At 70.7% G+C, this 89188-nt stretch carries 84 protein-coding genes; 45 read left to right on the top strand and 39 right to left on the bottom strand.

Features of this window, described 5'->3' with window-relative positions; translation table 11 throughout:
* The first annotated feature begins 195 nt into the window (after positions 1–195).
* On the top strand, positions 196–2223 hold the full coding sequence (locus AB0I15_RS11840) for a transglycosylase domain-containing protein (protein WP_358093423.1): 2028 nt from the start codon (positions 196–198) through the stop codon (positions 2221–2223).
* 46 nt (positions 2224–2269) lie between these two features.
* Here AB0I15_RS11840 and AB0I15_RS11845 read toward each other — a convergent pair whose 3' ends face one another.
* Positions 2270–4270, bottom strand: a complete 2001-nt coding sequence (locus tag AB0I15_RS11845) for a thioredoxin domain-containing protein (RefSeq protein WP_358093426.1) — start codon at positions 4268–4270, stop codon at positions 2270–2272.
* A gap of 127 nt (positions 4271–4397) precedes the next feature.
* Between AB0I15_RS11845 and AB0I15_RS11850 the strand changes: the two genes are divergently transcribed.
* A complete protein-coding gene (locus AB0I15_RS11850) occupies positions 4398–5546 on the top strand; it encodes a hypothetical protein (RefSeq protein ID WP_358093662.1) in 1149 nt (382 codons plus the stop codon).
* Positions 5547–5568: 22 nt separating this feature from the next.
* Here the strand turns inward: AB0I15_RS11850 and AB0I15_RS11855 are convergent, their stop codons facing one another.
* Genes AB0I15_RS11855 through mca form a run of 3 tightly spaced genes read right to left on the bottom strand, consistent with a single transcriptional unit; the run spans position 5569 to position 6937 of the window.
* A complete protein-coding gene (locus AB0I15_RS11855) occupies positions 5569–5853 on the bottom strand; it encodes a GNAT family N-acetyltransferase (protein ID WP_358093428.1) in 285 nt (94 codons plus the stop codon).
* Positions 5854–6018 carry a hypothetical protein gene (locus tag AB0I15_RS11860; protein WP_358093430.1) on the bottom strand — a complete coding sequence of 55 codons (165 nt, stop codon included), beginning with the start codon at positions 6016–6018 and terminating at the stop codon, positions 5854–5856. It lies immediately after the preceding gene.
* A 34-nt stretch (positions 6019–6052) separates the two neighbouring features.
* The gene (mca, locus tag AB0I15_RS11865) at positions 6053–6937 is read right to left on the bottom strand and encodes a mycothiol conjugate amidase Mca (RefSeq protein WP_358093433.1); all 885 of its coding nucleotides are present in this window, start codon (positions 6935–6937) and stop codon (positions 6053–6055) included.
* Positions 6938–7071: 134 nt separating this feature from the next.
* On the opposite strand from mca, the gene AB0I15_RS11870 reads away from it, so the two are divergent.
* The 12 genes from AB0I15_RS11870 (at position 7072) to AB0I15_RS11925 (ending at position 18431) form a co-directional block, all read left to right on the top strand.
* Positions 7072–7491, top strand: coding sequence for a DUF4307 domain-containing protein (locus tag AB0I15_RS11870; protein ID WP_358093436.1), 420 nt, complete (start codon positions 7072–7074; stop codon positions 7489–7491).
* A gap of 108 nt (positions 7492–7599) precedes the next feature.
* Positions 7600–8100, top strand: a complete 501-nt coding sequence (greA, locus tag AB0I15_RS11875) for a transcription elongation factor GreA (RefSeq protein ID WP_358093438.1) — start codon at positions 7600–7602, stop codon at positions 8098–8100.
* Positions 8101–8222: 122 nt separating this feature from the next.
* Positions 8223–9389: a C40 family peptidase gene (locus tag AB0I15_RS11880; RefSeq protein WP_358093441.1), complete on the top strand. Its 1167-nt coding sequence runs from the start codon at positions 8223–8225 to the stop codon at positions 9387–9389.
* Between the two features lie 72 nt (positions 9390–9461).
* Positions 9462–9983, top strand: a complete 522-nt coding sequence (locus AB0I15_RS11885; protein ID WP_358093443.1) for a hypothetical protein — start codon at positions 9462–9464, stop codon at positions 9981–9983.
* Positions 9984–10231: 248 nt separating this feature from the next.
* Positions 10232–12025 (top strand): phosphoenolpyruvate carboxykinase (GTP), encoded by a 1794-nt coding sequence (locus AB0I15_RS11890; protein WP_358093445.1) that lies wholly within the window; start codon positions 10232–10234, stop codon positions 12023–12025.
* Between the two features lie 73 nt (positions 12026–12098).
* Positions 12099–13097, top strand: a complete 999-nt coding sequence (locus AB0I15_RS11895; protein ID WP_358093448.1) for a TIGR04222 domain-containing membrane protein — start codon at positions 12099–12101, stop codon at positions 13095–13097.
* Between the two features lie 252 nt (positions 13098–13349).
* Complete coding sequence (locus AB0I15_RS11900; protein ID WP_358093450.1) at positions 13350–14159, top strand: DUF692 domain-containing protein; 810 nt, start codon at positions 13350–13352, stop codon at positions 14157–14159.
* Positions 14156–14602: a hypothetical protein gene (locus tag AB0I15_RS11905; RefSeq protein WP_358093453.1), complete on the top strand. Its 447-nt coding sequence runs from the start codon at positions 14156–14158 to the stop codon at positions 14600–14602. Before AB0I15_RS11900 ends, AB0I15_RS11905 begins: the two co-directional genes overlap by 4 nt.
* Positions 14603–14627: 25 nt before the next feature.
* On the top strand, positions 14628–15497 hold the full coding sequence (locus AB0I15_RS11910) for a hypothetical protein (RefSeq protein WP_358093456.1): 870 nt from the start codon (positions 14628–14630) through the stop codon (positions 15495–15497).
* A gap of 86 nt (positions 15498–15583) precedes the next feature.
* Complete coding sequence (locus AB0I15_RS11915; protein ID WP_358093459.1) at positions 15584–16084, top strand: hypothetical protein; 501 nt, start codon at positions 15584–15586, stop codon at positions 16082–16084.
* A gap of 55 nt (positions 16085–16139) precedes the next feature.
* Entirely contained in the window at positions 16140–16901 is a 762-nt protein-coding gene (locus AB0I15_RS11920; RefSeq protein ID WP_358093461.1) for an isoprenyl transferase, read from the top strand.
* Between the two features lie 261 nt (positions 16902–17162).
* Positions 17163–18431: a PhoH family protein gene (locus AB0I15_RS11925; RefSeq protein WP_358093665.1), complete on the top strand. Its 1269-nt coding sequence runs from the start codon at positions 17163–17165 to the stop codon at positions 18429–18431.
* On the opposite strand, the gene AB0I15_RS11930 is transcribed toward AB0I15_RS11925, so the two are convergent.
* The 3 genes from AB0I15_RS11930 to AB0I15_RS11940 are packed head-to-tail and all read right to left on the bottom strand — an operon-like array spanning position 18432 to position 21006.
* Entirely contained in the window at positions 18432–18929 is a 498-nt protein-coding gene (locus AB0I15_RS11930; RefSeq protein WP_358093463.1) for a hypothetical protein, read from the bottom strand.
* Entirely contained in the window at positions 18926–20335 is a 1410-nt protein-coding gene (locus AB0I15_RS11935) for a HAMP domain-containing sensor histidine kinase (RefSeq protein WP_358093465.1), read from the bottom strand. Before AB0I15_RS11935 ends, AB0I15_RS11930 begins: the two co-directional genes overlap by 4 nt.
* The gene (locus AB0I15_RS11940) at positions 20332–21006 is read right to left on the bottom strand and encodes a response regulator transcription factor (protein ID WP_225269441.1); all 675 of its coding nucleotides are present in this window, start codon (positions 21004–21006) and stop codon (positions 20332–20334) included. Before AB0I15_RS11940 ends, AB0I15_RS11935 begins: the two co-directional genes overlap by 4 nt.
* Positions 21007–21326: 320 nt before the next feature.
* Here AB0I15_RS11940 and AB0I15_RS11945 point away from each other — a divergent pair, with 320 nt between their 5' ends.
* Positions 21327–21989 carry a lytic transglycosylase domain-containing protein gene (locus tag AB0I15_RS11945; protein ID WP_358093467.1) on the top strand — a complete coding sequence of 221 codons (663 nt, stop codon included), beginning with the start codon at positions 21327–21329 and terminating at the stop codon, positions 21987–21989.
* A gap of 70 nt (positions 21990–22059) precedes the next feature.
* Positions 22060–24057, top strand: coding sequence for a glycosyltransferase family 2 protein (locus AB0I15_RS11950; RefSeq protein ID WP_358093470.1), 1998 nt, complete (start codon positions 22060–22062; stop codon positions 24055–24057).
* Here the strand turns inward: AB0I15_RS11950 and AB0I15_RS11955 are convergent.
* The 5 genes from AB0I15_RS11955 to AB0I15_RS11975 are packed head-to-tail and all read right to left on the bottom strand — an operon-like array spanning position 24047 to position 30105.
* Positions 24047–25192 (bottom strand): tannase/feruloyl esterase family alpha/beta hydrolase, encoded by a 1146-nt coding sequence (locus tag AB0I15_RS11955; protein WP_358093473.1) that lies wholly within the window; start codon positions 25190–25192, stop codon positions 24047–24049. The two genes, AB0I15_RS11950 and AB0I15_RS11955, sit on opposite strands and share 11 nt — an antisense overlap.
* Positions 25193–26191 (bottom strand): alpha/beta hydrolase, encoded by a 999-nt coding sequence (locus AB0I15_RS11960; RefSeq protein WP_358093476.1) that lies wholly within the window; start codon positions 26189–26191, stop codon positions 25193–25195. It lies immediately after the preceding gene.
* On the bottom strand, positions 26188–27462 hold the full coding sequence (locus AB0I15_RS11965) for an MFS transporter (protein WP_358093479.1): 1275 nt from the start codon (positions 27460–27462) through the stop codon (positions 26188–26190). The genes AB0I15_RS11960 and AB0I15_RS11965 overlap by 4 nt, the downstream gene beginning before the upstream one ends.
* Before the next feature lie 31 nt (positions 27463–27493).
* Positions 27494–29353: a helix-turn-helix domain-containing protein gene (locus AB0I15_RS11970; RefSeq protein ID WP_358093482.1), complete on the bottom strand. Its 1860-nt coding sequence runs from the start codon at positions 29351–29353 to the stop codon at positions 27494–27496.
* Positions 29353–30105, bottom strand: coding sequence for a 3-hydroxybutyrate dehydrogenase (locus AB0I15_RS11975; protein ID WP_358093485.1), 753 nt, complete (start codon positions 30103–30105; stop codon positions 29353–29355). The genes AB0I15_RS11970 and AB0I15_RS11975 overlap by 1 nt, the downstream gene beginning before the upstream one ends.
* A gap of 238 nt (positions 30106–30343) precedes the next feature.
* On the opposite strand from AB0I15_RS11975, the gene trpD reads away from it, so the two are divergent.
* On the top strand, positions 30344–31414 hold the full coding sequence (gene trpD, locus AB0I15_RS11980) for an anthranilate phosphoribosyltransferase (RefSeq protein WP_358093488.1): 1071 nt from the start codon (positions 30344–30346) through the stop codon (positions 31412–31414).
* Between the two features lie 61 nt (positions 31415–31475).
* Here trpD and AB0I15_RS11985 read toward each other — a convergent pair whose 3' ends face one another.
* From AB0I15_RS11985 to AB0I15_RS12000, 4 genes are all read right to left on the bottom strand, one after another.
* Positions 31476–32861 (bottom strand): class II fumarate hydratase, encoded by a 1386-nt coding sequence (locus AB0I15_RS11985; RefSeq protein ID WP_358093491.1) that lies wholly within the window; start codon positions 32859–32861, stop codon positions 31476–31478.
* A 65-nt stretch (positions 32862–32926) separates the two neighbouring features.
* Positions 32927–35041 carry a serine/threonine-protein kinase gene (locus tag AB0I15_RS11990; protein WP_358093494.1) on the bottom strand — a complete coding sequence of 705 codons (2115 nt, stop codon included), beginning with the start codon at positions 35039–35041 and terminating at the stop codon, positions 32927–32929.
* A 35-nt stretch (positions 35042–35076) separates the two neighbouring features.
* Complete coding sequence (locus AB0I15_RS11995; protein WP_358093497.1) at positions 35077–36186, bottom strand: serine/threonine-protein kinase; 1110 nt, start codon at positions 36184–36186, stop codon at positions 35077–35079.
* Between the two features lie 70 nt (positions 36187–36256).
* A complete protein-coding gene (locus AB0I15_RS12000; protein WP_358093500.1) occupies positions 36257–36865 on the bottom strand; it encodes a superoxide dismutase in 609 nt (202 codons plus the stop codon).
* A gap of 583 nt (positions 36866–37448) precedes the next feature.
* Between AB0I15_RS12000 and AB0I15_RS12005 the strand changes: the two genes are divergently transcribed.
* Positions 37449–37637, top strand: a complete 189-nt coding sequence (locus AB0I15_RS12005; RefSeq protein ID WP_358093503.1) for a DUF5999 family protein — start codon at positions 37449–37451, stop codon at positions 37635–37637.
* 88 nt (positions 37638–37725) lie between these two features.
* Here AB0I15_RS12005 and AB0I15_RS12010 read toward each other — a convergent pair whose 3' ends face one another.
* Together AB0I15_RS12010 and AB0I15_RS12015 are read right to left on the bottom strand one after the other, a co-directional pair.
* Entirely contained in the window at positions 37726–39378 is a 1653-nt protein-coding gene (locus tag AB0I15_RS12010) for a fumarate hydratase (RefSeq protein WP_358093506.1), read from the bottom strand.
* Positions 39379–39436: 58 nt separating this feature from the next.
* Positions 39437–40312 carry a DMT family transporter gene (locus AB0I15_RS12015; RefSeq protein WP_358093509.1) on the bottom strand — a complete coding sequence of 292 codons (876 nt, stop codon included), beginning with the start codon at positions 40310–40312 and terminating at the stop codon, positions 39437–39439.
* A 68-nt stretch (positions 40313–40380) separates the two neighbouring features.
* Between AB0I15_RS12015 and AB0I15_RS12020 the strand changes: the two genes are divergently transcribed.
* The 3 genes from AB0I15_RS12020 (at position 40381) to AB0I15_RS12030 (ending at position 43721) form a co-directional block, all read left to right on the top strand.
* The gene (locus AB0I15_RS12020) at positions 40381–41796 is read left to right on the top strand and encodes a PLP-dependent aminotransferase family protein (RefSeq protein ID WP_358093512.1); all 1416 of its coding nucleotides are present in this window, start codon (positions 40381–40383) and stop codon (positions 41794–41796) included.
* Between the two features lie 50 nt (positions 41797–41846).
* On the top strand, positions 41847–42785 hold the full coding sequence (locus tag AB0I15_RS12025; protein WP_358093515.1) for a Gfo/Idh/MocA family oxidoreductase: 939 nt from the start codon (positions 41847–41849) through the stop codon (positions 42783–42785).
* 72 nt (positions 42786–42857) lie between these two features.
* A complete protein-coding gene (locus AB0I15_RS12030; RefSeq protein WP_358093518.1) occupies positions 42858–43721 on the top strand; it encodes a deoxyribose-phosphate aldolase in 864 nt (287 codons plus the stop codon).
* 97 nt (positions 43722–43818) lie between these two features.
* Here AB0I15_RS12030 and AB0I15_RS12035 read toward each other — a convergent pair whose 3' ends face one another.
* On the bottom strand, positions 43819–44979 hold the full coding sequence (locus AB0I15_RS12035; protein WP_358093521.1) for an MFS transporter: 1161 nt from the start codon (positions 44977–44979) through the stop codon (positions 43819–43821).
* Positions 44980–45073: 94 nt separating this feature from the next.
* Here AB0I15_RS12035 and AB0I15_RS12040 point away from each other — a divergent pair, with 94 nt between their 5' ends.
* On the top strand, positions 45074–45676 hold the full coding sequence (locus tag AB0I15_RS12040; protein ID WP_358093524.1) for a TetR/AcrR family transcriptional regulator: 603 nt from the start codon (positions 45074–45076) through the stop codon (positions 45674–45676).
* On the opposite strand, the gene AB0I15_RS12045 is transcribed toward AB0I15_RS12040, so the two are convergent.
* The gene (locus AB0I15_RS12045) at positions 45642–46310 is read right to left on the bottom strand and encodes a DUF998 domain-containing protein (protein ID WP_358093527.1); all 669 of its coding nucleotides are present in this window, start codon (positions 46308–46310) and stop codon (positions 45642–45644) included. The two genes, AB0I15_RS12040 and AB0I15_RS12045, sit on opposite strands and share 35 nt — an antisense overlap.
* A gap of 228 nt (positions 46311–46538) precedes the next feature.
* Between AB0I15_RS12045 and AB0I15_RS12050 the strand changes: the two genes are divergently transcribed.
* Positions 46539–47189 carry a DUF1707 domain-containing protein gene (locus AB0I15_RS12050; protein ID WP_358093530.1) on the top strand — a complete coding sequence of 217 codons (651 nt, stop codon included), beginning with the start codon at positions 46539–46541 and terminating at the stop codon, positions 47187–47189.
* A gap of 45 nt (positions 47190–47234) precedes the next feature.
* Here AB0I15_RS12050 and glpX read toward each other — a convergent pair whose 3' ends face one another.
* Positions 47235–48269, bottom strand: coding sequence for a class II fructose-bisphosphatase (gene glpX, locus AB0I15_RS12055; protein ID WP_358093533.1), 1035 nt, complete (start codon positions 48267–48269; stop codon positions 47235–47237).
* A gap of 171 nt (positions 48270–48440) precedes the next feature.
* On the opposite strand from glpX, the gene AB0I15_RS12060 reads away from it, so the two are divergent.
* The 3 genes from AB0I15_RS12060 to AB0I15_RS12070 are packed head-to-tail and all read left to right on the top strand — an operon-like array spanning position 48441 to position 49856.
* Positions 48441–49049, top strand: a complete 609-nt coding sequence (locus AB0I15_RS12060; protein WP_358093536.1) for a TetR/AcrR family transcriptional regulator — start codon at positions 48441–48443, stop codon at positions 49047–49049.
* Positions 49050–49060: 11 nt separating this feature from the next.
* The gene (locus tag AB0I15_RS12065; RefSeq protein ID WP_358093539.1) at positions 49061–49591 is read left to right on the top strand and encodes a DUF4245 domain-containing protein; all 531 of its coding nucleotides are present in this window, start codon (positions 49061–49063) and stop codon (positions 49589–49591) included.
* 31 nt (positions 49592–49622) lie between these two features.
* Positions 49623–49856, top strand: coding sequence for an exodeoxyribonuclease VII small subunit (locus tag AB0I15_RS12070; protein ID WP_358093542.1), 234 nt, complete (start codon positions 49623–49625; stop codon positions 49854–49856).
* Positions 49857–49871: 15 nt separating this feature from the next.
* Here AB0I15_RS12070 and AB0I15_RS12075 read toward each other — a convergent pair whose 3' ends face one another.
* Positions 49872–50285 carry a nitroreductase family deazaflavin-dependent oxidoreductase gene (locus AB0I15_RS12075; protein ID WP_358093545.1) on the bottom strand — a complete coding sequence of 138 codons (414 nt, stop codon included), beginning with the start codon at positions 50283–50285 and terminating at the stop codon, positions 49872–49874.
* Between the two features lie 82 nt (positions 50286–50367).
* Between AB0I15_RS12075 and AB0I15_RS12080 the strand changes: the two genes are divergently transcribed.
* On the top strand, positions 50368–50961 hold the full coding sequence (locus AB0I15_RS12080; protein ID WP_358093548.1) for a helix-turn-helix domain-containing protein: 594 nt from the start codon (positions 50368–50370) through the stop codon (positions 50959–50961).
* Between the two features lie 34 nt (positions 50962–50995).
* Here the strand turns inward: AB0I15_RS12080 and AB0I15_RS12085 are convergent, their stop codons facing one another.
* Genes AB0I15_RS12085 through AB0I15_RS12095 form a run of 3 tightly spaced genes read right to left on the bottom strand, consistent with a single transcriptional unit; the run spans position 50996 to position 53585 of the window.
* Positions 50996–51352 (bottom strand): VOC family protein, encoded by a 357-nt coding sequence (locus AB0I15_RS12085; RefSeq protein WP_358093551.1) that lies wholly within the window; start codon positions 51350–51352, stop codon positions 50996–50998.
* Between the two features lie 55 nt (positions 51353–51407).
* Positions 51408–52628, bottom strand: a complete 1221-nt coding sequence (xseA, locus tag AB0I15_RS12090) for an exodeoxyribonuclease VII large subunit (RefSeq protein WP_358093554.1) — start codon at positions 52626–52628, stop codon at positions 51408–51410.
* A 27-nt stretch (positions 52629–52655) separates the two neighbouring features.
* Positions 52656–53585, bottom strand: coding sequence for a hypothetical protein (locus tag AB0I15_RS12095; RefSeq protein WP_358093557.1), 930 nt, complete (start codon positions 53583–53585; stop codon positions 52656–52658).
* 101 nt (positions 53586–53686) lie between these two features.
* Between AB0I15_RS12095 and AB0I15_RS12100 the strand changes: the two genes are divergently transcribed.
* The gene (locus AB0I15_RS12100; protein ID WP_358093560.1) at positions 53687–54652 is read left to right on the top strand and encodes a 4-hydroxy-3-methylbut-2-enyl diphosphate reductase; all 966 of its coding nucleotides are present in this window, start codon (positions 53687–53689) and stop codon (positions 54650–54652) included.
* Here the strand turns inward: AB0I15_RS12100 and AB0I15_RS12105 are convergent.
* Together AB0I15_RS12105 and rmuC are read right to left on the bottom strand one after the other, a co-directional pair.
* On the bottom strand, positions 54649–55158 hold the full coding sequence (locus AB0I15_RS12105) for a DUF6542 domain-containing protein (protein WP_358093563.1): 510 nt from the start codon (positions 55156–55158) through the stop codon (positions 54649–54651). The two genes, AB0I15_RS12100 and AB0I15_RS12105, sit on opposite strands and share 4 nt — an antisense overlap.
* A 14-nt stretch (positions 55159–55172) precedes the next feature.
* Positions 55173–56438, bottom strand: coding sequence for a DNA recombination protein RmuC (gene rmuC, locus AB0I15_RS12110; protein ID WP_358093667.1), 1266 nt, complete (start codon positions 56436–56438; stop codon positions 55173–55175).
* Between the two features lie 86 nt (positions 56439–56524).
* Between rmuC and AB0I15_RS12115 the strand changes: the two genes are divergently transcribed.
* Positions 56525–57238, top strand: a complete 714-nt coding sequence (locus AB0I15_RS12115) for a hypothetical protein (RefSeq protein WP_358093566.1) — start codon at positions 56525–56527, stop codon at positions 57236–57238.
* Positions 57239–57249: 11 nt separating this feature from the next.
* Complete coding sequence (gene ychF / locus AB0I15_RS12120) at positions 57250–58326, top strand: redox-regulated ATPase YchF (protein WP_358093569.1); 1077 nt, start codon at positions 57250–57252, stop codon at positions 58324–58326.
* Between the two features lie 25 nt (positions 58327–58351).
* Here the strand turns inward: ychF and AB0I15_RS12125 are convergent, their stop codons facing one another.
* Genes AB0I15_RS12125 through AB0I15_RS12135 form a run of 3 tightly spaced genes read right to left on the bottom strand, consistent with a single transcriptional unit; the run spans position 58352 to position 61088 of the window.
* Positions 58352–59563: an FAD-dependent oxidoreductase gene (locus AB0I15_RS12125; protein WP_358093572.1), complete on the bottom strand. Its 1212-nt coding sequence runs from the start codon at positions 59561–59563 to the stop codon at positions 58352–58354.
* A 7-nt stretch (positions 59564–59570) separates the two neighbouring features.
* Positions 59571–60125, bottom strand: a complete 555-nt coding sequence (locus tag AB0I15_RS12130; RefSeq protein WP_358093575.1) for a TetR family transcriptional regulator — start codon at positions 60123–60125, stop codon at positions 59571–59573.
* A gap of 9 nt (positions 60126–60134) precedes the next feature.
* Positions 60135–61088 (bottom strand): oxidoreductase, encoded by a 954-nt coding sequence (locus tag AB0I15_RS12135; RefSeq protein ID WP_358093578.1) that lies wholly within the window; start codon positions 61086–61088, stop codon positions 60135–60137.
* A gap of 93 nt (positions 61089–61181) precedes the next feature.
* Between AB0I15_RS12135 and AB0I15_RS12140 the strand changes: the two genes are divergently transcribed.
* Entirely contained in the window at positions 61182–61817 is a 636-nt protein-coding gene (locus AB0I15_RS12140) for a TetR/AcrR family transcriptional regulator (protein ID WP_358093581.1), read from the top strand.
* Here AB0I15_RS12140 and AB0I15_RS12145 read toward each other — a convergent pair.
* Positions 61804–62004: a hypothetical protein gene (locus tag AB0I15_RS12145; protein ID WP_358093584.1), complete on the bottom strand. Its 201-nt coding sequence runs from the start codon at positions 62002–62004 to the stop codon at positions 61804–61806. The two genes, AB0I15_RS12140 and AB0I15_RS12145, sit on opposite strands and share 14 nt — an antisense overlap.
* A gap of 194 nt (positions 62005–62198) precedes the next feature.
* On the opposite strand from AB0I15_RS12145, the gene AB0I15_RS12150 reads away from it, so the two are divergent.
* From AB0I15_RS12150 to AB0I15_RS12200, 11 genes are all read left to right on the top strand, one after another.
* Complete coding sequence (locus AB0I15_RS12150) at positions 62199–62498, top strand: hypothetical protein (RefSeq protein WP_358093587.1); 300 nt, start codon at positions 62199–62201, stop codon at positions 62496–62498.
* 616 nt (positions 62499–63114) lie between these two features.
* Positions 63115–63846: a conjugal transfer protein gene (locus tag AB0I15_RS12155; protein ID WP_358093589.1), complete on the top strand. Its 732-nt coding sequence runs from the start codon at positions 63115–63117 to the stop codon at positions 63844–63846.
* An 81-nt stretch (positions 63847–63927) separates the two neighbouring features.
* Positions 63928–64173 (top strand): hypothetical protein, encoded by a 246-nt coding sequence (locus AB0I15_RS12160; RefSeq protein ID WP_358093670.1) that lies wholly within the window; start codon positions 63928–63930, stop codon positions 64171–64173.
* 54 nt (positions 64174–64227) lie between these two features.
* Complete coding sequence (locus tag AB0I15_RS12165; RefSeq protein ID WP_358093592.1) at positions 64228–67626, top strand: TcpE family conjugal transfer membrane protein; 3399 nt, start codon at positions 64228–64230, stop codon at positions 67624–67626.
* A 47-nt stretch (positions 67627–67673) separates the two neighbouring features.
* Positions 67674–70151, top strand: a complete 2478-nt coding sequence (locus AB0I15_RS12170) for an ATP-binding protein (RefSeq protein ID WP_358093595.1) — start codon at positions 67674–67676, stop codon at positions 70149–70151.
* Complete coding sequence (locus AB0I15_RS12175; protein WP_358093598.1) at positions 70148–72430, top strand: type IV secretion system protein; 2283 nt, start codon at positions 70148–70150, stop codon at positions 72428–72430. The genes AB0I15_RS12170 and AB0I15_RS12175 overlap by 4 nt, the downstream gene beginning before the upstream one ends.
* A gap of 3 nt (positions 72431–72433) precedes the next feature.
* Positions 72434–73060 (top strand): hypothetical protein, encoded by a 627-nt coding sequence (locus tag AB0I15_RS12180; RefSeq protein ID WP_358093600.1) that lies wholly within the window; start codon positions 72434–72436, stop codon positions 73058–73060.
* Positions 73057–74151: a bifunctional lytic transglycosylase/C40 family peptidase gene (locus AB0I15_RS12185; protein ID WP_358093603.1), complete on the top strand. Its 1095-nt coding sequence runs from the start codon at positions 73057–73059 to the stop codon at positions 74149–74151. Before AB0I15_RS12180 ends, AB0I15_RS12185 begins: the two co-directional genes overlap by 4 nt.
* A gap of 13 nt (positions 74152–74164) precedes the next feature.
* Positions 74165–74560 carry a (deoxy)nucleoside triphosphate pyrophosphohydrolase gene (locus tag AB0I15_RS12190; protein ID WP_358093606.1) on the top strand — a complete coding sequence of 132 codons (396 nt, stop codon included), beginning with the start codon at positions 74165–74167 and terminating at the stop codon, positions 74558–74560.
* A gap of 64 nt (positions 74561–74624) precedes the next feature.
* Complete coding sequence (locus AB0I15_RS12195) at positions 74625–75959, top strand: hypothetical protein (RefSeq protein ID WP_358093609.1); 1335 nt, start codon at positions 74625–74627, stop codon at positions 75957–75959.
* Between the two features lie 98 nt (positions 75960–76057).
* Positions 76058–77338 (top strand): hypothetical protein, encoded by a 1281-nt coding sequence (locus tag AB0I15_RS12200; RefSeq protein WP_358093612.1) that lies wholly within the window; start codon positions 76058–76060, stop codon positions 77336–77338.
* 41 nt (positions 77339–77379) lie between these two features.
* Here the strand turns inward: AB0I15_RS12200 and AB0I15_RS12205 are convergent, their stop codons facing one another.
* The 7 genes from AB0I15_RS12205 to AB0I15_RS12235 all read right to left on the bottom strand — a co-directional run bounded on the left by AB0I15_RS12205 (position 77380) and on the right by AB0I15_RS12235 (position 84740).
* Complete coding sequence (locus AB0I15_RS12205) at positions 77380–78135, bottom strand: succinate dehydrogenase/fumarate reductase iron-sulfur subunit (protein WP_358093614.1); 756 nt, start codon at positions 78133–78135, stop codon at positions 77380–77382.
* Positions 78132–80033 (bottom strand): fumarate reductase/succinate dehydrogenase flavoprotein subunit, encoded by a 1902-nt coding sequence (locus AB0I15_RS12210; protein ID WP_358093617.1) that lies wholly within the window; start codon positions 80031–80033, stop codon positions 78132–78134. Before AB0I15_RS12210 ends, AB0I15_RS12205 begins: the two co-directional genes overlap by 4 nt.
* A 12-nt stretch (positions 80034–80045) precedes the next feature.
* Complete coding sequence (locus AB0I15_RS12215) at positions 80046–80831, bottom strand: hypothetical protein (protein WP_358093620.1); 786 nt, start codon at positions 80829–80831, stop codon at positions 80046–80048.
* Between the two features lie 178 nt (positions 80832–81009).
* Positions 81010–81471, bottom strand: a complete 462-nt coding sequence (locus AB0I15_RS12220; RefSeq protein ID WP_358093621.1) for a response regulator — start codon at positions 81469–81471, stop codon at positions 81010–81012.
* Positions 81468–82646 (bottom strand): ATP-binding protein, encoded by a 1179-nt coding sequence (locus AB0I15_RS12225; RefSeq protein ID WP_358093624.1) that lies wholly within the window; start codon positions 82644–82646, stop codon positions 81468–81470. Before AB0I15_RS12225 ends, AB0I15_RS12220 begins: the two co-directional genes overlap by 4 nt.
* On the bottom strand, positions 82643–83776 hold the full coding sequence (locus AB0I15_RS12230; RefSeq protein WP_358093627.1) for a fused response regulator/phosphatase: 1134 nt from the start codon (positions 83774–83776) through the stop codon (positions 82643–82645). The genes AB0I15_RS12225 and AB0I15_RS12230 overlap by 4 nt, the downstream gene beginning before the upstream one ends.
* A gap of 34 nt (positions 83777–83810) precedes the next feature.
* Entirely contained in the window at positions 83811–84740 is a 930-nt protein-coding gene (locus AB0I15_RS12235; RefSeq protein WP_358093630.1) for a LysR substrate-binding domain-containing protein, read from the bottom strand.
* A 134-nt stretch (positions 84741–84874) separates the two neighbouring features.
* Between AB0I15_RS12235 and AB0I15_RS12240 the strand changes: the two genes are divergently transcribed.
* From AB0I15_RS12240 to AB0I15_RS12250, 3 genes are read left to right on the top strand one after another with little or no spacing between them, the layout of a single operon-like run.
* Complete coding sequence (locus tag AB0I15_RS12240) at positions 84875–85636, top strand: succinate dehydrogenase cytochrome b subunit (RefSeq protein WP_358093633.1); 762 nt, start codon at positions 84875–84877, stop codon at positions 85634–85636.
* Complete coding sequence (locus AB0I15_RS12245; protein ID WP_358093636.1) at positions 85633–87555, top strand: fumarate reductase/succinate dehydrogenase flavoprotein subunit; 1923 nt, start codon at positions 85633–85635, stop codon at positions 87553–87555. Before AB0I15_RS12240 ends, AB0I15_RS12245 begins: the two co-directional genes overlap by 4 nt.
* 35 nt (positions 87556–87590) lie before the next feature.
* Complete coding sequence (locus AB0I15_RS12250) at positions 87591–88331, top strand: succinate dehydrogenase/fumarate reductase iron-sulfur subunit (RefSeq protein ID WP_358093639.1); 741 nt, start codon at positions 87591–87593, stop codon at positions 88329–88331.
* Positions 88332–88421: 90 nt separating this feature from the next.
* Here the strand turns inward: AB0I15_RS12250 and AB0I15_RS12255 are convergent.
* The coding region (locus AB0I15_RS12255) for a cytochrome P450 (protein WP_358093642.1) at positions 88422–89188 on the bottom strand (767 nt) is incomplete at its 5' end.

Consider the following 89188-nt stretch of genomic DNA (forward strand, 5'->3'; position numbering starts at 1 on the left):
GAGGCACCATTATCGATCGTTTACCCTTGGCATTCGCCCAGCTTGCGGGGGTTGGGCGACGCTTGACGAGGGGGGTCGAGGGTGCGGAGTGGTGGTGTGAACGGAATGCGAAAGCGGCGGATTCTCCGGGTTGTACTGATTTCTTTTGGCGCGGGAATCCTCGTACTGGCCGGGCTTTTCGCCATTGCGTGGGCGATGACTCCCATTCCGGATACGACCCAGAAACAGGCCACCGCGCAAGGCTCGGTGATCTATTACCGCGACGGCAAGAGCGTGCTCGCCCGGCAGGGCATCGACCGCAGGCGGGTCGAGCTGGCCAAGGTGCCGAAGCACGTGCGCGACGCCGTCATCGCGGCCGAGAACCGCTCGTTCTACGAGGACGGCGGCGTCTCCATGAAGGGCACCGCGCGGGCCGTCTGGTCCACCGTCACCGGCAAGCAGTTGCAGGGCGGCTCGACCATCACCCAGCAGCTCGTGCGCAACTACTACAGCGGGCTGAGCCAGGAGCGTTCGGTCACCCGCAAGTTCAAAGAGATCCTCATCGCGATGAAGGTCGACCAGTCGCGCTCGAAGGACTGGGTGCTGGAGCAGTACCTCAACACGATCTACTTCGGCCGCGGCGCCAACGGCGTGCAGTCGGCCGCCCGCGCCTACTTCGGCAAGGACGTCGAGAAGCTGACCGTGTCCGAGGGCGCCTACCTGGCCTCGGTCATCCAGCAGCCCAGCAGGTTCGCCGACCCCAAGGGCTCCGACCTGGCGGCGGCCAGGGAGCGCTGGCAGTCGGTGATCGACGCGATGCGCCAGACGGGCACACTGCCCGCCGGGCAGGCGGCCACCGAGAGGTTCCCCGAGCTGACGACGCCGAAGAAGCCGTTCGAGCTCAAGGGCCAGGCCCAGTACATGCTCGAGCAGGTGACCGCCGAGCTCAACCGGCGCGGCTACACCGACGAGGACATCAACGGCGGCGGGCTCAAGATCGTCACGACGTTCGACAAGAAGCTCATGCAGGCCGCCGAGCGGGCGGTCGAGGACACCCTGCCCGACGCCACGCCCAAGAAGGTACGCACGGGGCTCGCGGCCGTCGATCCCGCCTCCGGCGAGGTGGTCGCCTTCTACGGGGGGCGCCCGTCGCAGTCGAAGTACTACGACAGCGCGTTCAGGTCCAAGGTGATGGCCGGGTCCACGTTCAAGCCGTACACGCTGGCCGCGGCCCTCGACAACGGCTTCGACCTGTCCACCAGGGTCAACGGCAACTCCCCGATGCGCGTGGCGTCGGCCGCCGAGCCGATCCCCAACGACAGCGGGCGCTCCTACGGCCAGATCAACCTGGTCAGCGCCACCCAGAACTCCGTCAACACCGCGTTCGTGGACCTCGGCCAGAAGGTCGGCCTCGACAAGGTCGCCAAGACCGCCGAGGCGGCCGGCATCCCCGCCGCCCAGCTCCAGCAGCACCAGAGCGCCGCCTCCTTCCCGCTCGGCGTGGCCTCGGTCAGCGCCGTCGAGAACGCCTCGGGCTTCTCCTCCTTCGCCAACAAGGGCGTCCACATGGAGGCGCACGTGGTGAAGTCGGTCACCACCGCGGAGGGCCGCAAGGAGGTCGTCAAGCCGGCCTCGACGAAGGTGGTCTCCGAGCAGGCGGCCGCGGACACGGCGTACGCGATGCAGCAGGTCGTCAAATACGGCACCGGCACCGCCGCCCGCCTCTACGACCGCCCGGTGGCCGGGAAGACGGGCACCACCGACGACTCCAAGTCGGTGTGGTTCAACGGCTTCACGCCGCAGCTCGCGGTGGCGGTGGACATGTTCCGCGACGACAACGCCACGGTCACGATCCCGGGCTACGGCACCCAGTTCGGCGGGCAGTTGCCGGCGCAGATCTGGCGGGCGTTCATGACCGAGGCCATGGAGGGCAAGCCGGTCGAGGAGTTCCCCGAGCCGTCGGACTACGGCTACTCCTCCGACTACTCGATGCCGGACGAGGAGCAGGACGTCCCTGACCCGGACTACACGCCGCCGGCCGACCAGGACGACTGGGACACGCCGGAGCCGGACCCGAGCGAGCCCGAGGCCACGGGCCCGCCGCCGTCGGAGACGCCGGAGGACGACGGCCGCCAGGACGACGAGCCCGAGCAGCAGTCAGGCCCGACGCCCACCCAGCTCCCCGACCAGCCCTCGGTCCAGCAGGAACCCGGCCCCACCAACAGCCGCCGGCTGACCGGCTGACGACCGAGCGGCCGACCGAACCGAGCGGCTGACGGCCTGACGACCGTCAGCCCGCCAGTTCCTCGCGCAGTCTCTCGGCCGTCGTGACCGGCGTCCGGCAGGTGAACCCGCGGCACACGTAGGCCGCCGGCGCCTCCCCGACCGGTCCGCGGCCCTCCAGCAGCGCGGGGAAGACCTCGTCACGGGGCACGAGGGGGTCGCCGACGCCCCGGTCGGCCGAGTCGCCGGAGCCGAGGGCCACCACCAGCCCGGGCACGTCCGCCAGCAGCGCCTCCCGGTGCAGCTCCGCCGTACGCGGATCGTCGGGCGGCCCCACGACGGCCACCTCCACGGGCCCGGACAGCGCCGCCCGCGCCACGGCCAGCCCCCACCCGGCGAACCTGGCGTGCCCCGTGGCGAGCACCGACACAGTGCCGAGCGCGGCCTGGGCGGCCTCCCGGTGACGCGTGGAGCCGGTCAGCGCGCCGTAGGACAGCAGGGCGCCCGCGGCGGCGTACTGGCCGGAGGGGGTGGCGTTGTCGGTGGGGTCCTGCGGGCGCTGGAACAGCCGCTCGGCGTCGTCGGCGGTGTCGTAGAAGCCGCCCGCCTCATCGGTGAACCGGTCGAGCACGGTGTCCAGCAGCGATCCGGCCAGCCGCAGCCATCGGGCCTCGCCGGTGACGCCGTAGAGAGAGATCAGGCCCTCGGCCACGTTGGCGTAGTCGTCCAGCACCCCGGCGTTCGTGCCCGCCCTGCCGTCGCGTGAGGTGCGCAGGAGCCTGCCGTCCGCCACGTGCGTGCCCGCCAGCAGCTCCGCCGCGGCCGTGGCGGCCTCGACGAGGTCGGGGCGCTCGAACACCGCGCCGGTCTCCGCCAGCGCCGCGATGGCCAGGCCGTTCCAGGAGGCCACGATCTTGTCGTCGCGGCCGGGACGGACGCGGTGCTCCCGGGCCGCCAGCAGCCGCGCCCGCACGTCCGCGTGGCGCTCGGGGTCTTCGGGGTCGCGCGGAAGCCGGAGCACGGACATGCCGTGCTCGAACGTGCCCGTAGCCGTCACGTCGAAGAGCCCGGCGGCCCAGCGGCCGTCGTCGTCGCCGAGCGCCTCGCGCAGCTCCCCGGGCGTCCAGACGTAGAACTTGCCCTCCACGCCCTCGCTGTCGGCGTCGAGGGCCGAGGCGAAGCCGCCCTCCGGCGTGCGCAGCTCGCGCAGCAGCCAGTCGGCGGTCTCCATCGCGATCCGCCGCGCCAGTTCGCCGCCGCCGGCCTTCCACCAGTGCGTGTAGACCCGCAGCAGCAGCGCGTTGTCGTAGAGCATCTTCTCGAAGTGCGGCACCACCCATCCGGCGTCCACGCTGTAGCGCGCGAAGCCGCCGCCGAGCTGGTCGTAGATGCCGCCGCGGGCCATGGCGCAGAGCGTCCTGCCGCTCATCTCGCGCTCGCCGTCGCGCAGCAGGAACTCCAGCACCATCGACGGCGGGAACTTGGGCGCCCCGCCGAACCCGCCGTTCGCCTCGTCGAACGACCCCCGCAGGTTGTCCGTCGCCTGCCGCAGCGCCTCCTCACCCGGCACGGCCCCGCTGGGCAGCGTGGTGTTGGCGTTGAGCGCCTCCACCACCTTCGCCCCCTGCCGCAGCACGGACTCCCTCTCGCCGGTCCACACCCTGTGCACCTCGGAGAGCAGGCGCCGGAAATGGGGACGCGGGAAGTAGGTGCCGCAGTAGAACGGATGCCCGTCGGGCGTCGCGAACACCGTCATCGGCCAGCCGCCCTGCTGGGTCATGGCCTGCGTGGCGCTCATGTAGACGGCGTCCACGTCGGGCCGCTCCTCGCGGTCGACCTTGACGTTGACGAAGTGCTCGTTCATCAGCAGCGCGGTCTCGGCGTCCTCGAAGCTCTCATGGGCCATGACATGGCACCAGTGACAAGCGGAGTAACCCACGCTGATGAGCAACGGCACATCGCGGCGCCGGGCCTCCGCGAACGCCTCCTCGCCCCATGGATGCCAGTCCACGGGGTTGTCCGCGTGCTGGAGCAGGTAGGGGCTCGTGGCGTTTTTCAAGCGGTTCATCAGGACCTCCCCCGCTCACCCTAAACCGCGCGCACTCCCCGGCCATGGAGCAGGTCACGGCTGAGCGGATCTCCGCGCTCCCAGGCTGACTAGGAGGTCGGGGACGGCGTAGGTTACGGGCGTGGATATGGACTTCGTCTGCGCCCACGCAGGCCGCCCCGCGACCGCCATCACGCGCAGGGACGTGGCACGCGCGCTGCTCGCCGTACCGTCGGGGGTGGCGCTCGTGGCGCTGCCCGACCTGCGGCGGGCGATGATGTCGGCGGGCAACCCGCTCTCGCTCCCGTTCTGGGAGTCCGCCAAGGCGACGCTCGGCTCGATCGAGGCGGGGGTGGCCACGGTCGGCGACGTGCAGCGGTGGGTCGAGTCCACCGGCACCGAGCCGATCCTCATGACGCCCAGCTACTTCGTCTGGCCGGAGGAGGACGAGCGCGGGCCCGTGGCGTCCGAGATGTTCGGGCGGCTGGTGGCGTACCTGGAGGAGTTGGTGGCGTCCGGGGAGGTCGAACCGGACGCGCTGGCCGCCGGTGACGCGGAGGCGCGGCGGGCCTATGAGGAGCTCCAGGAGCGCTGGCTCGGCACGCCGCTGGGCGATGGCCGGGTGCCCGGGTTCGCGGTGAGCGACGAGCAGGACGAGGAGCTGTTCGCGGCGTGGGACGAGGAGGAGGCGTTCGCGTTGTCGGAGCTGCGGCGCATCACGGCGGGGCTGTCCAAGCAGCCCGAGCTGCCCGCCGACGATCTCGACGCGGCGGCGGCGCGCCTGCGCGACCTGATCGCCCTGCCCGGCTACCCCGGCAACGTGCTGCGGGCCTGCGCCGGGTTCGACGACCGGCCGTTGCCCGACGACGACCATGAGCTGTGGCTGGCGGTGGCGGCGGGCATCGCGGGACCCATCTCGGACCTGTCGGAGGGCGGCGACGTGCTGGAGGAGTTCGCCGACCTCGACGGAGACCTCAGCGAGGAGGACACCGCGCTGGCCAACCTCTGCGCCATCCAGCACGCGGACTGGCTGGCGGGGGTGGCGGCGCTGGCCAGGATGGGGCCGGGCGTGCTGGCCTCGCCCGAGCGCATGGCCCGGCTCATCGCGGAGTCGGAGGACATCGACGTCGACGACCAGGACATCGACGACCTCGACGCCACGGAGGGGCTCTTCACGTCGGTCGTGAGCCTGTGGGTCTATCTGGGCATCGTGAACGAGGACGAGGTGCTCACCCCGCTGGGCTGGTGGGGCCTGCCCAAGGCGCTCGAACGCGCCTGGGCGCCGTCCACGGACTGAGCGAGTCGTCCACGGACCGAGATCACTCCTTGTCCGCGAGCTCCGCGAACTCGGGGTGGCGCTCGATGTATTTCGCGACGTACGGGCACCGCGGCACGACCCGCAGACCGGTGTCGGCGCTCGCCTGCAGGGCGTGCCCGACCAGTCGGCCCGCCAGGCCCTGCCCTTCGTAGGCGGGCAGGACCTCGGTGTGGGTGAAAACGACCTTGGTGGGCAGCAGGAGATAGTCGGCGAACCCGGCGACCTTGCCGTCCACGAGGAGCTCGAACCGGCTCTCCGTCGAGTTGTCGACGATTTCTATCGGCATCTACTCGGCTTTCTTGTCGTCAGCTTCGCCCTCGTGCGGCACCTGGATCTTCGACATCTGTTTGTTCATCGACTTGATCAGGATATACAGGGCGAACCCGATGAGGGCGACGACGACGAAGCCCAGGAGACCAGGGCTCACATCACCTGCTGCTAGAACGGTCACACTTCCAGTCTGCCACCGGCGGGCCGTGGTCCCGTCAGTGGTGGGCGGGGGAGACCTCCTCGGCGTGGATGCCCGCGAACAGGTCGTCCTCCGGCAGGTCGGTGTCCACCAGCGAGCGCGCCAGATGGTAGTCCTCGGTCGGCCAGATCTCCTGCTGCAGCTCGCGCGGGCAGACGAACCAGAAGCCCTCGGGGTCGACCTGGGTGGCGTGCGCCAGCAGGGCCTCGTCGCGGATCTCGAAGTAGTCGCCGCACGGCACGCGCGTGGTCACCGGCCACTTGGCCGGGCGGTCCTCCCAGCGGGAGATCCAGTCGGCGTAGGGGGAGCCGAGGCCGCGCTCGGTCATCGCCTCGTGCAGCGCCTCGAAGCGCTCCTTGGTGAAGCCCATCTGATAGTAGAGCTTCAGCGGCTGCCAGGGGTCGCCGGTGCCGGGGTAGCGGTCGGGGTCGCCGGCCGCCTCGAAGGCCTCGACGGAGACCCTGTTGGTCATGATGTGGTCGGGGTGCGGGTAGCCGCCGTCGTCGTCGTACGTGATGATCACGTGCGGCCTGAACTCGCGGACGGCCGCCACCAGCGGCGCCGAGGCGTCCTCCAGCTTCTGCAGGCCGAAGCAGCCTTCGGGCAGCTCCTCCTCCTCGCTCTCGGGCAGCCCCGAGTCGATGAAACCCATGAAACGCTGGCCGACACCGAGGATCTCGCGCGCCCGGGCCATCTCGGCCCTGCGCACCTCCCCGATGTTGGCGACGATCTCAGGCCGGTCCATCTTCGGGTTGAGCACGGATCCGCGCTCACCGCCCGTGAGGGTACAGACCAGCACTTCCACGCCTTCACGCACGTAACGCGCCATCGTGGCGGCGCCCTTGCTCGACTCGTCGTCGGGGTGGGCGTGGACGGCCATCAGCCTCAGCGGTGCACTCACGAGCTCGATGCTCCTCAGTCAGGACCAGTCAGTCGCCCAGAGAGGTTAGTTTCTGCTGGGCGGTCGCGAGGGCACACCCCTCGCGGGCGACAATTGTCTCGGATAACGCTGAGGGAGTGCAGGGAGATTCCGCCATGGTCACCAGAGATGTCGAGAACGGACCCGTTCTCGGCACACCCGACGACTTTCCCGATCGTCCCAAGCGAGGTGGCCGGCTCGTCGTCCACGTGGTGATCGGCGTGCTGGTGGCCATCGTCGCCGGTGGCTGGGGCTACGTCATGTGGTCGATGACGGCAGGCGGCTCTGAGGCGCCGTCGCAGGTGGTGACGTTCACGGTCAACGGCCCGAGCCGGGCCGAGATCACCTTTGAGGTGTACAAGCCAGACGATAGGGTGGCCGTCTGCAGGATCAGGGCCCTGGACGTCGATCACGCGGAAGTGGGCAGCAAGGAAGTAAGAATCCCGGCTGGTGAGGGTAGTAAGCAGCTCAAGGAAAGCCTCGACACGAGTGGTCAGGCGACTTCCGTCCACATCCAGTACTGCAATCTCGTATAGTGAGACATTTGGGGAAGCGTTCGAGCGGTTAACTTGTTAGCCTTTCGCAATTCAACCGTACGCAACCTCAGATGATCTCAGGGCCCCCTAGGCAAGCAAGGAGAACCCGTGGCCGACTCTCGCGATGAGAACGTCACATGGCTGACGCAGGAGGCGTACGACCGCCTGAAGGCGGAGTACGAGTATCTCTCTGGCCCCGGGCGCGTCGACATCGCCAAGAAGATCGAGGCCGCCCGTGAAGAGGGTGACCTGAAGGAGAACGGCGGCTACCACGCGGCCAAGGACGAGCAGGGCAAGATGGAGGCCCGCATCTTCCACCTCCGGCAGATCCTCGACAACGCCCAGGTGGGAGAGGCCCCCAAGGCCGAGGGCGTGGTGGGCCCCGGTATGACCGTGACCATCAGGTTCGTGGGTGACGACGACGAGGTCACCTTCCTGCTCGCCTCCCGTGAGGAGAGCGGAGCGCCGATCGACGTCTACTCGCCCAAGTCCCCGCTGGGTTCGGCGATCAACGGCAAGAAGATCGGAGAGAAGGCGACCTATTCCATGCCCAACGGCCGCCAGAACACCGTCGAGATCCTTGAGGCAGTGCCGTACATCGGCAACTGACCCCCCAGGACAACGACCGCCGGGCCCCCGTTGGCCCGGCGGATTTTTCGCGTTCCTCTGGAATTCGGCAAGATCTGAGTTTTCTAGTCAAAACGCGTAAGCGGCGTGACACGTACAAACTGGTGCCGTTCATCGTCGTGGCGCTGGTCGCGGTGCTCACCGCCGACGTGCTGCTGCTGGTGCAGTCGAGCGAGCAGGCGACCCCCTCCGCCGGCCGGGTCACGCCCAGGCAGACGCCGCTCTCCCAGAAGCGGCCCCTGGAGCAGGCCGAGCAGCCGGCGCCGCAGCAGCCGGCCCGGTCGCTCACGCCGGTGCAGCCGCTGCGCAAGCTGCACAAGCCGAACCTGTTCGTGCTCACGCGCAAGCCGTTCACCAACGAGCTCTTACAAAAGGTCGCCAAGTTGTCCGGCGTGCGTGCGCTGGAACTGGCCGACGCGGCCTCCATCACGCTCGACGGCAAGCGGGTGCAGACGCTGGCGGTCAATCCGTCCACGTTCCGTGCGTACACGCCCAAGGTGACCGCCTCGTCCGACGCGCTGTGGCAGAACGTGGCCGCGGGTGACGTGGCGGTCTCGTTCGTGCTCGGCAACGACGGCGGGCTCGCGCTGCACAGCCGCGTGTCGGCCCCGGCGGGGCAGCTCCGGGTCGGCGCGTACGCCACCACCGGCTTCGGCGCCGTCGACGCCGTCGTGTCCAAGGACGTCGGCCGCACGCTCGGGCTGCCGCACGACAACGCGCTCATCGTCAGCGCGCCCAAGACCAACTCCGAGACCCTGCGCAAGGCCATCCTGCGCGCGATGCCCAAGGGCACCCAGGTGGCCATGGTCAACCCGGTGCTGCCGCAGCCGCGGCAGAAGGTGACGCAGCGGAACTGGCCGACCGGCTCGTTCATGACGGGGGAGCAGCTCACCGCGGCGCTCACGGCCGCCGCCTCCAAGCTCGGCCGCCCGTACGTGTGGGGCGCCGAGGGCCCCGACACCTTCGACTGCTCGGGCCTGGTCCAGTGGGCCTACGGGCAGGCCGGGGTGCGCATGCCGAGGGTGACGCACCAGCAGTGGGTGACGGGGCCGCAGGTGCCGTTCGATCAGGCGCAGCCGGGCGATCTGCTCTTCTGGCGCAATGACCCGACGAACCCCGACTACATCTCGCACGTGGCGATCTATTGGGGCAAAGGGCAGATGCTGCACGCGCCGCGTACCGGCGACGTGGTCAAGATCGCTCCTGTGAGCACCCGCAACCTGGCCGGTGTCGTACGCGTCAGCCCCGCCGCGTCGGGCCAGGTCCGCTAGAAGCCCTGCCACCAAGGACAGACCGTGGTTTCCGCGCGTGCAAAGCAGGTGCAACTATGTAATGTTGATTACATGACAACAGATGATGTGACGGCACAGGTGCGCGGCTGGTTCACCGGTCGGCTGCCCGAGGGGTGGTTCACCGGCGCGCCCGAGATCGTCAGGGACCGCGAGGAGATCGCGATCCTGGGCACCCTGCCCGACCCGCCGGACGACGTGCCCGAAGCCGAGCGGGCAGCCCTGATCGAGGGCCTGGCCCGGCGCTTCAGGGAGGAGACCCGCGAGCGGCGGATCGAGATCGCCAGGGAGGCCGAGCGCAAGTTCCGGCAGAAGGTGTCCTGGGGCGTGGTCTGCGGCGGCGAGACTGTGATGTTCACCACACTGTCCGTGCCGGTGATGACGCGCCTGCGCCAGTCGGAGCGCCAGGTCCTCGACACGCTCGTGGCCGCGGGCGTGGCCAGAAGCCGCAGCGACGCGCTCGCCTGGTGCGTCCGCCTGGTCGGCAAGAACACCGACACGTGGCTGGCCGAGCTGCGCGATGCCCTCCAGCATGTCGACCGGGTTCGCTCCGCGGGGCCCGACGTCAATTCCTAGACCACGCAGCGGAAACGGCCCGAGCATTGGACTAAACCACTTGCGAAATTGGTTTAGACCAGCCCGATTGGACTAAACCACTGCTCGGAATTGCTTCTTTTAAATCTGCTTCGCGTGGGTAGGCTCCCCCAATCGTCAGGGCCGCTGCCTGCGGCGACGGTCGCGCCAATAGGTCTATGCCAATTGGCTTTCATGCCGCTTCGTCGTTAATGATGACTGGGCCCTGAGAGAGTGGAGGAGTCGAAGTCGTGTCCGTTTCCGTGGAAGTAACCGCACCGACCAGCAATCGCGAATTGGCCGCGTGGGTGAACGAGATCGCTGCCCTGACCCAGCCGGACCGCGTCGAGTGGTGCGACGGGTCGGAGGAGGAGTGGACGCGTCTGACGAACCTCCTCGTCGAGCAGGGGACGCTCACGCGCCTGGCCGCCCGGCCCAACAGCTTCTACGCCAAGTCCGATCCCACGGACGTCGCCCGCGTCGAGGACCGCACGTACATCTGCTCCGAGCGTGAGCAGGACGCCGGGCCCACGAACAACTGGATCGCCCCGGACGAGATGCGCCAGACGTTCGGCGAGCTGTTCAAGGGCTGCATGCGCGGCCGCACGATGTACGTGGTCCCGTTCTGCATGGGCCCGCTGGGCGGCGAGATCTCGCAGCTCGGCGTGGAGATCACCGACTCGCCGTACGTCGCCGTCTCCATGCGCGTCATGACCCGCATGGGCGACCGGGCGTTGCGCCTCATCGAGGAGAGGGGCGACTTCGTCAAGGCCGTGCACTCCGTCGGGGCGCCGCTCGGGCCCGGTGAGGCCGACAAGCCCTGGCCGTGCAGCTCCACCAAGTACATCAGCCACTTCCCCGAGACCCGCGAGATCTGGTCCTACGGCTCCGGCTATGGCGGCAACGCCCTGCTCGGCAAGAAGTGCTACGCCCTGCGCATCGCCAGCGTCATGGCCCGCGACGAGGGCTGGATGGCCGAGCACATGCTCATCCTCAAGCTCACCCCGCCCTCCGGCGAGACCCGCTACATCGCCGCCGCCTTCCCCAGCGCCTGCGGGAAGACCAACCTCGCCATGCTCCAGCCCACGATCCCGGGCTGGAAGGTCGAGACGATCGGCGACGACATCGCCTGGATGCGCTTCGGCGACGACGGCCGCCTCTACGCGATCAACCCCGAGGCCGGCTTCTTCGGCGTCGCGCCCGGCACCGGCCAGGTGACGAACGCCAACGCGATCAGGACGCTCTGGGGCAACAGCATCTTCACCAACGTCGCGCTCACCGACGACGGCGACGTGTGGTGGGAGGGCCTGACCGACGAGCCGCCCGCGCACCTGACCGACTGGAAGGGCCGCTCGTGGACGCCTGACAGCGACGAGCCCGCCGCCCACCCGAACGCCCGCTTCACCACCCCGGCCTCCCAGTGCCCGACCATCGCGGCCGAATGGCAGGACCCCAAGGGCGTGCCGATCTCAGCGATCTTGTTCGGCGGTCGCCGCGCCACCGCCGTGCCTCTGGTGACAGAGTCGCTGAGCTGGCAGCACGGCGTCTTCCTCGGAGCCAACGTCGCCTCCGAGAAGACCGCCGCCGCCGAGGGCAAGGTCGGCGAGCTGCGCCACGACCCGTTCGCCATGCTGCCGTTCTGCGGCTACAACATGGGCGACTACTTCGGCCACTGGCTGGACATCGGGCAGCGCAAGGGCGCCCGGCTGCCGCGCATCTACTACGTCAACTGGTTCCGCAAGAACGCCGACGGCAAGTTCATCTGGCCCGGCTTCGGCGAGAACAGCCGCGTGCTCAAGTGGATCGTGGACCGGCTCAACGGCGAGGCCGAGGCCGTCTCCACCCCGATCGGCCTGCTGCCCGACGGCCTCGACACCGACGGCCTGGACCTGTCGGACGAGGACCTGCGCACGCTGCTCACCGTCGACAAGGACGTGTGGAACGAGGAGGCCGCGCTGATCCCGGCCCACTTCGACAAGTTCGGCACCCACCTGCCGAAGGAGCTGTGGGACGAGTACAACGCGCTGCTCGACCGGCTCAGCTAGCCGAGCCTCTTGTGCGGTACGGCGGTGCCGCCCTTAACTGGGCGGACCGTCGTACCGCGAGAGAGGGGCGGCCGTGGACTTCGTCCTGCTGGCAGCCGCGTTCGGCATGCTGTTCCTGGTCGGCGCGGCGGTGCGGCGGGTCGAACGCGAACGCGGCCGGGTCAGCGAGATCGCGCCGAGCGGCTACGGGCACGCGCTGTCCCACTACGAGCTGGCGTACCTGTCGGGCGGGCCCCGGCGGTGCATCAACACGGCGCTGGCCGTCCTCGCGACGGCCGGCGCCATTCGCGTGTCACGGGGCTCGACGGTCACCCCGGTGTACGGGGCGCGGCCCTCGCCCGAGCCGATCGAGCAGGCCGTGCTCGACACGCTGGCGGCCAGGCCGGGCGGCTACCGGGCGGGCGAGCTGCGCAGGACGCTGCAGGCGCATCCGGCGCTCACCGGCCTGGCCGGCGGGCTCGAGAGCCGGGGGCTGCTGGTGCGCGAGCAGGCGTACGGCCGGGCCCGGCGGCGCCTGGACCACCTGAAGCCGGTCATCGGCGCGGCGGTGGGCTACGTGGTGCTGCTGTTCGTGCTCGCCGGCCTGGGGCGGGCCGGCGAGGAGACGGCGGTGTTCGTCGGCGCGGTGTTCTTCTCGGTGGTCGCCGTGATCAGCGGCCTGGCCGGGCTGCGCAGGGAGCGGCGGCGGTTGCGCAACGTCATCACGCGCGAGGGGCGGGACGTGCTGAGGGCGGCGCGCGTCCACCATCCGAGGGGTGTGAGCGACCAGAGCTCGCTGGCCATGATGGTGGGCGTCCCCGTGGCCCTGTACGGGCTCCAGGACGCCCCAGACCGTGCCCTCTGTGATGAGTTGTCGGTCGGCGACTCCGCGTCGGACTGCGCCGGATCCTGCGGGACGTACGGCGACGGCGGCGGCACGACCTTCGGCGGCGACTCCTACGGCGGCCTCGACTTCGGCGGCGGCTCCTCGGGCTGCGGCGGCGGATCGAGCTGCGGCGGCGGGTCATCGAGCGGCGGCGGTTCGTCGAGCAGTTGCGGTGGCGGCGGGTCGAGCTGCGGTTCGAGCGGCTGAATGTAACCACTCCGGCGGAACCCTTACGCCTGCTTTATACGTCTCCCGGTTACCCAGCCCGTCAGTGCTGCACGAGGGGAGGTTCGTATGGACCTGGTCTTGTTGATCGTCTCGGTGGCCCTGGCGCCTACGCGGGAACCGGCGTGGCCGGGTGCGGAGGCGGCGGGACCTGCTCGTCGTCCGACGGGTCCGGCGGGTCGGCCGGGTGCGGCGGCGGTGGCTGCGGAGGTGGTTGTGGCGGAGGGGTCTGACGTGGGCGGACCGGGTGTGGGCATCGGCTGGCGCTCGGAGCTGGACCTGACGATCGAGCGCATGCCCGGCGTCGACTTCGTCGAAGTGGTCGCCGAGAACGTCAAGCCCGCCCGCCTGCCGGAGTCCCTGGCGCTGCTGCGCGCCAGGGGCCTGCCGGTGATCCCGCACGGGGTGTCGCTGGGCGTCGGCGGGGCCGAGCCGCCGTCCCCGGCCCGGCTCGCCCACCTGGCCGCGTGCGCGGTGGCCCTGGACGCGCCGCTGGTCAGCGAGCACCTGGCGTTCGTCAGGGGTGGTGGCGTCGAGGCCGGGCACCTGCTGCCGGTGCCGCGTACGCGCGAGTCCCTGAAGGTCGTCACCGAGAACGTGCGCCGCGCCCAGGACGCGCTGCCCGTCCCGCTGGCCCTGGAGAACGTCGCCGCCATCTTCGGCTGGCCGGACGACGAGCTGACCGAGGCCGAGTTCCTGGCCGAGCTGGTGGCGGCCACCGGGGTGGGGCTGCTGATCGACGTGGCCAACCTGTACACCAACCAGGTCAACCTGGGCCTGCCGGCCGTGGCGGCGCTCGACGCGCTCCCGCTGGAGCACCTCGCGTACGTGCACGTCGCCGGCGGCTACGAGCGCCACGGCATCTGGCACGACACCCACACCACGGCCGCGCCACAGCCCGTGCTCGACCTCCTCACCGAGTTGTGCGCCCGGGCCACCCCGCCGGGCGTGCTGCTGGAGTGGGACGACGACTACCCGAGCGACGCCGTGCTGGCGGGCGAGCTGTCACGGATCAGGGCGGCGATCGCCCAGGCCCACCGATGACCGCCCCCGATCAGCGCGGCGCCGGCGGTGGGGAGCCGGTGACCTCCGCGGATCACGGCGGCGATCGCCCAGGGCCGCCAGCGGCCTCCGCGGAGGAGTCGCGGCGGCGGCTGGCGGAGGCTCAGGGGCGGGTGGTGGCCGCTCTCGTGGCGGGCGGGGAGGTGCCCGAGGGCTTCGACCCGGAGCGGATGCGGGCGCAGGCGTCGAGCCTGGTCGCCAAACGGCGTGCCATCGTGGCCAGGATCCGTCCCGACACGGCCGCCGCAGCGGGCGCCGACCTGGCGGCCGAGTTCGCCGCGTACGCGCGGGCCCGCGCCGCCCCGCCGCCCGACTACCGCACCGACGCCGCCGACTTCGCCGCCTGGCTGCGCGAACGCGGCCGGATGCCCGATCCGCCTCCTGCCAAGCGCCGCTGGTGGTCGCGCGGGCGCCGTCTAAGCTGATCGCACCAAGCGCTTGGGAGGCGGCATGCGCATCGTCAACATGGGCGGCTGGCCACTGGACGAGGGACCGCACGAGCCCGGCGGCGAACCGCTGTGGAACGAGTCCTGCTACTTCGACTTCGTCTCGGACGACGGCGAGGTGGGCGGCTACGTCCGGCTCGGCCTCTACCCGAACTGGAAGCGCGCCTGGTACTGGGCCTGCCTGGTCACCAGGGACGGCCGCCGGGCCGAGGTGATCGACCACGAGGCCCCGCTGCCCGGCCCGGACCTGGCGGTCGCGGGCGACTGCTACGAGGCCACGCATGACGTCGTCGAGCCCTTCCGCACGGCCCGCGTCCGCCTGGCCGGCGCCGGGCTGTCGCTCGACCTCGAATGGCGCACCGCGGGCGGCGTCTACGGCTACGCGCTGACCCCGCGCTACGAGATCCCCTGCGAGGTCACCGGCACCGTCGACGGCGTCCCCTTCCACGGCTACGGCGAACGCGACCACAGCTGGGGCGTGCGCGACTGGTGGTCGCTCTCCTGGGTGTGGAGCAGCGGCCGCCTCGGCGACGGCACCCACCTGCACGCCATGCGCCCCAACCTGGGCCTGGAGCTGCCCTGGCCGGCCTTCCGCGTGCCGCCGGGCGGCGAGCTGGAGCAGGTCGAGGGCTGCACGGTGGGCACCGAGTTCGACGGGGACCGGCCGGCGCGATCGGTGCTGCGCTTTCCCGGGCGCGCCACGACCGTACGGCCGATCGCCTTCGCCCCCGTGACGCTGACGTCGCCCGAGGGCGCGGTGGCCGAGTTCGTCAGGGCGCTGTGCCGGTTCGAGGCGGAGGACGGGCCCGCCGGGTACGGCTGGACCGAGTGGCATCAGCCGCCGGACTGGCGACAGCATTCCTGGTGGTCATAGCCGGGTTTAGCGGGCAAACGGCCGGATACGGGAAAGGCGTGGGTGGACTGAGCTGCGTCGATGGGTCGTATCTGACCGTCACACCGGTGGCATGTAAGGACAGCGTCGGCACGCCGTACGAGATCACGCTGGAGCTGCATCGCGACGGCACCCCGTACGGCAGCGTGGGCGAGCGCTGCGGCTGGCTGCTGGCCCGTCTGGCGCGCGGCGTCGACGAGGCCCGCCAGGGCAGGGGAGAGGCCAGGCGGTGGGCCGATCCCGACGACAGGTTCCCCGGCGAGGAGCCGGACGGCGAGCTGTTCTCCTTCCGCTACCGCACGCGATACGGCCTGGCCGGCGGCGGTGAGCTGCGCTGCCAGCTCAGGACCATCCCCGTCTGGCAGCCGGGGCCGGGCGAGTGGCGGCTCACCAGGAGGGCGTACGTGGAGGCGTGGGGCACCACGGGCGTGGGCATGCGGGCCGTGCTGACCTCCGCGGAGCTGTCGGTGTTCGTCCGCGACCTCGTAAATGAGGCGGAAGGATGTCTAGAAGGTAGAGATCTGGCTAGGAATCTCGGAGAGGGAGCAGGCACGGGCGATTCGCGGTGATAATTGCCTGTTAGGTCAAACGACCAAAGGCACAGCACCGCTGGGGAGGCACTCCGTGGGCCTGCGCGATCTGGTCTACCGGCTGTATGAGCACCGGCTGGAGACCAAGCTGTCGAAGGACGGCGTTCCCCGGCATGTCGGGGTCATCATTGACGGCAACCGCCGCTGGGCGCGCGCCATGGGCATGCGTGACGTGGCGTCGGGCCACCGCAAGGGCGCGGACAAGATCTCCGAGCTGCTCGGCTGGTGCCGTGAGACCGGTGTCGAGGTCGTCACGGTGTGGATGTTGTCCAACGACAACCTCAACCGGCCGAGGGAAGAGCTGGATCCGCTGCTGCGCATCATCGAGGACGTGACGCAGGAGCTGGTGGCGGAGGGCTGGCGGATCAGCCCCGTCGGAGCGCTTGACCTGCTGCCGGATCACACGGCGAATGTCCTAAAAAATGCAAAAGAAGCTTCATCACACCGTCCAGGCCTGATTGTGAACGTTGCAGTTGGGTATGGAGGAAGACGTGAGATTGCCGATGCGGTGCGCTCACTGCTCCAGGAGCAAGCGAGCAAGGGGGCGAGCATCGAGGACCTCGTTGAGGTGCTCGATGTGGAGCACATCGCGGAGCATCTCTACACTCGCGGCCAACCCGACCCGGATCTCCTCATCCGTACGTCGGGCGAGCAACGCTTGTCCGGCTTCATGCTCTGGCAGAGCGCTCACTCCGAGTTCTACTTCCACGAGGCATACTGGCCGGACTTCCGCAGGGTCGACTTCCTGCGAGCGCTGCGCGATTACGCTGCGAGACACCGGCGCTACGGTTCCTGACGCGACATTCGGGTATTCAGGACGTAACGTTGGAAAGTGTTCGGTCACAGGCCGGACATTTCGGAGAGGGCCCGCCTTTGCACCAAACAGTTGCCGAGGAGGGGCCGGCCTCCGGCACCGACGGCAGCTCGCGGTCGGGGACGCGGGTCCGGTCCGATTCCCACCTCGTCTGCAGGGCGCCCGCACCAAGGGGCGCCCGGGGGAGAACGTGTGGCAGTGTCCTCGAGCAACCCTAATCACCAGTCGGCTAAGCGCACGTACGTGCTCGACACCTCGGTCCTGCTCGCCGACCCGGCGGCCATGACCCGCTTCGCCGAGCATGACGTGGTCCTTCCCATCGTGGTGATCACGGAGCTGGAAGGAAAGCGGCACCATCCCGAACTCGGCTACTTCGCGAGGAAGGCCCTGCGCTACCTCGACGACCTGCGGATCCAGTACGGCAGGCTGGACGAGCCGATGCCGACGGGGGATGGCACGATCAGGGTTGAGCTCAATCACAGCGATCCGTCCATCCTGCCCGTGGGGTTCCGCCTGGGCGACAACGACACCCGCATCCTGACCGTGGCGCGCTCGCTCGCCAGTGAGGGCTGCGACGTCGTGCTGGTGTCCAAGGACCTGCCGATGCGGGTCAAGGCGGCCTCCATCGGCCTGGCGGCCGAGGAATACCGGGCCGAGCTCGTACACGAGTCCGGCTGGACGGGGATGGCCGAGGTCCAGGTGACCACCGAAGACGTCGAGACGCTCTTCGACCAGGGCACCGCCGACCTGGAGGAGGCCAGGGAGCTGCCTGCGCACACCGGGCTGCGGCTGCTGTCGGCCAAGGGCTCGGCGCTGGGCCGGGTGCAGCCCGACAAGTCCGTCCGCCTGGTGCGCGGCGACCGCGAGATCTTCGGCCTGCACGGCCGCTCCGCCGAGCAGCGCATCGCACTCGACCTGCTGATGGACCCGGAGATCGGCATCGTCTCGCTGGGCGGCCGGGCCGGCACGGGCAAGTCCGCCCTGGCGCTCTGCGCGGGCCTGGAGGCCGTCCTGGAGCGGCGCCAGCACCGCAAGGTGATCGTCTTCCGCCCTCTCTACGCCGTGGGAGGCCAGGAGCTCGGCTACCTGCCGGGCAGCGAGGGCGAGAAGATGGGCCCGTGGGCGCAGGCCGTCTACGACACGCTGGGCGCCATCACCTCACCCGAGGTGATCGAGGAGGTGCTCGACAGGGGCATGCTGGAGGTGCTCCCGCTGACGCACATCCGGGGCCGTTCGCTGCACGACGCCTTCGTGATCGTGGACGAGGCCCAGTCGCTCGAACGCGGGGTCCTGCTGACGGTGCTGAGCCGGATCGGCGCCAACTCCCGGGTCGTGCTCACCCACGACGTGGCTCAGCGCGACAACCTGCGGGTCGGCCGGCATGACGGCGTGGTGGCGGTGGTGGAGAAGCTGAAGGGCCACCCGCTCTTCGCCCACGTCACGCTGACCAGGTCCGAGCGGTCGCCGATCGCCGCGCTGGTGACGGAGATGCTCGAGGACATCACCATGTGATCACTTCAACTCACCGCACGTGAACCGTCCCTCCGTCTTGGAGGGGCGGTTCTCGTTCTCCCGGACTATCTTGACCAGCTCGAACGCCGCGTCCTGCTGCGCGGTGCAGACGATCTGCGCCATGCCGAGCTTGGTCAGCGTGCCCTCGCCGCGGATGTAGACGGTCAGCGTCGACGTGCGCGGAAGCTGGATCTCGTCCCGCTGCACGGGGTTGATCGAGTTCTTGATCCTCAGGTACGTGAACCCGCGCAGCGCCGTGTCCCGGTCGCCGAGCGGCTGCGAGGAGGCCGCGAACAGCGCCCCGAGCAGACTGGCCACGGTGTCGTTCTCCACGTCGGCCGGCTCCAGCGCCAGCTTGCCGTCCCTGATCAGGTAGATCGTCTTGGACGGTGGCGGGATCCTGATGGTGGGGGCGTTGCCCCGGTCCTGGACATCGGTGGGTGAGATGCCGCAGGCGGTGATGGCCAGCAGCGCGGCGATCGTCAGGATGGCTTTCATACGTGCGGGAGCCAGACCGTGAAGAGGGTTCCTGGGTTCTGCGGGCGTACGGAGATCGTGCCGCCGTGCAGGTTGACGTTGGCCCTGGCGATGGCCAGGCCGAGGCCGCTGCCCTGGCTGCGGGCCCGGGCGCCGGCCTTGAAGAAGCGGTCGAAGACGTACGGCAGGGCCTCGTGCGGGATGCCCTTGCCGTGGTCGCGCACCTTGACCTCCAGGCCGTTCTCCGTGGTCCTGGCGCTGACCACCACGGGTGGCAGGCCGTGCTTGAGTGCGTTGCCGACCAGGTTGGCCACGATGACGTCGAACCTGCTCGGGTCGAGGTTGACGGCCAGGCCCTGGGGGGCCTTGACGGTCACCTCGTCGGTCCAGCCGCGCACCTCCAGGCAGTCCTGGATGGCGTCGGCCACGTTCACGGGTTCGAGGTGCAGGGTGGCGGTGCCCGCGTCGAAGCGGCTGACCTCGATGAGGTGCTCGACCAGCTCGCGCAGGCGCTCGATCTCGCGGAGCACCAGCCGTACGGCCTGGGCGGGCGCCTCGGGCAGCCGGGCGGCCTCGTCCGACAGCATGTCGGCCACGGCCGTCATCGCGGTCAGCGGTGTGCGCAGCTCGTGGGAGACGTCGGCCACGAACCTGCGCGACATCGCCTCGAGCGAGCGCAGCTCCGACACGCTCAGCTCCAGCGCCGCCGCCGCGTCGTTGAACCTGGAGGTCAGCCCGGCCAGCTCGTCCTGGCCGTGCACGGGCAGGCGCGTGTCGAGCCGGCCCTGGCCCAGCGCCTGCGCCGCCGCGCTCAGCCGCCGGACCGGCAGCAGCACCTGCCGGGCCGACAGCAGCGCCACGACCAGGGCGAGCAGCACGATGACCGCGCTGGCCTGGGTGAGGGTGGCCCTGAGCGTGGCGAGCTGACGCTCGTCGTCGTGCATGGGGAAGAACACGAACGCCCGCAGCCCCGTGGCCTCGGGCACCCCTGAGCTGTCGCGGTAGACCTCGGCGCCGACGATGAGCCAGAGCTGCCCGCCGATGATCTTGCGTTGGGTGACGACGCTCTGCTTGGCGCGGCCGTGCAGCTCGTTGGGCACGTCGCTCATGGACATGGGGCCGTCGGAGGCGACGAGGGTGCCGTACTCGACCAGCACGCTGCGGCCCGGCCCGCTGAGGGCGTGGGCCACGCGTTCGAGCTCCTTGGTCGTCGGCGCGGCCTCGCCGGGCCTGAGCCGGCCGATCGGGAAGGTGATGCTGCCGAGCTCCCGGGTCACCAGGTCGAGCGAGGTGGTCTCGGCTCTGGTGACGAGCGCGGTCTTGGCCAGCTCGTAGCCGATGGTGGCGACCAGCAGCGAGGCGGCGACGGCGACGAGCGTGAACGTGATGACGAGGCGGGCGCGCAGGCCCGTGGGGAGAGGGATCACGGTGGGCTGAACCGGTAGCCGAAGCCGCGCACCGTGTGGATGAAGACGGGCTCGGCGGGCTTCGGCTCGATCTTCGCGCGGATCCGCTGCACGCAGGCGTCCACCAGCCGGGAGTCGGCGATGTGCGTGTGGTCCCAGACGGCCCGCAGCAGGTAGCGGCGGTTGAGCACCTGGCCGGGGTGGCGGACGAGCTCCAGCAGCAGCCGCAGCTCGGTCGGGGTCAGATGGATCTCCTTGCCGGCCAGCGTGACCTTGAGCGCGCCCCGGTCGATGACGAGGTCGCCGAAGGTGATGCGATCGGAGGAGGCGGACTCGGCCCGGCGCAGGACGGCGCGGATGCGGGCGTCCAGGACCCGGGGCTCGACGGGCTTGACCACGTAGTCGTCGGCGCCGGCCTCCAGGCCCACCACCACGTCGAGGTCGTCGCCGCGGGCCGTGAGCAGGATGACCGGGAGCTGGTCGAGTTTGCGCACGCGGCGGCATACCTCGACGCCGTCGATGCCGGGAAGCATGACGTCCAGGATCGCGATCTCGGGGCGGCGCGCGCGGATGTGGTCGAGCGCCTCCTCGCCCGTCGCGTAGGACGTGACCGAATGCCCCTGCCGGGTCAGCGCCAGCTCGAGAGCCGTACGGACCGAGGGGTCGTCTTCAACAAGGAGGATGCCAGCCACGCGCACATTATTATTCCATGTCCCGATTACCCGGGTTGTGTCACCAAACTGTGACATGCCGTAGATGGGATCCCAAAGAAGGCGCGGGACCCTGAAAGCGGCTTCCCTTCGGCTGCGGGTGCCCGAAGGGGAGCCATTCGATGTGTGACGAATGTCACAATATTTCGCAAACGACGAGCTAACGTGCTGGTTGGCCAAATTTACGTCAAGCGATTACCGCGTTTCGGTTGCGGACCACCCCCCATGACAGGGCAAGCTCATGGATCGTGAGCCCTGGTCCGCGTTTGAGCGAGCGCCCCCCGAAGGAAGATCTACCCTCGGTGCGCAGGCGTTCGCGCGTCACGCCCAAGGCTGTCATCCTCACGACGCTGACGCTGGTGGTCGTCGTGGGCGGTGGCGGCTTCGTCGCCTACCGCGCCGTCGAGAACGCCAAGAGGCCGGTCGGGGACTCGGCTTTCACGCCCGAGGAGTTCGGCAAGATCGCCGGCGGCGACCTCATGGCGCCCGACCCCGAGACCGACGCGCTCAAGGCCGCGGCCGAGCAGGCGTACCGGGCCGACAAGCTCAAGAAGGAGCGCTCGGGAGCGGCCGGCAAGGGCCTCGACTGGGTGGTGCCCAAGCGCGCGCCCAGCGGCGACGGCTTCCCCGCCGTCAACTTCCCGCCGGGCAGCGACCCCTCGCCGGGCAGCAACAAGGCCACCGCCAAGTCGATGATGGCCGGGTTCGGGTTCGGCGGCGACCAGTGGGGCTGCCTGGAGCGGCTCTGGCATAAGGAGAGCGGCTGGAACGAGCGGGCCATGAACCGCTACTCCGGCGCCTACGGCATCCCGCAGTCCCTGCCCGGCAGCAAGATGGCCAGCGCGGGCGCCGACTGGCAGACCAACGCCGCCACCCAGATCAAGTGGGGCCTGGGCTACATCAAGGGCCGCTACGGCAGCCCCTGCGGCGCGTGGGGCCACTCACAGTCCGTGGGTTGGTATTAAGCGGTCAACTTTCCTTCTCTAATCGGCAAGCCGTCGCGCCCGATCCTGTATACGGGCGCACGCTGGCCGCATGGGTGTGAAGGTCAGTGTGATCGTCAATGTCCACAATCCGGGTGGCACCGCCGACGCGTGCATACGCTCCGCGCTGGAGCAGAGCATGCCCGCGGACGAGTACGAAGTGATCTTCGTGGACGACGGGTCCACGGACGGGATCGCCGACCGCCTGGACACCATCGCCGCGGTGCGCACGAACGTGCGCGCCATGCGCCTGCCGCACACGGGGTCGCCCATGCGCGGCCGCAACGTCGGCCTGGCCGCCGCGGCCGGCGAATACGTCTACTTCCTCGACCAGGGTGACCTCCTCGAGCGGGACGCCCTCGCCCGCATGTACGAGCGCGCGGTCGAGACCGACGCCGACGTGCTGGTCGGCCGCCTGATCCGCGACTACGGCCCCCCGACGGCCGCGTTCGCGCGCAGCACGGCCCGCGCCGACATCCTGCGCGACCGCCTGCTCACGCTGCTCATGCCGCAGCAGCTCTACCGCCGCGCCTTCCTGGAGGAGCACGAGCTCGGCTTCCCGGTGCCCGGCGGCCGGATGGCCGAGCAGGCGTTCGTGCTGCGGGCCTATTTGCAGGCCAAGGTCATCGCCGTGCTGGCCGAGCACGTCTGCTGCCACCTGGGCGAGCGCCCGCCCGCCGAGGAGGAGCCGCGGGCCATCGTCAGGGAGCTGCGCGCGCTGCTCGACGAGATCGACATCTACGTGGGCGAAGGCCGCCAGCGCGACCGCATGTACGCCCACTGGTTCCGCTACGCCGTCCTGCGCCCGCTGCTGACCAGCAAGTTCGCCGACTCCTCGGTCGACCGGGGCATGCACTTCCGCGTCGTGCAGGACCTCATCGCCCGGCGTTTCCCCGAGCGGCTCGACGCCCACCTGCCCGTCCAGCTCCGCGCGGTGGCCGCGTACGTGCGCATGGGCCGCCTGGACCAGATCGTGCTCCTGTCGAACTCCTCCAGGCGCGCCGGCCTGCGCGCCGACCTCACCCAGGTGCGCTGGGACGCGCACATCCTGGTGCTCGATCTGAACGTCGAGGTGATGGCCGGGGACGGCACGCCCGACCGGTACCGCGTCGACGGCGACCGGGTGCACTGGATCCCGCCGCGCTCGCTGGACACCAAGAACCTGCCGGACGACGTCACCGACGTCACCGACGCGGTCGACCGGGCCAGGATCGAGCTCTACGTGCGCCACACCGAGACGGGCGTCATCCACTTCCTGCCCCTCACCCAGCACGTCGAGCGCGTCCCGGCGGGCCGTCGCCGCGTCCGCGTGCGGATCAAGGGCGAGGCCCGGCTCGACGTGACCAGGGCCGCGGTCGGCCTGCCGCTGCGGCCCGGCCAGTGGGAGGTGCACGTCCGCATGTTCAGCGGCGCCAACCAGGCCAAGAGCCGGGTCGGCCGCCCGGAGGGCCCGCTCAACTGCCTGGGCGTGCTGGCCCAGCGGCCCAGGATGCGGCTGGTGGTGCCGTGCTGGAGCGACCAGGGCGAGCTGGGCCTGGCCATCGAGCCGCGCTCGTTCTCGGAGTCGATCGCGCTGGTGTCGCCGGGCGTGGTGGTCAAGCAGCTCGACGGGCACCTGTACGTCGTGCTGCCGGTGCCGTACGTGCCGCCGAGCGGCGGGCCGCCGCTGGAGCTGGTGCTGCGCAGCACCGGGCGGCGCGGACGCGAGGTGTGCGCGCCCGCGCTGGTCGAGGCCGGCGTGCCGGGCAGGATCGCCGGGCAGCTCGTGGCCAAGGTGCCGGTCAAGCGCATGATGCCGGGCACCGAGCACCTCGGCCCCGGCGGCTGGCTGTCGTCGCTGCGCTCACCCGACGAGGAGATCGGGCTCAGGTTCGCGTTGGAGATGCGCAGGGGCAAGGTCGAGGTACGCCAGGCCGCCGCCGTCGATCCCGAGCGCCGCTCGCCCATGGGCAGGGACACCGCCCTGCACCGGCTCGGCCGGCGGCTGCCCGGCGCGCGGCACATCGTGCGCCTGGCGCGCGCGGGCAGGCACCGCTACCTCAAGGACTGACCCAGCCTGCCAGCTCCTCGAAGGCGGCCCTGAAGGCCGGGAGCATGGGCTTGAGCCGGTCGGGGTGGACGTCCACCAGGCTGTCCAGGTGGTTTCCACCCTCGACCCGGTGATAGCGGAACGGCCGGTGCGGGCCGACCATCTTCGCGTAGACGTCGGAGTCGCGCGAGATCGGCAGCAGCGTGTCCAGCGTGCCGTGGAGGGTGATCAGCGGCTTGGTGATCCCGCCGGTCAGCGCGATCTTCGCCACGGCCGCGTACGGCCTGCGCTCGTCGTAGTCGTAGTCGGCCGCCGCGCCCCGGTACGACGGGTCCAGCTCCTTCTGGTAGAGCTGCTGGGTGAGCTCCCAGTAGTACTGCCGGTGGAACGGCCACAGGAACTCCGACCCGGCCGCGAACCCGGCCGCCCGCACCCCGGCCTCGTCCGGGTACGCCTTCAGCGCGGGCGGCAGGAAGTTCAGCAGGTTGTCGCCCTTGACCCGCCAGAGCGTGCCCTCCCAGTCCACGCCGCCGTCGTAGAGCCCGCCGCGGTTCTCGAGCTGCCACCTGACCAGGTAGCCGCCGTTGGAGATGCCGGCCGCGAACGTGCGCTCCGGGCGCTTGCCGTACCGCTGCCTGACGACGGCCTTGGCGGCCACCGTGAGCTGGGTGACGCGGTGGTTCCACTCGGCGATGGCGTCGCCGGGGCGGCGGCCGTCCTCGTGGAAGTTCACGCCGACGTTGCCCTTGTCGGTGGTGGCGAACGCGTACCCCTTGGACAGGACCCAGTCGGAGATCGTGTAGTCGTTGGCGTACTGCTCCCTGTTGCCGGGGGTGCCGCCGACCACGAGGCCGCCGTTCCACCTGGCCGGCAGCCTGATCACGAACTGGGAGTCGTGGTTCCAGCCGTGGGTGGCGTTGCCGGTGGAGGTGTCGGGGAAGTAGCCGTCGATCTGGACGCCGGGCACGCCCGTCGGGTTGACCGTGGCGGCCGAGTGCAGCCCGGCCCAGTCGGCGGGGTCGGTGTGACCGGTCTTCGTCGTGCCGGCCGTGGTCAGGTCGTCGAGCACGGCGACCTCCGTGTGCTCGGCGCCGGGCACCGTGAGCCGCGGCACGGGCGTCAGTAAGCTCGCCACCAGTGTGAGCGCGACCAGCATCTAGGCCTCCCTCAGGTGCTCGGTCAGCAGGCGCAGGAACTCCTCCGGCCGCTCCAGGTGCGGGCTGTGGCCGCAGTCGTCCAGCACGGCCTCCCGGTACGGGCCGTACCGCTCCAGCACCGCCCTGGTCTGCGCCACCATCGGCTGGGCCGGGGTGCCGGGGGAGCCGGGCACGACGCCGAGCGCCCCGAGGTGGGCCAGGTCGAACAGGGACGCGTCGGAGACGATCACGTCGTCGGCGCCCCTGATCCACAGGACGGGCGGCTTGGGGTCGATCTCGTGCAGGTCGTCCAGGCGGAAGTGGGTGGGGCCCAGGGCGTTGAGCACGCCGGTCTTGCCCGGGGCCACGCCCGGCCAGGCGTCGGAGGCGACGGCGTCGCCCGGGTAGTGGGCCTCGCCGACGCGGGTGGTGAGCATCGAGCGCACGTAGAAGTCCTCGTCGGGCACCGGGTGCCTGACGTAGGAGGAGCGGAAGACGCTGCGGGGCGACGTGGGGGACTCATCCGACATGTCGCCCGCCTTGAGCCGGGCCACGAAGTCGGGGTTGGCCGCCCCGGCGCCCGCGCCCGTGCCGTCCGGGTGCGTGAGCCGCCCGCCGGGGCCCTCGGTGCCGCCGTAGCCGTAGGGCGAGACCGGGTTGACCAGGGTGAGGCTCCTGACGGCCGCGGGGCGGTCGCGCAGGGCCGACAGCACGACGCCTCCGCCCATGCTCCAGCCCACCAGGTGGACCCGGTCCAGGCCCAGCGCGGCGATGAGCGCGAGCACGTCGTCGGAGTAGTCCCGCAGCCCCCTCGTGGCGTCCACCGGCACGGGGTCGCTCTCGCCGAACCCGCGCAGGTCCACCGCGAGCGGCCGGTAGCCGCCGGGCAGCGCCGCCATGCTGTCGCGCCAGAAGGCGCCGGAGGAGACGTTCCCGTGCACGAAGAGCACGGGCTCGCCGGTGGTCCTGCCCTCGACCGTCAGGACGTGCTGGGTGAGCCTCGGCGTGGTGACCCTCATCGCGCGTGTGTCCTCTCGGCCAGGTCGCGGCCCTGGGTCTCACGTGCGGCGTAGACCGCGATCAACGTGAGCACCGCCGCCAGTCCAAGATAGATCGAGATGGGCACGCTGCTCGAGTACGCCTGCAGCAGCGCCACCGCGATGATCGGCGCCAGCGCGCCGGCCACGATGGCCGAGAGCTGCGCGCCGATGGAGACGCCGGTGTAGCGCATCCTGGTGCCGAACAGCTCGGAGAAGAACGCCGCCTGGGGGCCGTACATCATGCCGTGGAAGAGCAGGCCGACGGTGACCGCGAGGGTGATCGCCAGGAAGTTGCCCGTGTCCACGAGCGGGAAGAACGCGAAGATCCACACTCCGATGCCGGCGGCGCCCGCCAGGTAGATCGGGCGGCGGCCGATCCGGTCGGACAGCGCGCCCCACATCGGGATCGTGACGAAGTGGATGGCCGAGGCGATCAGCACCGCGGTCAGCACGGTCGAGTTGTCGATCTTGATCTGTTTGGCGTAGGTGATGACGAAGACGGTCAGCAGGTAGAAGGAGATGTTCTCCGCCAGACGCGCGCCGATCGCGACGACCACGTCCTTCGAGTGGTGCCGCAGCACCCCGACGATCGGGGCCCGCTCCTCCGGCGGGGCCTGCTGGAACACCGGCGACTCGCTGATCGACAGCCGGATCCAGAGCCCGATCAGCACGAGCACGCCCGACAGCAGGAACGGCACCCGCCAGCCCCACGACAGGAACGCCTCGTCGGACTGCCAGGCGGCCAGCAGCGCCAGCACGCCGGTGGCCAGCAGGTTCCCGCCCGGCGCGCCCGCCTGCGGCCAGGAGGCCCAGAAGCCGCGGCGGGCGGTGTCGCCGTGCTCGGAGACGATGAGCACGGCGCCGCCCCACTCGCCGCCGAGCGCGAAGCCCTGCACGAGCCGCAGCGCCGTCAGCAGCAGCGCCGCCGACGGGCCCAGGGTCTCGTACGTCGGCAGGCAGCCGATCAGGAACGTCGCCGCGCCCATCAGCAGCAGGCTGACGACCAGCAGCGTCTTGCGGCCGATGCGGTCGCCGAAGTGGCCGAAGACCAGGCCGCCGAGCGGGCGGGCGATGAATCCGACGGCGTAGGTGAGGAACGACAGCAGTGTGCCGGTCAGCGGATCGGACTCGGGGAAGAAGAGCTTGTTGAACACGAGCGCGGCTGCCGAGCCGTACAGGAAGAAGTCATACCACTCGATGGTGGTGCCGATCAGGCTCGCGGCGACGATCTTCTTGATGGAAGTGGCCATGCCGGTCACGGTAAAGAGTGACCGGCGTCACTTATATGGGGTCAGGGCCCACAGTCTTCGGGGCGGTTGTGTGGCCGAGCCGGTGCAGGCGGAGCGCGAGCTGGAGCTCGAGGGCGCGGTCCGGCTCCAGCCAGCCGTCGCCGAGCAGCTTGCCGATCCGGTCGAGGCGCTGGGTGACGGTGTTGACGTGGATGTGCATGGCCTCGGCCGTACGGGAGGGGGAGCCGCCCGTGCCGAAGTAGGTCGCCAGCGTGTCGGTCAGCGCGGTGCCCCGGCGGGCGTCGTAGTCGACCACCGCGCCCAGCACCCGGTCCACGAACCCGCCCACGTCACGGCCGTCGCCGACCAGCAGCCCCACGAACCCCAGCTCGGCCGCGCTCGCGCCGTCGCCGGCCCGCCCCAGGGCGATCAGGGCGTCCGCGCACCGCCGCGCCTCCAGGTAGGCGGCGGCCACGTCCGGGGCCCGCGACGCGCCCGCCGTGGCCGGGCTGTGCAGCGACGCGCTCAGCTCGGCGGCCACGCGCCGCGCCAGGCCGCCGGCGTCCGTGCCCGGCAGCAGCAGCACCACCTCGTCACCGCGCCCCGCGGCCAGTCCGTGCCGCACCGTGGCCTGCGAGGAGGCCCAGAACGCGGCCCGCTCCCGCTGCCCGCCGTGCTTGACCGCCACGACCACGTGCGGCGCGCCCAGGTCGACGCCCAGCCTGCGGGCCCGGTCGGCCAGCCCGGGAGAGCCGGGCCTGGAGATCAGGTCGTCGAGCAGCTCGCCCCTGACCCGCCCCTCGGCCTCGGCCACGCTCCTGCGGAACAGCAGCAGCAGCGCGCACACCAGCGCCGCCCGCTCCAGGATGCGCTCGTCGGCGTCGTCGCTGCGCAGGATCAGCGTGCACAGCGGCTCTCCGCCGACGTCCACGGACGCGATCAGCAGATCACCCCGCCGCACCGTACGCCCCAGCGCCCTGGACGCCTGAGCCGCCTCGAACACCCCGGCGTCCAGCTCGCCCACGTCGCCGCTGATCGCCCGCCCCAGGTCGTCGAGCACGGCCAGCGACCCGCCGAGCACGTCGGTCACCACGGCGGCGACGTCCTCGATCCCGCCGCCGCGCAGCACCAGCGAGGTCATCCGGTCATGGGCCATCGCGGCCCGCTCGACGGCCTCCCCGTGCTCCCTGGCGGTCCTGTGGGCCTGGGAGAGCTCCTCCAGCGCGTTCCGGGTCTCCTGCAGCAGCCTGGCGTTGTCGATCGCGACGGCGGCGTGCGCGGCCAGACTGCCCAGCAGCGACACCTCCTCCTGGTGGAAGGGCCGCGCGCTGCGGTTGGCCGCCATCAGCACGCCGATCACCCGCTGCCCGAGCCGCAGCGGCACGCCGAGGATGGCGACCAGCCCCTCCTCCGTGACGGCCTCGTCGATGTCGTCCTTGTGCCGGAACCTGGCGTCGGCGAAGTAGTCGGCGGTCGAGTACGGCGTCGCCGTCTGCGCCACCAGCCCGCCCAGCCCCGCCCCCATGGCCAGCCGCAACGCCCGGAACTTGGCCGAGATCGACCCGTCGGTGACCCGCATGTACGTGTCGCCCCGCTCGGGGTCGTGCAGCGTCATGTACGCGACGTCGGTGGCCAGGAGCTGCCTGGCCCGATGCACGATGGCCTCCAGCACGGCGTCGAGGTCGCGCAGCGCGGCCAGGTCGCCGGCCGTGTCGTAGAGCGCCGACAGCTCGGCCTCGCGCCGGGCGCGCCGCTTGAGCAGGGCGCGCACCCTGAGCGCCTCGACCTTGGCCTGCTCCAGCTCCTCGATCGTGGCCGGATCCGCGCCGGCCGCCCTGGCCTGGATGATCGGCCCCTCGAACTCGACCGCCGACGCCTCCCTGGCCAGCAGCTCCAGAAACCTCCTGCTCACTAGCGCGCCGTCCAGCCACCGTCCACGGGCAGCGACACGCCGGTGATGAACGCCCCGCTCGGCCCGCACAGGTATGCCACCAGCTCGGCCACCTCCTCGGGCTCGATCAGCCGCTTGACGGCCGCCGGTTCCAGCATGATGTTCTCGACCACCTCGTCGGGCTCGATGCCGTGCACCCTGGCCTGGTCGGCGATCTGCGCCTCGACCAGCCCGGTCCGCACGTAGGCCGGGCAGACGCAGGTCGAGGTCACCCCGTGCGGCGCCCCTTCGAGGGCCACCACCTTGGAGAACCCCTCCAGCCCGTGCTTGGCCGCCGTGTAGGCCGACTTGTACGGCGAGGCCCGCAGCCCGTGCACCGACGAGATGTTCACGAACCTGCCCCAGCCCCGGGCGTACATGCCGGGCAGCACCTTCCGCGCGATCAGGAACGGCGCCTCGACCATGACCCTGAGCATCGCCCCGAACACCTCGGGCGGGAACTCCTCGATCGGCGCGACGTGCTGGAACCCGGCGTTGTTCACCACGATGTCGACGGGCTCGTCGGGCAGCGCGGCGGCGAACCCGGGATCGTTCAGGTCGGCCACCACGGCCGTGCCGCCGATCTCGGCGGCGACCTTCTCCGCGGGCTCGGCCCGCATGTCCACGACCAGCACCCTGGCCCCCGCCGTGGCCAGCCGCCGGGCGCACGCCGCCCCGATGCCGCCTCCGGCCCCCGTCACCAGCGCGGTCCGCCCCGTCAGATCCTTCGCCATGCTCCGAACACTAGGCGGTCGCCGCGCCGCGACGCATAGGTGCCGCCGACATAGATCGGTGTGACGCTATGTGGATCAGCTCATCTGCTATGTTGGGCCACATGATCGCGTATTCGTTCTCGTGGTGGCCCGCCTTCTAGGCGGACCTCCCAGCGCATACGCACATGGCCGCCTCGACGAGGCGGCCCACCTGCATGTCGCACGCGCCCCCGTCGAGCACTGACGAGAAAGGGCGCTCATGACGACCACCACCACCTGGCCGGGCCTGTTCACCACGCTGCTCGGCGGCACCTCGCTCACCGCGCGCCAGGCCGCCTGGGCCATGGACCAGATCATGTCGGGGCAGGCCACGAACGCCCAGATCGCCGCGTTCGCCATCGCGCTGCGGGCCAAGGGCGAAAGCGTGGCCGAGGTGGCCGGGCTGGCCGACGGCATGCTCGCCAAGGCGGCCGCGATCAGGATCTCCGGCGACCCCGTCGATCTCGTCGGCACCGGCGGCGACCGGGCCAACACCGTGAACGTCTCCACCATGGCCGCCATCGTGGCCGCCGCCACGGGCGTGAAGGTGGTCAAGCACGGCGGCCGGGCCGCCTCCTCCATGGCGGGCGCGGCCGACGTGCTCGAGGAGCTCGGCGTGGTCATCGACCTGCCGCCGGCCGCCGTGGTCGACGTGGCGGACGAGGTCGGGATCACGTTCTGCTTCGCGCCCGCCTTCAACCCGGCGATGAGACACACCTCGGGGCCCCGCCGCGAGCTGGGGGTGCCCACGGTCTTCAACTTCCTGGGCCCGCTCACCAACCCCGCCCTGCCGCCCGCCCAGGCGGTCGGCGTCTTCCACCCGTCGATCGCCCCGATCATCGCGGGCGTGCTGGCCGAGCGCGGCGGCTCGTCGCTGGTGTTCAGGGGTGACGACGGGCTCGACGAGCTCACGACCTGCGGGCCCTCGACCGTCTGGGTGGTACGCCGGGGCACCGTGACGCCTACCGGCTTCGACCCGCTGGACCTGTCGATCCCGCGCGCCCGCCCCGACGACCTGCGGGGCGGCGACGCGCGGCACAACGCGGACGTGGCGCGCGCGGTCCTGGGCGGCGAGCGGGGGCCGGTGCGCGACATCGTGCTGCTCAACGCGGCCGCCGCCGTGGTGGCCGCCGAGGGCACGCCGCGGGCGCCCGACCTCACGCCCGCCCTGGCGGCGGCGTACAAGCGGGCCGGGGACGCCGTCGACGCCGGCGCCGCCCAGTCCCTGCTCACCCGCTGGGCCCAGGCCACGCGCGCCGCCGCGACCGGGATCCAGCCGGTCAGGATGTAGCCCCTACCGGCCGGGCGCGCCGGGTCGCCGGTCCGGGACGGGCGCGCCCTCGGGCCGGCGGTCAGGGTCGGGTCATCGAGAGCACGTCGAGCGCGGCGTCGAGCTGGTCCTCGGTCACGGTGCCGTCGGCCACGTGGCCGCGTTCGATGACGACCTCGCGGATGGTCTTGCGCTCCGCCAGGGCCTGCTTGGCTATCTTGGCCGCCTCCTCATAGCCGACGTACCGGTTCAGGGGGGTGACGATCGACGGGGACGACTCGGCGTACTCGCGCAGGCGGTCGACGTTCGCCGTGATCCCGGTGACGCAGCGGTCGGCGAGCAGGCGCGAGACGTTCGCCAGCAGCCTGATCGACTCCAGGATGTTGCGCGCGATGACCGGGAGCTGCACGTTGAGCTCGAACGTGCCCGACGCGCCGGCGAACGTGATCGCCGCGTCGTTGCCGATGACCTGGGCCGCGACCATGGCCGTGGCCTCGGGGATCACCGGGTTGACCTTGCCCGGCATGATGGACGAGCCGGGCTGCAGGTCCGGCAGGTTGATCTCGCCGAGCCCGGCGCGCGGGCCCGAGCCCATCCAGCGCAGGTCGTTGGCGATCTTCGTGAGGGAGACCGCCACCACCTTGAGCTGGCCCGACAGCTCGACGATGGAGTCTTGGGCGCTCTGGGCCTCGAAGTGGTCCCTGGCCTCGAGGAACGGGATCCCGGTCGCCTCCCGCAGCTTGCCGATGGCCTCGTGGGCGAACCCCTGGGGCGTGTTGATGCCCGTGCCCACGGCGGTGCCGCCCAGGGGCAGCTCCAGCACGTGCTCGAGCGCCGCCGTGACGCGTACGACGCCGTGTTCGATCTGCGTGGCGTAGCCGCCGAACTCCTGGCCCAGGGTCACCGGGGTCGCGTCCATCAGATGTGTGCGGCCCGACTTCACCACGCCGTCGAACTCGATCGCCTTCTCCCGCAGCGCCTCCGCCAGGTGCTTGAGCGAGGGCAGCAGGTGGTAGGTCACCTCGGTCGCCGCCGCCACGTGGATGGAGGTCGGGAAGACGTCGTTGGACGACTGGGAGGCGTTCACGTGGTCGTTGGGATGAACGGCCCGGCCCAGCCGCTCCTCGGCCAGCGTCGCGATCACCTCGTTGGCGTTCATGTTGGACGAGGTGCCGGAACCGGTCTGGAAGACGTCGATCGGGAAGTGGGCGTCGTGCTCGTTCTCCGCCACGTCGGCCGCGGCCTGCGCGATCGCCTCCGCCAGGTCCTTGTCGATCACGCCCAGCTCGCCGTTGACCTCCGCGGCCACCGCCTTGATCAGGCCGAGCGCGGCGATGTGGGACGGCTCCAGCGGCCGTCCGGAAACCGGGAAGTTCTCCACTGCCCGCTGGGTCTGCGCGCGCCACCTGGCGCCTGCGGGCACGCGCACCTCACCCATCGAGTCATGTTCGATTCTGAACTCGCTCATGACTTCAGTCTGGCTCACGACCGCCGGCCCGGGCCGGAGACACCCACCCCGGCCGGGCGAACCGGTCAGCTCGAGAGGAGGGCCACGATGAGAACGGCGATCACCACGGCGGCCGCGGCGGCCACCGCCATCAGCACCAGCATGCCGTTGCGGTTGCCCGCGGGCTTCTGCTCCGGCTGCCCGGCGATGGCGAACAGGTCGGTGCCGAGGCCCTGGCTTTCGTGCACGCCCTGCTGCGGGCCCCCTTGCTGCGGGCCCCCTTGCTGCGGGCCCCCTTGCTGCGGGCCCTGCGGCGTCGTGTGCTGCGGTGAGCCGGGCTGCCCGGCGGGCACCGGGTAGACCTGCTGCCCAGGAGGCCCGCCCGTGGGGATGCGGGTCGTGGCGATGGTGGACTCGTCGCCGGAGTATGGAGGGCGGCCCTGCTCCGGGGCGGCGGGGGCCGGTCCCTTCGGGCGCGCGATGCTGACCGTGCGTTCGGGGTCGTAGTCGCCCCCACCGGACGGCGCACCGCCGCCGGGCGCGCCCGCGTGCGGCCCGGTGCCCTGCGAGGCGAAGCCCTGCTGCCCTGACTGCTGCGGGCGGCCCGGAGCGGTGCTGTGCGGCCCGGTGGGTGCGCTGGGCCCACGCCCCGGCCCCTGCGGCCCGAACGCGCCGCCTGGTTGCCCGGATCCCGGTCCTTGTGGTCCGAACGCGCCGCCTGGTTGCCCGGCACCCGGCCCCTGCGGCCCGAACGCGCCGCCTGGTTGCCCGGCACCCGGTCCCTGTGGCCCGAAGGCACCACCCTGCTGCTCGGCGCCCGGCCCTTGCGGTCCGCCCCCCGGTCCCTGGGGTCCGGCTCCGCGGCTCTGTGAGCCGGTGCCCGGCCCCTGCGGGCCTGCTCCAGGACGTCCGGCCCCGGAGCCGGCGCCCGGTCCCTGTGGGCCTGGTCCAGGGCCCTGCTGACCGGACCAGGGCCCCTGTGGCCCGGAACCGGGTTGCGGGTGCATACCGGGGCCCTGCTGCCCGCCCGGGCCTCCCGCCGGCCGCCGTCCGGGCGCTCCGGGGGCCTGCCCGCCGGGCCCGCCGGCTCCCTGTGCGGCCGGCCTCTGTGCGGCCGGCCTCTGCGCGCCGGGCCCGCCGGGGCCCTGCATGCCGGGGCCGCTCGAACCGCCAGGTCCGGGTAGGGGACCGCCCGGCCCGCCCGGCCCGCCAGGCACGGGACCGCCCGGGACGCCGGCCTTCGGGGCGCCTCGGCCCGCGGGAGCCGGGCCGGAACCACCCGCGCCTGCGGCGGGGGTTTTCGGGGCGGTGAACGGGTCGGGCAAAGCGGCCTCCTGCGCCATAAGAGCCTCGGCCGTGAGCACCGGCATCTCGCTCGTGGGGGTGTCGGCGACCATGCGCAGCAGGGTCTCCGCCTTGGCAGCGCCGAGTCGCTGCCGGTAGTCCTTGGCCAGCAGTCCGTTCAGCACGGGCCGAAGCTGTCCCGCCTGCGCGGGCGGGTCGGCGCTCTCGGTCAACAGCGCCGCCAGCGTCTCCGCGATCGTGGACCGCTCGTACGCCGGCCGCCCCTCGACCGCGAAGTAAAGAGTCGCCCCGAGCGACCAGAGATCCGACTCGGGACCGGTGTATTCGCCCCTGGCACGTTCCGGGGCCGTGTAGCCGGGTGATCCGATGACCATGCCCGTCTTCGTCAGCCGCGAGTCGCCCTCCGCCTTGGCGATGCCGAAGTCGGTCAGCACGACGCGGCCGCTCTCGGTGATGAGCACGTTGCCCGGCTTGACGTCACGGTGGGTGATGCCCTGGGCGTGCGCCGCGCGCAGCGCCCCGAGCAGGTCGACCCCGATCTCCGCCACGAGCCGTGGCGGCAGTGGCCCCTCCTCCTCGATGACCTGCTCGAGCGAGCGGGCCTCGATGAGCTCCATGATGATCCACGGGCTGTCGTCCTGAATCAGCACGTCGTGGATGGCGGCCACGGACGGGTGGTTGATCCGTGCGGCGATGCGACCCTCGCGGACCATGCGTTCGCGCAGCTCGGCCCGCTGTTCCTCGGTGAGACCCGGGTCCTGGCGGATTTCCTTGACCGCCACCTCGCGCCCGAGCGCGCGGTCGCGGGCGCGCCACACGGTGCCCATCGTGCCCCGGCCTAGCGGGGTGACGAGCTCGTAGCGTTCCGCGAGCAGGCGTGTCTGCTGTTCCGGCATGAGAAGAAGATATCGATTCTCGCTTGGGAAGTGCTTTACCCTCGCTTGCGAAGTTCTCTTGGCCAGAACCGCCGAGGAAGACACAACTTTATCACCGTCGCTTTGAAACGGGCATAAGCGGACGGAGTCGGCCGCGGTTCAACGCGCTTCCTGTGCACGCCCTCACCTGGTTTGCGTTCGAGCCTGGGCGGCGGCACGTTCACCTGCGTCGTGACGGCGTCGGCCCGGTGCAGCCCGCGGTGCGCGGGCTTGCGCACGAAGGAGGGCGGGGTGACGGCCGGCCCGGGGCGGACGAACCTGCGCGGGGGCAGCGGCTCCTCGGCCGAGCCGCCCGCGGCCACCCTGGCCAGCATGAGCGAGGCGCGTACGGAGTCGAGCCTGGTCGCCGGGTCGATCCTGAGCAGCGCGTCGAGCACGGGCGCCAGCGGGCCCGCCTTGGTCATCGGGATCGGCTCGCCGCTGGTCAGGGCCGCGAGCGCGGCGGCGGCCGTACGGCGCCCGTGCAGGCCCCGGCCCTCGACGGCGGTGTAGAGGGTCGCGCCGAGCGACCACAGATCGCCCGCGGGGCTGGCCTTCGAGCCGAGCACCCGCTCTGGAGCGATGTATCCCGCGGACCCCAGAACGATGCCCGCCTGGGTAATGGAAACGTCACCTTCGAGCGCGGCCAGGCCGAAGTCGGTGAGGACCGCGCGGTCCTCGGTCACCAGCACGTTGCTCGGCTTGACGTCGCGGTGCAGGATCCCCTTGGCGTGCACCGCGCGCAGCGCGCCGAGGATCTGCCGGCCGATCTCGGCGGCCCTGCGGGGATGGAGCGGTCCTTGTTCCTGGATGAGCTGCTCCAGGGACTTGGCCCGGAGCAGCTCCATCACGATCCACGGCCGGTCGTCCTCGGTGACCACGTCGAAGACCGTGATGACCGACGGATGAGCGACCATCGCGGTGGCCCGGCCCTCGCGTTCGGTGCGCGCGCACAGCTCGGCGCGCAACTCCTCGTCGAGCACGGTCGGCAGCCGCACTTCCTTGACCGCCACGTCCCGGTCGAGCAGCTCGTCATGTGCCCGCCAAACGGTGCCCATGCCGCCCCGACCAACCGGCTCCAAGAGCCGATAGCGCGCGGCGAGTAGGTAACCGGAGGGCGCACGCATGCCAGGCAGCTTACCTATTTGTGTAAACCGACCAGTAGAGGCGGGGCCGATAATTTGTTGCGAACTTAAGTCAACCCGCCTGACTCGTCACGTCAGCAAACCTCCCGGCCACATCCTCCCAGTTGATGAGGCCCCACAGTTTCTCGACGTAGTCCGGGCGGACGTTGCGATACTGAAGGTAGTACGCGTGCTCCCACGCGTCGAACACGAGCAGGGGAGTGGTGTTCATCCCCACGTTGCCGTGGTGGTCGTAGATCTGCTCGACGACGAGCCGGCGGCCGAGCGGCTCCCAGGCCAGCACGCCCCAGCCGGAGCCCTGCACCGACGCGGTGGCCGTGGTGAGCTGCTTCTGGAACGCCTCGAAGGTGCCGAAGTGCGCGTCGATGGCGTCCTTCAGGGCTCCGTCCGGGCGGTCGCCGCCGTCGGGCGAGAGGTTCTCCCAGAAGATCGAGTGCAGCACGTGCCCGGACAGGTTGAAGGCGAACGTCTTCTCCAGGCCCACCAGGTTCGTGAACTCGCTCTTGTCGCGGGCCTCGGCGAGGCGCTCGAGCGTGTCGTTGGCGCCCTTGACGTAGGCCGCGTGGTGCTTGGCGTGGTGCAGCTCCAGGATCTCGCCGGTGATGGCGGGTTCGAGCGCGGCGTAGTCGTACGGCATGTCGGGAAGGGTGTAGTCCCCCATGAGTCCTCCTTGTCGATCTCTGAGGGGACACTATTGCAACTTATTCGCAACTGCATCAGACTTGCGACCTAGGTCTTCCCCTTGGCAGTGTGTCCAGGGTCAGATTGGTCCAGCCGCGCGGGCGGTCTCACCGGCCGCCCGCGCGAGCGACCCGCCCGGCTTCCTTGGAGCGTTTGCGCAGCTCGCCGGGCATGTGTGTCGATCAGCACAGCACCGCGCCGGAAAATTGTGCATGATGCCTCGTAGGGGAGTTTCAGGCGTACGGCAGGCTGGCTGACAGGAACAACGGGGCCCGGTCAGCGAGTTGTAAGGGTGTCGTAAGGCAACGGGGGCATGGTGAAGCCATGAAAGAAGGCGAGCTCCTGGAGACGGCCGGAAACTGTCGGTCCCGATCCGCAAACTGGAGACATACGCCAGGCCGCTAACGACGAACTCTTAAAGGACGTGATGAAGATGCGCCAGACCCAGGTTCGCCGCCGACCGAAGAAGTCGACCAGAGCCGCACTGGACCTTCGCACGCCGTCGGGGCGACAGCTGCCCTTTTGAGAACCAGCAATCCGGAGCGCAATCTGAGAGGTGCGCGATGTGCAGTCACCACCCCGCCTGCCCAAGTGCCGACTCGCTCGACCGTGAGGCTTCACACGTGATCTCGGCCCACCCCGACCAGGGCTGGAGCCTTCTTTGCAACGGCATCGTGCTCTTCGACGACACCGGTCTGCTGCTGCCTGACGGCACCGTCGTGGCGCCGCACCGGGCGCCGGTGGCCGCTTGACCCTCTCCTGAGGCCGGAGCAGGAGCTTGCCCGACTCCGGCCGGTGCCGAGCGGCGTGATCGCCTGCCCGGCACCCACCCTGAGGCCGTCAGCGGCGGCCGATCGACAGGACGGGTCCCGTCTTGTCGGTGAAGAAGTCGTCTCCCTTGTCGTCCACGACGATGAACGCCGGGAAGTCGACGACCTCGATCTTCCAGACCGCTTCCATACCCAGCTCGGGATATTCGAGCACCTCGACCTTCTTGATGCAGTCCTGGGCCAGCCGGGCCGCGGGGCCGCCGATGGAGCCCAGGTAGAAGCCGCCGTGCTGCAGGCACGCCTCCGTGACCTGCTTGGACCTGTTGCCCTTGGCCAGCATCACCATCGAGCCGCCCGCCGCCTGGAAACGCCCCACGTACGAGTCCATGCGCCCGGCCGTCGTCGGGCCGAACGAGCCCGAGGCGTACCCCTCGGGGGTCTTGGCCGGTCCCGCGTAGTAGACGGCGTGGTCTTTCAGGTATTGCGGCATCTCGCCGCCGTCGTCGAGCAGCTCGGCGATCTTCGCGTGCGCGATGTCGCGGGCGACGACGAGCGGGCCGGTGAGGGAGAGCCGCGTCTTGACCGGATATTTCGTCAGTTCGGCGAGGATCTCCGCCATGGGACGGTTGAGGTCGACCTGCACCACGTCGTCCGAGAGGTGCTCGTCGGTCGTCTCCGGCAGGTAGCGGGCCGGGTCGGTCTCCAGCTTCTCCAGGAACACGCCCTCTGGCGTGATCTTGGCCAGCGCCTGGCGGTCGGCCGAGCAGGAGACCGCGATGGCCACCGGGCAGGAGGCGCCGTGGCGGGGCAGGCGGATGACGCGGACGTCGTGACAGAAGTATTTGCCGCCGAACTGCGCGCCGATGCCGAGCTTCTGCGTCAGCTCGAAGACCTTGGCCTCCATCTCGAGGTCCCGGAACCCGTGCCCGGAGGCCGTGCCCTCGGTGGGAATCGAGTCGAGGTAGCGGGCGCTGGCGTATTTCGCGGTCTTGAGCGCGTATTCGGCGGAGGTGCCGCCCACGACGATCGCCAGATGGTACGGCGGGCAGGCCGCGGTGCCCAGCGAGCGGATCTTCTCCTCCAGGAAGGCCAGCATGCGCTTCTCGTTGAGCACGGCCTTGGTCTCCTGGTACAGGAACGACTTGTTGGCCGAGCCGCCGCCCTTGGCCATGAACAGCAGCTTGTACTCGTCGGGGTGGCCGTGGGGGTCCTCGGCGTACAGCTCGATCTGGGCGGGCAGGTTGCTGCCGGTGTTCTTCTCCTCCCACATGGTCAGCGGGGCCATCTGGGAGTAACGCAGGTTGAGCTTGGTGTAGGCGTCGTAGACGCCGCGTGAGACGTGCTCGGCGTCGAGCCCGTCGGTCAGCACGTGCCGGCCGCGCTTGCCCATGACGATGGCGGTGCCGGTGTCCTGGCACATCGGCAGCACGCCGCCGGCCGAGATGGAGGCGTTCTTCAGCAGGTCGAGCGCCACGAAGCGGTCGTTGCCGCTGGACTCGGGGTCATCGACGATCTTCCGGAGCTGGGCCAGGTGGGAGGCCCGCAGGAAGTGGGAGATGTCATGGACGGCCGTCTCGGTCAGCAGCCGCAACGCCTCGGGCTCGACCTCGAGAAACGTACGCCCAGCCGCTTCGACCTTCCGCACCCCCTCCGAAGTGATCAGCCGATATTCCGTCTCATCGGCGCCAAGCGGGAGCAGGTCGGTGTAGTCGAACTCGCCCATGTCCATCCTTTCGGTCCTCCAGAAGAGTACGCGCCTCCGGAACGACCGGCGGACGGGCTCAGGCCTCCGACGGGCGGACGGCCGCCTTCGCGCGCGAGCGCTCGGCGGTCAGGCCCAGCAGGATGCCCGCGACGACCAGCCCCGCGCCCAGCAGGTCGTACACCGTCGGCATGGCGACCCCGAGGATCGCCCCCGTCGCGATGGCCGCCACCGGGATGAGCCCCGCGAACAGCCCCGCGCGCCCGGGGCCGAGCTTGGGCAGCGAGTTGTACCAGAGGAAGAACGCCACGACGGTGACCACGATCGCCAGGTACGCGAACCCGAGCGCCTCGGTCACGGTCGGCGTCCGGAACATCGCCCTGCCCTCGACGGCGAGCCCGATCACGGCCAGCATCGGCACGGCCAGCGCCGTCGAGTACGCCGACACCCTGATCGCCCCCAGCCTCGGCAGCAGCGGGATGGCCAGCATGGAGAAGCACACCTCGCCCACGAGCGCCCCCAGCGCCCACAGCAGGCCGGTCAGGGTGCCGCTGCCGAGCCCCGTGGCCAGCGTCGCCCCCGCCACCACCACGCACGCCGCGATCAGCAGCCGGGGCGCCGGACGTCCCTCGGCCAGCGCGAGGGCCAGCGGCACGGTGCCCAGCACGGTCCCGACCAGCGCGGGGCCCGAGTCGGCGGTCGACTGGATCACGCAGACGTTGAAGAGCACCAGGCCGAAGAGCGTGAGCCCGGCCAGGCACAGGGCCTCGCGCAGAGTGAGGCGCACGAACCGCAGGCCGAGCGCTCCCGTTATGACAAGCAGAATGACCGAAGCCACGAGATACCGAACGGCCTGGCCGCCGTATATGGGATAGCCGTCGACGAGGCCGGCGACTCCGGCCAGCGTTCCGACGAGGAACATGGCCGAGGCGGCGCCCAGGATTCCGTTTTTCATGCGAAGGATGCTAGAGAGACAATGGTTCCCGCAAACAGTCCAATGTCCCGCCAGATGACAGGACCAATATGGCTGACCTCCATATCAAGATAAATCGCGATAAGGGGGGTATAGCCGGTCAGATCGCCTCTGAGCTGCGCGACTCCATCCGGGGCGGCAGGCTCGCCCCCGGCACCCGCCTGCCCGCCACCCGCGACCTCGCCACCGACCTCCAGGTCTCCCGAGGCGTGGTCGTGGAGGCGTACGAGCAGCTCGTCGCCGAGGGCTTCCTGGTCTCCCGGGTGGGCGTCGGCACGCAGGTCACCCCCAAGACCGCCGCGCGGGTGAACAACACCCGCCAGCGCGGCACCGCCCCGCCCCGGCCCAAGCCGGTACGCCGGGCACCCGGCACCCCCGCGTGCGCTCCCTACTACGGACATCGCCCCACCTCCCCCGACCTCAGCCACTTCCCTCGTGAACGCTGGCTGGCGGCCGTCAGGCACGTCCTGACCACCGTACCCTCCGACGCGCTCGATTACGGGGACCCTGGCGGCGTGCCTGAGCTGCGAGAAGAGCTGGCCGGCTACCTCAGGCGGGTCAGGGCGGCGGACGTGCGGCCGGAGAACCTCGTCATCGTGGGCGGCGTGGCACAGGGGCTCAGCCTGGTCCTGCACGTGCTGACCCAGCACCGCACGCTCCGGCTGGCCGTGGAGGACCCGACGAGCAACCGCCAGGCCCCGCTGCTGCGGCGGGCCGGGGCGCACCTGGTGCCGGTCCCGGTGGACGAGCAGGGCCTCGACGTGCGCAAACTCAGCGGCGACGCCGTGCTCGTGACACCCGCGCACCAATACCCGACCGGCGTGGTCCTGTCCCCGCCACGCCGGGCCGCGCTCATGGAATGGGCCTACGCGGGCAACCGGGCGATCCTGGAGGACGACTACGACGCCGAGTTCCGCTTCGACCGCGACCCCGTCGGCTGCCTGCAGGGCCTGGCGCCCGACCGGGTGATCCTGTCGGGCAGCGTCAGCAAGGCGCTCGCGCCGGGGCTGCGGCTGGGCTGGGTGGCGGCGCCGGCCGAGCTGGCCGAGGCGATCCGGCGCGCGCGGGGCGAGCTGGACCTGGGCTCGCCGGTCATCGACCAGTACGCGCTGGCGCACTTCCTGCGTACCGGCGGCTACGACAGGCACCTGCGGCGCATGCGCAGGGAATACCGCCGCCGCAGGGACGCCCTGGTCAGGGCGCTGGCCGAGGAGTTGCCCGAGGTCCGGGTCAAGGGGATCGACGCGGGGCTGCACGTGTACCTGGAGCTGCCGGGCGACTGGGACGAGCTGCGCACCGTACGCGCCGCGCAGGAGCTGGGCCTGTCGGCCGAGCCCGTCGGGCCGATGCGGGAGCTGCCGGGGCCGCCGGCCTTGGTGGTGGGCTTCGCCCGGTTGCCCGCGCACAAGGCGGCCGAGGCCGTCTGGGGGTTGAAGGTCAGAATGTCAGGACAAAGTGTTGACTGAAGGAGAAACCCTCGCCTAGAAAGAAATCCCGAGCCCGAATTGGAGGCGCCATGCGTGTGGGACTGCTGGGTCTGGGCCGGATCGGAGCTTTCCACGCCGCGACCCTGGCCGCCCATCCCCTGGTGGACGAGCTGATCGTGGCCGATCCCATACGCACGACGCCGTACGGCCGGCCGGGGGACCCGTTCGAGTCGGACGCCGTGGTCATCGCCACGCCGACCAGCACCCACGCCGAGCTCATCCTCAAGGCGTGCGACCTGGGCATCCCGGCCTTCTGCGAGAAACCCGTGGCCGGCACGGTGGCCGACACCGTCAAGGTGCTGGAGGCGAGTGCGGGCAACCGGGTGCAGATCGGCTTCCAGCGCAGGTTCGACCCCGGCTACGCGGCCGCCGCGGCCGCCCTGCGGAGCGGGGAACTGGGCGAGGTGCACCGCGTGCACCTGGTCACGGCGGACCCGGCGCCGCCGCACCCCGACTACCTCCCGCTCTCCGGCGGGATCTTCCGCGACTGCCACATCCACGACTTCGACGTTCTGCGCTGGGTGACCGGCCGCGAGGTGGTGTCGGTCTACGCGAAGGGCGCCAACCGGGGCGCGGCCTTCTTCGCCGCGGCGGGCGACGTCGACAACAGCGCCGCGCTGCTCACGCTGGACGACGGCACGCTGGCCACGCTGCAGGGCTCGCGTTACAACGGCGGCGGCTACGACGTGCGCATGGAGCTGGCCGGCACCAAGCGGACGCAGGCCGTGGGCCTCAGCGCGCGCGCCCCGCTCCACACGACGGAGGGCGAGCCCGGTCATGGGGAGCCGTGGCCGGACTTCGTCACCCGCTTCGAGACCGCGTACCGCAACGAGATCGACGCCTTCCTGACGAGCGACCGGAGCCCGTGCTCGATCGCGGACGCGCTGGAGGCGCTCTACGTGGCCGAGGCCGCCGACCTGTCGATGCGCGAAGGCCGTCCGGTCGAGGTCGCGGAGGTGCGGCGATGAGGGTCGCGGGCGTCCTCGCCCCCGGCCTGACCGTTGACGACCACCGCGCTTCCCCGGACGGGGTGCTGGGGATTGGCTGACTATCGCGAGCTGCGCCAGATCAGGGCGAGGTTCCCTGAGCGGATCGCGGAGGCGGCGGCGGTGCGGCGGCGCAGGCCGCTGTTCAGGGGGCGCGACCAGCTCATGATCATCGCTGCCGATCATCCGGCCAGGGGCGCCCTGTCCGTCGGCGGGCGGCCCCTGGCCATGGGCAGCCGGGTCGAGCTGCTCGACCGGCTCACGGTCGCGCTGCGCCGCCCCGGCGTGGACGGGCTGCTCGCCACGCCGGACGTGGTCGAGGACCTGCTGTTGCTGGGGGCGCTCGACGACCTCCTCGTCATCGGGTCGATGAATCGCGGGGGGCTGCAGGGGGCGGTGTTCGAGTTCGACGACCGGTTCACCGCGTACGACGCCGCGGCCATCGCCGGCATGCGGCTCGACGGCGGCAAGATGCTCTGCCGGATCGCCCTCGACGAGCCAGGCACCGCCGCGACCCTGCAGTCCTGCGGCCGGGCCATCACCGAGCTGGCCGGCGACGGCCTGGTGGCGATGGTGGAGCCGTTCTGGTCCGGCCGGGCGGGCAACGATCTGTCGCCCGACGGCGTGATCCGGGCCATCAGCGTGGCGCAGGGGCTGGGCGCGACGTCGGCGCGGACGTGGCTGAAGATCCCCGTGGTGGCCGACATGGAGCGCGTCATGCGGGCCACGACGCTGCCGACGTTACTGCTCGGGGGAGATCCCGGGGACTCACCCGGCCTGGCCTACGCCTCCTGGCGCGCGGCTCTGCGGCTGCCCGGCGTACGCGGGCTGGTGGTGGGCCGGGCGCTGCTCTACCCGCCGGACGACGACGTGGCGACGGCCGTGGACACGGCCGTCGCCCTACTGGGGCAGGACTGATCGGGCAGGACTGATCGGGCAGGGCTGACCGGACAGGGCTGACCGGACGGGGCTGTCGGGGTGGACTGATCGGGTGGCGCCGGTCGGGTCCGGCCGGTCAGGTGGTGGCCGGTGAGCGCTTCGGCTGGAAGCCGGGCGCGAGGACGATGATGACGGCCGACAGCACCAGCGGGGCGACGAACGCCAGGCGCATGCCCGCCGCGTCCGCGATGCCGCCCACCAGGGCCGCGCCCACGATGAAACCGACGTAGTTGAAGAGGTTCACCCGGGCGATGGCCACGCCGGTCCCGGCCGGGTCGAGCCGGCCCGCCGCCGAGAACGACTGCGGCGCCACCACCGCCAGGCCCATCCCGGTCAGGCCGAACGCGACGATGCCCAGCGGCTGGTTCGGGGTCAGGACGATGCCGAGGAAGCCGAAGCCGGCGAGCACGCCGCCGATCCTGACGATGGCGGCGGGGCCGTACCGCCTGACGGCGAGGTCGCCGCCGAGCCTGACGGCCAGGGTGGCGGCCTGGTACGCGGCGTAGGCCAGCGGGATCACTCTCGGGTCCGCGCTGAGCACGTCCTTCATGAACAGGGTGCCGAAGTTGGAGACGGCGGCGTCGCCGACGTACAGGAAGGCCATGGCCAGGCAGAGCGGGATGATCGGCCGCCAGGGGAGTCCGTCGAGGGTCACGGACTCGGCCTGGACCTGCTCCTCGGCCGGGGTGTAGAGGTTTCGCCCGGCGTACAGGGAGCCGGCCACGGCGAGGACCATGGGGACGGCCATCATGAGCTCCAGCCGCAGCTCGGTGGCCGTCGCCGACACCCACAGCGCCCCGAGGATGCTGAGCGCGCTCCACACGCAGTGGAACCCGTTCAGCACCTGGAGGCCGTACCTGCGCTCGACCGCGACACCCTGCATGTTGATGCCCGCGTCGACCGCGCCGACCCCGATCCCGAACATGAGCAGGGCCGGCACCAGCAGCGCCACGTTCGGCGCGAGCCCGGTGAGCACCACGGCGGCGGCCACGACCGGCTGCGCGATCCGCAGCAGGAGCTTGCTCCCGAACCGGGCGGCGAACGTCCCCGCGGCCACGCTGCCGGCCCCGGCGAACACGGGCACGATGAGCAGCAGCATCGTGAGCGTGCCCTGGTCGAGGTCGTGTTTGGCCTGCAGGTTGGAGACCTGGACGAGCAACGAGGCGAAAGACAGGCCCTGTACGCCGTACACGACGTACGTGGAGAGGCGGGCCTGGCGATCACGTGAGGACGGCACGATGGCCTCCTGATCGGGGGGTAATCAAACGTGAGGCTGGGTCAGGTTAGCGGCTGGCCAGGGCGCTCCGCCAGCACCAGATAGGGTGCCGGGAGTGAGACGGGGCTACGCGACCGGGGCGGCGCGAAGGGAGCGCATCCTGGCCACCGCGCTGCTGGAGTTCGCCGAGCACGGCTATCGAGGCGCGTCGCTGGCCCGCATCGCCGAGCGCGCCGAGCTCTCCCAGGCCGGGCTGCTGCACCACTTCAAGAGCAAGGAGCTGCTGCTCGTCGCGGTGCTGGAATATCGCGACGAGCTCGACACGCGCAAGTTCGACCTCGGCCTGGCGAGCGGCGTCGACGCGCTGCGGGCCCTGGCCGGCGTGGTGGAGCACAACTCCCGGGTGCCGGGCCTGGTGCAGCTCTTCTCCGTCATCAGCGGCGAGGCCGTGACCCCCGGCCACCCCGGCCACGAGTGGGCCAGACGGCGCTACCGCAGGCTGCGCGCGAGCGTGGCGGCGGCGCTGCGCAGAGGCGCCGAACGCGGCGAGTTCCGGGCCGACCTCGACGCCGAGGCGCACGCCGACCGGCTGATCGCGATGATGGACGGCCTGCAGACGCAGTGGCTGATCGACCCCGACCAGGTCGACATGGCCGCCGTCTTCAAGGGCTACGTGGACGACCTCATCGCCGTGCTGCGACCTCTTCCACCGCTCTGAGCGGCTCCGCCCGTTCGAGCCGTCCGGCGGCCCACACGCCGAGCGCCATCAGCGCGGCGACCTCCGTGACGGCCAGGCCGCGCTCGACCAGCCCGAGCGGCATGACGCGATACCACGGCAGCCCGCTGCGGGCCCCGATGATCATCATGGTGCCGATGCCCACCACCCACAGCACCGAGCAGACGCCCAGCCCGAACGCCACCAGCGTGGCCCGGGACCGCTCCCGGTGCCGCCACGGCCTGGCGATGATCACCACCGCCAGGGGCAGGCTGAGGAAGGCCACGAAGCTGCCCACCCGGTGGATGCTGCCGCTCGTGCTGGGCCCGACCGACCAGTCGTGCTTCTCGAACCAGGCCGTCATGAACAGCCCGACACTCCAGGCCATGAGCGCGACGGTGCCGAAGACCCCGGCCAGCCTCTTGCGCGCCAGCGACACCCCGATGGCCACCGACCCCACAGCCAGCAGCCCCACCCCGAGCCCGAAGATCCAGCCGTCGGGGCCGAGGCCGTGCTCGCTGATGGTCCGCCTGATCGGGTTGGTCTCGTCGAGACTCGCCAGGTCCAGACCCAGGATCACCGTTACGCCCGCGCCAGCCACGCCGAGACCCCACCGTGCCGGTTGATGCACGCCCACACCTCCCCTTTGCCGGGATCAACGGCCTACAGCGTAGGGAGATTCCTAAGAATTTCCTGAGAAACGGGGACGTGTGGCTTCATGCTCGCTTTGTACTCGACGGCTTGACCGCCACGCCGAGACGAACTCCGTCCTGATGACGGAGAATGCCGCTCTCTTCCCGGAATCCGCTGACACCAGCCCATTCGGGACGAGCGATTCCGGCGAGCGCCAGATATCGTCAGAAGTGTGAACGAACGCGCGGGATCGTGGTTGCCGAAACTGCAGGAAGTCGGAGAGCGGCTGGCCGAGGAGTGGGTGTCCGCGCGGCGCCCGCCGGCTTCGAGCGACACGCCGCAGCCGCACGAGCTGCGCGCCTCCGACGCCGACCGTGAGCGCATCGCCCAGGTGCTCCAGGACGCGCACGCCGACGGCCGGCTGGCCCTCGACGAACTGGAGGAGCGGCTCGGCGTGCTCTACTCCGCCCGCACGCTCGGTGAGCTGGCCGCGCTCACCACCGACCTGCTGCCGGCCGAGGAGCAGCCGCTCAACCTCGACGGCAGGCCCGTCTCGGCCATCTTCAAGAAGGAGCAGCGCGGCGGGCGCTGGGTGGTGCCGGCCGAGCTGGGTGTGACGGCCATGTTCGGCACGACCAAGCTCGACTTCCGCGACGCGATCCTGCAGAACCGGCGGATCATCATCAACGCCACCCTCGTCTTCGGCGGGCTGGAGATCCACGTCCCCGAGGGGCTCGAGGTGGTCAGGGTCGCCAAGGACAAGACGGTGCGCCTGACCAAGCAGCCGACGGAGCCCGGCGCGCCCGTCGTCGAGGTGCGCACCACGAACTTCGCCGGCGAGGTCAAGGTCAAGGAGCCGCCCCGCCGCAAGCGCCGCCGCTGAGCGCGCCGCCGCCAGCGCCGTGGGACCGCCCGGCGGGCTCGGTGCTCAGCCGGCCGTGTCGAAGTTGATCGCGCTGTACGCCCGCAGCTTCCAGAGCTGGTGCTCGCTCTCGATCTTGCGGATCGTCCCCGACCGGCCCCGCATCACCAGCGACTCCGTCACCGCCGAGCCCGCCCGGAACCGCACGCCCTGCATGAGCTCTCCGTGGGTGATCCCGGTCGCCGCGAAGAACACGTCGTCGGACCTGACCAGGTCGTTCGTGGTGAGCACCTGGCCGAGATCGTGCCCGGCGTCGATGGCCTTGGCCCGCTCGGCGTCGTCACGCGGCCAGAGCCGGCCCTGGATCACACCGCCCAGGCACTTGAGCGCGCACGCGGCCACGATGCCCTCGGGGGTGCCGCCGATGCCCAGCATCAGGTCGATGCCGGTGCCGGAGCGGGCCGCCATGATCGCGCCGGCCACGTCGCCGTCGGTGATGAACTTGATGCGCGCGCCCGTCTCCCTGATCTCCTGGACCAGCCGCTCGTGCCGCGGCCGGTCGAGCACGACCACCGTGACGTCGGACGGGGAGCAGTGCTTGGCCTTGGCGACCGCGCTGACGTTCGCCGCCACGGGGGCCTCGATGTCGACGGCGCCGGCCGCCTCCGGGCCCGTGACCAGCTTCTCCATGTAGAACACGGCCGACGGGTCGTACATCGAGCCGCGCTCGCTCACCGCGATCACCGACACCGCGTCGGGCATGCCCAGCGCCGTCAGCCGGGTGCCGTCGATGGGGTCCACCGCCACGTCGCACTCGGGCCCGCTGCCGTCGCCGACCTGCTCGCCGTTGAACAACATCGGGGCGCGATCCTTCTCGCCCTCGCCGATGACCACCACACCGTTCATCGAGACCGTATTGATCAACTGCCGCATGGCGTTCACGGCGGCGCCGTCGGCGCCGTTCTTGTCGCCCCGGCCGACCCATCGGGCCGCCGCCATGGCGGCGGCCTCCGTGACGCGGACGAGCTCCATCGCCAGGTTGCGATCAGGGGCGTGCTCACCCGTGGCCAGTGCCGGCGGCACGGAAGTCTGGTCGGACATGATGATTCGGCCTCCTCGTGGGACATCTACCTCGATCGTAGTTGCCCCTCTTTTCCTGGGCGGAGGGGGATAATCTGCTAACGGAGAACGGATTTTGCGCCATACCGTGTGCGCGCCACGGATCTTGCCTCCAACATGGTGCCTGCCGCCCCGCCGTGGAGGAGATTCCGTATGAGCGATGTGGAGAACGTGGTCACCCAGCCGCGCACGTCCGAGCGTGGCGCCGCCACGCGCAGCTCACTTCTCGCCGCCGCCAGGGAGGTCTTCGTCTCCAAGGGGTTCGCGGAGGCCGGCGTGACAGACGTGGTGGGCCGGGCGGACGCGAGCGTGGGCAGCCTCTACCACCACTTCTCCGGCAAAGCGGACCTCTACCTCACCCTGTGGGAGGAGTTCCAGGCCAAGCAGACGCAGCGGACCAAGCAGGCCGCCCGCGCGGCCCGCGCGGCGGGTGAGAGCGACCCGATGCGGGTGTTCGTCAGCGCCGCCCGCGCCTACCTCGACGGCTGCCTGGACGACCGCGAGCTGGCCGCGCTGTTCCTGCGCGGCGACGGGCCGCCCGGCTTCGAGGTCGTGATGCGCGACCGGCTGCGCATGTGGGCGCAGCGCAACGCGGCGCTGTTCGAGGACGAGACCGCGCTCGTCGTGGTGGTCACCGGGGCGCTGGCCGCGGCCGTGTCCGAGGTGGTGCGCACGGGCGATCGCGGCCTGGCCGAAGAGGTCCTCGCCATCATCGGCCAGATCCGCCCGGCCACTTCCTCGACCGCCTCCGCCAGCGGGTAACCTCGCCAAGTGTGCGACGGTTCACCGAAGGTTTCTACGGCTACGCGGTAGCCCTCTTCGTCTGCCTCGCGGGCGCCGGGCTGTTCCTGCTCGTGACCCCGCAGAGCCGGGAGGAGCACATCCCGCGGCGCGAATACTCCATCACCGTCGCGAACTTCGGCCACGCGGTGCCCTACGGCGTGTGGGCCCCGCGCCAGGACCCGGCCGGCTGGGTGCCCAACAGCAACAGGATCGCCCAGGGCGAGAGCGGCGCGAAGGTCCTCTACCTCGGCTACGCCACGGCCAAGCGGCAGCACGCGATGTTCGCGCAGAGCAATGAGCAGCCGGCGGCCGGGTTCGCCAGCCGCATGGCCAACACCGACAAGGCCCAGGGCACGCAGCAGGTCGGCGGGGTGGCGTGGGAGCAGCGCTTCCGCAAGGACAAGAACCAGCGCTCGCTGGTCCGCGTGACGCCCGAGGTGACGCTGGTGATCTCCGGCACGGCCGACTGGCCCGAGCTGGCCGAGCTGGCGGCGCTGCTCCAGCAGCGGCCTGTGGGCTGAGTCTGTCGGCCGGCACGTCTAGGGTGGTTGCGTGGCAGACGAGAAGGCACCCTCATATGAGCAGGCCCGCGAGGAGCTGACCGAGGTGGTGCGCCGCCTGGAGACCGGCGGGCTCACCCTGGAGCAGTCGATCGAGCTCTGGGAGCGGGGCGAGAAGCTGGCGTCCGTCTGCGAGGAGTGGCTGCAGGGTGCCCGGGTGAAGCTCGCCGCCGCCATGGCCCGCCGTTCCGATCCCGGGTCGGGCCACGACGACGCACCCTTCTGACGTCCGTGCCGTCCTCTAGGCGGCCGTTCTGAGCAGGGCGACCACGGGGATGCGGCGGGTGGTCTTGGCCTCGTACTCGGCGAAGCCGGGGGCCTGCGCCACCATCCGGGCGTAGAGCCGGTCGCGCTCCTCGCCCTCGACGAACACGGCCTCGACCTCGAACGTCTCCGTCCCGACCTCCGCCATGCCCTCCGGGGTGGCCCGCAGGTTGTGATACCAGGCGGGGTGGTGGTCCGCGCCGCCGTTGGAGGCGATGATCACGTAGCGGTCGCCGTCCTCCACGTACATCACCGGTGTGGTCGTCTGCCGGCCGCTCTTGGCGCCCTTGGTGGTCAGCAACACCAGAGGCGCTCCCTCGAACATGCCGCCGACCTGGCCCTCGTTGGCCCGGAACTCGTCGATGACCTGCTGGTTGAACTCGTTGGGCATTCTCGGCTCCTCTAATCGGAGAGTTCTCCGATTCGGAAGATTAACCGGAGAGCTCTCCGTTTACAAGCGGTATGCTCCTGCCGTGCGCCGATCTCTGCCCGTTCTCGGGCAACCTCAGCCGGAGCGGGCCGACGCCGCCAGGAACCGGCAGAAGATCATCGAGGTTGCCGCCCAGATGGTCGCCGAGCATGGGGCCGACGCCCTCTCGCTCGACGAGGTGGCCCGCGCCGCCGGAGTCGGGGTGGGCACCGTCTACCGGCGTTTCGGCGACCGCGCGGGGCTGATCCTGGCGCTCATCGACGAGCGCGAGCGGCGGTTCCAGGCCGCCTTCCTGTCCGGTCCGCCGCCGCTGGGGCCCGGCGCGCCCGCCGGTGAGCGGATCGTCGCGTTCCTGCACGCGCTGGTCGATCGGATCGTGGCGCAGCAGGGACTGTTCATGCTGCTGGAGAAGGGGAGCGGCCGCAGCCGGCCCTACCAGGTGCACCACATCCATCTGGCCACGCTGCTGGCGCAGGCGTGCCCGCGGGCCGACGCCGCCTATCTGGCGGACGCGTTGCTCGCGCCGGTCAACGCCTGTCTGATCGCCTTTCAGCGCGAGGAGCGCGGGATGACGATCGAGGAGATCAAATCCGGCCTGGCCGGCCTGGCCTCGGCCGTGACCGGCTCTCTGTCCTGAGGGTCTCTGTCCTGAGGGTCTCTGTCCTGAGGGTCTATGTCATGAGACAGAGCAGGTTGCCCTCCGAGTCCCGGAACGCGGCCATGCGGATCTCCTTGTCCGGCGTCCCGAACGTGCCGTCGTCGGTGAAGACCAGGTGCGGCTCCTCGACGATCGCGACCTCGTGGGCCCGCAGCCGGGCCACGTCCGCCTCGAGGTCGTCGGAGGCGAGGTAGAGGACGGCCGAGGGGGCGCCCTTCTCGATCAGCAGGCGTACGCCGTCGAGGTCGAAGAAGGCCAGCCCGGGCGGCCGGTAGGTGGCGATGTGCCGCAGGCCCAGCACGTCGCGGTAGAAAGCGGTGGCCCTGTCGAGGTCGTCGGCGTGCTGAGCGACCTGCGCGAGTCCTCTCATGTGCCGAACCTAGACCTCGGGCGGAGTCCGCGCCTCCCGTTTCGCCCGGGTGCGGTCAGGTGGCGGAGTCGGTGGGCTCTTCGGTGCGGACGGTGAGGCGGTCGTCGGTGAGGCGAATCGTCAGCACGGAGCCGGGGGCGACGTCCTTGGCCAGGCGGACCACGTCGCCCGACGGGTGCTGCACGATCGCGTAGCCGCGCTCCAGCGTGGCCGCCGGGGACAGGGCGACCAGGCGGGCGCGCAGATGGGCGAGGTCATCGGTGGCGCGGTCGAGCGAGCCGGACAGCGAACGCCTGGTCCGGTCGCGCAGCGCCTCGACCTGCTCGGCCCTGCGCTCCAGCTCGCGTACGGGGTCGGCCAGCGAGGGCCGCGAGCGCGCGGACGTCAGCCACGACATCTCCCGGTCGAGCCAGCCGTTGAGCACCCTGCGGCCCCGGTCGCGCAACTGGCGCACCAGCGTGAGCTGCTCGCCGACGTCGGGCACGACCTTCTTGGCCGCGTCGGTGGGGGTGGAGGCGCGTACGTCGGCCACCATGTCGAGCAGCGGGCTGTCCTGCTCGTGGCCGATCGCGCTCACCACCGGGGTGCGGCAGGCGGCCACCGCGCGCACGAGCGTCTCGTCGGAGAACGGCAGCAGGTCTTCGAGCGAGCCGCCGCCACGGGCGATGACGATCACGTCGACCGAGGAGTCGGCGTCGAGCTTGCGCAGCGCCTCGGTCACCTCGCCCACCGCGTAGGGCCCCTGGACGGCGACCTCCTCGACCGTGAACCGCACGGCCGGCCAGCGCCGCCGGGAGTTCTCCAGCACGTCGCGCTCGGCCGCCGAGTCGCGGCCGCAGATGAGCCCGATCGTGCCCGGCAGGAAGGGCAGGCGCCGCTTCCTGTCGGCGTTGAACAGCCCCTCGGCGGCCAGCAACTGCCTGAGGCGCTCGAGCCGGGCCAGCAGCTCGCCCACGCCGACCGGACGGATCTCCATCGCGGTGAAGGCGAACGAGCCCCTGTTGACCCAGAAGTCGGGCTTGACGTGCACCACGACCCTGGCGCCGTCGGCCGGCCTCGGGACCGCCGCCTCATAGACGCCGCGTGGAGCGGTGACCCTGGCGGACACGTTGGCGACGGGGTCGCGCAGGGTCAGGAACACCGTGCCGCCACGCGCGCTCAGGTCGGTGATCTGGCCCTCGACCCAGACCGTGCCGAGTCTGCCGATCCAGCCGCCCACCATTTGCAGGACGGTGCGGATCGGCAGGGGAGCCTCTGGCGTGGTCTTCGACGTCATGGCGGAAGACTACGGGTTCGGTGCGACCTATTCCCCGGCCTGCAGCTTGGCGAGACGGTTCTCGAACATGCGGATGACCTCGGGGCGGGCCGCGTTCGCCCGCTCGAAGACCAGGAAGTCGGAGATCTGGTCGGCCGTCTTGCCGCGCATCCTGGCGCGCAGGGAGGCGACGGTCAGCTCGGAGTAGCCGGGCAGCGGCTCCAGCAGGTCGACGGCCGCGGAGGTGACGGGCTCGGCCGCGAGGGTGGGCTCGGGAGCGGGGGTGGGCTCGGGAGCCGCCTGCGGTTCGGGAGCGACGGTGGGCTCCGCGGCCTTCGGCGCGGCGGCCTTGGCCTTGGTGGCCCTGGTGGCCCTGGGCTTGGTGGCCTTCGGCTCGGCGACGGGCTTCACGACAGGCTTCACGACGGGCTCGGGCTCGGGCGCGGGCTCCACGATCGGCTCGGCGGCCTTCGGCTCCGCGACGGGCTCGGCTGCGGGTTCGGCGACGGGCTTGGGGGCCGTCTCGGTCTTGGTCGCGGCCTCGGCCTGCGGGGCGAGGTCCGGCTCCGCGACGACGACCGTCTCGGCCTTCTCCGACGTCTCCGGCTTGGCCGCGGGCGTGAAGATGACGGGGTCCGGCTTGGTCTTGGCGACGCCGTTGGGCTCGGCCGTGCCGGGGCGGGGCGCGAAGATGACCGGCTCCTTGCGGCCCGGCTTGTCCTCCTCGGCCTCGGCCGGGGCGGCGGCCACCTGCTCGGCGGCGGTGGGGCGGGAGTCGTACTCCTTCTCCTCGCGCTCCTCCTTGGAGCCGATGCCCTTGATGGAGTTCTTCATGCGGTCCACCAGGAGCAGCGCCTGTCCGGCGGCGCTCAGGGTGGTCTGGACGACGAGAAGCGGCAGGTCCTTGGCCTTTTCCTTCAACTCGTCCTTGTTGGTCACGGTTTTTGCGATGTTGCGTATCACGTCGCTGAGGGACATGAACGTCTCCCTGGGAGGTCAGTATTGGACGGCTAGTCTGGCAAACTGCGGGCAACCCCGCACGCGCGGGCCAGATGGCCGCTCCACGTAGCATAGAAAGTATGGAGCCCCAGACCCCCACTTCCCGCAGAGTCCTCGTAGCCAAGCCACGGGGCTACTGTGCCGGAGTCGATCGAGCCGTGGTAGCGGTCGAGAAGGCTCTGGAGCAGTACGGTGCGCCGATCTACGTACGCAAGCAGATCGTTCACAACACCCACGTCGTCAAGACGCTCGAGGCCAGGGGCGCCATCTTCGTCGAGGAGACCGAGGAGGTGCCTGAGGGGGAGATCGTGGTGTTCTCCGCCCACGGCGTCTCTCCCGCGGTGCACGGCGAGGCGAAGGAGCGCGGTCTCCGGACGATCGACGCCACCTGCCCGCTGGTCACGAAGGTGCACAACGAGGCGAAGCGGTTCGCCGCGAACGACTACGACATCCTGCTGATCGGGCACGAAGGCCACGAGGAGGTCGAGGGCACCTCCGGCGAGGCGCCCGACCACATCCAGCTCGTCGACGGGCTCGACGCGGTCGACAAGGTGGAGATCAAGGACCCCAGCAAGCTGGTGTGGCTGTCGCAGACCACGCTGTCGGTCGACGAGACCACCGAGACCGTCGCCCGGCTCAAGGAGCGCTTCCCCACGCTGATCGACCCGCCCAGCGACGACATCTGCTACGCCACCCAGAACCGGCAGGTCGCGGTCAAGGAGATCGCCGCCGAGTCGGAGCTGGTCATCGTGGTCGGCTCGGAAAACTCCTCCAACTCCAAGCGGCTGGTCGAGGTGGCCAAAGACTATGGCGCCAAGGAGTCCTACCTGGTCGACAACGCCACGTTCATCCGTGACGAGTGGCTCGACGGCGTCACCACGGTCGGCGTGACCTCCGGCGCCTCGGTGCCCGAGGAGCTCGTCGACGAGGTGCTGGCCCGCCTGGCCACGCACGGCTTCGGCGACGTGTCGGAGGTGCAGCCGGTGGAGGAGCACATGCGCTTCGCCCTGCCCCACGAGCTGCGTAAGGACCTGCGGGCCTCTTAGTCCTCGCCGCGCGGGCTCCCGTAGACCTTGGGCTCGAAATAGCCCTCGGGCTCGGGCACGAACGGCTGGCGCGGGCGCGGCACCTCCGCGCCCGCCTTCAGCTCCTCCCGCAGCTCGCGTACGTTGTCGCGGAGCCCGCGCCGCCACGCCACGCCCAGCACGACGGCCGAGCCCGCGAACAGCCACGGCGCCCCCTGCGTCAGCGAGGTGTAGAGCCCGAGGGCCAGCGACTGCACGATCGACACCGAGCCGAACGCCCGCCCGAGCTCGACGAACAGCGTGGCGCAGAAGAACACCAGCGGCGGCGTCACCACCAGCGACAGCAGCTCGCGCCGGTTGACCAGCAGCACGCCGAGCGTGCTGGACAGCACGAACGCCGCGCCCACGATGTGGGAGACGTCGAACAGGGCGGTGAGCACATAGCCCGCCAGGGTGGCCATCAGGGCGAGCGCGATGGCGCCGCGAGCGGTCAGCCTGACGGCTGAACGCCTGCCTTTCTCACCCACTGGCCCACCCCCGTCTACTGCGACCCGTTGGCCAACTTACCGTTCGAGTGTGAAATCAGAGACGAGGTTTCGAGCAGTTCGGGGGAGGCCAGGGGTCTGGGCAGCGCTTCGAGCATCTCCGGGGAGTCGAGATCGCCGTCCACAACGCCCAGATCGTGCATTTTGCGCGCGGTGACCAGGACGCGGCTTTCGAGAGATCCGACCGACTTGTTGTACGCCTCCACGGCCCGCGTCAGCGCCTTGCCCAGCGACTCGACGTTCCGGCCCAGGGACGACAGCCGCTCGTACAGCTCCTTGCCCAGCTCGAACACCGCCCGCGCGTTCTCGCTCAGCGCGGCCTGCTGCCAGGCGTAGTGCGCCGTGCGCAGCATCGTGATCAGCGTCGTCGGGGTGGCGATGTGCACCCGCCGCGTCATGGCGTATTCCAGCATGCCGGGATCGCGTTCGAGGGCCGGGGCCAGGAACGCCTCGCCGGGGATGAACAGCACCACGAACTCCGGTGACGGGTTGAACCCCTGCCAGTAGGTCTTGGCCGCCAGCCGGTCGACGTGCTCGCGTACGTGCCGGGCGTGCGCGTCGAGGCGTACGGTCGCGAGTGACTCGTCCGATGCCTCAGCGGCCTCCAGATAGGCCGCCAGCGAGACCTTGGAGTCGATCACGATGTTCTTGCCGCCGGCCAGCCGCACGACCATGTCGGGCCGCATGGAGCCCTCGGTGACCTGCTCGTCGAAGTCGCAGTAGCGCTGCATCCCGGCGATCTCGGCGACCCGGCGCAGTTGCAGCTCGCCCCAGCGCCCGCGGGCCTCGGGCCGCTGCAGCGCCCTGACCAGGGCGGTGGTCTGGGAGCGGAGCTGCTCGTGGCTCTGCCGGACGAACTCCATCTGCTTGGCCAGCTCCGCCCGCGCCGCGACCTGGCCCGACTCGGTGTCGCGGAGCTGCGACTCGACCCGGGCGAGGGCGTCCTTCAGCGGCTCCACCAGGTGCTCGACGGCCTGCTTGCGCTGCTCGAGATCGCCGGTGGCCTCCGCGCGCGTGGCGGCGAACCTGGTCTCGGCCAGCTCGAGGAAACGTACGTTGTTGACGTCGAGCGCCCGCGTGGACAGTGCCTGGAAGCGCTCGGCGAGCTGCTCCTCCACGTAGACCAGCTTCTCCGCGGCCGACCTGGCGCGCGCGTCGGCCTCGGCCACCCGCACCGCCGCTCGCGTTCTGGCCAGGAGGAAACCGACGAGCAGCCCGACGGCGAGACCTATGAGAAGCGACACGACGTCCACTCCATCGATGATTGCGGACTTCGGCGCGCGAATCTTCCCGACACGCTTGGGCGTTCCGCTTGTGCGGCACATCACCCGTCACCCAGAGTACTGGGGTGGACACGCTACCGAAGCTGGCCGCCGCCGGCACCGCGGTGGGCGTCGGCCTGATCGCGCTGGCCGGGGCCGTCATCGCGGGCTCGGGCGGCGACCGCCCCCGCCCCGTGCTGCGCTGGACGCCGGGCGCGTGCGTCACCGACACGTACGCGCTGACCGCCTGCAACGGCGGTGAGTCGGAGGTGATGGCCGTGGCCCCCGACCCGCCGGGTCCCGGCGACTGCCCCGAGGACACCGACGACGTCCTGCGCACCGGCTCCGGCCGTACGGCGTGCGTGCGCAACTTCGTCGACCCCCACCCCGGCGCCCCCGGCGGAGGCGGCGGCCTGCTCAGGGCGGGCGACTGCGTCACGCTCGACGGCCGCGAGCGCGCCTGTGCGCACCCCGGCTGGTACGGCAGGGCCGTCGCCATCACGTCCGAGCCCGGCGCCTGCCCCGCGGGCACCCTCGACACCCTGGAGGGCGACTCCCAGGTGGTCTGCCTGGGCCCGGGCGGCCAGGTGCTCGACCGGGGCTCGTGCGTGGCCCGGCCGGCCACCGACGTGCTCGCCAGGTCGGCCGTCGCGCGTGTGCCGTGTGACTCGCCGGACGCCTGGGCCAGGGTGTTGTCGTTCGAGACGGCGCCCGCGTACTGCCCGCCGACCTCGCGGCGCTACCTTCGGGCCGCGGGAGCCTACCGTCCCGTGACCTGTCTGGACGTGCTGAGCAAGTAAACTCGCTCTTCGTGAGTCTCTCCATCGGCATCGTCGGCCTGCCCAACGTCGGTAAGTCCACGCTCTTCAACGCGCTGACCAAGACCGGCAACGCGCTCGCGGCGAACTACCCGTTCGCCACCATCGAGCCCAACGTGGGCATCGTCGGCGTGCCGGACGACCGCCTGCCCAAGCTGGCCGAGATCTTCGGCTCGGCCCGCATCCTGCCCGCCAAGGTCGAGTTCGTCGACATCGCGGGCCTGGTCAAGGGTGCTTCCGAGGGGCAGGGCAGGGGCAACCAGTTCCTCGCCAACATCCGCGACACCGACGCGATCTGTCAGGTCATCCGGGTCTTCAACGACCCCGACGTCACCCACGTGGACGGCGAGATCTCCCCGAAGCGGGACATCGAGACCATCAACACCGAGCTGATCATGGCCGACCTGCAGACGGTCGAGAAGGCCATCCCGCGCCTGCAGAAGGAGTCGCGCAACAACAAGGACAAGAAGGCCGCGCTGGAGGCCGCGGAGGCCGCGCTGGCCGTCCTGGAGACCGGCAAGACCGTCTTCGAGAGCGGGCTCGACGGCGAGGAGCTGCGCGAGCTGCACCTGCTGACGGCCAAGCCGTTCCTCTACGTGTTCAACCTCGACGCCGACGAGCTGACCGACTCCGCGCTCAGGGAGCAGCTCTCCGCGCTCGTCGCGCCGGCCGAGGCCGTCTTCCTCGACGCCAAGATCGAGTCCGAGCTGGTCGAGCTCGACGAGGAGGAGGCGCTGGAGCTGCTGCAGTCGGTCGGCCAGGAGGAGTCGGGCCTGCGCCAGCTCGCCAGGGTCGGCTTCGAGACGCTGGGCCTGCAGACCTACCTGACGGCCGGGCCCAAGGAGACCAGGGCCTGGACGATCCGCAAGGGCGCCACCGCGCCCGAGGCCGCCGGCGTCATCCACACCGACTTCCAGCGGGGCTTCATCAAGGCCGAGGTCGTCTCCTACGACGAGCTGGTCGAGGTCGGCTCCATCGCCAACGCCCGCTCGGCGGGCAAGGCCCGCGTCGAGGGCAAGGACTACGTCATGCGCGACGGCGACGTGGTGGAGTTCCGCTTCAACGTGTAGACGGTGTTCAAGGCGTCAGCGGGCTTCAACGCGTGAGCGGGGCGATGTGCTCGGGTCGTATCCCGAGCCCGATGAAGCGCCCCATCACGTGCCGCAGCGGCGGCAGGGCCCTGAACGCGGTGAAGATCGGCGGCACGTGTTGGGCGGTGTCGTCGGCCGCCCCCTTCGGGTAGAGGTCGCGCAGGATCCCGAGCTGGAAGGCCTGGGTGACCTTCGTGGCCCGCTCCCTGCGCGCCTGCACCGCGGCGAGGTCCGCCTCACCGGGCAGGCCCGCCCGCAGCAGCACGGGGCCGAGCAGGTTGGCGGTGGCGACCGCGTCCTGCACGGCCAGGTTGATGCCCACGCCTCCCGCCGGGGACATGGCGTGGGCGGCGTCGCCGATGCACAGCAGCCCCGGCCGGTGCCACCGTCGCAACCGGTCCACCCGGACGCTGAGCTGATGGACCAGGTCCCAGTCGTCGATCCGCTCGACGCGGTCGCGCAGCGCCGGCGCCAGGCCCGCCACGCGCTCCCTGAACGCCGGCAGCCCGGCCTGCCGGAGCTCCGCGAACGCGCCGGGCGGGATCGTGTAGGCGAGCTGCCAGAACTCGCCTCTGTCGATGGCGACGAGCGCGCCCTTGCCGCCCTGGAAGAAGGGCACCCGGTCGCCTTCGCGGCGGGGCAGGTGGAACCACAGCACGTCCATGGGCGGTGAACCGGCCGTGGGCTCCAGCCCGGCCCGGCCGCGGAGCGTGGAGTGGCGGCCGTCGGCGCCGATCACCAGGCCGGCCCGTACGTCGAGCGGCCCGTCGGCGGTGACGGCCCGGACACCGGCGACGCGCCCGTCCTCCATGATCAGATCGGTCGCCTCCGTGCTCCGCAGGAGCCGGAAGGAGGGGTGGGCGGCGGCCTTGCCGGCCAGGAAGTCGAGCACGTCCCACTGAGGCATGAAGGCGATGTACGGGCACCGCACGCGGAGCCGGGTGAAGTCGGCGAAGGTGACGGCCCGTCCGCCGATGCTCACGGTGACCTCGTGCATCCTGCTGTGCGGCAGGCCCAGGAACTCCTCGATCCAGCCCAGTTCGGCGATCAGCTCCAGCGTCGAGGGGTGGACCGTGTCGCCTCTGAAGTCCCGCAGGAAGTCGGCGTGCTTCTCGAGGACGGTCACCTCGACGCCCTGCCGGGCCAGCAGCAGCCCGGCCATCATCCCGGCGGGGCCACCGCCGACGACGACGCATCTCGTGCTCTCGGTACGCATCGAATCGTCACCCTTCCTCGGGGAACAGCAGATCGACCAGCCGTACGACGTCGACGGGGATGCCCATGCCGCGATTCACGGCCACGACGGAGAGCAGGGTCTTGGCCGCCGTCGCGACGTCGTGCGGGCGCAGCTCACCGGCGGCGACGCGCGCGGTCAGGAAGCCGCCGACGAGCCCCTGGCCCTCGGCCATGAGCTCGGCCAGCCCGGCCCGCGCCCGGGTGGTGCCGAAGAACACGGCCACGAGGTCGGCGTTGTCGGCGAGCAGGCGGTCGAACGCCTCCAGCAGCTCGGTCAGCACCTGCCTGGCGGGCCGGGCGCCGTGGTCGGCGGTCAGCAGCTCGCGCAGCCGCGGCAGGAACCCGCGCTCCGCCAGCAGCGCCTGGACCAGGGCCTCCTTGCTGTCGAAATAGCGGTAGAGCAGACCGGGCGTCACTGCCGCCGCCGCGGCGAGATCTTTGACGGAGGCGCCGTCGACGCCTTTCGCGGCGAAGACCGTCAAGGCCGCGTCGAGCAACTGCTCTCGCCGCCATTCGGCCTGTTCCTTACGTGTTCTGGCCATGCGGGCACTCTATACATTGAATGAACGTTTATTCAACCAGGAGTAGGTGACGCCGGTGAGACCCTCGGACAGCCGCCACAGCCGGTCGGCGGTGGCGGTGTCGCCGATGGCGCGCTCGCGGGTGCGCCGCGTCGGCTCGCCGCGAAGCTGCAAGGGGCCGTCGGGCACGATGTAGCTGCCTCCCGGCAGGTCCGGGACGGTCGCCGCGTACAGGGAGGTCTTGGCCCCTTCAGGGGTCGGGCGGAAGGCCGCGCGGACGAGCAGGCGGACGGCGCTCGCGTACACGGGGCCCCTGGCGCTGTTGGCGCCGCCGGTGAGGACGTTGCTGCGGGTGAGCCCCGGCGCGACGGCCATGCTGCGCAGCCCGAGCCCGGCGGCGTCGGCCTTGCGCTGCAGCTCCATGGCGAAGTAGAGGTTGGCCCGTTTGGACTGCACGTAGGCGAGCGGCGCGCGGTAGGAGCGCTCGGCGTTGAGGTTGTCCGGTTCGAAGCGGGCGAAGCGCTGGCCCTCGCTGCTGACCGTGACCACGCGCGGCTCGGGCGCGGCGAGCAGATGGGGCAGGAGCAGGCCGGTCAGGGCGAAGGTGCCCAGGTGGTTGATGCCGAACTGGGACTCGAACCCGTCGGCGGTCAGGGCGTACGGCACCATCGCGACACCGGCGTTGTTGACCAGCAGGTCGAGCCGGTCGTGGTCCCATCCGGCGGCGAAGTCGCGGATGGAGGAGAGGCTGGCCAGGTCCACCTGGCGCAGTTCGAGCCGCGCGTTCGGGATCTCGGCCCGCAGGCGGTCGAGGGCGGCCCGGCCGCGTGCGAGGTCGCGGCAGGCGAGGACGACGTGGGCGCCGCGGCGGGCCAGCTCGCGGGCCGTGACCTGGCCGATGCCGCTGTTGGCCCCGGTCACCACCGCCACTCGCCCGGACTGGTCGGGTATGGCGTGGAAGTTCCATCGGGGAGGGTTCGACATGATCGCCACCTTGGAGAGGGGAGGTAGCGCAACTTCATGTTGCGATAGATTGATCCTGCCCCTCTTCGGCCAATATCGCAACTTGGAGTTGCAATGGAGTTGGATCGTCCCACCGCCCGACCGGTCGGCCGCGGCGCCAAGGTCCGTGCCGCGGTCCACGCGGCCACGCTCGCCGAGCTCGTGGACAAGGGCTACGCCGCCCTGACCGTCGAAGGCGTCGCCCAGCGCGCCGGAGTCCACAAGACGACGGTGTACCGGCGCTGGGTGGACCGTGAGAGCCTGCTCACCGACGCCCTCTCCGAGCACCTGGCGACCGACATCCCCGTCCCCGACACCGGGGCCGTCGAGACCGACCTGCGGGCCCTGGCGCGCGCTCTGGTGCAGTCGTTCACGAGTCCGACCGGGCGGGCGATCCTGGCGGCCATGTTCACCGGCGCGGCCCACATCGCCGAGATCGCCGCGGCCAGGAGTCACGTCTTCCAGGACCGGCTCGTACGGGCCGAGCCCGTGGTCACGCGCGCCGTCGAGCGGGGCGAGCTGCCCGCCGGCACCGAGCCCGCCGAGCTCATCAAGACCCTCGCCGCGCCGATCTACCTGCGCCTGCTCATGACCGGCGAGCCGGTCGACGACGACACCGCCGAGCAGGCCGTGCGGGTCACGCTCGCCGCCGCGCGCGCCGGCGCCCTGCGGCCGGCGCGCGAAGAGGGCGCGGCCGTCAGTCGTGGATGAGCTCCTGGTCCCAGGTGCCGCCGCTGCAGATGGCCATGCCCTCGCCGACCGGGGTGATGGTGCCGCCGTCGTCGGTGCACTCGTCGGAGGTCACCCAGGCCGGCGCCGCGATGGCAGGGGAGATCCCGGCGAACGCGTACGCGGTGAGCGCGGCGGCGGAAACGAGGGCGGCGGCGAATCGTCGCATGTCTTGGAGTCCAATCACGTAGTGCGAGCTTTCGCTACGGTAGGTTACCGACGGCGAACGGCGGCGAAGCCCCCTTGGGCGACTGATGCCCGGCTACGGCCGGACGCTTGATCCCGGGACAACTGATGCGTCAACCACTTTGGGCCCCCGCGCGTCGAATCGTCACGGCGTTCACGCTGAATCGGGAGGCCCTCATGATCCGTCGCATCATCCGGAAACGACGCCCGGCGCCCACACTCACGGGCATCAGCCTCGAGGAGGAGCTGGCCCTGATCAGAGTCGAGCTCATGTACGGCCTGCGTGTGAACCGCGAGGCGTACCTCCGGAGGAAGGTCGACGAGCGCAACGAGATGGCGTCCCTGATGCGTGAGCGGGAGCCGGCCGAGATGCTGGCCGATCTGCGCGGCTCACTTGAGCGGGCGGTGCAGCCGACGGTGGTGGACCTCCACAGCAGGCGGCAGTCGCGGACCACGCAGGATCCGGAGCCCGCGTAGACGAACCTTCTCCGCCCGTGACTCATGCCGAAATCCGCAGGTCACGGGAGTCCATGCCTATTTTGGCCAGGAATCCGTGGCCGCCGCGCTACGCGATTTTAGGCGTCTGTCCTGGTCAAAAGCCGTTTCCGTCGGGAAGTGACGGGAATCGCCACTGTGGCCTCTCATACGGGCCCGGTTTGCCGTGGTGGACGGTCATGCCGCAGCATGGGCGTGGCTTTCCTGGAACAATGGCGGAGACCGGATAGGGTGACTACTTCACCGCGGATGATGGGGATCGGCAACGGACGACACCGCGCCAGCCGGGGGGATCGGCGCGAGCGGAGGCGTGATGGCTCGTAGGTCTACCGTCCAGCACGATCCTCGGATCGCTGACGGGCCCGGGCTTTCCGCAACCCTGGACACGGCTGACTTCGACGCGCCGCCGCCCCGCCGGCCGCGGCGCGGTGGCTGGTCCGGCGGCGGCGGACGGTGGCTGGTGTGGACCGGCCGCATCATTCTGTGGGCGCTTATTGTGGTTATCGTGGTGAATGGGATTCGTGCACCATTTGAGCGGTTTACCCAGCAAGGGGCGGTGGCGCCCAACGGTGTCGCGCAGGTGCAGCACGGTTTCCCCGTGGATCGTGGGATGGCTTTCGCCGCCCAGTTCGCCGGGGTCTATCTGAATTTCAGTCCGGAAGACGCGGCGAGCAGGTCGCGCAAACTGGCGGCGTTCCTGGCCCAGGGCATGGACCCGCAGATGGGCTGGGACGGCTACGGGAAACTGGCCGCCGTCGCCATCCAGCCCTACGACCTCGAGGCCACCGACGCCAAGAACGCCGTGGTCAGCGTGGCCTTCCAGTCAGGCCCGCGCCGGCTGATGCTGTCGGTGCCGCTCTACTACTCCGGTGACGACAACGGCAGGCGGTTCGTCGTGGCGGGCCGTCCCGCGATCCTGCCCGCCCCCGGCCCGGCCGACCTGCCCCAGGTGGCCGCGCCCGAGGCCGACGACGCGGCCGCCGCCGAACTCAAGCCCCAACTGGAGGGCTTCTTCAAGGAATACGCGTCCGGCAACGTGTCCGGGCTGCAGCGCTACGTCGCGGCCGGCAAGAGCCTGCCGAGCTTCGGCGGCGCGTTCACCTTCTCGCAGCTCAAGGAAGTCGTGGTGCCTGTGGGGGGTGCCACCAGAGAGATCCAGGCGGTCGTGGTGTGGGCCGTGCCGAACGGCGAGGCCCCGCCCACTCCCGATGCCACCGACCCCGCGGCGGTCGGGGGCACGCTGGAGCAGGCCTATCGTCTGACCGTCGAGAAGCAGGGCGACAAGTGGTTCGTCGCAGACATCCGCGGCGCCGGCCGGGTCGTTGGATAGAAGCACGGCCGCGCTGCTGATCGGTACCCCCCGGGAGGACAAACAGTGATCTTGAAGACCGTAGTGCTCACCTTGATCGAAATGACGCCGACCCCGACACCGACCGGCATTGACACCGGAGGGCTCGCCGACTTCCTGCGCGCGTTCTTCGCCCCGTTGTTCCTCGTTGTCGTCTCTGTGGTCGCGCTCTTCTTCCTCTTCACCCGTGAGATCACACGTTTCGTGCAGTTCCTGATACTGGCCGTGGCCATTGGGGTCATCTTCTACGTTCCCAACATCATCGAGGTGACAGCGAAGGCAATCGCCGGCGCACTGGGCATCAAGTAAGGGTTGAGACCGCTCCGTGGCGGTCATGTACGAGCGGGTGGAGAGGAGGACCGCGTGGACCTGCCCACGTATACGAACATCTGGCGCATCGAGAAGCGGCTCTACAAGCTGTACGACCTACGGCTGCCGATGCCGCTGCCCATCGTCTGGATCGGCGTCTTCGTCGGGGTGTTCGTTCCGTGGTCGCTCCTGCTGGTCCTGGTGGGCGTGCCGGTGGAGATGCCCTGGCACGTGCTGTTCCTGGTGCCGCCGGGGATCGTGACGTGGCTGTCGACCCGTCCCGTCATCGAGGGCAAGCGGCTTACCGAACTTCTGGAGTCCCAGCTTCGCTATCTCGGCCAGCCCAAGGCGTGGTACCGCATGGCGCCCTCGGCGGAGCCCGAGGCCGTGATGTTCTCCGGCCGCGTCTGGCGTACGGCGCCGGTGCGCGCCAAGTCGAAGGGGCCGCGCAAGGCCCGCCATCCGCAGCGCAAGCGCGAAGGCCAGCGGATCATCGGCCCCCGTCAGGTACGTCCCGCCGTCGCCGCGGCGGCGGCCGCGGCCGCCACGGCTCCTGTGGCGGAGCCGACGGGCACGACGCGCTGGGGCACCCGGCGCGGGACGGCGCCCGCTCTCAAGGCGCAGCTACGCCAGACGGCGACGGCCGCGGGCTCCGGGACCGCGGTGGGGGCCGGACGGCGCGAGGAGGCGCTCTCAGGCGGCTCCGGGCGGAGCCAGGACGCGTTGCTGGTGCCGGTCCGGGAGACGGGCTTCGAGGGGGGTACGCCGGACGAGCGTGAGCCCGCCGTGCGGGAGCGACGGTCCGGTGAGCGACGCTCCGGGGAGCGGCGGTCCAGTGAGCGGGAGTCCGGCGGCCGGGACTCCGGCACGCGGGTTTCCGGTGCGCGGGAGTCGGGTGCGCGGGATTCGGGCGGCCGGGATTCGGGCGGCCGGGATTCGGGCGGCCGGGGCGTTGCCGATCGTCAGGGTGCTGATCGTCAGGGTGCCGGGCGTGATGGCGGGCGTCCGGAGGTTGGGCGTGAGGAGCTTGAGCGGCAGGACGTCGGGCGTGGGGTCGCTGAGCGGGATCGCGCCGGGCGGGAAGTCGTCGGGCGTGAGGTTGCCGGGCGGGAAGCCGTTGAGCAGGAGGTTGCCGGGCGGAATGGCGCCGGGCGAGAGGCTGCCGGGCGTGGGGTCGCTGGGCGTGGGGCTGCCGGGCGTGAGGCGGGTGAGCGTGAGGTCGCCGCTGGGGCCCAGGGCGGGGTGGAGTTCGAGGGCACGCGTGGGTCGCACGGCGAGGTGAGCGCCGAGGCGCTGGCCGCGCGGGGAGCGGTCGTGCCGATCAAGACCGTGGAGAGCCGTAAGCCCGCCGCCGGCAAGCCGATCGACACCGAGGCGCTGCGGCGGCTGAGGAGGCTCGCGGCGAGTGCCGACGCGCCGGCCGAGACCGTGGAGCGGGTGGCGAGTGAGCGCCGGGAGGGCAACCGGCACGAGGACGAGGTGGCGCGAGACCAGCACCGGAAGGGGCAGCCGCCGCGGATCGGCCCGACCCTGGTGCTGTCGGGCACTCCCCAGGTCTGGCCGCCGCTCAACCCCAACGCCAAGCCGCTGCCCCGGCCGAGCGCCCGCAAGGACGTCCAACGGGACGTTCGCGACGAGGCGCCGGATGTCCGCGCCGAGACCCAAGGCATGACCACGGACGACATCGCGCAGCGGCCCGGCCGGGCGGGCGCGGACGTTGGCGCGGCCGAGGGCACGAGCGGCCAGGAGAGCACCGGCCTCCACGAGGTCACGGCTCTGCACCGCGCCGCCGAGACCAATGCCCGCAACGGTCGGGCAACGGACGACGACAGGCCCACGACACCGACCGACCGCACCGAACCCCCGAGAACCGACCGTGAGACGGCCACCGAGGACGACCGCGCCGGCTCCCCGAGGGCTGACGGCGAGTCGGCCGCTCAGCCTGGCCGTGCTGAATCTCAGTCGGCCGCTCAGGATGGCCACGCTGGATCCCCGAGGACCGACCGTGAGACGGCAGCCCAGGAGGACCGGGCTGGATCCCTGCGAGGCGAGCGCGAGGCGGACGCTCAGGATGGCCGCGTCGGATCCCGGAGGGGTGACCGTGAGGCGGCCGATCGGGACGGTCGTGTTGGGGCTTCGAGAGGCGACCGTGAGGCCGTCGTTGAGGGTGGTCGCGCCGGGGTCCCGAGGGGTGACCGTGAGGTCGTTGCTCGGGATGAGTGCGCCGGGTCGCCGAAGGGTGATCGTGAGACGGACGCCCCGGACCGTCGCGTCGCTTCGGGGATGGGTGAGCGCGCGGTGCCGGTGGATGAGAGGCCGGTGGAGGTTGACGAGCGCAGGGTGCCGGTGGCCGGGGAACGCGGTGCGCCGGTGGCACGGGAGCGGGCCCCGGAGGTCGCCGAGGTCCCGGAGGTCCCGGAGGTGGCCGGAGAGTCGTTCGTGCCGGTGGCCGAGGAGCGTGTCGTGCCCGTGCCGGTGCCCAGGCCCGGGGAAGGCCGGGTGCGACGGGTCGAGTCCGTCGTCGGCCGGGACTCCGGTGGGTGGCGGCGGATCGCGCAGGTCGTCGTCGGCGGGGGCGGGGTGCGTACCGATGGGTCGGAGATCGACGAGGCGAGGGCCAGGGCCGTGTTCGGCGGGTGCCGGAGGGTCGTGGTTCTGGGGTGCACCGGTGGCGCCGGGCAGAGCACGACGGCGCTCATGCTGGGGCACACCTTCGCCAAATACCGTGACGACAGGGTCGTGGCCGTCGACGCCAACACCGGCGGCAGCACCCTCACCAGCAAGATCCAGCCGGAGACCCCCGAGACCCTGACCTCGCTGCTGGCGGGGCTCGACCGGGTCAGCGGCTATCTCACCATGCGGGGCTACACCACGCGGACCGCCTCCGGGCTCGAAGTGGTCAGCGCGGACACCGACGCGGGCGCCGAGCAGCGCCTGGCGGATCGGTCCCTCTTCTCCGACCACCGGCTCGGCGAATCCCTGCGCCTGCTCGACCGCCACTACAAGCTGGCCGTCATCGACCCGGCCGCCGCCCTGGCGGCCAGGTTGCTGCCGTACGCGGATCAGCTCGTTCTGGTGGTTCCGGCGAGCGAGGAGGCGTCCGAGGCGGTGGCGATGACGTACGAGTGGCTCGACGGGCACGGCTGCGCGGAGTTGCGCAGGCGGGCGGTGATGGTGGTCAACGGCGTCAGCAGGCGTTCGATGACCGACGTCGAGCAGGCGGAGTCGGTGGCCAGAGGCAGGTGCCGGGCCATCGTCAGGGTCCCTTGGGAGGACGACCTGGCGCCCGACGGCGCGGAGGTCGTCGATCCCGGGCAGTTGCGCGCGGCCGGGCGGCGGGCCTATCTGGCCCTGGCCGGTGTGGTGGTCGCGGGCTTCGCGGCACAGACCGTACGACCGAGCGAAGAGGAGTTGGCGAGTGACCCCCCGGGCACGAGAATCGGTGAGCGATAAGTGAACAAGCGAGCAGGTCTGGCCCGTTCATGCGCCGAGGGGGCGGCATGAGCAGGGCGTCTCGAGCGCACCAGCGCCTCGCGGTCCGCTATTTCGACGATCGCATCCTGCTCACGGACACCTGCGCTTGGGCGTACTTCCGCCTTCCCACGGTCAGCTACGAGTTCGTCACCCCCGAGGAGCGGGAGGCGCTGGCCACCAACATCACGATCGCGCTGGCCGCGATCAGGATGCCTGACGCCGAGGTCCACCTGAGGGTCGCGCACCGCACCTACCCGGCGGCGGAGTGGGCCATGGCGTTGAACGCCACGTCCGACGAGGGGCCTGGCTGGCGCGACTACCTGGAGGAGATGTACCGGCACGTCTGGGCCAAGGACTTCTGGTCCAAGGAGGTCTACCTCGGCGTGCGGCTCGGGCCGCGGGGCAAGCAACTCGGCAGCGGTGTGCTCGCCCAGCTCTTCGGCTTCTACCAGCGGACGGAGAAGGCGCTGGGCATGGAGGACGACCACGTGCCCGACAGCGAGATCGGGCGCTGGACGGAGCAGGCGGAACGCCTCGGCCGGGCGCTCGCATCGAGCGCCCTCTATGCTCGCCACGCCACCTCTGTCGAGGTGGCGTGGTTGTTCCAGCACTCGGCCTCCGGCGCGCTGGGCGACCCGCCGCCGTCGGCGAGCCCGCGGCGGCGCTGGGGAAAGGGCGAGATCGAGTCGCTGGTCGAGGGGGAGATCCACAACGGCAGGTCGCTGCTGCGCATCGTGCAGCCGCAGGGCGAGTCGTACGTCGCCTACCTGTCGTTCGCGCGCTTCCCCGATCTGATGCCGTTCCCCGACGGCGAGCCGTGGCTGCACTTCGCCGACCAGTTGCCGTTCCCGGTGGAGGTCTCCTCCAGGATGCGGCTGATCCCGCCGGTCAAGGCGTCCAAGGATGTGGCGCGCAAGCTGGCGCACGCCCGCGACATGGACCACCACATCCGCGAGGCGGGCGCGGAGGCGCCGCTGGCGCTGGCCGAGCAGATCGACGCGGCCCGCATGCTGGAGCACGGCATCACCAAGGAGCGGCTGCCCTTCGTGTACGGCTGGCACCGCCTGATCGTGTCGGCCCCCAGCGAGGACATCTGCGTGCAGCGTGTCGAGGCGGTCGTCGAGCACTACCGTGACATGGGCATCGACGTGGTCAACTCGACCGGCGACCAGTTCTCGCTGTTCCGCGAGACGCTGCCGGGCGAGAAGGTCGGCGTCAACGCCTACGCGCAGCGCCAGCCGCTGCGGACGATCGCGGGCGGCATGGCCACGGCCACCGTCGACCTGGGCGACCGGCTCGACGACGGCAGTGAGGGCTGGCTGGGCCCGTACATCGGCGAGACCGTCGGCAGGGCGCGCAGCATCGTGCACTTCGACCCGCTGGTGGCGGCCACCCGCAACCGGCCCACCGCCATCGCGATCACCGGCGAGCCGGGCGGCGGCAAGACCACGCTCGCGCTGCTGATGATCTACCAGATGTCGCTGCGCGGCGTGACGGTCGCGGTGATCGACCCGAAGGGCGACGCCGAGTCCCTCGTGCAGCTCCTGGAGAAGCGGGGGCGCAAGGCCCGGATCATCCCGCTCGGCTCGGCGTCTCCCGGGCTGCTGGACCCGTTCTCGTTCGGCGACGACATCGCGGCGAAGAAGACCATGGCGACCGAGACGTTGCGGCTGCTGCTGCCCCGCATGTCGGAGGAGCGCGAGTCGGCGATGATCCAGGCGGTCGCCGCGGTGTCCAACGGCGACGACCCCTCGCTCGGCAAGGTCGTGGACTTCCTGGAGGGGGCCGACGACCCCGCCTCGAAGAACCTCGGCGCCGTGCTGCGCTCCATGTCGGAGATGCACCTGGCCAGGCTCTGCTTCGACCCCTCCGGCGGCGACCAGATCGACAGCGAGGGCTGGACGACCGTGTTCACGCTGGGCGGGCTGACGCTGCCCGACGTGGCGACGACCAGGGACGACTACTCCTACGAGCAGCGGCTGTCGGTGGCGCTGCTGTACCTGGTCTCCCAGTTCGCGCGCAGGCTCATGAACGGTCTCGACCGGCGCGCGCCCAAGGCGATCTTCCTGGACGAGGCGTGGGCGATCACCTCCACGCCCGAGGGCGCCAAGCTGGTGCCCGAGGTCAGCCGCATGGGCCGCTCCCGCAACACCGCTCTCGTGCTGGTCTCCCAGAACGCCGGAGACCTGCTGAACGAGCAGGTGACCAACTGCCTCTCGTCCGTCTTCGCCTTCAGGTCCACCGAACGAGTGGAAGTGGATCACGTCATGTCCCTGCTCGGGGTCGAACCGTCGGAAGAGCACAAGGCCGTGCTGCGCTCACTCGGCAACGGCGAATGCGTTTTCCGCGATCTGGATGGCAGGGCGGGCCGGATCGGAGTAGACCTGATCTCCGAGGAACTTCTCCGCTGGCTCGACACGAACCCGACGCACGACAAACCCGACGGCACCGGGCATGATGATCATCAAGGGGGCGTGGGCAGGGCGCAGGAGGTACGGTCATGAAGATCCGGCTATCCCGACGACTATCGCTGGCTCTCGCCCTCGTCACCGCCGTGCTGGTGGTGCCGCTCGTGGTGGGCGGGGTCTCCACGCCGGTCGCCGCGGCGCCCTGTGACCTGTCGGGCCCGCTCGAACCGGAGATGATCGGCAGCGGCACCGACGGCCTGATCCAGCCGCCGCCCCCCGAGGGCGGTCCGCAGGCGCCGACGACCAACTACGGCCAGTTCGGCATGAGCGGGCAGTTCTGGCACACGCACGAGCTGACCTGCTCCGACTACGTCGCCGTGCTCGGCAACATGTGGGCCAACGGCGTCTTCACCGCGGCCAAGGCCGTCGACAGGCTGACGATCACCACCTACCAGGCGGCGGCGACCGAAGGACCGCTCCAGTCCATCAAGGACGTGGTCGACGACATCGTCACCAACCTGTCCAACGCCATGTACTGGCCGTACCTGCGGCCGATCGTCATCCTCGGCGCGATCTGGCTGGCCTGGTACGGGCTCATCCGCAAGCGGGCCACCACGACCGCCGAAGGCGTGATCTGGATGGTCCTGGCGGTCACCGTGGCGGTCTGGTTCTTCAGCCGCCCCGGCGACTTCACCGGTCTGGGCAAGGTCGTCACCGACAAGACCGGCGAGGTCGTCAACTCGGCCTTCTCCGGCCTGCCCGGCGCCGGAGGCGCCTCCTGCCTGCCGCCGCCCGGCCAGGCCAACCCCCAGGTCAAGGCGGGCGGTTACGGCCAGACCGGCACGCCGGGGGTCGAGCAGAACGCCGACGCGCTGTGGTCGACGCTGATCTGCAAGCCGTGGCTGGTGGGCCAGTTCGGCACCGCCGACCCGCAGCAGCCCATTGTGCGCGACTGGGGCCGCAAGATGCTGGAATGGCAGTCGGTCCCGCCTGCCGTGGCCGGCCAGCCGGCCCCCGACCGGGGGGCCCGCCAGTCCGAATACGCCGCCCTGGCCGACAAGCTCAGGAACGACCCCCGCTACGCCACCTTCTCCGGCCGCGACTGGTCCAACCGGCTCGGCGTGGCCGTGGGCGCGTTCATCGCCGCCCTGGTGGCGGGGACGCTCATCTTCCTGGTGGCGGTCTCGCTGCTGGTGCTGAAGGTGGGCTTCCTGCTCCTGCTGATCCTGGGGCCGATCTTCCTGCTGATCGGCGTGCATCCGGGCAGCGGGCGCATCGTCGCCATGCGCTGGGTGGAGATGCTCATCGGCACGCTGCTCAGACAGGCCGTGCTGACGATCGTGCTCAGCGTCCTGGTGTACGGCTACGCCCTGATCATCTCCACGGCCATGCCCTGGGGCCTTCAGGTGCTGTTCATGGCGCTGCTGACGATCGCGGTGTTCTTCTACCGGCGCCCGTTCCAGCACCTGTTCGCCTCCATGAACGGCCACACGGTCGCCACCCGCATGCTCGGCGAGGCCGCGAGCTCGTCCGTGCTCGAGCGCTCCGCCGGCGCGCTGCCGCCGGTCGCCTCGGCCCGGATCGGCCGCTGGGGCCTGCGCAAGGCCGAGCCGCTCATCAGGGCGGCCGGTGCGGCCAACCCGGCGGGCGCGGCGGCCACGGCGGCGGCCGGGCAGGTCCGCGTACGCGGCGAGGAGGGCGAGGGCGCCGCCTCCGGCGCCAGGCTCCCGGCCACGGCGGCCCCGCTCGACACCGACCAGCAGGGCGGCAAGGCGGGCAGGGCGCCGCTTCAGCCGCGCAAGGGCACCGCGCCGCCGCTCAACCTGGGCGGCACGCCCACGCGCACCCGTGGCCCCGCGGCGGCAGGTCCCAGGGCGGCCAGCGCGTCCGGGCCGGCGAGCTCCGGCGGTTCGGGCAGCTCGGGCGGTTCCGGTGGCGGTGGCTGGTTCGGCGGCGGGTCCGGCGGTGGCTGGGCGCGGCGCGGCGGGTCGTCGGCCGGGACGCGGGGCGGCTCCTCCGGCGGGTCGCGCTTCGGTGGTTCGGGTGGGTCGCGCTCAGGTGGGTCGCGGTTCGGCGGGTCCGGTGGCGGCTCCCGTACGGGCGGCACGCGCTCACGTGGTTCCAGCGGCGGCGGCGGGCTGTTCGGCGGCGGGTCCGGTGGCTCCGGCGGTTCCTCGCGGTCCGGCGGATCGCGGTCGGGTGGCGGCTCGTCTTCCGGTTCCGGCCCCCGGATCTTCGGCTCCGACGAGCCCTCGTCCCGTTCCTCCGAGGCGCCCCCGCTCTGGCTGCGCGGCAGCCGCAACGGAGGTGGCTCCGGAGGTGACAGCCCTTCCGTGCCCTTCTGGCTCAAGCCGAGCAACCCGGACAAGGACTAGAACATGGCGCAGCCAGGTGACCGGCGCGGGGTGGCCTTCGCCGCCATCGTCGTCGTCATCGCAGCGGTCGGCATCTATCTGACGATGTGGCCCGACACGCCCGACCAGGCCGAGCCCGACTCCCAGGCCGGCCGCACCGCCGGCCCGGCGGTGGCGTCGAGCACGCCCCTGGCGACCGCGAGTGCTGCGCCGTTCGACGTCTACTCCTATCTGCCGATGACGAAGGAACAACTCGCCGCGGCGGCGGACCTGGCCGAGCGGTTCACCGCCGCCTACGGCACCTTCCGCTACGACGAGGACCCGGCGGCGTACGCGGACCGGGTGAAGGTGTACACCACGCCCGGGCTCGCCAACACGCTGACCAGGACGATCACCTCGGCGGGCACCGTCCAGCAGAACCGTGACGACCAGGTCGTCTCCACGGCCACGGCCAGGCTGAAGGAGATCCGGCAGATCGAGAAGTCGTCCGTCGTCTTCCTGATCACCGCGACCCGGCAGGTCGCCGCCAAGAGCGGTCCCAAGCACGTCAGCGAGGAGTACGCGGTGACGGTGAGCCAGTCCGCCTCCGACTGGCGGATCTACGACATCCTTCCCGCCAGCGCCGGTCAGAAGGGGGACGAAACGGGGTGAAACTCTCGCGGGCGCGCCTGGCGCTGGTGATCGGCCTCGCCGGTTTGCTTCTCCTCGTGGCGGTCATCCTGTCGCCCATGTTGCTCATGTCGATGCCGTCCTTCCTCGGCAGCGGCGGCGCCCCCACCGACTGCGAGGACACCGCCCAGGTCGAGGAGGCCTCAGACTCGGCCGCGTCCGACATCCCCGCCGAATACCTCGAGCTGTACAAGGAGCACGGCCAGAAGATCGGCGTGCAGTGGAACATCCTGGCCGCCGTCGGCAAGCGCGAGACCGACCACGGCCGCTCCACCCTGCCGGGCGTCCAGAGCGGCACCAACTACGCGGGCGCGGCCGGGCCGATGCAGTTCCTCATCTCGACGTGGGGCGGCAAGGCCAGGATCACGATGTCGTCGACGTTCAACGGCTACGCCTCCGACGGTGACGGTGACGGCGTGGGCGACGTCTACAACCCGGCCGACGCCATCCTGGGCGCGGCGAAGATGCTCAAGCGCAACGGCGCCCCCGAGAACGTACGGCGGGCGCTGTTCGTCTACAACCGGGCCTGGTGGTACGTCGACCAGGTCGAGGAGATCGCCAGGAAATACGCCAAGTCCGGCGACCTCAAGGTGCCGCCGCAGGCGTCGGAAGACTGCGACGAGCCGCTGATCGAGGCCGCGCCCAGCGACGTCGTGGCCAGGATCATGCAGTACGCCCTGGCGCAGCGCGGCAAGCCGTACCTGTGGGGCGGCACGGGGCCTGACTCGTTCGACTGCTCGGGCGTCATCTACGCCGCCTACCAGTCGGTGGGGCTGAGGATCCCGCGCACCACCTTCGGGCAGTGGCCGTTCGGGGTGAAGGTGTTAGAGGGTGAGGAGCAGCCGGGAGACCTGGTGTTCTTCAACGCCGGCCCGGGCACCTCGGCCGACAACCCCGGGCACGTCGGGCTGGTCGTGTCGAAGGGCAAGATGCTCGAGGCGCGGTGCCGGTTGTGCGGGCCGATCAAGGTCACGAGCTACCAGGCGCGCGCCAACCGGATCGGCTTCACCCGCCCCCTGCAGAACCCCGACGTGCTCGCGCAGCTCGAGAAGCTGCAGAATCCAACTCTATGAGGACATCAACTTCATGAGCGAAGTCGTGGTCGTGGCCGCGGTGATCGTCGACCGGGACGGGCGCGTGCTCGCCGCCCAGCGCGCGGAGCCGCCGGCGCTCGCCGGCGGCTGGGAGTTCCCCGGCGGCAAGGTGGACCCGGGGGAGGGTGAGGAGGCGGCGCTGGTCCGCGAATGCCGTGAGGAACTGGGCGTGCGGATCGCGGTGGGCGAACGTGTGGGCGGTGACTGGCCCCTGGCCCAGGGGTACGTGATGCGGGCCTGGCTGTGCTCGCTGGCCTCGGGCACGCCGGAGGCCAAGGAACACCTCGCGCTGCGGTGGCTGGCGCCTGGCGAATACTACGACGTCGATTGGCTGGGGGCCGACCTGCCCATCATGAAGACTGTGGAGAATCTACTGCTTCGGGATTAAGTGGTCCCTGTCTGTGACACAATGACTACTAGGCGTAGTTTTGTCATGGCGGGGGAGTTGGCTGATGCGGCGGGGCTGGATCATGGCCGGAGCGCTGATCCTGGTCGCGGTGCCGTCCGTGCCGGTGGCGGCCGCGGGAGTGTCGCTGGTGCTCGAACGGATTCAGGAGACCGGCGATGCCGGCCTGTGGATGAGGACCGGCGACGTGCAGCGGTTCCGGGTGCGGATCAACGGGATGGGCAGGGGGGCCAAGGTGGCGGTGGCGGCCAGCCCCATGGAGGCGTTGGCGGAGGTGGCGTGCGTGCCGTCGACCACCCTGGCCACAGGATCGGCCACTCCGGAGGCGAGCGGCACACCGGTGACCGACGAGGCGGGCGGCCTGCCCGCGCCTGTGTCGGACGAGGGTGAGGGCGAGCCCGCTTCGGGTTCCGGCGAGGCGCGGGCGCTGGCCCTGCGGGCGCTGGCCGCCGTGAGCGGGTCCGCCCTGGCTCCGCTGGGGGCGCGGGTGTGCGTGCTGGGCGCGGTCTCCGGTGATCGGATCGTGGAGGTCACGGTGACGGCGCCGCCGAGGACGAGGGAAGTGGTGCTGGCGGCGGTGAGCCGGATCAGGTCCACCCCGGGGAAGGAGCCGGCCACGACGAGCGCGACCGCCACCGTGCCGGTGCGGAACGAGATCACGGGCGAGGCGGCGACGTTCACCGGCCCGGCGGTGCGGGTGCCCCCCAGGGAACGGCACCGGCCCAGCGCCACGCCTCGGGCCGCGGCGAGCGCCCCTGCCACGCCTCAGCCCCGGACGAGCGCCCCCGTCCGGCCTCGGGCCACCATGGGCACGCCTGCCCAACCCCGGGCCACGGTGAGCGCCCCCGCGCTGCCCCGGGCCACCGTGAGCGCCCCCGCCCAGCCTCGGGCGCGGGCTCGGGTGAGCGGTCCCGCTGTCAGTGCGCTGCCGCGGGCCACGGTGAGTCGTCCCGCCGTCAGTGCCCGGCCCCAGGCCGTGGTGAGCGTCCCCGCTGTCAGTGCCCTGCCCGGGGCCGTGGTGAGCGTGCCCGCCGTCGGTCTCACGCCTGGGGCGTTGGTGAGCATGCCCGCCGTCGGTGTCCCGTCTCAGGGTGTGGCCGGGCTCATGCCGTTCGGTAGCCTGGCCCCGCCGGCCTCGGTGAGCGTGGCGCCGCCCGTGGTGGCCGGTGCGGCGCCGGAGGGGAACGACGAGATCGGGGAGGCGCCGTTGCCGTGGGAGATGGCCGCGTCGTCGAGACCGGTCCAAGCGGTCGGCTGGGTCAGCCCCATCGACGGCCCGCGGGCTCTGCCCATGGTCGCAGGGGGTATCGGAGTGCTGCTGGGAGCCCTGTGGCTCATTGTCACGGTACAAAAAGGCGGCAACCGGAGAAAGGTGTTGTAATTCCGTCTTTACTGTTACTTTTACCCGACTAGTATTCCCTTGACCATGGTTCCGGGACTACGCGGAGGGCAGCGGTGGCACGCACACGAGCGACAGCCGTGTCCGCTATCGTCCTGGCGCTCGGACTGACCGGCGCCGGAGCGACACCGTTCATCGTGCAGAGTGCGAGCGCCTCCGTGGCGGCGTACGATCCGGTCGATCCTTGTGACGTCGAAGAGACGTGTGAGACGACGCCGGAGGCCACCGTCACGGTGACCACCACTCTGGGCACGCCGACTCCTGAGGAGGAGCCGGAGACGACGGTCACCAAGACCGTCACCGCGTCTCCGACGAAGGCCACCAAGGCGCCCACCCCGAAGAAGAGCAGCACCCCGCCTCCGGCGCCGACCCCGGAGACCACGCCGACGCAGAACCCGCAGCCGCTGCCCACGCAGAGCGTGGACGTGCCGCCGGCGACCTCGACGTCGCCCACGCCTGAGCAGTCCGTCGAGATGCCGGCCATCGCGCCGAGCGAGACGCCTCCCACGACGCCGCCGGTGTCGGAGTCGCAGGCCGCCTCCACCGAGGAGGTGCCGCTCGAACTGCGGAACGCGGCGCCGGAGTTCGACCAGCGGACGCTGACGCAGAAGCTCAGCATCCCGGCCCTGGTGCTCGTCCTGCTCGCGCTCTTCGCCGTCCTGATCTTCGAGGGGCGGCTGCGCCGCATGGCCCACGCGGCGGCCGTGCGGAAGGCCGGGCCGCACGCCGGCCGGCCGGACGCGGCGCCCATGGGCGGCGGCTATCCGGCCGGGCCCGGTTACGCCACGGCGGGTTTCCCGGCTCCGGGTTATCCGGGCGGCACGGCGTACGCGCCCATCATCAGCTTCGTGCCGGTGCAGACCTATCCGACCGGCCAGCCGCAGTACTACCAGGACCCGAACCACCCGTACCCGCCCCAGGGGTACGTCCAGGAGCCCCCGACCGCGCAGGCCCCGCCGCCGGAGCCGGTGGTGCTGCACCCGGACGAGTTCGACTCCTACAGCCACGAGCCGCCCAGGGACCGTGCGCGCGACCTGTTCGAGCCGCTGGTCCCGGCGGAGCCGCCACCGTCCGACATTCCGCCGGGCGGCGCGAGCCCCTACGAGGGCGACCAGGAACTGCCGCTCGCCCCGGCCGCGGCGGCCGAGCCGGGCGACTCCGAGCCGTGGCAGGGCCAGTCGTTGTTCGAGCCGGCTCCCAGGGAGCCCGGGAACTACGATCCGCCGCCGTACCTGCCCGCCGACGTGCCCGCCGAGGGTGAGGCGACGGTGATTCAGCCGTTGCCCGAGCCGCCCCCGCAGCAGGAGCCGACCAAGGAGATGCCGGACTCCAAGCGCAGGCGGTTCGGCCGCAAGAAGTAGGCGAACGAGAAAGGGCGGGGGCTCCGGCCCCCGCCCTTTTCTCACTTCCCGGTGCGCTTGAAGATCTTGTTGCCCAGCCACACCAGCGGGTCGTACTTGCGGTCGACCACGCGCTCCTTCATCGGGATCAGCGCGTTGTCAGTGATCTTGATGTGCTCGGGACAGACCTCGGTGCAGCACTTGGTGATGTTGCAGAAGCCGAGCCCGTGCTCCTCCTGGGCGGCGTCCTGCCGGTCCGCCACGTCGTACGGGTGCATGTCCAGCTCGGCGATCCGCATGAGGAAGCGCGGACCGGCGAAGTTGGTCTTGTTCTCCTCGTGGTCACGGATCACGTGGCAGACGTTGTTGCACATGAAGCACTCGATGCACTTGCGGAACTCCTGGGACCGCTCGACATCGACCTGCTTCATCCGGTATTCACCCGGCCGCACGCCCGCGGGAGGCGTGAAGGAGGGGATCTCCATGGCCTTCTGGTAGTTGTACGACACGTCGGTGACCAGGTCCTTGATGACCGGGAACGTCCGCATCGGCGTGACCGTGATGGTCTCGTCCTCCTCGAAGGTGGACATGCGGGTCATGCAGCCGAGCCGCGGCTTGCCGTTGATCTCCATGCTGCACGAGCCGCACTTGCCCGCCTTGCAGTTCCACCGCACCGCCAGATCGGGCGCCTGCGTGGCCTGGAGGCGGTGGATGATGTCGAGGACGACCTCGCCCTCGTTCACCTCGACGGTGAAGTCCTCGAGCTTGCCCTCGCCGCCCTCACCGCGCCAGACCTTGAACTTTGCCTTGTAACTCATGACTTCGCTATCCCGTCGAACTCGGACATCTCTTCGTCGGTGAGGTACTTCTTCAGCTCGTCCCGGTCGAAGAGGGCGATCAGGTCGTCCCGCATGGACGGCTGGACCTTCTCCTCGACCGCGATCGTGTTGCCGTCGTCGCTGGAGCAGACGAGCAGCCTGCGGCGCCACTCCGGGTTCATCCCGGGGAAGTCGTCGCGGGTGTGGCCGCCGCGGCTCTCCTCGCGCATGAGCGCGGCACGCGCCACGCACTCCGAGACGAGCACCATGTTGCGCAGGTCGATCGCCAGGTGCCAGCCGGGGTTGTAGATCCGGGAACCGGCCGCCCCGACCAGATGCACGCGCTCCTTGAGCTTCTCCACGACCTGCAGGGCCTCGGAGACCTCCTCGGCCTTGCGGATGATGCCGACCAGGTCGTTCATCGTGCGCTGGAGCTCGTGGTGCACCTCGTACGGGTTCTCGCCGCTGCGGCCGAGGGGCGCCAGCGCCTCCTCGCGGGCGGACTCGACCTGCTCGGGCTCCACCTTGGGCCGGGCGGGCAGCCCGTCCACGTACGCCGACGCGCCCGCGCCCGCACGGCGCCCGAACACCAGCAGGTCGGACAGCGAGTTGCCGCCCAGCCGGTTGGAGCCGTGCATGCCGCCCGACACCTCGCCGGCCGCGAACAGCCCCGGCACCGCCGCCGCGCCGGTGTCGGCGTCCACCTCGACGCCGCCCATGATGTAGTGGCAGGTGGGGCCCACCTGCATGGGTTCGGCGGTGATGTCGACGTCGGCCAGCTCCTTGAACTGGTGGTGCATCGACGGCAGCCGCTTCTTGATCTCCTCGGCGGGCAGCCGGGTGGAGACGTCGAGGAAGACGCCGCCCTGGGGCGAGCCGCGACCGGCCTTCACCTCGGCGTTGATCGCGCGGGCCACCTCGTCACGCGGCAGCAGCTCCGGCGGGCGCCGGTTGTTGGCCTGGTCGGTGTACCAGCGGTCGCCCTCCTCCTCGGTGGTGGCGTACTTGTCCTTGAAGACGTCGGGGATGTAGTCGAACATGAAGCGCTTGCCCTCGGAGTTGCGCAGCACGCCGCCGTCACCGCGGACCGACTCGGTGACGAGGATGCCGCGCACCGACGGCGGCCAGACCATCCCCGTGGGGTGGAACTGGATGAACTCCATGTTGATCAGGCGCGCGCCGGCCAGCAGGGCCAGGGCGTGGCCGTCGCCGGTGTACTCCCAGGAGTTGGAGGTGACGACGTACGACTTGCCGATGCCGCCGGTGGCCAGGACCACGGCCGGGGCGTCGAAGAGGACGAAGTTGCCGGTCTCGCGCCAGTAGCCGAAGGCCCCGGAGATCGCGTCGCCGTCCTTGAGCAGGCGGGTGACCGTGCACTCGGCGAAGACCTTGATGTAGGCCTCGTGGTCGCCGTGCGTCTCGTAGTCCTCCTGCTGCAGGGCCACGACGCGCTGCTGCAGCGTACGGATGAGCTCCAGCCCGGTACGGTCGCCCACGTGTGCGAGTCGTGGGTACTCGTGCCCGCCGAAGTTCCGCTGGCTGATCTTGCCGTCCTTAGTGCGGTCGAACAGCGCGCCCCAGGCCTCCAGCTCCCAGACGCGGTCGGGCGCCTCCTTGGCGTGCAGTTCGGCCATCCGCCAGTTGTTGAGGAACTTGCCGCCCCGCATGGTGTCACGGAAGTGCACCATCCAGTTGTCGTCGGAGTTGACGTTGCCCATCGCGGCGGCCGCGCCGCCCTCGGCCATGACCGTGTGGGCCTTGCCGAACAGCGACTTGCAGACGATCGCCGTCCTCTTGCCCTGCTGGCGGGCCTCGATCGCGGCGCGCAGGCCGGCGCCGCCCGCGCCGATGACGACGACGTCGTACTCGTGGCGCTCTGTGTTAAGCGAGTTTTCCACTGGAACTGGTCCTTACGCGTACGGGAAGGCGATGATGCCCTTGGCCACCAGGCGGACGTACAGGTCGGCGCCCATGACGGAGAACATCGAGGCCCACGCGAGGGGTTGGTGCTTGGCGTTGAGCTTGGACACGAACGTCCAGGCCCGATACCGCAGCGGGTGACGGGAGAAGTGGTTGAGCCTGCCCGCCGTGATGTGCCTGCAGGAGTGGCACGACAGCGTGTAGGCGTTGATGAGGACGGCGTTGAGGATCAGGATCCAGGTGCCGAGGCCGTCGGGCTTGTGAATGAGCGCCAGGACGGCGTCGTAGGCCAGGACGAGGCCGATCACGATGGCCGCGTAGAAGAAGTAGCGGTGCACGTTCTGGAGGATGAGCGGGAAGCGGCGCTCGCCGGTGTACTTGCCGTGCGGCTCCTGCACGGCGCACGCGGGCGGCGACAGCCAGAACGAGCGGTAGTAGGACTTGCGGTAGTAGTAGCAGGTCAGGCGGAAGCCGCCGGGCAGGCCGAGGATCAGCAGCCCGGGTGGCAGGGTGTACCACTCGCCGAACGGGGCCCATCCGAACAGCCGCGCGCCCTCGGGACACGACTCGGCGAGGCAGGGCGAGGAGAAGGGCGCTATATACGGGTCGACGAAGTAGCTGTTGTCGAGAATCGCCCACACACCGTAGATGAGGAACGAGCTGAGCCCGAGGAATGTCAGGAGCGGGGCCAGCCACCATCTGTCTGTGCGCAGGGTGCGCACTCTGATCTGTGCACGCTGCCTTCTGACCGGAGCTTCGGGCGTCGTCTGGGTCATCGTGGACCTCTCCACCTCCCGCGGACCCGTCGCGCAGGGGGGTCCGTGGTGTCGTTTCGCTGGGCGCGCGTACGGCGTATCCGCTCAGGCGCGCGTTGGTGGGGGATACGTTACGACGACAGGATCGAAATTTGTGAGCGGGGTCACTCACTTTTTCGATGACTGGCTGTGATTCCTGTCACGTAGGCCCGTCAGGGGGCAGTCCTTGGGCCGGCAACTTCACCACAGTCACGAAAAAATCATCTATTTGGCGGACAACCCGGATGAATTGCTCGAAATCCACCGGCTTGGAGACATAAGCATTCGCATGCAGCCGGTAGCTGTGCAAGATGTCCTCCTCCGCCTCGGAGGTCGTCAGGATCACCACGGGGATCGTCCGCAGCGCGACGTCGGCCTTCACCTCACGCAGCACTTCCATCCCGCCCATGCGCGGCAGATTGAGGTCGAGCAGGATCAGGTCGGGCCGCGGCGAGCCGGCGAAGCCCTCCTCCTGCCGCAGGAACGCCATCGCCTGCTCGCCGTCGTTGACGACGTGCAGCCGGTTGCGCACCTTGTTGAGGTCGAACGCCTCCTTGGTGAGCAGGATGTCGCCCTGGTCGTCCTCGACCAGGAGCACCTCGATCGGGCGCCAGCCGTTCATCGCTCGTCTCCCGTCGCGGGCAGCGTCCAGCGGAACGTCGCGCCGTGCCCGCCGGTGCGCCCGCCGGTGCGCCCGCCGGTGTCGCCGCCGGTGTCGCCGTCGAGCCACAGTTGCCCGCCGTGATACTCGACGATCTTCCGGCACAGTGCCAGCCCGATGCCGGTCCCCGGGTAGACGTCGCGGGGATGCAGGCGCTGGAAGATGAGGAAGATGCGGTCGGCGTACTTGGGCTCGACCCCGATGCCGTTGTCGGAGCAGCTGAACTCCCACATGTCGCCGGAGCGCGTCGCCCCGATGTGGACGCGCGGCGGCTCCTCGGAACGGAACTTGATGGCGTTCTCGATCAGGTTCTGGAAGAGCTGGGTGAGCTGCAGCGGGTTGCCGTTCACGCGGGGCAGCTCGTCCCGGGTGACGGTGGCCCCGGTGTCGTCGATCGTGGCCGAGAGGTTGTCGAGCGCCGAGTCCAGCGCCGTGCCCGACTCGGTCACGCGCCGCTCGCCGGTGACGCGGCCGACCCTGGAGAAGTCGAGCAGGTCGTTGATCAGCAACTGCATGCGCTTGGCGCCGTCGACGGCGTAGTGGATGTACTGCCTGGCCCGGTCGTCGAGCTGCGGGCCGTAGCGCTGCTCGAGCATCTGGGTGAAGCTGGCGACCTTGCGCAGCGGCTCCTGGAGGTCGTGACTGGCGACGTAGGCGAACTGCTCCAGCTCCCCGTTCGAGCGCCGCAGCTCCTCGGCCTGGTCGGTGGCCGTCCGCCAGGCCGACACGATCCGGGCGCGCATGGAGTCGATGTGACTGGACAGCTCGGCCAGCTCCGCCGGCCGGTCGACGTGCAGGTCGTGGTCGAAGTCGCCGGCGGCGACCGTACGGACCTGCTCGGTGAGCTGGTCGATGGGCTTCAGCACGGCGTAGCGCACGATGAACGCCAGCCCGATCCCGCAGGCCAGCAGCACCGCGAACAGCACGATCAGCGCCACCGTGAGCCGGCCGAGCTGCGCGGCCACCTCCGTGCGCGGGTTCAGCTCCATCGCGCGGGCGGTCATCGTCATGACGACCACGACCCCGGCCGTGAAGGCGAAGCCCGCCACCGCCCCGGTGGCCAGGAACCAGCGGGAGACCGGGAGCCTGCCCAGCCCGGTGGGCTCCTTCGGCGGAGGCAGGGGGTGGATGCTCATTTTCTCCTCCTCCGTACCAGGACCGCGGCGAGGTCGTCGCTCAGCGTGCCCACGTGGGTGATGAGCCGGTCGAGGTCGATGACCCCGTGCTCGCGTACCAGGTTGACCAGGCCGTCCACGCCGAGCAGCCCGTTCGGCTCGCCGATCGCGGCCTCGATCAGGCCGTCGGTGTAGAGCATCATCGACCAGTCGTGGCCCAGCGGCACGTCGATCTCCGACCACTCCGCGTCGAGGAAGATCCCGAGCGGCGGGCCCGACGGTGTGCCGTTCAGCACCTCCACGACGCCGTCACGGAGCAGCACCGGCGGTGGATGGCCGACCACGCGCATCTTGGCCTGGCACAGGTCGGGAGTGATCGTGGCGGTGCAGAGCGTGGTGAAGATCTCGGGAGCCTTGCGCTCGGCGCGCAGCAGCGTGTCGAGCGTGCGCAGGAGCGTGTCGCTCGTCTGCCCCGCCAGCACCAGCGTGCGCCAGGCGATGCGCAGCGCCACGCCCAGCGCGGCCTCATCGGGGCCGTGCCCGCACACGTCGCCGATCACGAGGTGCACCGCGCCGTCCGGCGTCTGCACCGTGTCGAAGAAGTCTCCCGCCAGGGTTCCGCCGCTGCCCGGCAGGTAGCGGGTCAGGTGCTCGATGTCCGCGCTGCCCAGCAGCGGACCCGGCAGCAGCGCGCTCTCCAGCCGGGAGTTCTCGGCGGCCGTCAGCTCCGCCTGGATGAGCTTGAGCTGGGCCAGGTCGGCCCGTTTGCGCTCCATCGCGTACCGGATGGACCTGGCCAGCAGTCGCGCGTCGATGTCCTGTTTGACCAGGTAGTCCTGGGCTCCCGCCTGGACCGCGGCGACCCCGACGTGGACGTCCCGCAGGCCGGTGAGCACCAGCACCGCCGTGCGCGGGGCGATGGCCAGCACCTCTTCCAGCGCCTCCAGCCGGCTGGCGTCGGGCAGTGAGAGGTCCACGAGCACGCACTGGATCTTGGCGGTCAGTTTCGACCTGGCCTCCAGCAGGGTGCGTGCCCGGAAGATCTCCGGGGGCGCCAGGGCCTGGTTGAGCAGCTCCTCGACCAGGAAGGCGTCGCCGTCGTCATCCTCTATGAGGAGCAGCGTCAACGTTTCCGAAAGATTTGCCGTCACAGACGCCTCTTCGTGCAGTCGGAGCAGTTGTTGCTCATTCTGCGATGAGTTCGACTCCTTGTGGAAGCGTGCCCTCATGCCCGGCTTCTACGACGAAGGACAGCAAAGTCTCCCTGAACGCCTGCGCGGCCCGGGTCGGCTCGACGTCCTTGCGATGGGCCAGCGCGATCGACCGGCTGAGCCCCGGCGGGGCGAGCGGCGTGCCGGAGAGGCCGGGGCGGCCGTCGAGCACCATCGACGGCACCACGGCCACCCCCAGCCCCGCCTCCACGAAGCGCAGCACCGCGTCCATCTCGCCGCCCTGCACCGCGAACCTGGGCTCGAACCCCGCCTGCCGGCAGGCGGCCAGCGTGGCCTCCCGCAGGTCGTAGCCGCGCCGGAACATCACCATCGGCTTGCCGCGCAGGTCTTCGATCCGCAGGTACGGGCCCTTCGCGTGCTCGTGCGAGGGCGAGACGACGACGAGGTTCTCGCGCAGGATCTCCTCGGTCACCAGCGAGGGGTCGTCGCTCTGCAGCGGCATGATGATCAGCGACAGGTCGAGCTGCCCCCGGGCCAGCGCCCTGATGAGGTCGCGCGAGCCGCCCTCCTCCACCAGCAGCTCGATGCCGGGATATTCGCGGTGGAAGCGGGCCAGCGCGTCGGCCAGCAGCCCCGCGCAGAGCGATGGCGTGGCCCCCAGCCGCACGCGGCCGCGGCGCAGCCCCGCGAGCTGGGCCACCTCCTGGCGGGCGGTGTCGGCGTCGGCCAGGATGCGGCGGGCGAGGGGCAGCAGCGCCTCACCGGCCGCCGTGAGCGTGACGTTGCCGCGGGCCCGCGAGAACAGCCGCGCGCCCAGATCGTCTTCGAGGGCCTTGATCTGCTTGCTGAGCGAGGGCTGGGCGACCCGCATGCGCTCGGCCGCCTGAGTGAAATGCCGGGTCTCCGCCACCGCCACGAAGTACGCGAGCTGCTGCAACTGCATGTGATTTTCCTCGCACCGACCGAAGTGGTCAGGGCCCTGTCAACCATGTATTGCAGACATCATAGCCGATGGCTATCGAAACCAGACCTGCGATGACTTGGACGGATCATTGCTGGATACCTAGCGTTTGAGGCGTGACTGCCACGATAGAGCGCGGCGCAGCCACCGCGCCTGTTACCGCTCCCCAGAACTCCTCCAAGAACGCTCCAACGCGTAAGAAGCCGGCCGGGTTCCTGGGCTCGTCGAACGGCAAGAAAGTCGTCATGGCCGTCACGGGCGCCGTGATGGTGCTCTTCCTCGTCGGACACATGCTCGGCAACCTCAAGATCTTCTTCGGCCGTGACTCCTTCAACGACTACGCCCATGCGCTGCGCACGCTGCTCGAGCCGCTCGCGCCGTACCGCACGCTGCTGACGCTCATCGAGGTCGTGCTGGTCGCCTCGGTCGTCCTGCACATGTGGGCCGCGATCTCGCTGGCCCGCCGGGCGGGCAAGGCCAGGCCCGTCAAGTACGTGGCCAAGAAGTCGCAGGCCAACGGCTACGCCACGCACATCATGCGGTTCGGCGGCCTGACGATCGTGCTCTTCATCGTCTGGCACCTGCTCGACCTGACCTTCGGCGTCGTGAACCCCAAGGGCTTCGACGCGGCCCCCGCCGACCGGATGATCGCCGGTTTCGACGCGTCCCGGTGGTGGGTGACGCTGATCTACTTCGTGGCCGTCGTCATGGTCGGCCTGCACCTGCGGCACGGCATCTGGAGCGCCTTCCAGACGCTCGGCTGGGCCAACCGCACCCGTAACCAGGCCCTGCGCGTCTCCGCGGCGCTGCTCTCCGCGGTCCTGGTGATCGGCTTCCTGGCCCCGCCCCTCGCCATCACGTTCGGAGTCATCAAGTGAACTACACCGAAGGTCCCGAGATCAGGGACACCAAGGCGCCCGCCGGGCCCATCGAGGAGCGGTGGGAGAAGCGGAAGTTCGGCGCCAAGCTGGTCAACCCGGCCAACAAGCGCAAGCTCAACGTGATCGTGGTCGGCACCGGCCTGGCCGGCGGCTCGGCCGCGGCGACGCTGGGGGAGCTGGGCTACAACGTCAAGTCGTTCTGTTACCAGGACTCGCCGCGGCGGGCGCACTCCATCGCCGCGCAGGGCGGGATCAACGCGGCGAAGAACTACCGCGGCGATGGCGACAGCATTTACCGGCTCTTCTACGACACGGTGAAGGGCGGCGACTTCCGCGCTCGCGAGTCGAACGTCTACCGGCTCGCGCAGGTGTCGGTGAACATCATCGACCAGGCCGTGGCGCAGGGGGTGCCGTTCGCCCGTGAGTACGGCGGCCTGCTGGACACGCGTTCGTTCGGCGGGGCCCAGGTCTCCCGTACGTTCTACGCCCGGGGGCAGACGGGGCAGCAGTTGCTGCTGGGCGCCTACCAGGCGCTGGAGCGGCAGATCGCGGCCGGGACCGTGACCATGCACACGCGGCACGAGATGCTCGACCTGATCATCTCCGACGGGCGGGCGCGCGGCGTCATCGTGCGCGACATGGTGACCGGCGAGATCGAGCGCCACCTGGCCGACGCCGTGGTGCTGGCCACCGGCGGGTACGGGAACGTGTTCTTCCTGTCCACGAACGCCAAGGGCTGCAACACCACGGCGATCTGGCGGGCGCACGAGCGCGGCGCGTACTTCGCCAACCCCTGCTACACGCAGATCCACCCGACCTGCATCCCGGTGTCCGGGGAGTACCAGTCGAAGCTGACGCTGATGTCGGAGTCGCTGCGCAACGACGGCCGGGTGTGGGTGCCGCTGCGGAAGAACGACACGCGGGCACCTGGCGACATCCCGGACGAGGAGCGCGACTACTACCTGGAGCGGATCTATCCCGCCTTCGGGAACCTCGTCCCTCGTGACATCGCCTCCAGGGCCGCCAAGAACGTCTGCGACGAGGGCCGCGGTGTCGGGCCCGGCGGGCTGGGCGTCTACCTGGACTTCCGGGACGCCATCGACCGGCTCGGGCGCTCGGCGGTGGAGAAGAAGTACGGCAACCTCTTCGAGATGTACGAGCGCATCACGGGCGAGAACCCGTACGACGTGCCGATGCGCATCTACCCGGCCGTCCACTACACGATGGGCGGGCTGTGGGTGGACTACGACCTGCAGTCCACGGTCCCCGGCCTGTTCGTCATCGGTGAGGCCAACTTCTCCGACCACGGCGCCAACCGCCTCGGCGCGTCCGCGCTGATGCAGGGCCTGGCCGACGGATACTTCGTGCTGCCCACGACGATCGGCGACTACCTGGCCGCCGGCCCGTTCGAGGACGTGGACGAGGAGGCCGTGGCCGAGGCCGAGATCCGGGTCCGCAGCAAGATCGACCGGCTGCTGTCGGTGAACGGCACCCGTACGCCCGACTCCTTCCACCGTGAGCTGGGCAAGCTCATGTGGGACTACTGCGGCATGGAGCGCACCGAGGAGTCGCTGCGCAAGGCGCTGGAGCGCATCCCCGAACTGCGCGCCGAGTTCTGGCAGAACGTCAAGGTCAGCGGCGCCGCCGAGGAGCTGAACCAGGTCCTCGAGAAGGCGGGACGCGTCGCCGACTTCTTCGACCTGGCCGAGCTCATGTGCCTGGACGCCCTGATCCGCACGGAGTCCTGCGGCGGCCACTTCCGCGCCGAGTCGCAGGACGCGGACGGCGAGGCCCTGCGCGACGACGAGAACTTCGCGCACGTCTCGGCGTGGGAGTTCGCCGCCGACGGGCCGGTGCTGCACAAGGAATCCCTCGAGTACGAGTACGTCAAGATGACCCAGCGGAGCTACAAGTGAGCGAGCGGGGCAAGCGGAGCGAAGGAACCCCGGGCATGAACCTGACCCTGCGAGTTTGGCGGCAGAGCGGTCCCTCGGACGCGGGGCGCATGGTGAAGTACAAGGTGGAGGACGTGTCCCCGGACATGTCCTTCCTGGAGATGCTCGACGTCCTCAACGAGCGTCTCATCCTGGAGGGCGACGACCCGATCGCCTTCGACCACGACTGCCGCGAGGGCATCTGCGGCATGTGCGGCATGGTCATCAACGGCGTGGCCCACGGTGAGCAGGTGGCGACGACGACGTGCCAGCTCCACATGCGCCACTTCGAGGACGGCGCCACGATCACCATCGAACCGTGGCGGGCGGCCCCGTTCCCGGTCGTCAAGGACCTGGTCGTGGACCGCAGCGCCTTCGACCGCATCATCCAGGCGGGCGGCTTCGTCTCGGTCCCGGCCGGCTCCGCGCCGGACGCGCACAGCGTGCCCGTACGCAAGGAGGACGCGGACTCGGCGTTCGACGCGGCGACCTGCATCGGCTGCGGCGCCTGCGTGGCGGCCTGCCCGAACGGCTCGGCCTCCCTGTTCACCGCCGCCAAGATCACCCACCTGAGCCTGCTTCCCCAGGGCCAGCCTGAGCGGCTGTCCCGCGCGAAGTCGATGGTGGACCAGATGGACGCGGAGGGGTTCGGCGGCTGCACGAACACGGGAGAGTGCACGGCGGTGTGCCCGAAGGGGATCCCGCTGGACACGATCGCGCAGATGAACAGCGACTACCTCAAGGCCAACGCCAAGTAGTGGCGGGGGGCCGGGCTCCTGTCCCGGACAGGGCGTCTGGTCGGCCCACCGGCGGGCCGACCGATGCCCTGTGCGGCTCGGGAGTCAGGGTCAGGCGTCCCAGGTGACCGGGAGGCTCTTGACCCCGTAGATGTCGGCGGTCTCCGGGCGCAGGGCGACCTCGTCGGCGGGGACGGCCAGCCGTAGCGTGGGGAAGCGGTTGAGCAGCGCGGGGAGTGCGACGCGCAGTTCGACGCGGGCGAGTTGCTGGCCCAGGCACTGGTGGATGCCGTGGCTGAAGGCCAGGTGGCCGCCGTCCTGGCGGCGGATGTCGAGCGTGTGGGGGTCGGTGAAGCGCTCGGGGTCGCGGTTGGCGGTGCTGAGGGACAGGATCAGCGTCGAGCCGGCCTCGATGGTCCGGCCGTCCAGTTCGACGTCCTCCAGCGCGACCCGCTGGAACTGCTTGGCGACGCTCAGATAGCGCAGCAGTTCCTCCACCGCTCCGTCGGTGAGCGCGGGGTCGGCGCGCAGCGCGGCCAGTTGCTCCGGGTTCCGCAGCAGGGCGAAGGTGCCCAGCGCGAGCATGTTCGCGGTGGTGTCGAAGCCGGCCGACAGCAGGATCAGCGCGATTCCCTGGAGCTCCTCGTCGGTCAGGTCGCTGTCGAGCAGGTCGCTGAGCACGTCGTCGGTGGGGTCGGCGCGCTTGGCGGCCACCAGCTCCGCGAGGTACTGCTGGGTCGCGAGGTAGGCGGCGATCAGCTCCTCGTCGCCGGTCTCCCCGCCGAGGAACGTGTCGATGTTCCCCTGGAAGCGGTCCCGGTCCTCGTACGGCACGCCCAGCAGTTCGCAGATGACGACGGCGGGGATGGGCTTGGCGA

Source organism: Nonomuraea sp. NPDC050643 (assembly GCF_040654715.1).
Lineage (GTDB): Bacteria > Actinomycetota > Actinomycetes > Streptosporangiales > Streptosporangiaceae > Nonomuraea.

Excerpts from the sequence above, each read along its gene's own strand:
- AB0I15_RS11855 (WP_358093428.1), bottom strand. The coding sequence starts at position 5,853 with ATGCCGATAGAAATCGTCGACAACTCGACGGAGAGCCGGTTCGAGCTC.
- AB0I15_RS12150 (WP_358093587.1), top strand. The coding sequence starts at position 62,199 with ATGATCCGTCGCATCATCCGGAAACGACGCCCGGCGCCCACACTCACG.
- AB0I15_RS12235 (WP_358093630.1), bottom strand. The coding sequence starts at position 84,740 with ATGCAGTTGCAGCAGCTCGCGTACTTCGTGGCGGTGGCGGAGACCCGG.
- AB0I15_RS11975 (WP_358093485.1), bottom strand. The coding sequence starts at position 30,105 with ATGGCGAAGGATCTGACGGGGCGGACCGCGCTGGTGACGGGGGCCGGA.
- AB0I15_RS11910 (WP_358093456.1), top strand. The coding sequence starts at position 14,628 with ATGCGCATCGTCAACATGGGCGGCTGGCCACTGGACGAGGGACCGCAC.
- AB0I15_RS11990 (WP_358093494.1), bottom strand. The coding sequence starts at position 35,041 with ATGCCGGAACAGCAGACACGCCTGCTCGCGGAACGCTACGAGCTCGTC.
- AB0I15_RS11960 (WP_358093476.1), bottom strand. The coding sequence starts at position 26,191 with ATGAGGGTCACCACGCCGAGGCTCACCCAGCACGTCCTGACGGTCGAG.
- AB0I15_RS11870 (WP_358093436.1), top strand. The coding sequence starts at position 7,072 with ATGGTCACCAGAGATGTCGAGAACGGACCCGTTCTCGGCACACCCGAC.
- trpD (WP_358093488.1), top strand. The coding sequence starts at position 30,344 with ATGACGACCACCACCACCTGGCCGGGCCTGTTCACCACGCTGCTCGGC.
- xseA (WP_358093554.1), bottom strand. The coding sequence starts at position 52,628 with ATGACGTCGAAGACCACGCCAGAGGCTCCCCTGCCGATCCGCACCGTC.
- AB0I15_RS12190 (WP_358093606.1), top strand. The coding sequence starts at position 74,165 with ATGAGCGAAGTCGTGGTCGTGGCCGCGGTGATCGTCGACCGGGACGGG.
- AB0I15_RS12020 (WP_358093512.1), top strand. The coding sequence starts at position 40,381 with ATGGCTGACCTCCATATCAAGATAAATCGCGATAAGGGGGGTATAGCC.
- AB0I15_RS12205 (WP_358093614.1), bottom strand. The coding sequence starts at position 78,135 with ATGAGTTACAAGGCAAAGTTCAAGGTCTGGCGCGGTGAGGGCGGCGAG.
- AB0I15_RS11950 (WP_358093470.1), top strand. The coding sequence starts at position 22,060 with ATGGGTGTGAAGGTCAGTGTGATCGTCAATGTCCACAATCCGGGTGGC.
- AB0I15_RS12250 (WP_358093639.1), top strand. The coding sequence starts at position 87,591 with ATGAACCTGACCCTGCGAGTTTGGCGGCAGAGCGGTCCCTCGGACGCG.
- AB0I15_RS12000 (WP_358093500.1), bottom strand. The coding sequence starts at position 36,865 with ATGGGGGACTACACCCTTCCCGACATGCCGTACGACTACGCCGCGCTC.
- AB0I15_RS12180 (WP_358093600.1), top strand. The coding sequence starts at position 72,434 with ATGGCGCAGCCAGGTGACCGGCGCGGGGTGGCCTTCGCCGCCATCGTC.
- AB0I15_RS12100 (WP_358093560.1), top strand. The coding sequence starts at position 53,687 with ATGGAGCCCCAGACCCCCACTTCCCGCAGAGTCCTCGTAGCCAAGCCA.
- AB0I15_RS11845 (WP_358093426.1), bottom strand. The coding sequence starts at position 4,270 with ATGAACCGCTTGAAAAACGCCACGAGCCCCTACCTGCTCCAGCACGCG.
- AB0I15_RS12060 (WP_358093536.1), top strand. The coding sequence starts at position 48,441 with ATGAGCGATGTGGAGAACGTGGTCACCCAGCCGCGCACGTCCGAGCGT.
- AB0I15_RS11905 (WP_358093453.1), top strand. The coding sequence starts at position 14,156 with ATGACCGCCCCCGATCAGCGCGGCGCCGGCGGTGGGGAGCCGGTGACC.
- AB0I15_RS11995 (WP_358093497.1), bottom strand. The coding sequence starts at position 36,186 with ATGCGTGCGCCCTCCGGTTACCTACTCGCCGCGCGCTATCGGCTCTTG.
- AB0I15_RS12125 (WP_358093572.1), bottom strand. The coding sequence starts at position 59,563 with ATGCGTACCGAGAGCACGAGATGCGTCGTCGTCGGCGGTGGCCCCGCC.
- AB0I15_RS11885 (WP_358093443.1), top strand. The coding sequence starts at position 9,462 with ATGACAACAGATGATGTGACGGCACAGGTGCGCGGCTGGTTCACCGGT.
- AB0I15_RS12220 (WP_358093621.1), bottom strand. The coding sequence starts at position 81,471 with ATGAACGGCTGGCGCCCGATCGAGGTGCTCCTGGTCGAGGACGACCAG.
- AB0I15_RS12010 (WP_358093506.1), bottom strand. The coding sequence starts at position 39,378 with ATGGGCGAGTTCGACTACACCGACCTGCTCCCGCTTGGCGCCGATGAG.
- AB0I15_RS12075 (WP_358093545.1), bottom strand. The coding sequence starts at position 50,285 with ATGCCCAACGAGTTCAACCAGCAGGTCATCGACGAGTTCCGGGCCAAC.
- AB0I15_RS11850 (WP_358093662.1), top strand. The coding sequence starts at position 4,398 with ATGGACTTCGTCTGCGCCCACGCAGGCCGCCCCGCGACCGCCATCACG.
- AB0I15_RS11930 (WP_358093463.1), bottom strand. The coding sequence starts at position 18,929 with ATGAAAGCCATCCTGACGATCGCCGCGCTGCTGGCCATCACCGCCTGC.
- AB0I15_RS12130 (WP_358093575.1), bottom strand. The coding sequence starts at position 60,125 with ATGGCCAGAACACGTAAGGAACAGGCCGAATGGCGGCGAGAGCAGTTG.
- AB0I15_RS12170 (WP_358093595.1), top strand. The coding sequence starts at position 67,674 with ATGAGCAGGGCGTCTCGAGCGCACCAGCGCCTCGCGGTCCGCTATTTC.
- AB0I15_RS12025 (WP_358093515.1), top strand. The coding sequence starts at position 41,847 with ATGCGTGTGGGACTGCTGGGTCTGGGCCGGATCGGAGCTTTCCACGCC.
- AB0I15_RS11955 (WP_358093473.1), bottom strand. The coding sequence starts at position 25,192 with ATGCTGGTCGCGCTCACACTGGTGGCGAGCTTACTGACGCCCGTGCCG.
- AB0I15_RS12095 (WP_358093557.1), bottom strand. The coding sequence starts at position 53,585 with ATGTCCCTCAGCGACGTGATACGCAACATCGCAAAAACCGTGACCAAC.
- AB0I15_RS12175 (WP_358093598.1), top strand. The coding sequence starts at position 70,148 with ATGAAGATCCGGCTATCCCGACGACTATCGCTGGCTCTCGCCCTCGTC.
- AB0I15_RS11840 (WP_358093423.1), top strand. The coding sequence starts at position 196 with ATGACTCCCATTCCGGATACGACCCAGAAACAGGCCACCGCGCAAGGC.
- AB0I15_RS12140 (WP_358093581.1), top strand. The coding sequence starts at position 61,182 with ATGGAGTTGGATCGTCCCACCGCCCGACCGGTCGGCCGCGGCGCCAAG.
- AB0I15_RS12005 (WP_358093503.1), top strand. The coding sequence starts at position 37,449 with ATGTGCAGTCACCACCCCGCCTGCCCAAGTGCCGACTCGCTCGACCGT.
- AB0I15_RS11965 (WP_358093479.1), bottom strand. The coding sequence starts at position 27,462 with ATGGCCACTTCCATCAAGAAGATCGTCGCCGCGAGCCTGATCGGCACC.
- glpX (WP_358093533.1), bottom strand. The coding sequence starts at position 48,269 with ATGTCCGACCAGACTTCCGTGCCGCCGGCACTGGCCACGGGTGAGCAC.
- AB0I15_RS12015 (WP_358093509.1), bottom strand. The coding sequence starts at position 40,312 with ATGAAAAACGGAATCCTGGGCGCCGCCTCGGCCATGTTCCTCGTCGGA.
- AB0I15_RS12135 (WP_358093578.1), bottom strand. The coding sequence starts at position 61,088 with ATGTCGAACCCTCCCCGATGGAACTTCCACGCCATACCCGACCAGTCC.
- AB0I15_RS12195 (WP_358093609.1), top strand. The coding sequence starts at position 74,625 with ATGCGGCGGGGCTGGATCATGGCCGGAGCGCTGATCCTGGTCGCGGTG.
- AB0I15_RS12160 (WP_358093670.1), top strand. The coding sequence starts at position 63,928 with ATGACGCCGACCCCGACACCGACCGGCATTGACACCGGAGGGCTCGCC.
- AB0I15_RS12085 (WP_358093551.1), bottom strand. The coding sequence starts at position 51,352 with ATGAGAGGACTCGCGCAGGTCGCTCAGCACGCCGACGACCTCGACAGG.
- AB0I15_RS11985 (WP_358093491.1), bottom strand. The coding sequence starts at position 32,861 with ATGAGCGAGTTCAGAATCGAACATGACTCGATGGGTGAGGTGCGCGTG.
- AB0I15_RS12145 (WP_358093584.1), bottom strand. The coding sequence starts at position 62,004 with ATGCGACGATTCGCCGCCGCCCTCGTTTCCGCCGCCGCGCTCACCGCG.
- AB0I15_RS12225 (WP_358093624.1), bottom strand. The coding sequence starts at position 82,646 with ATGAGCATCCACCCCCTGCCTCCGCCGAAGGAGCCCACCGGGCTGGGC.
- AB0I15_RS12215 (WP_358093620.1), bottom strand. The coding sequence starts at position 80,831 with ATGACCCAGACGACGCCCGAAGCTCCGGTCAGAAGGCAGCGTGCACAG.